Origin of the sequence: Serratia sp. SCBI, from assembly GCF_000747565.1 — a bacterium.
GTDB lineage: Bacteria > Pseudomonadota > Gammaproteobacteria > Enterobacterales > Enterobacteriaceae > Serratia > Serratia ureilytica.
Window position 1 is genome coordinate 1 of the sequence record NZ_CP003424.1, and the last position, 112952, is coordinate 112952.

The 112952-nt window shown below is 57.9% G+C and carries 107 protein-coding genes, 1 tRNA gene and 3 pseudogenes (1 of these 111 running past the window's edge); 71 read left to right on the forward strand and 40 right to left on the reverse strand.

The genetic code is table 11. The features are described from left to right. Positions 1-563: 563 nt before the first annotated feature. From atpI to SERRSCBI_RS00095, 19 genes and pseudogenes are all read left to right on the forward strand, one after another. On the forward strand, positions 564-947 hold the full coding sequence (gene atpI, locus SERRSCBI_RS00005) for a F0F1 ATP synthase subunit I (RefSeq protein WP_004933796.1): 384 nt from the start codon (positions 564-566) through the stop codon (positions 945-947). 22 nt (positions 948-969) lie between these two features. Further along, positions 970-1749, forward strand: a complete 780-nt coding sequence (gene atpB / locus SERRSCBI_RS00010; protein ID WP_015376132.1) for a F0F1 ATP synthase subunit A — start codon at positions 970-972, stop codon at positions 1747-1749. 49 nt (positions 1750-1798) lie between these two features. Continuing rightward, complete coding sequence (atpE, locus tag SERRSCBI_RS00015) at positions 1799-2038, forward strand: F0F1 ATP synthase subunit C (RefSeq protein ID WP_004093904.1); 240 nt, start codon at positions 1799-1801, stop codon at positions 2036-2038. 57 nt (positions 2039-2095) lie between these two features. Next, positions 2096-2566 carry a F0F1 ATP synthase subunit B gene (gene atpF / locus SERRSCBI_RS00020; RefSeq protein ID WP_004933804.1) on the forward strand — a complete coding sequence of 157 codons (471 nt, stop codon included), beginning with the start codon at positions 2096-2098 and terminating at the stop codon, positions 2564-2566. Between the two features lie 14 nt (positions 2567-2580). Further along, positions 2581-3116 (forward strand): annotated as a pseudogene (gene atpH / locus SERRSCBI_RS00025) (F0F1 ATP synthase subunit delta). 12 nt (positions 3117-3128) lie between these two features. Then, positions 3129-4670, forward strand: coding sequence for a F0F1 ATP synthase subunit alpha (gene atpA, locus SERRSCBI_RS00030; RefSeq protein WP_033652328.1), 1542 nt, complete (start codon positions 3129-3131; stop codon positions 4668-4670). Between the two features lie 59 nt (positions 4671-4729). Next, entirely contained in the window at positions 4730-5593 is an 864-nt protein-coding gene (atpG, locus tag SERRSCBI_RS00035) for a F0F1 ATP synthase subunit gamma (RefSeq protein WP_004933811.1), read from the forward strand. A gap of 32 nt (positions 5594-5625) precedes the next feature. Next, a complete protein-coding gene (atpD, locus tag SERRSCBI_RS00040) occupies positions 5626-7008 on the forward strand; it encodes a F0F1 ATP synthase subunit beta (RefSeq protein ID WP_004933813.1) in 1383 nt (460 codons plus the stop codon). 20 nt (positions 7009-7028) lie between these two features. Continuing rightward, positions 7029-7448, forward strand: coding sequence for a F0F1 ATP synthase subunit epsilon (locus tag SERRSCBI_RS00045; protein WP_004933814.1), 420 nt, complete (start codon positions 7029-7031; stop codon positions 7446-7448). A 290-nt stretch (positions 7449-7738) separates the two neighbouring features. Beyond that, a complete protein-coding gene (gene glmU / locus SERRSCBI_RS00050; protein ID WP_042783375.1) occupies positions 7739-9112 on the forward strand; it encodes a bifunctional UDP-N-acetylglucosamine diphosphorylase/glucosamine-1-phosphate N-acetyltransferase GlmU in 1374 nt (457 codons plus the stop codon). Between the two features lie 149 nt (positions 9113-9261). After that, positions 9262-11091 carry a glutamine--fructose-6-phosphate transaminase (isomerizing) gene (glmS, locus tag SERRSCBI_RS00055; protein ID WP_042783376.1) on the forward strand — a complete coding sequence of 610 codons (1830 nt, stop codon included), beginning with the start codon at positions 9262-9264 and terminating at the stop codon, positions 11089-11091. 336 nt (positions 11092-11427) lie between these two features. Continuing rightward, positions 11428-12468 carry a phosphate ABC transporter substrate-binding protein PstS gene (gene pstS, locus SERRSCBI_RS00060; protein WP_042783377.1) on the forward strand — a complete coding sequence of 347 codons (1041 nt, stop codon included), beginning with the start codon at positions 11428-11430 and terminating at the stop codon, positions 12466-12468. Between the two features lie 91 nt (positions 12469-12559). Further along, positions 12560-13516 carry a phosphate ABC transporter permease PstC gene (gene pstC, locus SERRSCBI_RS00065; RefSeq protein WP_016929615.1) on the forward strand — a complete coding sequence of 319 codons (957 nt, stop codon included), beginning with the start codon at positions 12560-12562 and terminating at the stop codon, positions 13514-13516. A gap of 1 nt (position 13517) precedes the next feature. Beyond that, positions 13518-14408, forward strand: a complete 891-nt coding sequence (gene pstA / locus SERRSCBI_RS00070; protein ID WP_019455481.1) for a phosphate ABC transporter permease PstA — start codon at positions 13518-13520, stop codon at positions 14406-14408. 54 nt (positions 14409-14462) lie between these two features. Next, complete coding sequence (gene pstB / locus SERRSCBI_RS00075; protein ID WP_016929614.1) at positions 14463-15233, forward strand: phosphate ABC transporter ATP-binding protein PstB; 771 nt, start codon at positions 14463-14465, stop codon at positions 15231-15233. A gap of 11 nt (positions 15234-15244) precedes the next feature. Then, positions 15245-15979 (forward strand): phosphate signaling complex protein PhoU, encoded by a 735-nt coding sequence (phoU, locus tag SERRSCBI_RS00080; protein ID WP_004933833.1) that lies wholly within the window; start codon positions 15245-15247, stop codon positions 15977-15979. 168 nt (positions 15980-16147) lie between these two features. Beyond that, on the forward strand, positions 16148-16987 hold the full coding sequence (locus SERRSCBI_RS00085; protein WP_025304747.1) for an ABC transporter substrate-binding protein: 840 nt from the start codon (positions 16148-16150) through the stop codon (positions 16985-16987). 81 nt (positions 16988-17068) lie between these two features. Next, positions 17069-17782, forward strand: a complete 714-nt coding sequence (locus SERRSCBI_RS00090) for an amino acid ABC transporter permease (RefSeq protein ID WP_033645154.1) — start codon at positions 17069-17071, stop codon at positions 17780-17782. Between the two features lies 1 nt (position 17783). Continuing rightward, entirely contained in the window at positions 17784-18524 is a 741-nt protein-coding gene (locus SERRSCBI_RS00095; RefSeq protein WP_033645153.1) for an amino acid ABC transporter permease, read from the forward strand. Here the strand turns inward: SERRSCBI_RS00095 and yieH are convergent. Together yieH and SERRSCBI_RS00105 are read right to left on the reverse strand one after the other, a co-directional pair. Beyond that, positions 18521-19189 carry a 6-phosphogluconate phosphatase gene (yieH, locus tag SERRSCBI_RS00100; RefSeq protein WP_004933845.1) on the reverse strand — a complete coding sequence of 223 codons (669 nt, stop codon included), beginning with the start codon at positions 19187-19189 and terminating at the stop codon, positions 18521-18523. The genes SERRSCBI_RS00095 and yieH overlap by 4 nt on opposite strands. Positions 19190-19235: 46 nt before the next feature. Continuing rightward, entirely contained in the window at positions 19236-19640 is a 405-nt protein-coding gene (locus SERRSCBI_RS00105) for an NUDIX domain-containing protein (RefSeq protein ID WP_033645151.1), read from the reverse strand. A gap of 235 nt (positions 19641-19875) precedes the next feature. Between SERRSCBI_RS00105 and SERRSCBI_RS00110 the strand changes: the two genes are divergently transcribed. Then, entirely contained in the window at positions 19876-21213 is a 1338-nt protein-coding gene (locus SERRSCBI_RS00110) for an NCS2 family permease (RefSeq protein ID WP_033652325.1), read from the forward strand. A 35-nt stretch (positions 21214-21248) separates the two neighbouring features. Here SERRSCBI_RS00110 and SERRSCBI_RS00115 read toward each other — a convergent pair whose 3' ends face one another. From SERRSCBI_RS00115 to rpmH, 9 genes are all read right to left on the reverse strand, one after another. Further along, positions 21249-22301: a hypothetical protein gene (locus tag SERRSCBI_RS00115; RefSeq protein ID WP_033645149.1), complete on the reverse strand. Its 1053-nt coding sequence runs from the start codon at positions 22299-22301 to the stop codon at positions 21249-21251. A gap of 76 nt (positions 22302-22377) precedes the next feature. Further along, positions 22378-22944: an NADPH-dependent FMN reductase gene (locus SERRSCBI_RS00120; RefSeq protein ID WP_033645148.1), complete on the reverse strand. Its 567-nt coding sequence runs from the start codon at positions 22942-22944 to the stop codon at positions 22378-22380. A gap of 161 nt (positions 22945-23105) precedes the next feature. Next, complete coding sequence (locus tag SERRSCBI_RS00125) at positions 23106-23831, reverse strand: 4'-phosphopantetheinyl transferase superfamily protein (RefSeq protein ID WP_033645147.1); 726 nt, start codon at positions 23829-23831, stop codon at positions 23106-23108. Between the two features lie 95 nt (positions 23832-23926). Next, positions 23927-25240 carry a lysine N(6)-hydroxylase/L-ornithine N(5)-oxygenase family protein gene (locus SERRSCBI_RS00130; RefSeq protein WP_042783378.1) on the reverse strand — a complete coding sequence of 438 codons (1314 nt, stop codon included), beginning with the start codon at positions 25238-25240 and terminating at the stop codon, positions 23927-23929. A 111-nt stretch (positions 25241-25351) separates the two neighbouring features. Then, positions 25352-26716 (reverse strand): tRNA uridine-5-carboxymethylaminomethyl(34) synthesis GTPase MnmE, encoded by a 1365-nt coding sequence (mnmE, locus tag SERRSCBI_RS00135; RefSeq protein WP_042783380.1) that lies wholly within the window; start codon positions 26714-26716, stop codon positions 25352-25354. A 96-nt stretch (positions 26717-26812) separates the two neighbouring features. Further along, positions 26813-28450 carry a membrane protein insertase YidC gene (yidC, locus tag SERRSCBI_RS00140; RefSeq protein ID WP_033645144.1) on the reverse strand — a complete coding sequence of 546 codons (1638 nt, stop codon included), beginning with the start codon at positions 28448-28450 and terminating at the stop codon, positions 26813-26815. Positions 28451-28452: 2 nt separating this feature from the next. Continuing rightward, positions 28453-28710: a membrane protein insertion efficiency factor YidD gene (yidD, locus tag SERRSCBI_RS23825; protein WP_004933881.1), complete on the reverse strand. Its 258-nt coding sequence runs from the start codon at positions 28708-28710 to the stop codon at positions 28453-28455. Continuing rightward, the gene (gene rnpA, locus SERRSCBI_RS00145; RefSeq protein ID WP_004933883.1) at positions 28674-29033 is read right to left on the reverse strand and encodes a ribonuclease P protein component; all 360 of its coding nucleotides are present in this window, start codon (positions 29031-29033) and stop codon (positions 28674-28676) included. Before rnpA ends, yidD begins: the two co-directional genes overlap by 37 nt. A gap of 17 nt (positions 29034-29050) precedes the next feature. Continuing rightward, on the reverse strand, positions 29051-29191 hold the full coding sequence (gene rpmH / locus SERRSCBI_RS23830) for a 50S ribosomal protein L34 (RefSeq protein WP_000831330.1): 141 nt from the start codon (positions 29189-29191) through the stop codon (positions 29051-29053). Positions 29192-29873: 682 nt separating this feature from the next. On the opposite strand from rpmH, the gene dnaA reads away from it, so the two are divergent. From dnaA to yidA, 5 genes are all read left to right on the forward strand, one after another. Then, the gene (gene dnaA, locus SERRSCBI_RS00150; RefSeq protein ID WP_004933889.1) at positions 29874-31268 is read left to right on the forward strand and encodes a chromosomal replication initiator protein DnaA; all 1395 of its coding nucleotides are present in this window, start codon (positions 29874-29876) and stop codon (positions 31266-31268) included. A 4-nt stretch (positions 31269-31272) separates the two neighbouring features. Continuing rightward, positions 31273-32373: a DNA polymerase III subunit beta gene (dnaN, locus tag SERRSCBI_RS00155; protein WP_004933892.1), complete on the forward strand. Its 1101-nt coding sequence runs from the start codon at positions 31273-31275 to the stop codon at positions 32371-32373. 45 nt (positions 32374-32418) lie between these two features. Next, positions 32419-33504 (forward strand): DNA replication/repair protein RecF, encoded by a 1086-nt coding sequence (gene recF, locus SERRSCBI_RS00160; RefSeq protein ID WP_042783382.1) that lies wholly within the window; start codon positions 32419-32421, stop codon positions 33502-33504. A gap of 18 nt (positions 33505-33522) precedes the next feature. Further along, complete coding sequence (gene gyrB / locus SERRSCBI_RS00165; protein ID WP_004933898.1) at positions 33523-35937, forward strand: DNA topoisomerase (ATP-hydrolyzing) subunit B; 2415 nt, start codon at positions 33523-33525, stop codon at positions 35935-35937. Between the two features lie 125 nt (positions 35938-36062). After that, a complete protein-coding gene (gene yidA, locus SERRSCBI_RS00170; RefSeq protein ID WP_042783383.1) occupies positions 36063-36878 on the forward strand; it encodes a sugar-phosphatase in 816 nt (271 codons plus the stop codon). Between the two features lie 25 nt (positions 36879-36903). Here the strand turns inward: yidA and SERRSCBI_RS00175 are convergent, their stop codons facing one another. Both SERRSCBI_RS00175 and SERRSCBI_RS00180 read right to left on the reverse strand, forming a co-directional pair. Next, positions 36904-37845 (reverse strand): ornithine cyclodeaminase family protein, encoded by a 942-nt coding sequence (locus tag SERRSCBI_RS00175; RefSeq protein WP_042783384.1) that lies wholly within the window; start codon positions 37843-37845, stop codon positions 36904-36906. After that, positions 37832-38800: a threonine/serine dehydratase gene (locus SERRSCBI_RS00180; RefSeq protein WP_042783385.1), complete on the reverse strand. Its 969-nt coding sequence runs from the start codon at positions 38798-38800 to the stop codon at positions 37832-37834. Before SERRSCBI_RS00180 ends, SERRSCBI_RS00175 begins: the two co-directional genes overlap by 14 nt. A 462-nt stretch (positions 38801-39262) precedes the next feature. On the opposite strand from SERRSCBI_RS00180, the gene SERRSCBI_RS00185 reads away from it, so the two are divergent. Beyond that, entirely contained in the window at positions 39263-40543 is a 1281-nt protein-coding gene (locus tag SERRSCBI_RS00185) for a DUF3748 domain-containing protein (protein ID WP_033652318.1), read from the forward strand. A 30-nt stretch (positions 40544-40573) separates the two neighbouring features. Here SERRSCBI_RS00185 and SERRSCBI_RS00190 read toward each other — a convergent pair whose 3' ends face one another. Next, entirely contained in the window at positions 40574-40921 is a 348-nt protein-coding gene (locus SERRSCBI_RS00190; RefSeq protein ID WP_016929593.1) for a YceK/YidQ family lipoprotein, read from the reverse strand. Between the two features lie 309 nt (positions 40922-41230). Between SERRSCBI_RS00190 and ibpA the strand changes: the two genes are divergently transcribed. From ibpA to SERRSCBI_RS00205, 3 genes are all read left to right on the forward strand, one after another. Then, a complete protein-coding gene (ibpA, locus tag SERRSCBI_RS00195; RefSeq protein WP_004933919.1) occupies positions 41231-41644 on the forward strand; it encodes a small heat shock chaperone IbpA in 414 nt (137 codons plus the stop codon). A gap of 106 nt (positions 41645-41750) precedes the next feature. Then, positions 41751-42179 (forward strand): small heat shock chaperone IbpB, encoded by a 429-nt coding sequence (gene ibpB, locus SERRSCBI_RS00200; RefSeq protein WP_004933922.1) that lies wholly within the window; start codon positions 41751-41753, stop codon positions 42177-42179. Between the two features lie 167 nt (positions 42180-42346). Continuing rightward, positions 42347-44005 (forward strand): putative transporter, encoded by a 1659-nt coding sequence (locus SERRSCBI_RS00205; RefSeq protein WP_042783386.1) that lies wholly within the window; start codon positions 42347-42349, stop codon positions 44003-44005. Positions 44006-44015: 10 nt separating this feature from the next. On the opposite strand, the gene SERRSCBI_RS00210 is transcribed toward SERRSCBI_RS00205, so the two are convergent. The 3 genes from SERRSCBI_RS00210 to SERRSCBI_RS00220 all read right to left on the reverse strand — a co-directional run bounded on the left by SERRSCBI_RS00210 (position 44016) and on the right by SERRSCBI_RS00220 (position 45942). Further along, positions 44016-44396: a type II toxin-antitoxin system VapC family toxin gene (locus SERRSCBI_RS00210; RefSeq protein WP_025304766.1), complete on the reverse strand. Its 381-nt coding sequence runs from the start codon at positions 44394-44396 to the stop codon at positions 44016-44018. After that, on the reverse strand, positions 44396-44617 hold the full coding sequence (locus tag SERRSCBI_RS00215) for a ribbon-helix-helix domain-containing protein (protein ID WP_025304767.1): 222 nt from the start codon (positions 44615-44617) through the stop codon (positions 44396-44398). The genes SERRSCBI_RS00210 and SERRSCBI_RS00215 overlap by 1 nt, the downstream gene beginning before the upstream one ends. Positions 44618-44691: 74 nt before the next feature. Next, positions 44692-45942, reverse strand: coding sequence for a valine--pyruvate transaminase (locus tag SERRSCBI_RS00220; RefSeq protein WP_004933935.1), 1251 nt, complete (start codon positions 45940-45942; stop codon positions 44692-44694). Positions 45943-46957: 1015 nt separating this feature from the next. Between SERRSCBI_RS00220 and SERRSCBI_RS00225 the strand changes: the two genes are divergently transcribed. From SERRSCBI_RS00225 to SERRSCBI_RS00250, 6 genes and pseudogenes are all read left to right on the forward strand, one after another. Then, positions 46958-47737, forward strand: a complete 780-nt coding sequence (locus SERRSCBI_RS00225; RefSeq protein ID WP_033645137.1) for a 2OG-Fe dioxygenase family protein — start codon at positions 46958-46960, stop codon at positions 47735-47737. 130 nt (positions 47738-47867) lie between these two features. Next, positions 47868-48955: pseudogene (locus SERRSCBI_RS24965) on the forward strand (PLP-dependent aspartate aminotransferase family protein). Positions 48956-48960: 5 nt separating this feature from the next. After that, positions 48961-49899: a phosphotransferase gene (locus SERRSCBI_RS00235; protein ID WP_084587940.1), complete on the forward strand. Its 939-nt coding sequence runs from the start codon at positions 48961-48963 to the stop codon at positions 49897-49899. 103 nt (positions 49900-50002) lie between these two features. Then, positions 50003-50581, forward strand: coding sequence for a hypothetical protein (locus SERRSCBI_RS00240; RefSeq protein ID WP_042783389.1), 579 nt, complete (start codon positions 50003-50005; stop codon positions 50579-50581). A 93-nt stretch (positions 50582-50674) separates the two neighbouring features. Next, positions 50675-51265 carry a hypothetical protein gene (locus tag SERRSCBI_RS00245; RefSeq protein WP_042783390.1) on the forward strand — a complete coding sequence of 197 codons (591 nt, stop codon included), beginning with the start codon at positions 50675-50677 and terminating at the stop codon, positions 51263-51265. Beyond that, complete coding sequence (locus SERRSCBI_RS00250) at positions 51255-52205, forward strand: hypothetical protein (protein ID WP_042783391.1); 951 nt, start codon at positions 51255-51257, stop codon at positions 52203-52205. Before SERRSCBI_RS00245 ends, SERRSCBI_RS00250 begins: the two co-directional genes overlap by 11 nt. 67 nt (positions 52206-52272) lie before the next feature. Here the strand turns inward: SERRSCBI_RS00250 and ghrB are convergent, their stop codons facing one another. The 8 genes from ghrB to SERRSCBI_RS00290 form a co-directional block, all read right to left on the reverse strand. Beyond that, positions 52273-53250, reverse strand: a complete 978-nt coding sequence (ghrB, locus tag SERRSCBI_RS00255; RefSeq protein WP_042783392.1) for a glyoxylate/hydroxypyruvate reductase GhrB — start codon at positions 53248-53250, stop codon at positions 52273-52275. Positions 53251-53323: 73 nt separating this feature from the next. Then, positions 53324-54592: an MFS transporter gene (locus tag SERRSCBI_RS00260; RefSeq protein ID WP_042783393.1), complete on the reverse strand. Its 1269-nt coding sequence runs from the start codon at positions 54590-54592 to the stop codon at positions 53324-53326. A gap of 139 nt (positions 54593-54731) precedes the next feature. Continuing rightward, complete coding sequence (locus SERRSCBI_RS00265; protein WP_042785615.1) at positions 54732-55697, reverse strand: sugar kinase; 966 nt, start codon at positions 55695-55697, stop codon at positions 54732-54734. Positions 55698-55704: 7 nt separating this feature from the next. Then, positions 55705-56457: a sugar phosphate isomerase/epimerase gene (locus tag SERRSCBI_RS00270; RefSeq protein ID WP_033652313.1), complete on the reverse strand. Its 753-nt coding sequence runs from the start codon at positions 56455-56457 to the stop codon at positions 55705-55707. 165 nt (positions 56458-56622) lie between these two features. After that, entirely contained in the window at positions 56623-57657 is a 1035-nt protein-coding gene (locus tag SERRSCBI_RS00275) for a LacI family DNA-binding transcriptional regulator (RefSeq protein WP_004933951.1), read from the reverse strand. Positions 57658-57781: 124 nt separating this feature from the next. Continuing rightward, on the reverse strand, positions 57782-58444 hold the full coding sequence (locus SERRSCBI_RS00280; RefSeq protein ID WP_042783394.1) for an OmpA family lipoprotein: 663 nt from the start codon (positions 58442-58444) through the stop codon (positions 57782-57784). A 248-nt stretch (positions 58445-58692) separates the two neighbouring features. Next, positions 58693-59145, reverse strand: a complete 453-nt coding sequence (locus SERRSCBI_RS00285) for an N-acetyltransferase (protein ID WP_033645128.1) — start codon at positions 59143-59145, stop codon at positions 58693-58695. Next, positions 59142-59708, reverse strand: coding sequence for a DNA-3-methyladenine glycosylase I (locus SERRSCBI_RS00290; RefSeq protein ID WP_042783395.1), 567 nt, complete (start codon positions 59706-59708; stop codon positions 59142-59144). The genes SERRSCBI_RS00285 and SERRSCBI_RS00290 overlap by 4 nt, the downstream gene beginning before the upstream one ends. A gap of 197 nt (positions 59709-59905) precedes the next feature. Here SERRSCBI_RS00290 and SERRSCBI_RS00295 point away from each other — a divergent pair, with 197 nt between their 5' ends. Both SERRSCBI_RS00295 and SERRSCBI_RS00300 read left to right on the forward strand, forming a co-directional pair. After that, positions 59906-61894, forward strand: a complete 1989-nt coding sequence (locus SERRSCBI_RS00295) for an autotransporter domain-containing esterase (RefSeq protein ID WP_033645126.1) — start codon at positions 59906-59908, stop codon at positions 61892-61894. Positions 61895-62486: 592 nt separating this feature from the next. Then, entirely contained in the window at positions 62487-63233 is a 747-nt protein-coding gene (locus SERRSCBI_RS00300; protein WP_033645125.1) for a LuxR family transcriptional regulator, read from the forward strand. Here SERRSCBI_RS00300 and SERRSCBI_RS00305 read toward each other — a convergent pair. Beyond that, complete coding sequence (locus SERRSCBI_RS00305; protein ID WP_042783396.1) at positions 63180-63854, reverse strand: acyl-homoserine-lactone synthase; 675 nt, start codon at positions 63852-63854, stop codon at positions 63180-63182. The genes SERRSCBI_RS00300 and SERRSCBI_RS00305 overlap by 54 nt on opposite strands. Before the next feature lie 475 nt (positions 63855-64329). On the opposite strand from SERRSCBI_RS00305, the gene glyQ reads away from it, so the two are divergent. Together glyQ and glyS are read left to right on the forward strand one after the other, a co-directional pair. Further along, positions 64330-65247: a glycine--tRNA ligase subunit alpha gene (gene glyQ / locus SERRSCBI_RS00310; RefSeq protein ID WP_004933966.1), complete on the forward strand. Its 918-nt coding sequence runs from the start codon at positions 64330-64332 to the stop codon at positions 65245-65247. 9 nt (positions 65248-65256) lie between these two features. Next, a complete protein-coding gene (gene glyS / locus SERRSCBI_RS00315) occupies positions 65257-67326 on the forward strand; it encodes a glycine--tRNA ligase subunit beta (RefSeq protein WP_042783397.1) in 2070 nt (689 codons plus the stop codon). Positions 67327-67366: 40 nt separating this feature from the next. Here the strand turns inward: glyS and SERRSCBI_RS00320 are convergent, their stop codons facing one another. Continuing rightward, positions 67367-68056 carry a Fic family protein gene (locus tag SERRSCBI_RS00320; protein WP_232230731.1) on the reverse strand — a complete coding sequence of 230 codons (690 nt, stop codon included), beginning with the start codon at positions 68054-68056 and terminating at the stop codon, positions 67367-67369. A 125-nt stretch (positions 68057-68181) separates the two neighbouring features. On the opposite strand from SERRSCBI_RS00320, the gene SERRSCBI_RS00325 reads away from it, so the two are divergent. The 4 genes from SERRSCBI_RS00325 (at position 68182) to SERRSCBI_RS00340 (ending at position 73213) form a co-directional block, all read left to right on the forward strand. Further along, entirely contained in the window at positions 68182-68901 is a 720-nt protein-coding gene (locus tag SERRSCBI_RS00325) for a DUF3053 domain-containing protein (RefSeq protein ID WP_025304780.1), read from the forward strand. A gap of 542 nt (positions 68902-69443) precedes the next feature. Beyond that, positions 69444-71363 carry a PTS mannitol transporter subunit IICBA gene (locus SERRSCBI_RS00330; RefSeq protein ID WP_042783401.1) on the forward strand — a complete coding sequence of 640 codons (1920 nt, stop codon included), beginning with the start codon at positions 69444-69446 and terminating at the stop codon, positions 71361-71363. Positions 71364-71421: 58 nt separating this feature from the next. Next, positions 71422-72567 carry a mannitol-1-phosphate 5-dehydrogenase gene (locus SERRSCBI_RS00335; protein ID WP_042783402.1) on the forward strand — a complete coding sequence of 382 codons (1146 nt, stop codon included), beginning with the start codon at positions 71422-71424 and terminating at the stop codon, positions 72565-72567. A 94-nt stretch (positions 72568-72661) separates the two neighbouring features. Further along, positions 72662-73213, forward strand: a complete 552-nt coding sequence (locus SERRSCBI_RS00340; RefSeq protein ID WP_016929575.1) for an MltR family transcriptional regulator — start codon at positions 72662-72664, stop codon at positions 73211-73213. On the opposite strand, the gene SERRSCBI_RS00345 is transcribed toward SERRSCBI_RS00340, so the two are convergent. Next, positions 73210-73818, reverse strand: coding sequence for a LysE family translocator (locus SERRSCBI_RS00345; protein ID WP_033652305.1), 609 nt, complete (start codon positions 73816-73818; stop codon positions 73210-73212). The two genes, SERRSCBI_RS00340 and SERRSCBI_RS00345, sit on opposite strands and share 4 nt — an antisense overlap. A gap of 148 nt (positions 73819-73966) precedes the next feature. On the opposite strand from SERRSCBI_RS00345, the gene SERRSCBI_RS00350 reads away from it, so the two are divergent. Both SERRSCBI_RS00350 and SERRSCBI_RS00355 read left to right on the forward strand, forming a co-directional pair. Continuing rightward, entirely contained in the window at positions 73967-75433 is a 1467-nt protein-coding gene (locus tag SERRSCBI_RS00350; RefSeq protein ID WP_042783403.1) for a PLP-dependent aminotransferase family protein, read from the forward strand. Positions 75434-75506: 73 nt separating this feature from the next. Beyond that, complete coding sequence (locus SERRSCBI_RS00355; protein ID WP_021504152.1) at positions 75507-75869, forward strand: YibL family ribosome-associated protein; 363 nt, start codon at positions 75507-75509, stop codon at positions 75867-75869. Between the two features lie 11 nt (positions 75870-75880). Here SERRSCBI_RS00355 and SERRSCBI_RS00360 read toward each other — a convergent pair whose 3' ends face one another. Next, on the reverse strand, positions 75881-76660 hold the full coding sequence (locus tag SERRSCBI_RS00360) for a class I SAM-dependent methyltransferase (RefSeq protein ID WP_033652303.1): 780 nt from the start codon (positions 76658-76660) through the stop codon (positions 75881-75883). Between the two features lie 102 nt (positions 76661-76762). Further along, positions 76763-77434, reverse strand: a complete 672-nt coding sequence (gene yiiM, locus SERRSCBI_RS00365; protein ID WP_042783404.1) for a 6-hydroxyaminopurine reductase — start codon at positions 77432-77434, stop codon at positions 76763-76765. 131 nt (positions 77435-77565) lie between these two features. Between yiiM and SERRSCBI_RS00370 the strand changes: the two genes are divergently transcribed. Continuing rightward, complete coding sequence (locus SERRSCBI_RS00370) at positions 77566-78180, forward strand: histidine phosphatase family protein (RefSeq protein WP_031299772.1); 615 nt, start codon at positions 77566-77568, stop codon at positions 78178-78180. A 32-nt stretch (positions 78181-78212) separates the two neighbouring features. On the opposite strand, the gene SERRSCBI_RS00375 is transcribed toward SERRSCBI_RS00370, so the two are convergent. Together SERRSCBI_RS00375 and sodA are read right to left on the reverse strand one after the other, a co-directional pair. Then, positions 78213-80141: a methyl-accepting chemotaxis protein gene (locus tag SERRSCBI_RS00375; RefSeq protein ID WP_033652301.1), complete on the reverse strand. Its 1929-nt coding sequence runs from the start codon at positions 80139-80141 to the stop codon at positions 78213-78215. A gap of 125 nt (positions 80142-80266) precedes the next feature. Next, positions 80267-80887 carry a superoxide dismutase [Mn] gene (gene sodA / locus SERRSCBI_RS00380; RefSeq protein ID WP_004934003.1) on the reverse strand — a complete coding sequence of 207 codons (621 nt, stop codon included), beginning with the start codon at positions 80885-80887 and terminating at the stop codon, positions 80267-80269. A 427-nt stretch (positions 80888-81314) separates the two neighbouring features. On the opposite strand from sodA, the gene fdnG reads away from it, so the two are divergent. The 10 genes from fdnG to SERRSCBI_RS00435 all read left to right on the forward strand — a co-directional run bounded on the left by fdnG (position 81315) and on the right by SERRSCBI_RS00435 (position 92169). Beyond that, positions 81315-84362, forward strand: coding sequence for a formate dehydrogenase-N subunit alpha (fdnG, locus tag SERRSCBI_RS00390; RefSeq protein ID WP_103101707.1), 3048 nt, complete (start codon positions 81315-81317; stop codon positions 84360-84362). Positions 84363-84374: 12 nt separating this feature from the next. Continuing rightward, on the forward strand, positions 84375-85277 hold the full coding sequence (gene fdxH / locus SERRSCBI_RS00395; RefSeq protein ID WP_004934014.1) for a formate dehydrogenase subunit beta: 903 nt from the start codon (positions 84375-84377) through the stop codon (positions 85275-85277). Further along, complete coding sequence (fdoI, locus tag SERRSCBI_RS00400; RefSeq protein WP_004934017.1) at positions 85274-85909, forward strand: formate dehydrogenase cytochrome b556 subunit; 636 nt, start codon at positions 85274-85276, stop codon at positions 85907-85909. The genes fdxH and fdoI overlap by 4 nt, the downstream gene beginning before the upstream one ends. Then, positions 85909-86838, forward strand: coding sequence for a formate dehydrogenase accessory protein FdhE (gene fdhE / locus SERRSCBI_RS00405; RefSeq protein WP_033645113.1), 930 nt, complete (start codon positions 85909-85911; stop codon positions 86836-86838). The genes fdoI and fdhE overlap by 1 nt, the downstream gene beginning before the upstream one ends. A 114-nt stretch (positions 86839-86952) precedes the next feature. Further along, positions 86953-87603: a DcrB-related protein gene (locus SERRSCBI_RS00410; protein ID WP_042783406.1), complete on the forward strand. Its 651-nt coding sequence runs from the start codon at positions 86953-86955 to the stop codon at positions 87601-87603. Between the two features lie 40 nt (positions 87604-87643). After that, positions 87644-88249 (forward strand): glutathione S-transferase, encoded by a 606-nt coding sequence (locus tag SERRSCBI_RS00415; protein WP_042783407.1) that lies wholly within the window; start codon positions 87644-87646, stop codon positions 88247-88249. A gap of 69 nt (positions 88250-88318) precedes the next feature. Continuing rightward, complete coding sequence (gene selA, locus SERRSCBI_RS00420; RefSeq protein WP_042783408.1) at positions 88319-89713, forward strand: L-seryl-tRNA(Sec) selenium transferase; 1395 nt, start codon at positions 88319-88321, stop codon at positions 89711-89713. Then, entirely contained in the window at positions 89710-91551 is a 1842-nt protein-coding gene (gene selB / locus SERRSCBI_RS00425) for a selenocysteine-specific translation elongation factor (RefSeq protein ID WP_042783409.1), read from the forward strand. The genes selA and selB overlap by 4 nt, the downstream gene beginning before the upstream one ends. Positions 91552-91633: 82 nt before the next feature. Further along, entirely contained in the window at positions 91634-91894 is a 261-nt protein-coding gene (locus SERRSCBI_RS00430; RefSeq protein ID WP_033639076.1) for a CopG family ribbon-helix-helix protein, read from the forward strand. Next, positions 91894-92169 (forward strand): type II toxin-antitoxin system RelE/ParE family toxin, encoded by a 276-nt coding sequence (locus SERRSCBI_RS00435; protein WP_042783410.1) that lies wholly within the window; start codon positions 91894-91896, stop codon positions 92167-92169. The genes SERRSCBI_RS00430 and SERRSCBI_RS00435 overlap by 1 nt, the downstream gene beginning before the upstream one ends. Positions 92170-92349: 180 nt before the next feature. Here SERRSCBI_RS00435 and SERRSCBI_RS00440 read toward each other — a convergent pair whose 3' ends face one another. Continuing rightward, positions 92350-93597: an MFS transporter gene (locus tag SERRSCBI_RS00440; protein WP_033633516.1), complete on the reverse strand. Its 1248-nt coding sequence runs from the start codon at positions 93595-93597 to the stop codon at positions 92350-92352. Between the two features lie 217 nt (positions 93598-93814). Here SERRSCBI_RS00440 and SERRSCBI_RS00445 point away from each other — a divergent pair, with 217 nt between their 5' ends. After that, a complete protein-coding gene (locus SERRSCBI_RS00445) occupies positions 93815-94807 on the forward strand; it encodes an acyltransferase (RefSeq protein ID WP_042783411.1) in 993 nt (330 codons plus the stop codon). Here the strand turns inward: SERRSCBI_RS00445 and SERRSCBI_RS00450 are convergent. The 3 genes from SERRSCBI_RS00450 to SERRSCBI_RS00460 all read right to left on the reverse strand — a co-directional run bounded on the left by SERRSCBI_RS00450 (position 94802) and on the right by SERRSCBI_RS00460 (position 97768). Continuing rightward, entirely contained in the window at positions 94802-95725 is a 924-nt protein-coding gene (locus SERRSCBI_RS00450; protein ID WP_042783412.1) for a GlxA family transcriptional regulator, read from the reverse strand. The two genes, SERRSCBI_RS00445 and SERRSCBI_RS00450, sit on opposite strands and share 6 nt — an antisense overlap. 2 nt (positions 95726-95727) lie before the next feature. Continuing rightward, complete coding sequence (locus SERRSCBI_RS00455; protein ID WP_033652293.1) at positions 95728-96279, reverse strand: isochorismatase family protein; 552 nt, start codon at positions 96277-96279, stop codon at positions 95728-95730. 100 nt (positions 96280-96379) lie between these two features. Next, positions 96380-97768 (reverse strand): amidohydrolase family protein, encoded by a 1389-nt coding sequence (locus SERRSCBI_RS00460; protein ID WP_042783413.1) that lies wholly within the window; start codon positions 97766-97768, stop codon positions 96380-96382. Between the two features lie 208 nt (positions 97769-97976). On the opposite strand from SERRSCBI_RS00460, the gene SERRSCBI_RS00465 reads away from it, so the two are divergent. Both SERRSCBI_RS00465 and SERRSCBI_RS00470 read left to right on the forward strand, forming a co-directional pair. Next, positions 97977-98597: a nucleotidyltransferase domain-containing protein gene (locus tag SERRSCBI_RS00465; protein ID WP_033645102.1), complete on the forward strand. Its 621-nt coding sequence runs from the start codon at positions 97977-97979 to the stop codon at positions 98595-98597. Next, positions 98548-98988: a hypothetical protein gene (locus SERRSCBI_RS00470; protein ID WP_042783414.1), complete on the forward strand. Its 441-nt coding sequence runs from the start codon at positions 98548-98550 to the stop codon at positions 98986-98988. The genes SERRSCBI_RS00465 and SERRSCBI_RS00470 overlap by 50 nt, the downstream gene beginning before the upstream one ends. 6 nt (positions 98989-98994) lie before the next feature. Here SERRSCBI_RS00470 and SERRSCBI_RS00475 read toward each other — a convergent pair whose 3' ends face one another. Continuing rightward, entirely contained in the window at positions 98995-99849 is an 855-nt protein-coding gene (locus tag SERRSCBI_RS00475; RefSeq protein ID WP_042783415.1) for a LysR family transcriptional regulator, read from the reverse strand. A 126-nt stretch (positions 99850-99975) separates the two neighbouring features. Here SERRSCBI_RS00475 and SERRSCBI_RS00480 point away from each other — a divergent pair, with 126 nt between their 5' ends. From SERRSCBI_RS00480 to SERRSCBI_RS23845, 8 genes are all read left to right on the forward strand, one after another. Next, positions 99976-101175 carry a cyanate transporter gene (locus tag SERRSCBI_RS00480; protein ID WP_042783416.1) on the forward strand — a complete coding sequence of 400 codons (1200 nt, stop codon included), beginning with the start codon at positions 99976-99978 and terminating at the stop codon, positions 101173-101175. 75 nt (positions 101176-101250) lie between these two features. Beyond that, positions 101251-102594 carry an esterase-like activity of phytase family protein gene (locus SERRSCBI_RS00485; protein ID WP_042783417.1) on the forward strand — a complete coding sequence of 448 codons (1344 nt, stop codon included), beginning with the start codon at positions 101251-101253 and terminating at the stop codon, positions 102592-102594. A gap of 98 nt (positions 102595-102692) precedes the next feature. Next, a tRNA-Sec gene (locus SERRSCBI_RS24590) sits at positions 102693-102787 on the forward strand. 168 nt (positions 102788-102955) lie between these two features. Beyond that, on the forward strand, positions 102956-103999 hold the full coding sequence (locus SERRSCBI_RS00490) for a virulence RhuM family protein (protein WP_042783418.1): 1044 nt from the start codon (positions 102956-102958) through the stop codon (positions 103997-103999). Positions 104000-104297: 298 nt separating this feature from the next. Continuing rightward, positions 104298-104396 carry an Arm DNA-binding domain-containing protein gene (locus SERRSCBI_RS25300; protein WP_369795888.1) on the forward strand — a complete coding sequence of 33 codons (99 nt, stop codon included), beginning with the start codon at positions 104298-104300 and terminating at the stop codon, positions 104394-104396. Positions 104397-104491: 95 nt separating this feature from the next. Then, positions 104492-104656, forward strand: coding sequence for a hypothetical protein (locus tag SERRSCBI_RS25305; RefSeq protein ID WP_369795889.1), 165 nt, complete (start codon positions 104492-104494; stop codon positions 104654-104656). A 243-nt stretch (positions 104657-104899) separates the two neighbouring features. After that, complete coding sequence (locus SERRSCBI_RS23840; protein WP_071883517.1) at positions 104900-105427, forward strand: hypothetical protein; 528 nt, start codon at positions 104900-104902, stop codon at positions 105425-105427. Between the two features lie 25 nt (positions 105428-105452). After that, on the forward strand, positions 105453-106433 hold the full coding sequence (locus tag SERRSCBI_RS23845; RefSeq protein WP_071883518.1) for a hypothetical protein: 981 nt from the start codon (positions 105453-105455) through the stop codon (positions 106431-106433). A gap of 407 nt (positions 106434-106840) precedes the next feature. On the opposite strand, the gene SERRSCBI_RS00500 is transcribed toward SERRSCBI_RS23845, so the two are convergent. After that, a complete protein-coding gene (locus tag SERRSCBI_RS00500; RefSeq protein WP_042785618.1) occupies positions 106841-107167 on the reverse strand; it encodes a hypothetical protein in 327 nt (108 codons plus the stop codon). Positions 107168-107607: 440 nt separating this feature from the next. On the opposite strand from SERRSCBI_RS00500, the pseudogene SERRSCBI_RS24975 reads away from it, so the two are divergent. From SERRSCBI_RS24975 to SERRSCBI_RS00505, 4 genes and pseudogenes are all read left to right on the forward strand, one after another. Then, positions 107608-107688 (forward strand): annotated as a pseudogene (locus SERRSCBI_RS24975) (transcriptional regulator); the annotation flags it as partial. Between the two features lie 493 nt (positions 107689-108181). Continuing rightward, a complete protein-coding gene (locus tag SERRSCBI_RS24595; RefSeq protein ID WP_156965078.1) occupies positions 108182-109639 on the forward strand; it encodes a hypothetical protein in 1458 nt (485 codons plus the stop codon). 2 nt (positions 109640-109641) lie between these two features. Continuing rightward, the gene (locus SERRSCBI_RS24495; RefSeq protein ID WP_084587941.1) at positions 109642-110187 is read left to right on the forward strand and encodes a DNA adenine methylase; all 546 of its coding nucleotides are present in this window, start codon (positions 109642-109644) and stop codon (positions 110185-110187) included. 653 nt (positions 110188-110840) lie between these two features. Beyond that, the gene (locus SERRSCBI_RS00505; RefSeq protein ID WP_042785619.1) at positions 110841-111353 is read left to right on the forward strand and encodes a DUF962 domain-containing protein; all 513 of its coding nucleotides are present in this window, start codon (positions 110841-110843) and stop codon (positions 111351-111353) included. A gap of 65 nt (positions 111354-111418) precedes the next feature. Here the strand turns inward: SERRSCBI_RS00505 and SERRSCBI_RS24870 are convergent, their stop codons facing one another. Together SERRSCBI_RS24870 and SERRSCBI_RS00510 are read right to left on the reverse strand one after the other, a co-directional pair. Continuing rightward, positions 111419-111589, reverse strand: a complete 171-nt coding sequence (locus SERRSCBI_RS24870; RefSeq protein ID WP_162837995.1) for a hypothetical protein — start codon at positions 111587-111589, stop codon at positions 111419-111421. Between the two features lie 384 nt (positions 111590-111973). After that, on the reverse strand, positions 111974-112952 hold the 3' portion of the coding sequence (locus SERRSCBI_RS00510; protein ID WP_042783419.1) for an alkene reductase. 122 nt of this gene lie beyond the right edge of the window; the window shows 979 of its 1101 coding nt (coding positions 123-1101); the start codon falls outside the window, past its right edge — the gene reads right to left on this strand; its stop codon occupies positions 111974-111976.

The window sequence follows — 112952 nt, forward strand, 5'->3', positions numbered from 1 at the left end:
TTTTTTTAGTTAATTTACTTTCTATTAACACAAAAAACGCGGCTAATTAGCGACAATAGAGTAATTGCAATTAGAAATAGTCACGTTAGCAATCATGTGCGAAAGATTGGCCTTTGCTGCTAATGTTAATTGGCTGTTGGAATATTGCCCCGTTGCTTGTCAATAAAAGGTTTTCATCGGGTATACGGATTGTTTTTGAACAGTTAACTGATAATGTTTTGATTTATATAATCTTTTGATCGCTCAAATTGCTAAAGACGGTTTGATTGTCCATCGGCTATAAATCAGTGAAGGGCATTATTGTGATCGGCTTCGCGTTTCTAAACGCAACGCTGGAATAATCAGACAATTAAATGCGCCCTATTATTCCGACCGTTTTCTTGTGAAAATAGGCTGGAATAGGGAAATTTAAATAATTGTTCACCTTTTCGCTACTTATCGATTGAATTCGTTGGTATGCCCCGTATAATTTGCTCGTTTTTTGCTGCTTGACTCAGGACAGCAAAAACAGTTGTATACGTCACTCAGCATACCCCCTCTGGGGTACGGAGAGAACAAACGTCATGTCTGTGTCCCTATACAGCGGGAAAGTCGCACGCAAACTGCTGTTTTTGCAGTTAATGACTTTTGTTCTGATCAGCGTTGCTTTCTGGCTGAAAAGCCCGGAATGGAGCGCTTCGGCGTTGGCAGGCGGTCTCGCCGCCTGGTTGCCGAGTGCAATGTTTATGCTGTTTGCCTTGCGCCATCAGGCGCAAACGCCGGCGCCCGGTAGGGTTGCCTGGTCGTTCGCCATCGGCGAGGGGCTAAAGGTCGTGATCACCATCGTTTTGCTGATCGTGGCGCTGGGGGTGTTCAAGGCGGAGTTTATACCGCTTGGCCTGACCTATTTAGCGGTGTTAGTGGTGCAGATAGTGGCACCGGCCGTGATTAACAGTTACCGAACTTAACTAAATAAGGGTAAGAGGCATCATGTCTGCAGGAGAAGTCTTGACTCCACAGGAGTATATCGGTCACCACCTGACGCAGCTTCAGGTCGGGACTGGGTTCTGGTCGATCAACATCGACTCGATGTTTTTCTCCGTCGTCCTCGGGGCGCTTTTCCTGGTGATCTTCCGCAAAGTGGCCAAAAACGCCACCAGCGGCGTGCCGGGTAAACTGCAAACCGCCGTGGAGCTGGTAGTCGGTTTCGTCGACAGCAGCGTGCGCGACATGTACCACGGCAAGAGCAAGGTGATTGCGCCGCTGGCGCTGACCGTGTTCGTCTGGGTGTTCCTGATGAACCTGATGGACTTGCTGCCCATCGACTTCCTGCCTTACGTTGGCGAACACATCCTCGGTCTGCCTGCGCTGCGCGTAGTGCCTACCGCCGATGTGAACGTCACGCTGTCGATGGCGCTGGGCGTGTTTATCCTGATTCTGTTCTATAGCATCAAAATGAAAGGCGTTGGCGGGTTCGTCAAAGAGTTGACCATGCAGCCGTTCAACCACCCTGTATTCATTCCTATCAACCTGATTCTTGAAGGTGTCAGCCTGCTGTCCAAACCTGTTTCACTGGGTCTGCGACTGTTCGGCAACATGTATGCGGGTGAGTTGATCTTCATCCTGATTGCCGGCCTGTTGCCGTGGTGGTCACAGTGGGTCCTGAGCTTGCCTTGGGCTATCTTCCACATCCTGATCATTACGCTTCAAGCCTTTATTTTCATGGTTCTGACGATCGTCTATCTGTCGATGGCATCTGAAGAGCACTGATTTTCTTAAAACACTTGCACTTTTAAACTGAAACAAACTGGAGACTGTCATGGAAAACCTGAGTATGGATCTGCTGTACATGGCTGCCGCTGTGATGATGGGTTTAGCGGCAATCGGTGCTGCGATCGGTATCGGCATCCTGGGTGGTAAATTCTTGGAAGGCGCTGCTCGTCAGCCTGACCTGATTCCTCTGCTGCGTACACAGTTCTTTATCGTTATGGGTCTGGTCGACGCCATCCCGATGATCGCTGTAGGTCTGGGTCTGTACGTGATGTTCGCCGTCGCGTAAGTAGAGCAACCCTCTACGACGTAACCAAACTATTAACTTTTAAAGAGGCATTGTGCTGTGAATCTTAACGCAACAATCCTCGGCCAGGCCATCGCGTTCGTTCTGTTTGTCTGGTTCTGCATGAAGTACGTATGGCCGCCGATCATGGCTGCCATCGAGAAACGTCAGAAAGAAATCGCTGACGGCCTCGCTTCTGCAGAGCGTGCCAAAAAAGATCTGGACTTAGCGCAAGCCAATGCGACCGACCAGCTGAAAACTGCCAAAGCAGAAGCTCAGGTGATCATCGAGCAAGCGAACAAACGCAAAGCTCAGATCATGGATGAAGCGAAAGCCGAAGCCGAGCAGGAACGTAACAAAATCGTGGCGCAGGCTCAGGCTGAGATCGAAGCCGAACGTAAGCGCGCTCGTGAAGAGTTGCGTAAGCAAGTCGCGATGCTGGCAATTGCCGGCGCCGAGAAGATCATCGAACGTTCCGTGGATGAAGCTGCTAACAGCGACATCGTTGATAAACTGGTCGCTGAACTGTAAGGAGGGAGGGGCTGATGTCTGAATTTGTAACTGTAGCTCGCCCCTACGCCAAAGCAGCTTTTTGACTTTGCCGTTGAGCACCAAAGCGTAGAGCGCTGGCAGGACATGCTGGCGTTTGCGGCTGAAGTCACTCGCAATGAACAGATTTCTGAACTGCTGTCTGGCGCGGTTGCGCCAGAAACACTGTCCAAGACGTTCATCGCGGTTTGTGGCGATCGGCTCGACGAACATGGCCAGAACTTTATCCGTGTAATGGCCGAAAATGGACGTTTACTGGTTCTTCCTGCCGTGCTGCAGCAGTTCATCGAACTGCGCGCCTCGCTGGAATCCACCGTCGAAGTCGAAGTGCTCTCTGCGAGTGCGCTGAGCGACGAACAGCAGGCGAAAATCGCCGCTGCGATGGAAAAACGTCTGTCACGCAAAGTTAAGCTGAATTGCAAAAATTGACAAGTCTGTACTGGCCGGCATCGTTGTTCGCGCCGGCGATATGGTGATTGATGGCAGCGTTCGCGGTCGTCTTGAACGCCTGACAGACGTCTTGCAGTCTTAAGGGGACTGGAGCATGCAACTGAATTCCACCGAAATCAGCGAACTGATCAAGCAGCGCATTGCTCAGTTCAATGTAGTGAGCGAAGCTCACAATGAAGGTACTATCGTTTCCGTCAGCGACGGGATCATCCGCGTACACGGCCTGGCCGAAGTTATGCAGGGCGAAATGATCGCGCTGCCTGGCAACCGTTACGCAATCGCATTGAACCTGGAGCGCGACTCCGTTGGTGCCGTGGTCATGGGTCCGTACGCGGATCTGGCCGAAGGCATGAAGGTTAAATGCACCGGCCGTATCCTGGAAGTTCCAGTCGGTCGTGGTCTGCTGGGCCGCGTCGTTAACACCCTGGGCGCGCCAATCGACGGCAAAGGCCCGATTGAAAACGACGGTTTCTCTCCGGTAGAAGCTATCGCCCCAGGCGTTATCGAGCGTCAGTCCGTTGATCAGCCGGTTCAGACTGGCTACAAATCCGTTGACGCCATGATTCCAATCGGCCGCGGCCAGCGTGAGCTGGTGATCGGTGACCGTCAGACCGGTAAAACCGCGCTGGCGATCGATGCGATCATCAACCAACGCGACTCCGGCATCAAATGCGTTTACGTGGCTATCGGCCAGAAAGCGTCCACCATCGCTAACGTGGTGCGCAAACTGGAAGAGCACGGCGCACTGGCCAACACCATCGTGGTGGTGGCGACCGCTTCCGAATCCGCTGCACTGCAATACCTGGCGCCATACGCCGGTTGCGCAATGGGCGAATACTTCCGTGACCGCGGTGAAGATGCGCTGATCGTGTACGATGACCTGTCCAAACAGGCCGTTGCTTACCGCCAGATTTCCCTGCTGCTTCGTCGTCCGCCAGGTCGTGAAGCTTACCCAGGCGACGTATTCTATCTGCACTCCCGCTTGCTGGAGCGTGCAGCGCGCGTTAACGCCGAGTACGTTGAAGCCTTCACCAAAGGTGAAGTTAAAGGTAAAACCGGTTCACTGACCGCTCTGCCGATCATTGAAACCCAGGCGGGTGACGTTTCCGCGTTCGTTCCGACCAACGTAATCTCGATTACCGATGGTCAGATCTTCCTGGAATCCAACCTGTTCAACTCCGGTATTCGTCCGGCAGTTAACCCGGGTATCTCCGTATCCCGTGTTGGTGGCGCCGCGCAGACCAAGATCATGAAGAAACTGTCCGGTGGTATCCGTACCGCGCTGGCGCAGTATCGTGAACTGGCTGCGTTCTCCCAGTTCGCCTCCGATCTGGACGACGCGACCCGCAAACAGCTGAGCCACGGTCAGAAAGTGACCGAGCTGCTGAAACAGAAACAGTATGCGCCGATGTCGGTTGCACAACAGTCTCTGGTGCTGTTTGCCGCAGAACGCGGTTACCTGAACGACGTCGAAGTCGCCAAAGTGGTGAGCTTCGAAGCCGCGCTGGTGGCCTATGCGGACCGCGAGCACGCCGAACTGCTGAACCACATCAACCAAACTGGCAACTTCAATGATGAGATCGAGGGCAAGTTGAAAGACGTCCTCGAGACCTTCAAGAAAACCCAGTCCTGGTAACGCCGAACGGTCCTGCTGTTGAAAGACAGCAGGCCGTCTGGCACTGAGGAGAAGCAGAGATGGCCGGCGCAAAAGAGATACGTAGTAAGATCGCTAGCGTGCAAAACACGCAAAAGATCACTAAAGCGATGGAAATGGTCGCCGCCTCCAAAATGCGTAAATCGCAGGATCGCATGGCGGCCAGCCGTCCTTATGCAGAGACCATGCGCAAAGTGATTGGTCACCTTGCGTTAGGGAATCTGGAGTACAAGCACCCGTACCTGGATGAGCGTGACGTTAAGCGCGTTGGGTATCTGGTGGTGTCTACTGACCGTGGTCTCTGCGGCGGCTTGAACATCAACCTGTTCAAAAAGCTGCTGGCGGAGATGAAAGCCTGGTCCGAAAAAGGCGTCGAAACCGATTTGGCGCTGATTGGCTCTAAAGCGGCCTCTTTCTTTGGTTCCGTGGGCGGCAACGTGGTTGCCCAGGTGACCGGCATGGGGGATAAACCTTCCCTGTCGGATCTGATCGGGCCGGTGAAAGTGATGCTGCAGGCCTACGACGAAGGTCGTTTGGACAAGCTGTACATTGTCAGCAACAAATTTGTTAATACGATGTCCCAAGAGCCGCAAGTGCTTCAGCTGCTGCCGTTACCGCCAGCCGATGACGAAGAGCTGAAGAAAACGCCTTGGGATTACCTGTATGAACCGGATCCAAAAGTGCTGCTTGATACCTTGCTGCGCCGCTATGTGGAGTCGCAGGTTTATCAGGGCGTCGTGGAAAACCTGGCCAGCGAGCAGGCCGCACGAATGGTCGCGATGAAAGCCGCAACCGATAACGGCGGTAGCCTGATCAAAGAGCTGCAGTTGGTATACAACAAGGCGCGTCAGGCCAGCATCACTCAGGAACTCACCGAGATCGTTTCGGGAGCCTCCGCGGTTTAAGCTAGGTTTACGAATTACGTAGAGGATTCAAGATGGCTACTGGAAAGATTATCCAGGTAATCGGCGCCGTGGTGGACGTCGAGTTCCCTCAGGATGCCGTACCAAAAGTGTACGACGCCCTTGAGGTAGAAAACGGCACCGAAAAACTGGTGTTGGAAGTTCAGCAACAGCTGGGCGGTGGCGTGGTTCGCTGTATCGCAATGGGGACCTCCGACGGTCTGCGTCGCGGTCTGAAAGTGAACAACCTGGACCACCCGATTGAAGTGCCGGTGGGTAAAGCTACCCTGGGCCGTATCATGAACGTATTGGGTCAACCCATCGACATGAAAGGCGACATCGGCGAAGAAGAGCGTTGGGCGATTCACCGCGCGGCGCCAAGCTACGAAGAGCTGTCCAGCTCCCAGGAACTGCTGGAAACCGGTATCAAGGTAATGGACCTGATTTGTCCATTCGCCAAGGGCGGTAAAGTCGGTCTGTTCGGCGGTGCGGGCGTAGGTAAAACCGTAAACATGATGGAGCTGATCCGTAACATCGCGATCGAGCACTCCGGTTATTCCGTGTTTGCGGGCGTGGGCGAGCGTACTCGTGAGGGTAACGACTTCTACCACGAAATGACCGACTCTAACGTTCTGGACAAAGTATCCCTGGTTTACGGCCAGATGAATGAGCCACCAGGTAACCGTCTGCGCGTTGCGCTGACCGGTCTGACCATGGCGGAGAAATTCCGTGACGAAGGCCGTGACGTTCTGCTGTTCGTTGACAACATCTACCGTTACACCCTGGCCGGTACCGAAGTGTCCGCACTTCTGGGCCGTATGCCATCCGCGGTAGGTTATCAGCCAACGCTGGCGGAAGAGATGGGCGTTCTGCAAGAACGTATCACCTCGACCAAGACCGGTTCCATCACTTCCGTACAGGCCGTTTACGTTCCTGCGGATGACTTGACTGACCCGTCTCCAGCCACCACCTTTGCGCACTTGGACGCAACCGTGGTACTGAGCCGTAACATCGCTTCTCTGGGTATCTACCCGGCCGTTGACCCGCTGGATTCCACCAGCCGTCAGCTGGATCCGCTGGTTGTTGGCCAGGAGCACTACGACGTAGCGCGTGGCGTGCAGTCCATTCTGCAACGCTACCAGGAACTGAAAGATATCATCGCGATCCTGGGTATGGACGAGCTGTCTGAAGAAGACAAACTGGTCGTATCCCGTGCGCGTAAGATCCAACGCTTCCTGTCTCAGCCGTTCTTCGTGGCAGAAGTCTTCACCGGTTCTCCGGGCAAGTTCGTATCGCTGAAAGACACCATCCGTGGTTTCAAAGGCATTATGGACGGCGACTATGACCACCTGCCGGAGCAGGCGTTCTACATGGTTGGCACCATTGAAGAAGCAGTGGAAAAAGCCAAGAAACTGTAACGCCTTGAGAGGAGGGTGATATGGCTATGACTTACCATCTGGATGTAGTCAGCGCGGAAAAACAGATGTTTTCCGGCCTGGTGCAGAAGATCCAGGTGACAGGCAGCGAAGGTGAACTGGGGATCTTCCCTGGCCATGCGCCGCTGCTGACTGCCATCAAGCCTGGCATGGTGCGTATTGTTAAGCAGCACGGTGAAGAAGAGTTCATCTACCTGTCCGGCGGCATCCTCGAGGTGCAGCCGAGCGTGGTTACCGTGCTGGCGGACACTGCTATCCGTGGTACTGACCTCGACGAAGCGAGAGCGTTGGAAGCTAAGCGTAAAGCTGAAGAACACATTCGCAGCTCTCATGGCGATGTCGACTATGCTCAGGCATCCGCTGAACTGGCGAAAGCGATCGCAAAACTGCGCGTTATCGAGCTCACCAGAAAAGCGATGTAATGTTTGGGTGCAGAGCACCCAACTTTAAGAAAGCGGCCTATAGGGTCGCTTTTTTTTTACTTTAAAATAAGCATTTCAGCCCGGCGTACAGAGTGGTGTATAACCCCTGATATCGGGAAAGAAACGTCGCCGATCGCCGACAGTTTTTTCGTCCCAGCGTCGAATTGGCCGCGATAGCGGCAGGCCAAGGCCCACGCGGCCTGCGCCGGGTTCGTGCAGAGAAATATGTAGTAATATCGCCGCTAAACGGTTTTACTTTCGTCTATCAAAATGGAGTTATCAGGTTGCTTATGTCGAACAGCGCAATGAGCGTGGTTATCCTCGCCGCGGGCAAGGGAACACGCATGTATTCCGATCTTCCCAAGGTCTTACATCCGTTGGCCGGCAAGCCGATGGTGCAACACGTCATTGATGCCGCGATGAAAATGGGCGCGCAACATGTACACCTGGTATACGGCCACGGCGGCGATCTGCTGAAAAGCACGCTGACCGAGGGCGCGCTGAACTGGGTGCTGCAGGCCGAGCAATTGGGTACCGGCCATGCGATGCAGCAGGCGGCGCCGCATTTTGCCGACGATGAAGACGTATTGATGCTGTATGGCGACGTGCCGTTGATCTCCGTGGATACGCTGCAGCGCCTGTTGGCGGCCAAGCCGCAGGGCGGCATCGGCCTGCTGACGGTCAAGCTGGACGACCCGAGCGGCTATGGCCGCATCGTGCGCGAGCAGGGTGATGTGGTGGGCATCGTCGAACACAAGGACGCCAGCGAGGCGCAGCGTCAGATCAATGAGATCAATACCGGCATCCTGGTGGCGAATGGGCGCGATCTGAAGCGCTGGCTGGGGATGTTGAACAACGACAACGCTCAGGGTGAGTTTTACATCACCGATATCATTGCGTTGGCGCATGCCGACGGCAAGAAAATCGAAGCCGTGCACCCATCGCGTTTGAGCGAAGTGGAAGGCGTGAACAACCGTCTGCAGCTGGCGACCCTGGAGCGCGTGTTCCAGTCGGAACAGTCTGAAAAACTGCTGCTGGCCGGCGTAATGCTGTTGGATCCGGCGCGTTTCGACCTGCGCGGTGAACTTGTTCACGGCCGCGACATCACTATTGATGCGAATGTGATTATCGAAGGTCACGTCAAGCTGGGCGACCGGGTGAAAATCGGCGCCGGCTGCGTGCTGAAAAACTGCGTGATCGGTGATGACTGCGAGATCAGTCCTTACAGCGTACTGGAAGACAGCGTGCTGGAAGCCGACTGCACCGTGGGGCCGTTCGCCCGCCTGCGCCCTGGCGCGGAGCTGGCAACAGGGGCCCACGTCGGTAACTTCGTGGAAATGAAAAAGGCGCGTTTGGGCAAAGGCTCCAAGGCCGGTCACCTCAGCTACCTGGGCGATGCCGACATTGGCGATGACGTGAATATCGGCGCCGGCACCATCACCTGCAATTACGATGGCGCCAACAAGCACAAGACGCTGATCGGCGATGGCGTGTTCGTCGGTTCCGATACTCAGCTGGTGGCGCCGGTGTCGGTCGGCAAAGGCTCCACCATTGCCGCCGGCACCACGGTGACGCGAGATATCGCCGAAAACGAACTGGTCCTGAGCCGCGTCAAGCAGGTGCACATTCAGGGCTGGCAGCGCCCGGTGAAGAAGAAGCCATAGTGTGTTTTGCGTTGGGCTCTATTCACGAGCCCAATACAAAACATAATAACCCCACCATCTACAGGCTCGGGGACGCACGGTAAAACCGGCAAAAATCAGGTCAAGGCATCGAAAGCGTCCACGAAGGACGTTCATTAGGAATACAACTGATGTGTGGAATTGTAGGCGCAGTAGCGCAACGTGATATCGCAGAAATTCTGTTGGAAGGTTTACGCCGTCTCGAGTACCGCGGTTATGACTCCGCCGGTCTGGCGGTGGTCGACTCGCAGGGTAACGTCAGTCGCCTGCGCCGCGTAGGCAAGGTGCAAAAACTGGCCGAAGCGGCGGAGCAGACCGATCTGCACGGCGGCACCGGCATCGCTCACACCCGTTGGGCAACGCACGGTGAACCGACCGAGGCGAACGCGCACCCGCATGTTTCCGACTACATTACCGTGGTGCATAACGGCATCATCGAAAACCACGAGCCGCTGCGCGAACTGCTGATCGAACGCGGTTACCGCTTCAACTCTGAAACCGACACCGAAGTGATCGCGCACCTGGTGCACTGGGAACAGCTGCAGGGCGGTACGCTGCTCGAAGTGGTTCAGCGCGTGATCCCACAGCTGCGCGGCGCTTACGGCACCGTGGTGATGGACAGCCGCGATCCGAGCGTATTGGTCGCGGCGCGCTCCGGCAGCCCGCTGGTTATCGGCCGCGGCGTCGGGGAAAACTTCATCGCTTCCGATCAGCTGGCGTTGCTGCCGGTCACCCGCCGCTTCATCTTCCTGGAAGAAGGCGATGTGGTGGAGGTGACTCGCCGCACCGTCAACATCTTCGACAAACAGGGTAACGCCATCGAGCGCCCTGAGATCGAGTCCCAGGTGCAGTATGACGCCGGCGACAAGGGCGCTTACCGCCACTACATGCAAAAAGAGATTTACGAACAGCCGCTGGCGCTGAAAAACACCCTGGAAGGGCGTTTCAGTCATGGCCAAATCAACCTGAGCGAGCTGGGCCCGCACGCCGACGAGCTGCTGGCCAAGGTGCAGCACGTGCAGATCATCGCCTGTGGGACTTCTTACCACTCCGGGATGGTGGCGCGTTACTGGTTCGAAGCGCTGGCCGGCGTGCCGTGCGATGTCGAGATCGCGTCCGAATTCCGTTACCGCAAATCGGCGGTGCGTCCGGGCAGCCTGATCATCACCCTGTCGCAGTCCGGCGAAACCGCCGACACGTTAGCGGCGCTGCGTCTGTCCAAAGAGCTGGGTTATCTCGGTTCGCTGGCCGTTTGTAACGTTGCGGGGTCTTCGCTGGTGCGCGAATCCGATTTGGCGTTGATGACCAAAGCGGGCACGGAAATCGGCGTTGCTTCGACCAAAGCCTTTACCACGCAGCTCACCGTGTTGTTGATGCTGGTGGCGCACCTGGGCCGTCTGAAAGGCATGGCGGAAAGCGTGGAGCAGGAGATTGTGCACGGCCTGCAGGCGCTGCCGGCGCGTATTGAGCAGATGCTGTCGATGGATAAAGAAATCGAAGCGCTGGCGGAAGGTTTCTCGGACAAACATCATGCGCTGTTCCTCGGCCGCGGCGATCAGTACCCGATCGCCATGGAAGGGGCACTGAAGCTGAAAGAGATCTCCTATATTCACGCTGAAGCCTATGCGGCGGGTGAGTTGAAACACGGCCCGCTGGCGCTGATCGACGCCGATATGCCAGTGATCGTGGTGGCGCCGAACAACGAACTGCTGGAAAAGCTGAAGTCCAACATTGAAGAAGTGCGCGCGCGCGGCGGTCAGCTGTACGTGTTCGCCGATCAGGACGCCGGCTTCGTCAGCAGCGAAGGCATGACCATCATTCCTCTGCCGCACGTTGAGGAAATCGTGGCGCCGATCTTCTACACCGTGCCGTTGCAGCTGCTGTCTTACCATGTGGCGCTGATCAAAGGCACCGACGTTGACCAGCCGCGCAACCTGGCGAAGTCTGTCACCGTAGAGTAACCTGCCGCAGGTAAACTGCAAAAGCCGGCCTTCGCGCCGGCTTTTTTCATGAGCGACCTTAAAGATGACAGCGCGACCGATTCGGCGATAAACATTGTCATATTCAAGCGGATAGGCCGTGCCCAAACGGTTTTTTTGTTGTTTGGCAATTGCACTATTTTTGAGTTAATTGATTGATTTTTAAATAAACAAACCCCATTCAAATGCACTGTAATATAACTGTCATATTGCGTACATTTTTCTGTCACCAAACTGTCCTATTTTCCCTCCTGCAGCAATACTTACTCTGATTAAAACGACTCGACGTCGATTTTAAGTATCCCATTAGGAGGGATTATGAAACTGATGCGTACCACCGTCGCCAGTATTGTGGCAGCGACCTTCTCCCTGACCGCCGTGTCCGCGTTCGCTGCTGCCAGCCTGACCGGTGCAGGTGCGACATTCCCCGCTCCGGTTTACGCCAAGTGGGCAGATTCTTATCAGAAAGAAACCGGCAACAAAGTTAACTATCAGGGCATCGGCTCCTCTGGCGGCGTGAAGCAAATCGTGGCCAACACCGTTGACTTTGGCGCTTCCGACGCCCCGCTGTCTGACGACAAACTGGCGGCCGATGGCCTGTTCCAGTTCCCGACCGTGATCGGCGGCGTGGTGCTGGCTGTGAATATCCCGGGCATCAAATCCGGCGAACTGACGCTGGACGGTAAAACCCTGGGTGATATCTACCTGGGCAACGTCAAAAAGTGGAACGATCCGGCTATCACCAAGCTGAACCCAGGCGTGAAACTGCCTGACCAGAACATTGCCGTGGTGCGCCGCGCCGACGGTTCCGGCACCTCGTTCGTGTTTACCAGCTACCTGTCCAAGGTGAACGCGCATTGGAAAGAGAAGATCGGCGCCGGTTCTACCGTTAACTGGCCGACCGGTCTGGGCGGCAAAGGCAACGACGGCATCGCCGCCTTCGTTCAGCGTCTGCCTGGCTCTATCGGCTACGTAGAATACGCTTACGCCAAGCAGAACAACCTGGCTTACACCAAGCTGGTGTCCGCCGACGGCAAACCGGTCAGCCCGACCGAAGAGAGCTTCAGCAACGCCGCCAAGGGTGCGGATTGGAGCAAAACCTTCGCTCAGGATCTGACTGACCAGAAAGGCGACAACGTGTGGCCAATCACCTCCACCACCTTCATCCTGGTGCATAAAGAGCAGAAAAATCCTGCTCAGGGCGCCGAAGTGCTGAAGTTCTTCGACTGGGCCTACAAAACCGGCGGCAAGCAGGCTAACGAACTGGATTACGCCACCCTGCCGAAAGAAGTGGTTGAGCAGGTGCGTGCGGCCTGGAAAACCAACGTAAAAGACAGTTCAGGTAAAGCGCTGTACTAACAACGCAGGGGCGCGGGTTCGCCGCGCCCCACACAGTTCTTCAGGCTCCGATCCCGGTTGGGGCTGCCAGGGTTCAAACAGAGAGTAATCTATGGCTGAGTACAAGCCTACCATCAAAGCACCGGGCAAAAACGGTGACATCATTTTCAGCGCGCTGGTGAGACTGGCTGCGCTGATTACCCTATTGTTGCTGGGCGGCATCATCGTTTCGCTGATCTTCGCCTCCTGGCCAAGCATGCAGAAATTCGGCTTCGCCTTCCTGTGGACCAAAGAGTGGGATGCGCCGGCGGAGCAGTTCGGCGCGCTGGTGCCTATCTACGGCACCGTGGTCACCTCGCTCATCGCGCTGATTATCGCCGTGCCGGTGAGTTTCGGCATCGCGCTGTTCCTGACCGAACTGGCGCCGAACTGGTTGAAGCGGCCGCTGGGCATCGCCATTGAGCTGCTGGCGGCCATCCCGAGCATCGTCTACGGCATGTGGGGCCTGTTCGTGTTCGCCCCGCTGTTCGCCGAATATTTCCAGACGCCGGTGGGCGACGTGCTGTCGGGCATTCCTATCGTCGGCGAGCTGTTCTCCGGCCCGGCCTTCGGCATCGGCATTCTGGCCGCCGGGGTTATCCTGGCTATCATGATCATTCCTTACATCGCCGCGGTGATGCGCGACGTGTTCGAACAGACGCCGGTAATGATGAAAGAGTCGGCCTACGGCATCGGCTGCACCACCTGGGAAGTCATCTGGCGCATCGTGCTGCCGTTCACCAAAAACGGCGTCATCGGCGGCGTGATGCTGGGTCTGGGCCGAGCGCTTGGGGAGACCATGGCGGTAACCTTTATCATCGGCAACACCTACCAGCTCGACAGCGCTTCGCTGTACATGCCGGGCAACAGCATCACCTCGGCGCTGGCCAACGAATTCGCCGAAGCCGAGTCCGGCGTGCACACCGCCGCACTGATGGAGCTGGGCCTGATTCTGTTTGTTATCACCTTTATCGTGCTGGCGCTGTCGAAACTGATGATCATGCGTCTGGCCAAGAATGAGGGGCGTTAACATGGCGACGATGGATATGCAAAACGCAGTCGTTCTGGCGGAAAGCCGCCGCAAAATGCAGGCCTGGCGCCGGCAGAAAAACCGCCTCGCGCTGTTCTTGTCGATGGCGACCATGGCGTTCGGGCTGTTCTGGCTGATCTGGATCCTTATCGCCACCGTGACCAAAGGCTTCGACGGCATGTCGCTGGCGCTGTTCACCGAGATGACCCCGCCGCCGAACACCGCGGGCGGCGGCTTGGCCAACGCCATCGCCGGCAGCGGGCTGTTGATCCTGTGGGCGACCATCTTCGGCACGCCGCTGGGCATCATGGCCGGTATTTATCTGGCGGAATACGGACGTAAATCCTGGTTGGCGGAAGTGATCCGCTTTATCAACGATATTCTGTTGTCCGCACCGTCGATCGTGGTGGGCCTGTTCGTTTACACCATTGTGGTGGCGAAGATGGAACACTTCTCCGGTTGGGCCGGCATCGTGGCGCTGGCGCTGCTGCAGGTGCCGATCGTCATTCGCACCACCGAGAACATGCTGAAACTGGTGCCGGATACGCTGCGCGAGGCCGCTTATGCGCTGGGCACGCCGAAATGGCGCATGATTTCCGCCATCACGCTGAAGGCGTCGGTGTCCGGCATCATCACCGGCGTGCTGCTGGCGATTGCGCGCATTGCGGGGGAAACGGCGCCGCTGCTGTTCACCTCGCTGTCGAACCAGTTCTGGAGCACCGACCTGATGCAGCCGATCGCCAACCTGCCGGTGACCATCTTCAAATTCGCCATGAGCCCGTTCGCCGAATGGCAACAGCTGGCCTGGGCCGGGGTGCTGTTGATCACCCTGTGCGTACTGTTACTGAATATCCTGGCGCGCGTGATTTTCGCCAAGAAAAAGCATTCATAAAATTTTGAGCGCCGCTTTGGCGGCGCTGATGAAAAGAGAGAAGTCTTGATGAGTATGGTTACTGACGCTTCCAGCAGCAAAATTCAGGTACGCGATCTGAACTTCTACTACGGCAAATTCCATGCGCTGAAGAACATCACGCTGGATATCGCCAAGAATAAGGTCACCGCGTTTATCGGCCCATCCGGCTGTGGCAAGTCCACCCTGCTGCGCACCTTCAACAAGATGTACCAGCTGTACCCGGAACAGCGAGCGGAAGGCGGCATTCTGCTGGACGGCCAGAACATCCTGACCGACAACTCGGATATCGCGCTGCTGCGCGCCAAGGTCGGCATGGTGTTCCAAAAGCCGACGCCGTTCCCGATGTCGATTTACGACAACATCGCCTTCGGCGTTCGCCTGTTTGAAAAGCTGTCGCGCGCCGATATGGACGAGCGCGTGCAGTGGGCGCTGACCAAAGCGGCGCTGTGGAACGAAACCAAGGACAAGCTGCACCAGAGCGGCTACAGCCTCTCCGGCGGCCAGCAGCAGCGTCTGTGCATCGCCCGCGGCATCGCCATTCGTCCGGAAGTGCTGTTGCTGGATGAGCCTTGCTCGGCGCTGGATCCGATCTCCACCGGCAAGATTGAAGAGCTGATCAGCGAGCTGAAGGCTGATTACACCGTGGTGATCGTGACGCACAACATGCAGCAGGCGGCGCGCTGCTCCGACTCTACTGCATTTATGTATCTGGGCGAGCTGATCGAGTTCAGTGATACTGATAACCTGTTCACTGCGCCGCAGAAAAAGCAGACTGAAGACTACATCACTGGCCGTTATGGTTGATAGGAAGCATCATGGATAACCTGAATTTAAACAAACACATTTCCGGCCAGTTCAACGCAGAGCTCGAGCATATCCGCACCCAGGTGCTGACCATGGGCGGGCTGGTGGAGCAGCAGCTGACCGACGCCATCACCGCGATGCACAATCAGGATGGCGAGCTGGCCAAGCGCGTGATCGAAGGCGACGCCAAGGTCAACATGATGGAAGTGGCGATCGACGAAGCCTGCGTGCGCATTATCGCCAAGCGCCAGCCGACCGCCAGCGATCTGCGTCTGGTGATGGCGATCATCAAAACCATTTCCGAGCTGGAACGCATCGGCGACGTGGCGGACAAGATCTGCCGCACCGCGCTGGAGAAGTTCTCGCACCAGCACCAGCCGCTGCTGGTCAGCCTGGAGTCGCTGGGGCGCCACACCGTGCAGATGCTGCACGACGTGCTGGACGCGTTCGCGCGCATGGATCTGGACGAGGCGATCCGTATTTACCGTGAAGATAAAAAGGTCGACCAGGAATACGAAGGCATCGTGCGTCAGCTGATGACCTACATGATGGAAGATTCGCGCACCATTCCGAGCGTGCTGACCGCGTTGTTCTGCGCCCGTTCTATCGAGCGTATCGGCGATCGCTGCCAGAACATCTGCGAATTTATCTTCTATTTCGTCAAAGGACAGGATTTCCGTCATTTGGGCGGCGACGCCCTGGAAAAGCTGCTGTCTCCGGGCGGTAAAGACGAAAAAGACGACTAACCCTTTCCGGGTAATATCCTTCCAAGGCGCGGTTTCCCGCGCCTTTATTCCATCTTAAGCGCGTAAATATAAAAAGGTTATAAATATAGCTTTTTATATTATTTCCTGACCTATGTGGCGCTTGCTAGCTTATCCGCCAGCAGGACATCAACCACTTAGGAGCTTTCTATGAAACATCGCGCTTTGGCCTTAACGTTGTTAGCCAGTCTGACCGGTTTCGCCGCCGGCGCCGCGCACGCGGACAAACTTGACGATATCAAGCAAGCCGGCGTGGTGCGCATCGCGGTGTTCGACAGCAACCCGCCGTTCGGCTACATCGATCCGCAGAGCAAGAAGCTGGTGGGCTACGATGTGGATGTCGCCGACGCGATCGGCAAAGCGCTGGGGGTGAAAGTGGAGCTGCGCGCCACCAACCCGGCCAACCGCATTCCGCTGCTGGTGTCGAAGAAGGTTGACCTGATTGCCGCCAACTTCACCATTACCGACGAGCGCGCCAAGGAAGTGAACTTCAGCGTGCCGTACTTCGCCACTGGCCAGAAATTCATCGCCCGCAAAGGCGTGTTGAAAACGCCGGAAGACATCAAGAAGCTGCGCATCGGCGCGGATAAGGGCACGGTGCAGGAAATCACCCTGCGCGAGCGTTTCCCAACGGCGAAAGTGATCTCCTACGATGATACCCCGCTGGCGTTCGTGGCGCTGCGTAACGGCAACGTGCAGGCGATCACTCAGGACGACGCCAAGCTGGTCGGCCTGCTCGGCAACCTGCCGGCGGCGCAAAAGGCGGAGTTTGAAATTTCGCCGTTCAGCCTGACCAAAGAGTATCAGGGCGTGGGCATTCCCAAGGGTGAAGATCGCCTGACCGCCGCGGTGAACGAGACGCTGATCAAGCTGGAAAAAGACGGCGAAGCGGTTAAGATTTACGATCGCTGGTTCGGGCCGGAAACCAAATCCGCTCAACCGCGCGGCGATTTCAAAATCGCGCCTTTGGATCAGCAACCAAAAGCCTGACTTAACCGCTTGCGGTGAGATAGGCACGGAGGGGCGCAGCTTGCTGCGCCCCTGATGCATTCTGCAAGACAAGGATTGAACATGAACCTGGACTGGCTGCTGGCGCCGCAATACCTGAGCTGGCTGTGGCACGGTTTTCTGCTGACGCTGTGGCTTTCCGCCTGCGCGGGGCTGGCGGCTACGCTGCTGGGCTTTGTGCTGGCGGCGATGCGCGACAGCAGCCTGCGGCCGTTGCGCTGGCTGGCGATGGGGTACAGTTCGCTGTTTCGCAATACGCCGCTGCTGGTGCAGCTGTTCTTCTGGTACTTCGCCGCCGGGCAGATCCTGCCGTCCGCCGCCATGCAGTGGCTGAACAGCGCCCATCAGGTTGGCCCGCTTGAGTGGCCGTCATTCGAGTTTCTCGCCGGTTTCTTCGGCCTGACGCTGTACTCCACCGCCTTTATCGCCGAAGAGATCCGCTCCGGCATTCGCGGCGTCGCCGGCGGGCAGAAATATGCCGCTCAGGCGCTGGGGCTGACCGGCTGGCAGGCGATGCGCTATGTGGTGCTGCCGCAGGCGCTGAAAATCGCGCTGCCGCCGCTGCTGGGCCAATACATGAACGTGATCAAGAACTCGTCGTTGACCATGGCGATCGGCGTGGCCGAACTCTCTTACGCCTCGCGTCAGGTCGAAACCGAAACCCTGCGCACTTTCCAGGCGTTCGGCGTGGCGACGGTACTGTATATCGCCATCATCGCGCTGCTGGAAGGCTGGGGCATGTGGCGACAACAGCGTAAACCGCTGGGAGGGCATTGAGATGGATTTCAGCGTGATTCACGACAACCTGGGCTACCTGCTGTGGGGCACCTGGCCGGATGGGCCGCTGGGCGGCGCGGCGCTGACGTTGGCGATCAGTCTGATGGCCGGAGTCGCCTCGGCGGTGCTCGGCACCCTGCTCGGCGTGGCGCTGGCGATGTCGCGTGGCATCGCCGCCGGGCTGCTGGCGGCGGTGTTGGGCTTTTTCCGCGCCATTCCGGTCATCATGCTGATCTTCTGGACCTATTTCCTGTTGCCGATGGTGTTTGGCGTCGAGATCCCGGAAATCACCACCGTCGTGTGCGCGCTGGCGCTGATCGCCTCGGCCTATCTGGCCCATGCGGTGAAAGCCGGCATCGCCGCGATCGGCCCCGGCCAGTGGCAGGCCGGGCTTTCTCTGGGGCTGACCCGCTGGCAGACGCTGCGCATGATCGTGCTGCCGCAGGCGCTGCGCATGATGGTGCCGTCGTTCATCAACCAGTGGATTTCTCTGATCAAAGACACCTCGTTGGCTTATATCGTCGGCGTTGGCGAACTGACCTTCCTGGCGACCCAGGTCAACAACCGCAGCATGGTCTACCCGATGGAAGTCTTCCTGTTCGTGGCGCTGGTCTATTTCGTGTTCTGCCTGGCGCTCGATCTGCTGGCCAACGCGGTCAACCGCCGTTTCGGCGCGCAAACCCGCGGCCTGAAGCGCTCCTGGCGCTGGTGGCGCAACAAGCCGCCGTTGCCGGCCAGTTAATCGGCCGTCAGCCGCCAGCCGCGTTCGCGCCATAGCGCGGGCAATTGAGCCAGGTCGTCAAACGTTGTCACCAGCGGGTGGTCGATCGGCGGGTTATGCGGATCGGCGCAGAAGTAAAAGACCGGGATGCCGGCATTGATGCCGGCCTGCGCGCCGGCGGGCGAATCGTCCACCAGGATGCAGCGCGTCACCGGCACCTGCATCTGTTCGGCGGCGTGAAACACGATCGCCGGGTCCGGCTTCCAGCGCTGAATGTCATAGCCGCTGAACAACCGGTCATCAAAATAAGGCAGCATGCCGGTCAGGCCGAGCGAGTGCTGCATCTTGCTGACCGGCCCGTTGGAGACGGTGCAGACTGGCACCGTCACCTGCGCCAGCAGCTCGCGGGCGCCGGCAATCTGTTGCAGTTCGCTGTCGAACAGCCGCGCCACTTCTTGCCGATACAGCGGCTCCAGCGTCTCTTTTGCCAGGTCAGTGCCCTGCTCGGCGTTGACCCGATCGATGATCTCGTACAGCTTCACCCCTTTGTATTTCTTGAATACCTCTTCCAGCGACAGATGAATGCCGTAGCGGGCGAACATATGGACATAGGCTTTGCTGCACAGCACTTCGCTGTCCACCAGCGTGCCGTCGCAGTCGAACAAAATGCAGTCAATCTGATTCATGCGGGACAGGTTCCTTCGGGTTAACGCCGCTGAGGCCGCTCAGCGATCACTTGATCAGGCTACGCGCCTTGAGATCGTGCAAAATCAGCGCGGCGACGTGTGAACACTGCGGCAGATCGCGGCTGTCGCACCACTTCAGCTCGGCGATTTCGGCGGCCGGCTGCAACTGCCCGGTAAAGTCGGCCTGGTAGCAACGAATGCGCACCTGAGTGCCGTCCTGCTTGCCGTCCGCCGGGCCGGTGAACTCGCCGTAAAACGCGATGGATTGCGGCTGCAGCGCAACGGTCAGCTCTTCGTCGATTTCGCGGCACAGCGCCTGCTCATCGGTTTCACCCGCTTCACGCTTTCCGCCCGGTACATAAAACAGCGTCTTGTTGTGCGAGCGCACCAGCGCCACTTTGTCATCTTTCAGCGCGATCAACGCGAGCTTATCGATAAAGGTCGAAGACATGCGGGTTCCTGTTTTTTTAGCGGGTAGGGTAAGAGATGCGATAGGCCATTTTATCGGCCGTGTCGGCAAACGGCAACGCGGCGGGCTGTGATGGAGAATGAATGCCTGTAAATACAAGCCGTTGACGCGTTTAGCCGTAAAGACGGCGAAAAAAACCTGTGACCGGCGTCAAAAGCCCCATTTTTTGTTATAGGATAGCCGGCGACTGTCCATTCCCATTTTCGGAATTCTGATAATGACCAAACCAGTATCTGGCCTTGACGCTGAGCAAGGCTTGCTTGGGCGCGTGTTTAAACTCAAGCAACATGGCACGACGGCGCGTACGGAAACGATTGCCGGTATCACCACTTTCCTCACCATGGTGTATATCGTGTTCGTTAACCCGCAAATTTTGGGCGCGGCGGGCATGGATACCCAGGCGGTATTTGTCACCACCTGTTTGATCGCCGCCTTCGGCAGCATCCTTATGGGCCTGCTGGCGAACCTGCCGGTGGCGTTGGCGCCGGCGATGGGCCTGAACGCCTTCTTCGCCTTCGTGGTGGTCGGCGCGATGGGCATCTCCTGGCAGGTGGGCATGGGCGCCATCTTCTGGGGCGCGGTCGGCCTGCTGCTGCTGACCATTTTCCGCATTCGCTACTGGATGATCGCCAACATTCCGGTCAGCCTGCGGGTCGGCATCACCAGCGGCATCGGTCTGTTCATCGGCATGATGGGGCTGAAAAACGCCGGCATCGTGGTGGCCAACCCGGACACGCTGGTGACCATTGGCAGCCTGACCTCGCACAATGTGCTGCTGGGGGCGCTTGGCTTCTTCATCATCGCCGTGCTCTCTTCGCGCAACTTCCACGCGGCGGTGCTGGTATCGATCGTGGTCACTACCCTGATCGGCTGGATGCTGGGCGACGTGAAATACGGCGGCCTGTTCTCCTTGCCGCCGAGCATCACCTCGGTAGTGGGCCAGGTCGACGTGGCCGGCGCGCTGAACATCGGGCTGGCCGGGGTCATCTTCTCGTTTATGCTGGTGAACCTGTTCGACTCCTCCGGCACCCTGATCGGCGTTACCGATAAAGCCGGTTTGACCGACAATCAGGGCAAGTTCCCGCGCATGAAGCAGGCGCTGTACGTTGACAGCATCAGCTCGGTGGCCGGCTCGCTGGCGGGCACTTCTTCCGTAACCGCTTACATCGAAAGCTCATCCGGCGTCGCCGTGGGCGGCCGCACCGGTTTGACGGCGGTGGTCACCGGCCTGCTGTTCCTGCTGGTGATCTTCCTGTCGCCGCTGGCGGGTATGGTGCCGGCGTATGCCGCTGCCGGCGCGCTGATCTACGTCGGCGTGCTGATGACCTCCAGCCTGGCGCGGGTGAAATGGGACGATCTGACCGAAGCGGTACCGGCGTTTGTCACCGCGGTGATGATGCCGTTCAGCTTCTCGATCACCGAAGGCATTGCGCTCGGCTTTATCTCCTACTGCGTGATGAAGCTCGGCACCGGCCGCTGGCGTGAAATCAGCCCGTGCGTGGTGGTCGTGGCGCTGCTGTTCGTGCTGAAGATCGTTTTCGTCGACGGCCATTGACAGCCAAAGGGCCGACGTCCGTCGGCCCTGAAACCCTAGACTCCCGGCGTTGCATCCGGCGCCCGATCCAGCACCCATTGCAATGGCCGCCTGAAGCGCGCCTGCCAACTGCCGGCGGCATCCTCCCCTTGGGCGAAGTGCAGCGTCTGAACCTGATTATCCTCTCCGAACAGATTGGCGAAGTGCAATGCCAGCGCCTGCTCGCTGAAGTTCTGCCGATCGTAATACGCCATCACGATTTTCTTTTTCGCCGCCAGCGACTGCTGGGCCGGCTTGATCTCGCCGTTGGGGGCGATCAATAGCGCGCCGGCGTAAAACTGCGGGTACTTCGCGATCAGATTGGCGGCGTGCAGCGCACCCTGGCCGCGAGCGCTGAGATAAATCCGTTGGGGGTTCAGCTTTAACTGTGGAGCCAGCTGTTGCACCGTACGCTGAAGGGCGGCCTGGGTGCTCTCGTCGCTGTAATTCGACCAGCGGAAGCTGTTTTCCGACAACATCTGCGTGCCGTTGATCTCGATATAGGCCACGCCCATTTCGCCGAACAGCAGCCGTTCCTCGGGGCTGATGGCGGCGGCCTTGCCGTAGGTATGCAGGAAGATCACCGTTGGCCAACCTTCGGGCGGCGCTTCGCCGTCCGGTATCGCGTAGCTGGCTTTGCCTTCATAGCGGCGGGCGTGCTGCAGATAGCGCGCTTTGGTGGCGGCCAGAATGGATTGGTAGGTGGCGGAGTGCTGGATGCTGTTGAAGGCGTCGTCCTCCAGCAGATTGTAGTAGTACCACAGGCCGCGATCGGCGCTCAGCTGCAGATAGCGCTCCGCCAGCTCGGTTTGCCCTTTCTCCGCCGACGATACCGCCAGCTGGTAGGGGGCCCAGACGTTGCGGCCGTCTTCGCGCATCAGCGTCAGGTACAGCGACATGGCGCCCAGCTTTTTATCTTCCTGGTTTTGCGCGGATCGCGACAGTTGGGCGTTAAGCGCACTGTGCGCAGGCAGCTCCAGCGGCTCTTCACCGGCGGGATAACGCATGTCTGCGGCGAAAGCGGGACTGGTGATGGAAACGAAAAATAACGCTAAAATGAAAAAATACATGATGCTATGGCTTTAATTTCAATAAATTGGCGGACTTCATGTCCTGTTGCGGCGCCCTGCGGGCGCCGCGAGACCGTCATTCCACGCGGCGAATGAAATCGCTGAACGCGGACAGCTGGCCGGTCAGGAAATCCAACGTTCCCTGATCGCTCAGTTCGCCGGCCTGTTCATCGACCTTGTTCTGGATCACGCCGCCCATAAACTCGGGCTTGTTCATCACCATCGCATCCAGGAACACCAGGATCTGGCGCAGGTGGTACTGGCAGCGCGCGCCGCCGATGGGCCCCATCGAGCTGGTTTGAATGGCCACCGGCTTGCCGGCCAGCGGTTGATTCGGCAAGCGAGACAACCAATCGATGGCGTTTTTCAACCCGCCGGGCACGGAATAGTTGTATTCGGGGGTGACGATGATCACGCCGTCGGCCTGGCGGATCTGCTCTGCTATCGCTTCGACCGCGGCAGGGAAACCCTCACCCTGTTGCATGTCGGCGTCGTACAGCGGGATATCGCGGATGGAAGGCAGCGCTTCAATGGTGACGCCCTGCGGAGCCAGGCCTGGCAGAGCGCGGGCCACCATGGCGTTGTAGGAGCCTTTGCGCAGGCTGCCGAGCAGAGTGACGATTTTTAAGGCTTGGTCTGACATGATGATTCTCCCTTTCGAATGAGCAGATTCAGCGGACAACATGGGCGAATAGTAGGCTAAAGCTCGGGTCGAGAATAGGCGATTGCTCAACATTTAGCTGTTTTTACAAATTACGGCAGAAATTCGTGCGGTAAAAACGGCTTTATCCGCCTTGCGCCACGTTAACCGGGCGTCTTCAGACCCGTCAGTTTGACGAAGCGCGAGGACGCCGCCGGGCTGCGGGGCGAGATTTCCCCGTCTTTGTGCAGGCCGCGGCGCTCTTCGTAGCGCCAGCACAGCAGGCGATCCAGCCCGGGGCTGCCGGCGCAGGCCCAGCTCAGGTATTCATCGGCGTCGCTCATCACCTGAACGTCCGGCGTGGCGCTGGAGCGCAGGTGCCCGGAGAACGGATGCAGACGCAGCGTAGACTGGCCGCTGTTGCCCAGGCCGGAAATTTTCAGCACGCTTTGCCGGATGCTCCACAGCTGAGTTTCCGCCTCCAGCCGATCGTCCTGCGCGCCGATCCAGGCACTTTCCGCCGGCGTCTGATGCGCGTGTTGCAGCGCGCTTTGCCGGGTGCCGCGCGCCCGCATCACTTCGATATCCAGTCCGACTTTGCCTTCGTCGCTGAGCAGCACGCCCACGGTGTTGCTGGCGTAGGCGAGGCTAAAATCGGGCAGCTGATGATCGGCGAAGCAGGGGCGGCCGGTCGGGGTGGTGGCTATAGGGGGAAGCGTCGGCAGGCCGTACAGGTAAAACATCATTTCGGCGAGCAGAATGCGCCCTTGCAGGTAACGCGTGCGGCGCTTAACGGAAAAGGTGCGGGTGGCGGCTATCACTTCGTCGGAGAGTCTCTGGGTATCCAGGACAGCGGAGGCCGGGGTCCATCGGGCAAAATGACACGCCATTGTTCACTCCATGACAGAGGGTCGCTAAGAACGCAGGGGTGTTAGATTAAGACTAAGTTGAGGATTTATCATCAAAAAACACTATGCGGATTATCCTATTTATTAACGATGGAAGAGATATCGTCCGACGCGGCATCGCTCCACCATTGGATCATTGATGTGTTCGGTGCCAAATCAAAGTATGGCTTGCCCAGCAAGTGATTGAGGATGCGCGCTGAACGCCAGGCCATCAGGCTCAGTCCGCCTTCTGCGCTGCCATGGCTGTGTATCCCGGCATTTACCGCATAAATTCGATTTTGTTCCGGGCCGAGCCATTCAAGATTAAAATTTGGCAGCAGCGGTAGATGCTGCTTCGAATCGAGCGGGATGCGTGGCACCAGGGGTTTCAGATAAGCGGGCAGAGTGGCGCGATAGCCGGTGGCCAGAATGACGATATCGGCTCTGAAACTTTCCTGGCGATTTTCCAGACCGTGAAGCGTGCACAGATGAAAAGCCCCATCCTTTGATTCTACGGTCAGTAGAGTGCGATGGGGCAGTAAACGCACATTGCGTGTCTGGCGCATCACGTCAAAACGCATATAAAGCTCACGGTACAAGGTTCGCAGCGTATGATTGCTGATGCCGTCTGCCGGCAATTTCTGTGTTTTGATTTCACGTGCGCGGATCTCGGCCGGCAGCGTATAGAAATAGTCGACGTACTCAGGAGTGAAATATTCGTTGGTGAAGGGGGACTCATCCAGCGGCTGAAAATTGGGACGGCGCGAGAGCCAATCCAGCTGTGCCGGCTCGCCCCAGTGTCCCTGCAACGCGTTCAAAAAAACATCGGCGCCGCTTTGGCCGCCGCCCACTACCATAACCCGCTTGCCGCTGAAGTCTGGATTGCGCAGGGCTATTTCAGCGGCATGCATGCAGTTTTCACCCAGCGCCGGGTAAAATGCTTCCGGCAACCAAGGGTCATGTCCGGTACCCAGACAGATATTTTTCGCCCACAGAGTCTGGTTGTGGGTACTTACCTTGAACAAACCCTTTTCATCGTCAAAATCAATACGCTCTACGGACTGTGAAAACTGTAGTCCGTCTAATATTTCGCAGGCCCAACACAGGTAGTCGGAAAATTCTTCCCGGCTGATAATTTGCTGCTCGGTGATTAAAAAACGATAAATTTTTTTCTTTTCGACCAAGTAATTAATAAATGAAAATTGGCTGCGTGGGCTGACGGCGGTAACCAGATCCTGCAGTACATAGGTTTGCATATAAGCTGAGGGCAACAGCATACCGGGATGCCAGCGGAAGCTGGCGTTACGATCGAGAAAGGTATAATTGACGGCGTTGCTTTCGGCGGCCAGAGCGGCCAGACTGAGATTGAAAGGCCCCAATCCCACGCCGATCAGGTCTAAAGGTTCGTTCATGTAAGCTTATCTCTCAAGCATCAAAATTGATGAGATAAGCTTAGGTGAGTTTTGATGCCGCCGGGAGAAGTAACATGCGGGCGCCGAGTAGGATACGGCGCTCGCAGTCGATTATTTCCCGATACAGAAGCTGGAGAAAATGCGGCCCAGCAGATCGTCGGAGGTAAATTCGCCGGTGATTTCGCTCAGGGCCAGCTGCGCCTGGCGCAGTTCCTCGGCCAGCAGCTCCCCCGCGTAAGCGCTCACTAACTGTTCTTTGCCCTGTACCAGATGCTGCGCCGCCAGTTCCAGCGCCTGCAGGTGGCGACGGCGCGCCAGGAAGCCGCCTTCCATGTTGCTGGTGAAGCCCATGCTCTGTTTAAGATGATCGCGCAGCACATCGACGCCTTCGCCGGTGCGGGCCGACAGGCGAATAAGTGAGTGGTTATTCACTTCCGTCATACCCAGCGTTTCACCGGTGATGTCGGCTTTGTTGCGCACCACGGTGATCGGCAGCGTGTCCGGCAGGCGCGCCATAAACTCCGGCCAGATCTCCGCCGGCTCGGTGGCGGCGGTGGTGGTGCCGTCAACCATAAACAGCACTCTGTCGGCCTGTTCGATCTCGTTCCATGCACGTTCGATGCCGATGCGCTCCACTTCGTCGCTGGCGTCGCGCAGGCCGGCGGTGTCGATGATGTGCAGCGGCATGCCGTCGATATGGATGTGTTCGCGCAAGACGTCGCGGGTGGTGCCGGCGATATCGGTGACGATCGCCGCCTCGCGTCCGGCCAGCGCATTGAGCAGGCTCGATTTGCCGGCATTGGGGCGCCCGGCGATCACCACCTTCATCCCTTCGCGCAGCAGGCTGCCCTGGCGCGCTTCACCGCGCACGTTGTCCAGATCCGCCATCACGTCGTTGAGCTGCGCCTCGATTTTACCGTCGGACAGGAAGTCGATTTCCTCGTCCGGGAAGTCGATCGCCGCTTCCACATAGATTCGCAGGTGAGTGAGCGCTTCCACGAGCTGGTGGATGCGGGTGGAGAACGCGCCTTGCAGCGAGTTCATCGCCGAACGCGCCGCCTGCTCGGAGCTGGCGTCGATCAGATCGGCAATCGCTTCGGCCTGCGCCAGATCGAGTTTGTCGTTGAGAAACGCGCGCTCGGAGAACTCGCCCGGCCGCGCGATGCGCACGTCGGGCAGCGCCAGCACGCGCTTGAGCAGCAGATCGAGGATCACCGGCCCGCCGTGGCCCTGCAGTTCCAGCACGTCTTCGCCGGTAAAGGAGTTCGGCCCCGGGAACCACAGCGCGATGCCCTGATCGAGGGTGGCGCCCGTGGCGTCGCGGAACGGCAGATAGTCAGCGTAGCGCGGCTTCGGCAGCTTGCCGAGCAACGCCAGGGCGACGTCTTTGGCCTTGCTTCCGGAAATGCGCAGAATGCCGACGCCGCCGCGTCCCGGCGGGGTGGCTTGGGCTACGATGGTATCGGTGGTGCTCATAACGGTTCTCTCTGACGATTAAGATGCAAAAAGGCGGTCTAATGACCGCCTTTGGGGTGACTGCAAGGGTCGGCGCGCCGAACCCCTACAATACGCTTAGCTTTTTTTCTTGTCGCGGCTGTGCAGACCGCGTTTTTCCAGACCACGGTAAATCAGCTGCTGCTGCAGGATGGTCACCAGGTTGCTGACGATGTAGTACAGCACCAGACCGGACGGGAACCACAGGAAGAACACTGTGAAGATCACCGGCATGAAGGTCATGATTTTCTGCTGCATCGGGTCAGTCACGGTGGTCGGCGACATCTTCTGAATGAAGAACATCGTCACGCCCATCAGGATTGGCAGGATGTAGTACGGGTCTTGCGCCGACAGGTCATGGATCCACAGGGCGAACGGCGCGTGGCGCAGCTCGACCGAACCCATCAGCATGTAGTACAGCGCCAGGAAGATCGGCATCTGAATGATCAGCGGCAGGCAGCCGCCGAGCGGGTTCACTTTCTCCGCCTTGTACAGCGCCATCATCTCTTGGCTCATGCGCTGCTTGTCATCGCCGATGCGTTCGCGCATCGCCTGCAGCTTCGGCTGCAGCATGCGCATTTTCGCCATCGAGGTGTACTGCGCCTTGGTCAGCGGGTACATGATGCCGCGCACGATGAAGGTGATGATGATGATGGAGAAGCCCCAGTTGCCGATAAAGCCGTGGATGAACTTCAGCAGTTTGAACAGCGGCTGGGAGATGAACCACAGCCAGCCGTAATCCACGGTCAGATCGAGGTGCGGTGCCAGTTGGGCCATCTGGTCCTGCAGCTCCGGGCCGACCCACAGGGTCGCGTTCAGCTGCTGCTGAGCGCCAGGCTGCACCACGACCGGCGTAGATTTGAAGCCGATGGTGGACAGGTTGTCACCCGGTTTGGCGGTGTAGAAGGTGTTGTCACCCTTGGTCGCCGGTACCCACGCGGTGGCGAAGTACTGCTGCAGCATGGCGACCCAACCGTCTTTGGTGGTGACGCTCAGGTTTTCGTCTTTGTCGAACGCGTATTTCTGGTACTTGTCCTCGCTGGACGAGTACGCCGCGCCGCGGAAGGTGTGCAGCGCGAAGTTGCTGCTGCCGGTATCGCGGTGCTTAGGCAATTCGGTGGTCTGCTTCAGCTGGCCGAACAGGGTCAGCTCCAGCGGCGCCGCGCCTTTGTTGTCGATGCTGTAATCTACGCCGACCGCATAGTGGTTGCGTTTGAGCACGAAGGTCTTGGTGTAGACCGCGCCGTCTTTATCGGTGTAGGTCAGCGGGATGCGCAGCTCGTCCTGGCCTTCCGGCAGGGTGTAGCTGTCCTGCGCCGCTTGGTACAGCGGGCGTTCGCCGTTGGCCGGGTTGTCCGGGCCGTTTTTACCGGTCAGGCCGCTTTGCGCCTGATAGACGAACGACGGAGTGGTTTCCAGCAGTTGGAACGGAGTCGATGAACCCAGAGTTTCCGGGTAGGCCAACAGTTTAGCCTGCTCGATATCGCCACCACGGGTGTTGATGGTCAGTGACAGCACGTCGGTGTTCACGGTAATCAGCTTACCCTGACCACTGGCTGGCACGGCCTGGCTGGCGGCATCACCGGCTACTGCGTTCGAAGTCTGTTGCGTGGTCTGTGCGGCCGGCTGCGGAGCGTTGTCCGTTTGCCATGCCTGCCAGATCATGAAAGACACGAACAGCAGAGCGATGAGGAGAAGATTGCGTTGCGAATCCATCGTTAGTGTTCTCTGTTATCGTCGGTTTTTGGCGGCACCGGATCATCGCCACCTGGGTTCAAAGGGTGGCATTTTAATACGCGTTTCAATGCTAACCAACTGCCTTTTATCATGCCAAACCTGCTTAATGCCTCAATTGCGTAATGAGAGCATGTCGGCTGGAAGCGACAACGAGGCCCTAGCAGCGGACTGATGACGAGCTGATAGGCCCGCACCAGCCCGATCAGGATGCGGGAGCCTGGCGACAGTGGCGACGCCATAATTTATCCAAAGCTTCCGTCAGCGCGCGGTTATCCAAATCCGCTATCCCCTTTTTGGCCACCACGACAAAATCCATCGCCGGTAATTCGTGCTGGCGCAGGCGGAAGCTTTCGCGGGTTAGGCGTTTGATCCGATTACGCTCGTGCGCGCGTTTGACGTGTTTTTTGGCGACGGTAAGACCGATGCGGGGATGCCCCAGCTGGTTCAGGCGGCCGAGGATGGTGATTTGCGGCGTGCCAGCCCGTTGTGGCTGCTGGAAGACGAAAGTGAAATGAGTGGGAGTTAACAAACGTAACTCCCTGGGAAAAGCGAGCTTAACCACTCAGCGGGTTAGCTTTATTACTTAGAAACAGTCAGACGAGCACGGCCTTTCGCACGACGGCGGGCCAGAACTTGACGACCATTTTTGGTGGCCATACGAGCACGGAAACCGTGGCTACGGTTGCGCTTCAATACGGACGGTTGGAAAGTGCGTTTCATAGCGATTTCTACCTAAACTTAAAATAATTACTGATCAGTAAACGCGTTTGGCTACTCGGCGTGAAGATGACCGACGCCTCAATCGCAATACATAAAGAAGCGGGATTGTAATAATTGTACAGTCCTGAGTCAATTCGCATCGCGCCAGCCTACCTGGTTGTCTGCCAATAACGGAACAAAATCCGGTCTTGGCCCGTGGTCACCGCAGAATCCTGTCTGGCTAATGACGCACCATAAGGAACCAGGTATCACACGTAGGGCGAAGATTATACGGACTCGGGGTGAAATCGCAAGGATCCCCGTGAGATCCTTTGCGCGCGATCCCAGGATCCGACGTGGATAACAGGGTATAACCGGTTGACAATGTAAAAAACGCGGCGCAGCGGCCGGGATCTGCGCGGTCATTCGGCACCGGCGGCGAAAAGATCGCCGCCGGCCGCGGCCTGTGGATAAAATGGATCTAATCTGTGAGGAAGGGGAGGATCTCTTGCGCGGATTGCGCTATGATCCGTCATTCCGATCGCGATCCCTCATGCCGGGATCGTGAGGGACACAAACCGTGAAAGGCGGTTCGCATCCCCCACAGGCAAACAGCCGATGCCGGGTATGTGTCAAAAATCATGAGTTATAAAAAAGTTGCCCGTTTCTTTTCTTTATTGATCTTGTTCGAGTGGAGTCCGCCGTGTCACTTTCGCTTTGGCAGCAGTGTCTTGCCCGATTGCAGGATGAGTTACCTGCCACAGAATTTAGTATGTGGATTCGCCCATTGCAGGCGGAACTGAGTGACAACACCCTGGCGCTGTACGCGCCTAACCGTTTTGTGCTGGATTGGGTTCGCGATAAGTACTTAAACAATATCAATGGTCTGCTGAATGATTTCTGCGGCACGGATGCGCCTTTGCTGCGTTTTGAAGTCGGCAGCAAGCCGATCACGCAGGTGATCAGCCAGACCGTGACCGCCAGCGTCAGCAGCGCTCCTGCGGCCCCGGCGGCGCGCACGGCCGCGCCTTCGCGCCCGAGCTGGGACAACGCGGCGGCGCAGCCCGAGCTCTCTTACCGCTCCAACGTCAACCCCAAACACACCTTCGACAACTTCGTCGAGGGTAAGTCAAACCAGCTGGCGCGCGCGGCGGCTCGCCAGGTGGCGGACAATCCGGGCGGCGCCTACAACCCTTTGTTCCTGTATGGCGGCACCGGCCTGGGTAAAACTCACCTGCTGCACGCGGTCGGCAACGGCATCATGGCGCGCAAGGCCAACGCCAAAGTGGTCTACATGCACTCGGAACGCTTCGTACAAGACATGGTCAAAGCGTTGCAGAACAATGCCATCGAAGAGTTTAAGCGCTACTACCGTTCGGTCGACGCGTTGCTGATCGATGACATCCAATTCTTCGCCAACAAGGAGCGTTCGCAGGAAGAGTTCTTCCATACCTTTAACGCCCTGTTGGAAGGCAATCAGCAGATCATCCTGACTTCGGATCGCTACCCTAAAGAGATCAACGGGGTGGAAGATCGTTTGAAGTCCCGCTTCGGCTGGGGGCTGACGGTGGCGATCGAGCCGCCGGAGCTGGAAACCCGCGTGGCGATCCTGATGAAAAAGGCCGACGAAAACGACATTCGCCTGCCGGGCGAAGTGGCGTTCTTCATCGCCAAGCGCCTGCGTTCCAACGTGCGTGAGCTCGAAGGGGCGCTGAACCGCGTGATCGCCAACGCCAACTTTACCGGCCGGGCCATCACCATCGATTTCGTGCGCGAAGCGCTGCGCGATCTGCTGGCGCTGCAGGAAAAGCTGGTCACCATCGACAATATCCAAAAGACGGTGGCGGAGTATTACAAGATTAAAGTCGCGGATTTGCTGTCCAAGCGGCGTTCGCGATCCGTTGCCCGCCCGCGCCAGATGGCGATGGCGCTGGCGAAGGAACTCACCAACCACAGCCTGCCGGAAATCGGCGATGCGTTTGGTGGCCGCGACCATACCACGGTGTTGCACGCCTGCCGGAAGATCGAGCAGCTGCGTGAGGAAAGTCACGACATCAAAGAAGATTTCTCCAATTTAATCAGAACATTATCTTCATAGCGCTATGAAATTTATCGTTGAACGTGAGCATCTGCTAAAACCGCTGCAACAGGTGAGCAGCCCGCTGGGCGGCCGCCCGACCTTGCCGATCCTGGGCAACCTGCTGTTGCAGGTGACGGAAGGCTCCCTGCTGCTGACCGGCACCGATCTGGAGATGGAGATGGTGGCGCGCGTCGCCCTGTCCCAGCCGCACGAGCCGGGCGCGACCACCGTGCCCGCGCGCAAATTCTTTGATATCTGCCGTGGCCTGCCGGAAGGGGCGGAGATCGCCGTCACGCTGGAGAGCGAGCGCATGCTGGTGCGATCCGGCCGCAGCCGTTTCTCGCTGTCCACGCTGCCCGCGGCGGACTTCCCGAACCTGGACGACTGGCAGAGCGAGGTGGAATTCACCTTGCCGCAGGCGACGCTGAAGCGCCTGATCGAAGCCACCCAGTTCTCGATGGCCCATCAGGACGTGCGTTACTACCTGAACGGCATGCTGTTTGAAACCGAAGGCGAAGAGCTGCGCACCGTCGCGACCGACGGCCACCGCCTGGCGGTGTGCTCGATGCCGATCGGCCAGCAGCTGCCGTCGCATTCGGTGATCGTGCCGCGTAAAGGGGTGATGGAGCTGGTGCGCTTGCTGGACGGCGGCGATTCGCTGCTGCAGCTGCAGATCGGCAGCAACAACATTCGCGCCCACGTCGGCGATTTCATCTTCACGTCCAAGCTGGTTGACGGCCGTTTCCCGGACTATCGCCGCGTCTTGCCGAAGAACCCGGACAAAACGCTGGAAGCCGGCTGCGATCTGCTCAAGCAGGCGTTCGCCCGCGCGGCCATTCTCTCGAACGAGAAATTCCGCGGCGTGCGGCTGTACGTCAGCCAGAATCAGCTGAAGATCACCGCCAACAACCCGGAACAGGAAGAGGCGGAAGAGATCCTCGACGTCAGCTACGACGGCGCGGAGATGGAGATCGGCTTCAACGTCAGCTACGTGCTGGACGTGTTGAACGCGCTCAAGTGTGAAGACGTGCGCCTGCTGTTGACCGACTCGGTCTCCAGCGTGCAGATCGAAGACGGCGCCAGCCAGGCGGCGGCCTACGTTGTCATGCCAATGCGGTTGTAGTCTCGTTACCTTGAATTACAGCACCGTCATCGGTAAAGAGATTGCATGGCTCTGACGCGTTTATTGATTAAAGATTTCCGCAATATCGAGGCGGCGGATTTGGCGCTGGCGCCGGGATTCAACTTCCTGGTCGGCGCTAACGGCAGCGGCAAGACCAGCGTGCTGGAGGCGGTGTATACGCTCGGCCATGGCCGCGCCTTTCGCAGTCTGCAGGCCGGTCGGGTGATCCGCCACGACCAACCGGAGTTCGTGCTGCATGGCCGCATCGACGGCGCGGAGCGCGAGCTGTCGGTAGGATTGAGCAAGAGCCGTCAGGGTGACAGCAAAGTACGCATCGATGGCAGCGACGGCCACAAGGTGGCCGAGCTGGCGCAGCTGCTGCCCATGCAGCTGATCACCCCCGAAGGTTTTACCCTGCTGAACGGCGGGCCGAAATTCCGGCGCGCTTTCCTGGACTGGGGCTGTTTTCATAACGAACCCGGTTTTTTCACCGCCTGGAGCAACCTGAAACGGTTACTGAAGCAGCGCAATGCCGCGCTGCGCCAGGTGAGTCGCTATGCGCAGATCCGCGCCTGGGATCAGGAACTGATCCCGCTCGCGGAGCGCATCAGCGAATGGCGGGCGGAATACAGCGACGCGATCGCCGCGGATATCACCGCGACCTGCGCGCAGTTTCTGCCTGAATTCGCCCTGAGCTTCTCCTTCCAGCGCGGCTGGGACAAAGAGAGCGACTACGGCGAGCTGCTGGAGCGCCAGTTTGAGCGCGACAGGGCGTTGACCTATACCGCGGTGGGGCCGCATAAAGCGGACTTTCGCATTCGTGCCGACGGCACGCCGGTAGAGGATTTGTTATCGCGCGGTCAGCTTAAGCTGCTGATGTGCGCGTTGCGCTTGGCGCAGGGTGAGTTTCTCACCCGGCAGAGCGGGCGGCGTTGCCTGTATCTGATTGATGATTTTGCCTCCGAGCTGGACACCGGCCGTCGCCGGTTGCTGGCCGATCGCCTGAAAGCCACCCAGGCCCAGGTTTTTGTCAGCGCGGTCAGCGCTGAACAAGTGACCGACATGGCCGGTGAAAAGGGCAAGATGTTCCGCGTGGAACAGGGTAAAATAGAGGTTCAACCACAGGACTAAAATGAGCGAGAAACGTTGATGTCGAATTCTTATGACTCCTCAAGTATCAAGGTATTAAAAGGGCTGGATGCGGTGCGCAAGCGCCCGGGCATGTATATCGGCGATACCGATGACGGCACCGGTCTGCACCACATGGTATTCGAGGTTGTGGACAACGCTATCGACGAAGCGCTCGCGGGCCACTGTAGTGACATTCAGGTCACCATCCATGCCGACAACTCGGTATCGGTGCAGGATGACGGCCGCGGCATTCCGACCGGCATTCACCCGGAAGAAGGGGTTTCAGCCGCAGAGGTCATCATGACCGTGCTGCACGCCGGCGGTAAATTCGACGACAACTCCTATAAAGTTTCCGGCGGCCTGCACGGCGTGGGCGTCTCGGTGGTTAACGCCCTGTCGGAGAAACTGGAGCTGGTGATCCGCCGCGAAGGCAAAGTGCACGAACAAACTTACAGCCACGGCGAGCCGCAGGCGCCGCTGAACGTGGTGGGCGAAACCGAGCAGACCGGCACCATGGTGCGCTTCTGGCCGAGTCACCAGACCTTCACCAATGTGACCGAATTCGAGTACGACATTCTGGCCAAGCGTCTGCGCGAGCTGTCCTTCCTCAACTCCGGCGTGTCTATTCGCCTGAAGGACAAGCGCACCGACCGTGAAGACCACTTCCATTACGAAGGCGGCATCAAGGCGTTTGTCGAGTACCTGAACAAGAACAAAACCCCGATCCACCCGAACGTGTTCTACTTCTCCACCGTGAAAGACGACATCGGCGTGGAAGTGGCGCTGCAGTGGAACGACGGTTTCCAGGAAAACATCTACTGCTTCACCAACAACATTCCGCAGCGCGACGGCGGCACGCACCTGGTCGGTTTCCGTACCGCGATGACCCGTACGCTGAACAGCTACATGGAGAAGGAAGGCTACAGCAAGAAGGCCAAAGTCAGCGCCACCGGCGATGACGCGCGTGAAGGCCTGATCGCCGTGGTGTCGGTGAAGGTGCCGGATCCGAAGTTCTCTTCTCAGACTAAGGACAAGCTGGTCTCTTCCGAGGTGAAAACCGCGGTTGAAACGCTGATGAACGAGAAGCTGGTGGATTACCTGATGGAGAATCCGGGCGACGCGAAAATCGTGGTCGGCAAAATCATCGACGCGGCGCGCGCGCGCGAAGCGGCGCGTAAAGCGCGTGAGATGACCCGCCGCAAAGGCGCGCTGGATCTGGCCGGCCTGCCGGGCAAACTGGCGGACTGCCAGGAACGCGATCCGGCGCTGTCAGAACTGTACCTGGTGGAAGGGGACTCCGCGGGCGGCTCTGCCAAGCAGGGGCGCAACCGCAAGAATCAGGCTATCTTGCCGCTGAAGGGGAAAATCCTCAACGTCGAGAAAGCGCGTTTCGACAAAATGCTTTCTTCGCAGGAAGTGGCGACGCTGATCACCGCGCTGGGTTGCGGCATCGGCCGCGACGAGTACAGCCCGGACAAGTTGCGTTACCACAGCATCATCATCATGACCGATGCCGACGTCGACGGTTCGCACATCCGTACGCTGCTGTTGACCTTCTTCTACCGCCAGATGCCGGAAATCATCGAGCGTGGCCACGTGTTCATCGCACAGCCGCCGCTGTACAAGGTGAAGAAAGGCAAGCAGGAGCAGTACATCAAAGATGACGAGGCGATGGATCAGTACCAGATCGCCATCGCGATGGACGGCGCTACGCTGCACACCAATGCCAGCGCACCGGCGCTCGGCGGCGAGCAGTTGGAGAAACTGGTGGCCGAGCACTACGGCGTGCAGAAGCTGATTGGCCGCATGGAGCGCCGCTACCCGCGCGCGCTGCTGAACAGCCTGATCTATCAGCCGACGCTGAACGAAGGCGATCTCAGCGATGAAGCCAAGGTGAAAACCTGGATCGCGTCGCTGGTGCAGGCGCTGAACGACAAAGAGCAACACGGCAGCAGCTATGACTTCGTGATCTTCGAGAATCGCGAGCGCCAGATGTTCGAGCCGGCGTTGCGCATCCGTACCCACGGCGTGGATACCGACTATAAGCTGGACTTCGACTTCATCCACGGCGGTGAATACCGCAAGATCTGCCAGCTGGGCGAGCAGCTGCGCGGGCTGATCGAAGAGGGCGCGTTCATCGAGCGCGGCGAACGCCGTCAGCCGGTAGACAGCTTCGAACAGGCGCTGGAGTGGCTGGTGAAAGAGTCGCGCCGCGGCCTGTCGGTACAGCGTTATAAAGGTCTGGGCGAGATGAACCCGGAGCAGCTGTGGGAAACCACCATGGATCCGGAAAGCCGCCGCATGCTGCGCGTGACCGTCAAGGACGCCATCGCTGCCGATCAGCTGTTCACCACGCTGATGGGCGATGCGGTTGAACCGCGTCGCGCCTTTATCGAAGAAAACGCCCTGAAAGCGGCGAACATCGATATCTGATGCGTTAATGGCTGTGAAAATCCGCGCCGGGCGACCCGCGCGGATTTTTTTTGGTCCTTTTTTGGCGCTGACAGCCGAGGCTGAAACGCGTTAGCATGAATAAAAACCACTGGGAGAAGCGTTGAATGGCTATTGAACTGATTGCGATCGACATGGACGGCACGTTGCTGGATCCGCAGCATCAAATCACGCCGGCGGTAAAGCAGGCTATCGCGGCGGCGCGGCGCAAAGGGGTGCACGTGGTGCTGGCCACCGGGCGGCCTTATGTCGGCGTGCAGGATTATCTGCGCCAGTTGGACATTCAAGGCCCCGGCGATTTCTGTATCACCTATAACGGCGCGCTGGTGCTGCGTGCGGTCGACGGCGCCTGCATTCTGCAAGAAACGCTGGGCTTTGAGGATTATCTGCATTTCGAGCAGATGGCGCGCGAGTTCGGCGTTCACTTCCAGGCGTTTGATTTCGATACCCTGTATACCCCGAACAAGGACATCGGCAAGTACACCATACACGAGGCGGAAATGACCGGTATTCCGCTGAAATACCGCAGCGTGGAAGAGATGGATCGCCAGATGCGTTTCCCTAAAGTGATGATGGTCGACGAGCCGGAGCTGCTGGACCGCGCTATCGCGCGCATCCCGGAAGAAACGCGCGCGCGTTACACCATCCTGAAAAGCGCGCCTTACTACCTTGAGATCTTGCACAAAAACGTCGATAAAGGCGCCGGGGTGAGGATGCTGGCCGAGCATCTCGGCGTGGCGCGGGAGAACATCATGACGCTGGGGGATCAGGCCAACGATACGGCGATGATCGAATATGCCGGCGTCGGCGTGGCGATGGGCAATGCCATTCCCGAGCTGAAAGCGGTGGCGCAGTTTGTCACCAGCGCCAATACCGAAGACGGCGTGGCGCGCGCTATCGAGAAGTTCGTGCTCAACGCCTGATCAAGCGGGGCGCTGCGGCGCCCCTTTATACTTTCGCCAACACCCCTTTGGCGATCTGCAGATCCTGAATCGCCAAGCCGGTGAGATCGGCGATGGTGATGTGCTGCGGCTCGCGTCGTACCCGCTCTCCCTGCGCCAAGACGGCGCCAATTTCGACGATTGGCGTTGAAATCAGCCTATTTTGCCGATAAGCCGTCGCGATCTCGCCATAGTCCGCACACTGCGCCAGGGCATCGACCAGCAGCGCGTCCGCGCGGGCCACCAGCTCGGTCGCCAGTTCCTGCTTGCCGGGCGTGTCGGCGCCCACGGCGGTGATGTGCGTACCGGGCCGAATATCCGCCGCCTGCAATATCGGTTCGCGGCTGGGCGTGGTAGTCACGATCAGCTGACAGTGCGCCGCCAGTTCCGCCGCATTCTGCGTAACCCGCACCCGAAAACCCTCGGCTTCGGCATCGCGCCGATACGCCGCCAGCGCCTGTTCGTCTCGCCCCCACACCCATACCTCGCGGCAATCGGTCACCGGTTTCAGGCATTGCAGCTGCAGCCGCGCCTGCAGGCCTGTGCCGACAATGCCGATCGCCTGAATATGCGGCGGCGCGCACAGCTCGGCGACGATGCGGCCGGCCAGGGCGGTGCGCAGCGCGGTCAGCCAACCTTCATCTTGCAGCAGCGCCTGCGGCTCACCGGTCTGGGCGGAGAACGCCATCATCAGCCCCTGATTGCTCGGCAGGCCGTGTTCGGCATTGCGATAGAAACCGGTAGAGATCTTGACCACGAACAGTTCGTCGCCTTCCAACCAGGCGGACTTGATGCAGCAGTCGCCGTCGGCCCGCTCGAACAGGAAATGCTGCACCGGCGGCTGTTGCACCCGCTGTTGCGAGTAGGCGATAAAACCCTGCTTCAGCAGCGGCGTTATGGTCTCGGCGTCGAACGCGGCGAGGATTTGCTGCCGATTAAGGATGTGCATCGGCGATGGCCTTGAGGTATTTCTCCAGCACGATGTTCTTGCCGCACAGCACCACCGCCACCTTTTTACCCTGGTATTCCGGCGCCAGTTTGATCGCCGCCGCCAGCGCCACGCCGGCCGCGCCTTCGATAATCCAACGATCGCTGGCGGCTATCCGGCGCATCGCGTGTTTAATCTCCGCCTCGCTGACCAGCACTTTGCGGTCGATCAGCTGTTGGCACAGCGGAAAGGTCACGGCGCCCGGCTCGACGCCGCCGGCGGTGCCGTCGGACAGGGTTTCTTGCTCTTCCACCGGGAAGATATGGCCCGCTTCCAGCGCGCTGTACAGGCTGGTGGCGTTTTCCGGCCAGCAGGCGATAAGCTGCGTGTTCGGCGACAGTTGCCGCAGAACGGTGCCGATGCCGGCGATATAACCCCCGCCGCCGACCGCCACGAACACGGCGTCCAGATCGGTGAGTTGTTCAACCAGCTCCATGCCGCAGGTTCCCTGGCCGGCGATCACCTGCTCGTCGTTATACGGCGAGATATAGGTTTTTCCCTGTTCGCGTGCGGCCTGTTCCCCCGCCAGTTCGGCGTTCAGCGCATCGCCCGGCACCAATTCCACGGTGCCGCCCAACGCGCGAATGGTGTCGAGCTTGATGCTCGCCGCCGTCTCCGGCGCATAAACCGTGACGCCAACGCCCATCAGTTGCCCCGCCAAAGCGACGGCCTGACCGTGGTTGCCGGTAGAGGCTGCGATCACGCCGCGCCGGCGTTGCTCGTTATCCAGCAGCCGCAGCTTGTTGCTGGCGCCGCGAAATTTAAAGGAACCGGTGTGCTGCAGGTGATCGCATTTCAAATACAGCTCGCAACCCAATTGCTGAGAAAGCAGCACGCTGCGCTCCAATGGCGTGACTCGCACCTGAGGGCGCAGTTGCTGATGGGCAGAAACAATGGCATCGAAAAGGGGGTTCATACCGGCTCCGGATTTTTTAGACTTAAAATCCAGTTTGTACTTTTTTGTATGGATTGTAAACCCCGTCGGGCAACCCGGCCAGAAAGCGGAAATGGCGGGGGTACGGCATCGCGTATGCGGTGAAAATAAACATTACTGGGCGTTTAGCGGCACAATTTTTTATTTATTTGCGTTAAGTAAGGTGCCGCTGTGGGCGTATTTAATGAGGAGAAGGATAATCAATAAAATAATGCTCGCTTCCTTTACTTATACCGTTTGGGCGTCGTTGAGTTTCCCCATCAGGAATGGGGCCGGCTAGCCGGGCGTTTATTTCCTGCCGGCGTCGTCGATAGGCTTAACGGATAAGTCTCATGGAAATTTCGACGCGGGAAAGCCCCCGGCTCGTCCTTGCCGGCCATATGAAACGCGGCTGCCGATCCGGTAAGATGGCCGTTCAGTGCCAGCATGCGCAGGAGAGCCGCCATGAGCCATCGGGAAAAACAACTGACTTTCGACCCACGCGGGCATCAGTTAACCAATATCAACGTCTGGACGCCGGACAGCCAATGGCTGGCTTATGACGTGCGCCCGCGCGGCGCCTCTTTCACCGGCCTGAGCATCGAGCGGGTTAACGTCGCCAGCGGCGCGGTGGAAGTGGTTTATCGCGCCCAGCACGGCGCACACGTCGGCGTGGTCACGGTCAGCCCCGATGCGCCGGCGCGTTACGTCTTCATCCACGGCCCGGAACACCCGGACAGCGCCTGGCAGTATGATTTTCATCACCGCCGCGGGGTGATCGTCAGCGAACCGGATCGCGAGTTGGCCATTACCCTCGACGCGCTGGATATCACGGCGCCCTACACGCCCGGCGCGCTGCGCGGCGGCAGCCATGTGCACGTTTTCAGCCCGGACGGCAGCCGCCTCAGCTTTACCTACAACGATCACGTGATGCATGAATGCGATCCGGCGCGCGATCTGCGCAACGTCGGCGTGGCCGTGCCGCTGCACGGGGTCAATCCGCCGAAACAGCATCCCCGTGAATATGACGGCAGCCACTATTGCGTGCTGGTTAGCGAGACCGTGCCGCAGCCGCAGCCGGGCAGCGATCAGATCAATCGCGCCTACGAAGAAGGCTGGATTGGCCGCGAAGGCTACCGTAAGGCCGACGGCAGTCGGCAACGTTGGGCGCTGGCGTTCATCGGCGATACGCTGTCCGCCGCCGGCGAGAAACTGCCGGAGGTGTTTATCGTCGATCTGCCGGAGAACGACGCCGACTACGCCAGGGCCGGCGCGGTGCCGCTGCAGGGGACGGAAAGCGAGCTGCCGGCGCCGCCGCTTGGCGTCAGGCAGCGGCGGGTGACCTTTACCGGTGAACGCCGTTTTCCGGGCGTGGTCGGTGCGCCGCGCCATTGGCTGCGCAGCTCGCCGGACGGCAGCCAGATAGCTTTTCTGATGAAGGATGACGGCGGCGTGGTGCAACTGTGGACGGTGTCGCCGAACGGCGGTGAGCCGCGCCAGGTCAGCCGCGGCGAGCATGACATCCAGTCGGCGTTCAGCTGGCACCCGCAGGGCGGGACGATAGCCCTGGTGTGTGACAACAGCGTGATGCTGTGTGAGGTCGCCAGCGGCCGCCTGCAGCGTTTAACGCAGCGCAGCGTGCAGCCGCCGTCGGGGGATGCCGTGGTGTTTTCGCCGGATGGCAAGAAAGTGGCATTTATGCGCGAGATTGCCGGATTCAACCAGATCTTTGTGGTTGAGGCGTAAGGCGGGCCTGATGGCCCGCTGCGTGCGAGATTAGTGTGTGGCGGTGCTGTCGTTGCCCTCGCCGGGGTTGCCGGTTGCCGCCAGATTCTGCTGCTCGCTGCGCAGGATGCGCGCTTTTGGCGAGTCTGCGGTGGCGTCATTGCCTGAACGCAGATAGTCGTAAGGCAGCAGCACGGTATCCATCACTGCGGAGAACGGCAGATCCAGCGCCACCAGCGGCATCATCGCCCAGCTGGTGTTGTCGTCCTTCAGCATGTCCACGCTGGCGCGGGTGCCGGGATAGTAACCCTGATTCGGGCCGGTATGGCTCATCACGCTGGAGCAACCGCTGGTCGCCAACAACATGCAGCCTGTCGCTATCGCTTTCATCGTCGTCATTAATCCATCCTGCAGGGTTGCTGTGCCCCTAAATTAAGCTGATTTATAACATCCTGTTGCTGCTTTAAAAGAAGCAAAATCCCGCTCTGTGGCGGCTCTCTCACTTTAGTGTAAGTGGTAAAAAAACTTTCACCTAACCGAAAAGCGCTTTTTTTGATCCTCGCCCGTTGAATTGATGAAATCAACCCCCATTTTATCATCAGAGCCGGATTGAGAATTTGCCGTAAGGGAATTCTGGCTTAATTAGCCTGTCCAGAATGGAAGGCGTATTTATTTCAACCTCGCTGAAGTGCCTTAGGAGGCTGTTTTATGCGTAATTTCGATCTTTCTCCGCTATACCGTTCCGCCATTGGTTTCGATCGCCTGTTCAACGCGCTGGAGGCCGGCCAGAGCCAGGGCAACGGCGGTTATCCCCCTTATAATGTCGAGCTGGTGGACGAAAATCATTATCGCATCGCCATTGCGGTAGCCGGGTTTGCCGAGCAGGAGCTGGAGATCACCACGCAAGATAATCTGCTGATCGTGCGCGGTGCGCACAATAACGAACCGGCAGAAAAAACCTATTTATATCAGGGCATCGCTGAGCGTAATTTCGAGCGTAAATTCCAGCTGGCCGAACATATTCAAATTAAAGGCGCCAAACTGGAAAACGGTCTGCTGTATATCGATATGCAGCGCATCGTGCCGGAAACATTAAAACCGCGCCGTATCGAAATTAAATAATTCCGTTTTCGCCGGCAGGAACGCTGTCGGCAAATATGCAGTAATAATCCGCCTGCCGTCAGGGGGCTGAATAAACACATCTCGCTTAATGAAAGGAGTTGTTCCTATGCGTAATTACGATCTATCCCCGCTTCTGCGTCAATGGATTGGTTTTGATAAACTGGCCAGTTCCATGGGGGGCCAGGAACCCCAGGGGTTCCCGCCGTATAACATCGAGAAAAGCGATGACAATCACTACCGCATTTCTCTGGCGCTGGCCGGTTTCCGGCAGAGCGAACTGAATATCGAAGTGGAAGGGCCGCGGCTGACCGTCAGCGGTAAACCCACGCCGCCGGAAAAACAGGTCGAGTACCTGCATCAGGGGCTGGTGTGCAAAGAGTTCCAGCTGACCTTCACTCTGGCGGAACACCTGCAGGTGTCCGAGGCCAAATTTGAAAATGGCCTGTTGCACATCGATCTGGTGCGTCAGGTTCCGGAAGCCTTGCAGCCTCAGCGCATCGCCATCGGCGCGACGCCGGAGCTGGAAGCCAAATAACCGACTGAAAAACGGTCATCATCATGCGGGGGAGATCCAGACGGATCTCCCCCGTTGCGTTATGTGGCGCACGCCACAGTCCCCCCGTCTGCCCGATGCCATAATCCTTGTTAATTGTGTGTCTATGTCCGCAAATCCCCTATTCAACTTTGGCAAGGATGTGACCTATGAGCGATATCGCCCTGACCGTCAGCATGTTGGCGTTGGCGGCCGTCATTGGGCTGTGGATGGGGAACTGGAAGTTGTACGGTGTCGGGCTGGGGATTGGCGGCGTGCTGTTCGGCGGCATCCTGGTCGGCCACTTCGCCCAGAGCGGGCAAATCAGCCTGAACGGGGACATGCTGCACTTCATCCAGGAGTTTGGCCTGATCCTGTTCGTTTACACCATCGGCATTCAGGTTGGCCCCGGCTTCTTCTCTTCGCTGCGCGTCTCCGGTCTGCGGCTCAACGCCTTCGCGGTGCTGCTGGTGCTGACCGGCGGCGCAGTGGCGGCGGCGGTGCACAAGCTGTTCGACGTGCCGCTGCCGATCATCCTCGGCGTGTTCTCCGGCGCGGTCACCAACACGCCGGCGCTGGGCGCCGGTCAGCAAATCCTGACCGATCTCGGTTCCGATCCGGCATTGGTGGACGGCATGGGCATGGGTTACGCCATGGCCTATCCGTTCGGCATTTGCGGCATCCTGCTGGTGATGTGGCTGATCCGATTGGTTTTTCGCATCAACATCGAGCGCGAGGCGCAGGCGTTTGAAAGCAGCCTGGGCAATCAGCGCGAGCTGTTGCACGCCATGAACGTGGCGGTGCGTAACCCCAATCTGCAGGGCATGGCGATCAAAAGCGTGCCGCTGCTCAACGGTGAAGCGATCGTCTGTTCGCGCCTCAAACGCGGCGAGATGTTGATGGTGCCGGCGCCGCATGAGCGGCTGGAGCTCGGCGACTATCTGCACCTGGTGGGCAAACGCGAAGATCTGGAGAACGCCCGGCTGGTGATCGGCGAAGAGGTCGACGCTTCGCTGTCCACGCGCGGCACTGCGCTGCAGGTAGTGAGGGCGGCGGTGACCAACGAGCAGGTGCTGGGGAAAAAAATCCGCGATCTGAACCTGAAGCAGAAATATGACGTGGTGATTTCACGCCTCAACCGCGCCGGCGTGGAGCTGGTGGCCGGCAGCAACGTGACGCTGCAGTTTGGCGATATTCTCAACCTGGTCGGCCGGCCGGAGGCCATCGACGCGGTGACGGCAATCGTCGGCAACGCCCAACAAAAGCTGCAGCAGGTGCAGATGCTGCCGGTCTTTATCGGCATCGGCCTCGGGGTGCTGCTGGGCTCCATTCCGCTGTTTGTGCCCGGCTTCCCGGCGGCATTGCGGCTGGGGCTGGCCGGCGGGCCGTTGGTGGCGGCGCTGATCCTGGGGCGCATCGGCAGTATCGGCAAGCTGTACTGGTTTATGCCGCCGAGCGCCAACCTGGCGCTGCGCGAACTGGGCATCGTGCTGTTTCTGGCGGTGGTCGGTTTGAAATCGGGCGGCAATTTTATCGATACGTTGCTGCATGGCGAGGGGCTGACATGGATTGGTTATGGCGCGTTGATCACCGCCATTCCGCTGCTGAGCGTCGGCATTCTGGCGCGCACGGTGGGCAAGATGAACTATCTGACGCTGTCCGGCATGTTGGCGGGGTCGATGACCGATCCGCCGGCGCTGGCCTTCGCCAACGGCCTGCATCCCACCAGCGGTGCCGCCGCGCTGTCTTACGCCACCGTATATCCGCTGGCGATGTTCCTGCGCATCATGTCGCCGCAGCTGCTGGCGGTGCTGTTCTGGACGTTGTAGTGCGGATCGTCTACAGCCGATAAGGCATCAACACGCCATTGTCAGTGCCGAAATCTTTGGGGTTGCGGGAGATGAGCATCCGGAATCCCACCTGCGCGGTGGCCCAGATAATGGCGTCTGGCAGTTTCACATGCTGTGAGTGGCGCAGTTCTACGGCGCGTTCGGCGACTTCATCGGTAATAGGCAGCAGCAGAAATTGCCCTAAAAACTGACGTGTTTTCAGCTCCAGTGCCGGACCCTGTTTTTTAGCACCTACCATCACTTCCATCCAGGTGATGGCGCTGATGGCCGGATTGATGTGATACTCGACCAGAACGTCCCTGGCTTGAGGAATGCCGTTGAGATAATCGATCAGGATATTGGTGTCGAATAACGCCCGTTGAGCCACCATTATTCCCACTCCTCACGCTGACGATTTTCGTACTCCACGCCATCTCCCATCGCCCCGGACCAGAGCCCGAAAGCGTTGCTGGGATCTTCCACGTGGTTCTCCGTCAGATAGCGAGAGACTGCTTGACGAATGATCTCGGCCCGGGGAACGTGGCGGATATTTTTCAGATTATCGAGCTGCCGCAGGTCTTCTTCAGGTAAATCGATCACGATGCGAGTCATCGTTGGCCCTCCAAAAAAAGATATACGATATATGTATCGTATATCTTTATCGGTCGATTTTCAATCAGTCGGCGTTAGCCTTCCTGATGTGCGCGCTCGATCTCTTCCGCCAGAATAGCCACGCCGCGCTCGATTTTCTCCGGATCGGGCACGTAGTTCATGCGCATGCACTGGTGAGTGTGTGGCCAGTCGTGCTCCAGCCCCGGGAAGAAGTAGTGGCCCGGCACCATCAGCACGCCGCGCTTTTTCAGGCGCTGATACAGCACTTCGGTGGTGATCGGCAGATCCTTGAACCACAGCCAGAGGAAGATAGCCCCTTCCGGTTTGTGGATCAGGCAGCGTTCCGGCGACAGGTAGCGGCGAATGATCTCGATGGTGTGCTCGACGCGCTGTTTGTAAAACGGGCGAATCACCTCGTTCGACAGGCGCAGCAGATCGCCGCGCGCGATCATTTCCGTCGCCATCGCCGGCCCCATGCTGCCTGGAGACAGGCTGATGATGCCGTTCATGTTGGTCAGCGCGGTGATCACCTTCTCGTCGGCGATCACGATGCCGCAGCGCGAGCCGGGCAGGCCGAGCTTGGACAGGCTCATGCACAGAATGGTGTTCGGGTTCCACAGCGGCGTGGCGTCGCTGAAGATGATGCCGGGGAACGGCACGCCGTAGGCGTTGTCGATAACCAGCGGAATATCGCGCTGTTGCGCCAGCAGATCGAGCTTCATCAGCTCTTCGTCGGTGATCACGTTGCCGGTCGGGTTGGTCGGCCGTGAAACGCAGATCATGCCGATGTCATCGCCGATGGTGAGATGTTCGAAATCGACGTGATACTTGAACTGGCCGTCCGGCAGCAGCTCGATGTTCGGTTTGGCGGAGACGAACAGCCCTTCATCCAGCCCGGCGTCGGCATAGCCGATATATTCCGGCGCCAGTGGGAACAACACGCGGCGGCGCGAGCCGTCGGCGTAGCGGCCGGCGAACAGGTTGAACAAGTAGAAAAACGCGCTCTGACTGCCGTTAGTCAGTGCAATATTCTGTGGCGAGATCTCCCAGCCGAGCTCGTCGCGCAACAGATTGGCCAGCGCTTTCAGCAGCGCGTCCTTGCCTTGCGGGCCGTCGTAGTTGCACAGCGCTTCGGTCAGTTTGCCCTGGTCGAGCATCTCCTGGCACAGCTGTTTGAAATAGGCTTCCATCTCTGGGATCTGTGCGGGGTTGCCGCCGCCGAGCATGATGGCGCCGGGGGTGCGCAGGCCTTCGTTCAGGTCGTCCATCAAACGGGTAATGCCCGCATAACGGGTAAATTTTTCGCCGAAAAGTGAGAAAGTCATAGGTGCAGCAGTACTGTTTTTTAGCAGGTAATCACCCACCATACCGCCAGATAAACCCCGCTGCAATGCGGCTGACAAATCGACCGGTGGGCACAAGTTTTGCCCTGCGTTCGATTAGCAGCATATTACGCTGGATTATTGTGACCGTTCGCCGGCCCACGCCATTATCGCCTCAACCTTTCAGCCACGCGATCTTAGGGTTGGCACAGGTTTTGCGGCCCCGACCCAGATCACACTTTTTCGCTGCATTTCATTAACACTATGGCAATTTATAACCATATCGAGTAACTTCCGCATCCGTTAAATTTATCTTAACAATAAAGATTGTCTAAACTAATGCTCGGAAAGGGATGAGTAGTGCGGTAGCGTGGATGAAGCCATGCCAAAAGCACGGCTTTCAAGGTGATTTTACTTGCCTGTCCATAGTTTTGTTGCCATTTTCGTCTCTGTCTCTCTACAGAGTAATCGGTTTGATGAGCGGTGTCTCCTGCTGGCCGGCATGGGGCATGTACGTTGCCGTTGCTGAAAATTGGCTATTTTGTATAAAAAATACTAATAATACTGCCCGCGAGGGAGCCGCAAATAGCATTCAGCGGCGTAACGCCAGGGTAGGGCGCTCTGTGTCCGGCAGATGCGCATCGCCAGGCATCGCAGCCCATTAGGTGGGTAGGGGTGGAGGATAAAGGTTTCGCGCCGATTCACCTGGCGTCATTTGAAAACCCGTATGCAGCGTAGACTTTCGCTCACCGCGTACAAGTGAGATGAGGTCAGGTAGCAATGAAAAACAGCGCAAGTCTGGTTTCGATAAATAAGTGGAAAAGGAAATCTATAAAAGTCTCTTTCGCACTTTTTAGCGTGCAGGAAGTTTAAAGAATAAATAATCAAGCTCTTTTATTTTTGAGATGAATTACTTCACTTGAAAAACAGGGAAGCATTTGCTGTTCAATGTTCATGAGCATTGCGGTGAACATCAATATGTCGTTATTCCAATCAGAGTAAAAAGGAAGATTGCACGATGATTCGTGGTAACATTAAAGAGTTTGAGAACACACTTGAGTGCCGTGTGAGCGCATACCCCATGATGACAGATGTAGGGTATTGCAAATTGGCTTCGGATGACTTTAACCTTACCGATGCGCAAAAATCAGACTTAAGTATTATTCAGCGGCATTTCGATACGCTTGCTCTGGATCCCTACGGCGAAAATGCGGGGCGCTATCGGCAGCACAGTAAATATGTGCTTTTACCTTGCTTTAATCTCTTGATTCCTCAATCTTCCGAACACGCCTACAGTTACAAACAAGATGTCGGATTTAATGATGAAGTCGTTGAGGAGGCAAGGAAGTTTCAGCCTGTTCCAAACGAAATTTTGTCAAATAATCTGATCACATCGCTTGTCCTGCATGATTTTAAAAACTCCCCGTTACATGAGTATGCTTCCACGATTCCCATGGAGGTCGGCATTCACTTCATCAGAATGAAAGCGACGGTTGATGCGCCGGGGATTTCCGTACCGAATCGACTTCATAAGGATGGCGAGCCTTGCACCTGGATACATTTGATCAATCGTGATGGTGTTTCTGGCGGTGAGAACATCATTACAGATAACACCAAGACGAACATCCTGTGTAATGAGGCGATGCTCAAACCGCTGGACTCCATCGGCATCGTTGATGATCTAGTCTGGCACCAGGTGAAACCGGTTCATGTGGATGGGCACGGTAAGGTGGGCTTCCGCGATGTCATTTTAATCGATTTCACCCCGATGTTCGCGGTGCCAAATAACCCATCGTAATAAAGACTCACATGAACGGGGGGATCCTTTATTCAAGGCATGCCCCCCACTTCCTGATACTCGAAAATAGGCAGTAACCGTGTTAGCAAAAGAAACTCTTGCCGTTCACAGCGGGACCATTATCGACGAAATGCATGGTGGCATTCTTTCTCCGCTATTCTCCGCGAGTTCTCACAAGCATCTTGATATGACAGAAGATGTCTATCCAAGACATGGTAACTTACCCAATCAGCGCGCCGTTGCCGAGAAGATGTGTGCATTGGAAAGCGGTGGTGAGGCCGCTCTGGTATTCAGTTCCGGTATGGCGGCTTTCGCGACGGCGATGCTTTCGCATTTAAAAGCCGGTGACCATATTGTTTTACAAAACGGCGTGTATTCAGGTGCGCTCAAGTTTGTACAGAATCATTTTGCAAAATTAGGCATCACATACAGCGTTTCGGAGAGTTGTGAAGTAGAGAGCATCATCGCATTAGTCAATTCGAATACGCGAATGATATATATCGAAACACCGACTAATCCATTGCTTAAAATCCTGAACATTGAGCTATTGACCCGATTCGCCAAGAGTCGGGGGTGTTCACCATTATTGATAACACCGTGGCGACGCCGATCAACCAAAACCCTCTGGAATATGGCGTCGATTTGGTATTGCACAGCGCCACCAAGTTTTTGGGTGGCCACGGCGATGTGTCAGGCGGCGTGGCTGTCGGCAGTGAAGAGTCCATTGCTGCAATGGCCGAATATATGAATGACTTTGGCGGGTGTCTGAACGCGCAGTCATGTCATCTGCTTGAGCGAAGCTTGCGCACGTTGGCCATTCGAATGAATGCCATTAACCGCAACGCGATGGAACTGGCCAGCCGTTTAAATGAGCACCCTAATGTGACGAACGTGTTCTATCCGGGGTTGCCGAGTCATCATAATCATAGCGTTGCCCGCGAACAGATGCGGGGGTTCGGCGGCATGGTCAGCTTTGAAATCGCCCCGCGGTTTGACGCGACAAGTTTTCAGAAGAAGTTAAATCTCATCGTCCCTTCCAACAGTTTGGGGGATTTGGAGACCACGCTGAACTCGCCTTATCAGGCCTCATCGTCGTTCAGAAGTCTTAGCGAGCAGGAGCAGAAAAAATCAGGGATTACGAGGCAATTAATACGAATGTCAGTCGGCATCGAAGACGTTAATGACTTGTATGAAGATTTGCATCAAGCGCTCAAGTGAATGATATGGAATTAGAAATGCAAACAGGCTCAACGTTGAATAGTGATGAAGTTCACCGCATAGAATCTCTTTATGGGCTGACGGTAAAAAGCAGCGCCTTCTTGGGGATGGGATCCGGCAATACCAATTACTGCCTCGAAACGGATATCGGCCGCTGTGTTTTCAGCATTATTGAAGAGCAAAGCCGTGATGATGTTGAGATCATGGCAAAGACGCTGGTATGGCTGGAAGCACATGATTATGAGACCTCCTTGCTGGTCAAACCCAAAGGGCAAGAAAGCTATTCAATTATATTAAGGGGCAAGCACTCTCTATTAAGAACCTATATGGATGGCGCCGTCCGCCGGGATTTCAACGAACATATGCTCAGGCAGCTTGGCGTTGCCATGGCGAAACTGCATACGATCCCCGTCCCTAATTTCTTAACAGACTCAGTCTTCTATGAGCAGAAAAAGTTCATGGATGCCCTCGATGCCAATATCGATCAGGATTATGAGCGCTGGGCCAAAGACAGACTCAGGCATCTTGCCGTAGAACGCATCAGCGGCTTGCCTACCTCTGTCATCCATTCCGATCTTTTCTACGACAATATGCTGTTTGAAGGCGAGCAGTTCGTCGGCATGATAGATTTTGAGTTGACCTGTATTTATCACTCCGTTTTCGATATCGCCATGGCGATTGTCGGCACCTGCGGCATCAATGGGACGCTGTCGCCGGAAAAAGCGAAGCATATCATCGCGGGTTATAATTCTGTAAGAATGCTTGAAGCGCGCGAAATTAAGGTGTTGAAAACCTATACGGAATACGCCGCCATCCTGACATCTCTTTGGCGTTATTGGCGGTATAGAATCTATCAGCCGGGTGGTGATAAATCTGATAAATATCGCGAAATGACACACCTGGCTAAAAGTATTGAACGCACCGACTTCTCACAAATTTGCTGACACGTTCCCTTCATAAAGTAAAAGGGCGTCGAGCGTAAATTCGACGCCAAGACAATCGAACGTTAATATTCGGCCCTGATTATAGTACGGAGTAACCCGCTGCATGGACATCAAAGACACGAAAAAAATCGTCATCCTCGTTGACGCCTACTCATCCGGAAATGATGTGGCACCGGAATTCAATAAAAAAGGATACGGGTGCGCGCACATTCAAAGTCGAGAAGATATACCGGCGAAGCTGCTGAATAGCTACAGAGGGGATGATTTCTTTATCAGTTTGCAATACACGGGGGATGAGATCCTCAATCAATTGCAAGAGTATGATGTTATCGCGGTGATTGCAGGCTGTGAAACAGGCATTGAACTCGCAGATCACCTGGCTGAGCTTCTGGACCTGCCCGGTAACGATACCGGCACGAGCCGTTCTCGCAGGAATAAATACCTGATGCAGGAGTGCCTGAAAAATAGCGCGATCAATCATATCCCCACGCACCGGTTAACTACCCTTAAAGACGCTACGCAATATGCGACCGAGCTGTTTAAAAAATACCGGAAGCTGGTCCTAAAACCCGTTGACAGCGCAGGCACGGACTCCGTTTTTGTTTGCAAAACGGTTGAAGAAGTTGAAGCTCATTCGGGTGATTTGTTCAAAAAAAAGCAATCAGCTCAATTTAAAAAATGAAGTCATTATTCTGCAGCCTTTTATTGAGGGGAAGAGTACGTCGTCGATACTGTCAGTTATCAAGGCCGTCACAAGATCTGTGCGATATGGAAGATGGGTAAGGGCAGTTACAACGGGGCCGATTCCATCTGTGAGTTCACCGAACTGACCTCCTTCGATGCGCAGAATCACGCTCAGCTCAAAGATTACATCTTTAGCTGTCTGGATGCTTTAGGGATCACGTTTGGCGCAGCGCACTCGGAACTGTTTTTAACCAAAGACGGTTGGACGCTAATTGAAACCGGGGCCAGACCGCACGGCGCGGGTTTTCCGGCGTTGTCATCCCTGGCGTTGAAGCGCACGCAGATTGACGAACTGGTACTGAGCGTGTGTTCAACCGAGGCATTCCTGGAAGCGGTCGCAGAGGAATATAAACCGTTAAACTATTTAAAAATTAAAGAGCTGATATCTTTTAGCGCTGGCACTATCAAGGCCGTTAAGCATGTCGATACCATTGCCGGTTTGCCTTCCTACAAGAAATCAAATCTGCCGGATGTTGATCAGGAAATAAAACTCACGACGGACGTTTACAGCTCTCCGGGCTGGATTGCGTTAAGCCACCGTTGCGCCGATCAGCTCAATGCCGACTATCAATATATCGTTGGCCTTGAAAGTAAGGGCATGTTTGAAGTCTATGAACACTAAAATCAAGGCGTCCGGCCCAACGTACATTCTTGGATATTGCATCCTGGGTGCGGCCATAGATGTTTTTCTCTCAGGTTTGTTGCAGAGCATCGATCTGTTCGTATTATTGTTTTGGACTTTCACCTTGACCTGGCTCGGTTTCTTTGTGATCTCCGTGCTGTTTTTCCCCGTCAAGCTGCGAGCTTGCCTCAACGCCTGGAAATTAATTCTATTATTGAATATCTCTACGCTGGGAGCTTGGGTTGGGCTTTTCGTTGGGTTGAAATGGACGGAGCCCTCCATTCTGGTGGCCATGCTTTTTGGACTGAGTCCGATCATTTCTGTTTTCATTGAGATTTATAACCGAAACTCGGTGGGTGCAAAAAACATCGTTATAGCCGTGATGCTGGCTTTTATTGTCGCCGTTCTGATGATATTGGCCGTGAAAGGGCAGCGTTTTAACCCCTTCGATTCAAACACCCTATTTGTTCTGGCGCTTGGCTTAGTGTGTCTCGTCACCTCAACCTGTATGGCTGTCGGCACCTATATTGCAAAATCATTGTCCAAACAAGCGTTTAACGCCGTCAATATTCAGTCGTTCAGATTTCCCTTGCTCATTGGCGTTTGCGCGCTGATGTTGCCGAGCGAAGGCGTATTGGCAACGACGCAACCCAGCTTCTGGATGTACCTGCCGATCATCGTCATATTAGGGAATATATTGCCGCTATGGATGCTGCAAAAGGGTATTGAACTCACCAGCGCCTTGACCACCAACATTATTGTGAATGTTTCACCCTGCATTACGCTGTTGCTGGAGGCTTTTGACCCGTCGATAGCCTACAGCCATATGAAACTGGCGGTGTTGGTGATGCTGCTGCTGGTCATGCTGATCGCCAATGACGACGTGGGTAAATTTGTCGTCAGCAAGATAAGGGGGAAGCCCGTGAGGTTGACGGAGTGAAGATACTCCGTCGATAGCTGCAAAAAGCGGTGAGGCCGGCGATCCTCAGATCGCCGGCCTCGATAAGTTATTTCTGCAACAGCTGAGGGTTGACGCAGTTTTCTTTCACTGTGCCGGTCAATGCCGCGATCAAGTTATCCACCGCGCAGGCTGCCATGCCGTAGCGCGTTTCATGGGTGGCGGAGCCGATGTGCGGCAACGCCACCACGTTCGGCATGCTGAGCAGCGGCGAGTCGGCCGGCAGCGGTTCCTTCTCGAACACATCCAACCCCGCGGCGTGGATCACGCCGTTTTGCAGCGCTTCGATCAGCGCCTGCTCATCCACCACCGGCCCGCGGCCGGCGTTGATCAGAATGCCGCTTTTCTTCATCTTCGCCAGCTGATCGCGGCCGATCAGCTGGAAAGTTTGTTCGGTCAGCGGCAGCGTGATGCAAACGAAATCCGACTCGGCCAGCAGGGTATCCAGGTCGCAGCGACGGGCGTTGAAGCGTTGCTCCGCCTCTTCGTGCGTGCGGCGGGCGTTGTACAGCACCGGCATGCCGAAGCCGAAGTGCGCGCGCTGCGCCAGCGCCAGGCCGATGCGGCCCATGCCGAGGATGCCGATGGTTTTGTGGTGCACGTCGACGCCGAACCAGTCCGGCCCGATGCTGCCGCGCCATTCGCCGGCTTTGACCCGTTCCGCCACTTCCACCACCCGGCGCGCCGTCGCCAGCACCAGACTCATGATGGTGTCGGCGACGGTTTCGGTCAGCACCGTCGGGGTGTGCATCAACAGCACGTTATGGGCGTTGAGCGCCTCGACGTCGAAGTTGTCGTAGCCGACGGAAACGGTCGAGGCCGCGCGCAGTTTGGGCGCCTGCTGCAGGAAGGCTTCGTCAATTTTGCCGCCGGAACCGATGATTCCTTCGGCCTGCTGCAACGCCTGGCGCAGTTCCTCGCGGTTCTCCGGCTGCAGGCCGTTGAACGCGTGTACGGTGAAGTGCTGTTCCAGACGTTCACGCAGGTCGGCGGGCAGGCTTTTGTACAATACGATAGAAGGTTTCATCACGAACTCCAGCTGGGCCAAAGGGGGCCTGGCGCCCCCTCGGGTTGATTGACAGAGAAAAAGTATAACCGGATCAAGCCATCTGCGGCTGGATCTCGTTGCGGGCGGGCTTGACGATCAGCGTCAACACCACCGCCACCACCAGTGCGATAGCCATAAACATGTAGGAAGCCGCCGGGCTGCCGGTGGCGCCGTTCAGGTAACCGACGAACCAGGAACCGAAGAACGAACCCAGCGCGCCCATGCTGTTGATCAGCGCCATGGCGCCGCCGGCGACGTTTTTCGGCAGCATTTCCGGAATGATGGCGAAGAACGGCCCATAAGGGGCGTACATCGCGGCGCCGGCGACCACCAGCAGGCCGTAAGAGATCCAGAAATGGTTGGTGCCGACGGCGTAAGAGCCGAAGAACGCCAGCGCGCCGATCAGCAGCAGCGGCCAGACAAACAGCTTGCGGTTTTGCATTTTGTCCGACGCCCAGGAGACCACGATCATGGCGATGGTCGCCGCCAGGTAAGGCACCGCCGACAGCCAGCCGGCTTCCACCATGCCCATCTGCATGCCGCTGCGCAGGATGGAAGGCAGCCACAGCACGAAGCCGTATACGCCGATGCTCCAGGCGAAGTACTGCACGCACAGCAGGATCACGTTGCGCGAACGGAAGGCTTCGCCGTAGTTGCGCACGGCCTTGATGCCTTTCTGTTCTTCGTCCAGCTGCTGTTGCAGCGCCTGTTTCTCATCGGTGCTCAACCAGCCGGCCTGCGCCGGTTTGTCTTTCGCCAGCACCCACCAGCAGAACGCCCAGATGACCGCCGGAATGCCCTCGATGATGAACATTTCGCGCCAGCCGAAGGCGTGGATCAGGTAACCGGACACCACCGACATCCACAGCACCGTCACCGGGTTGCCGAGGATCAGGAAGGTATTGGCGCGTGAACGCTCCGATTTGGTGAACCAGTTGCTGATGTAGATCAGCATTGCCGGCATCACCGCCGCTTCCACCACGCCGAGGATAAAGCGGATGGCGGCCAGCATCGGGATATTGCTGACCACGCCGGTCAGCGAGGCGCAGCCGCCCCACAGGATCAGGCACCAGAAGATCAGTTTTTTGACGCTGCGGCGCTCGGCGTAGATGGCGCCGGGAATTTGGAAGAAGAAATAACCGAGGAAAAACAGCGCGCCCAGCAGCGAGGCCATGCCCTTGGTGATGCCGAGATCCTCATTGATGCCGGCGGCGGAGGCGAAGCTGAAGTTGGCGCGATCGAGATAGGCCAGGCTGTAGGTGATAAACACGATGGGCATGATGTACCACCAGCGTTTGGCCGCGACAGTCGCTTTGTTCATGTTCAGTATCCTTCAGTGGTGTTGCATCCCCTTCGCCCAGCCCGTTGGGCATGAAAGACGAAGGGGCAGATGCTCTCCCGACGCGTCCCGGTTGTAGGGCCAGAGGCTGACGTCATGCGGAGAAGTCGTTTTTTTATTGTTATTCGGCCAGCGCCGCGCGGGTCGGCAGGCCTTCGCTGTCGCCGATGGCCTGGATCGCCAGCGAGCCGATTTTGTTGCCGCGTTGCACCGCCTGTACCAGCGTTTTGCCTTCCAGCAGGGCGCTGAGGGTGCCGACGGCAAAGCCGTCACCCGCCCCTACGGTATCCACCACGTTGTCGACCTTGACCGCGGCCACCGCCGCTTTATCGCCGGCGGCGGTTTTAAACCAGGCGCCGTCCGGGCCGGTTTTGATGATCACCGCCTGCACGCCGCGCTCCAGATAGAAATCGGCGATGCCTTCCGGCGTCGACTGGCCGGTGAGGATCTGTCCCTCTTTCAACCCCGGCAGCACCCAGTCGGCGGCGAACGCCAGCTGGTTCAGCTGCTCGATCATCACCTCGCGACTGGGCCACAGCACCGGGCGCAGATTGGGATCGAACGAAATGGTTTTGCCCATGGCGCGCATCTCGCGCGCCGCATGGTGGCACAGCACCAGCGATTCGCCGGACAGCGCCGCCGCCACGCCGCTCAGGTGCAGGTGGCGCGCGGAACCGAAATACTCGCGGTTGAAATCGGCGACTGACAGGCGGCTGGCCGCCGAGCCTTTACGGAAATATTCCACGCTGGGATCGGTACCATCGGTAGTCTTGGATTTCACCTGAAAACCGGTCGGATAGTGGCCGTCGACCGTCACCTGCCGGTAGTTGATGCCTTCTTTTTTCAGCTGCTGCAGGGTGAAGCGGCCAAACGAGTCGTTGCCGACGCGGCTGACCCAGCCGACGTTCATGCCCAGACGGGCCAGGCCGATCGCCACGTTCAGTTCGGCGCCGGCGATGCGTTTGGTGAAGGTTTCCACCTCCGCCAAATCGCCGGTCTGCGCCGCCACGAACATCGCCATGGCTTCACCCAGCGTGACCACATCCAGGGGCGCCTGCTGCGCCGTCGTTGCCGTTAACGTTGTCATCATGGGGTTACTCCGCACGCAAAATATTGACGTAATGGCGGGTGACGGCTTCCAGGTCATCACCCTGCAACGGGAATTCGATGCCGCGCGGCGCATCGTGCGGCAGGCGGGCCAGCAGATCGCGCCAGCTGCCGTCGGTATCGTCCAGCGCAATGGCGCGCCAGCCGCGCGGGCCTTGCGTCGCGGCCTTGACGTGCACGTAACCGACGTGGCGGGCCAGGCGCTCGGCGGCGGCGAAGGCGTCTTGCCCCACCCACAGCCAGTTGGCCATATCGAAGGTCATGCTGACCGGCAGGTGGCTATCTTCCGCTGCATGGAAAAAGGCGTTCAGCATCGACAAAATGCCGCAGTCCGGCGTTTGGTCGTTCTCGACCACCAGTTTGACCGGATGTTGCTCCAGCGCCACTTTCAGCTCGGTAAAATCGAAGCCGGGGCGGAAATGGCCGAGGGAGAGCTTCAGCTGGCGCGCGTTCAGCGCCTGCGCTTCCGCCAGCAGCGCCGGCAGATTGGGGTTCAGCGTATGTTGCGGAGTGAACAGCGCCTCAGGGGCGGAATAGACGGCGAACAGCTGCTGGCGTTCTATCTCCTGGGCCAGCGCAGGCAGGCTGTCCAGTTCGCCGGCGGCGAACAGTTCGCGGCGGATCTCCACCCCGTCGGCGCCCGCGCCGGCGATGATGGGCAACAGCGCGCGCTGGCCGCCCTGTTGTTTGACGGTATCGGCGCCGTAGGCGCCGGTGACCACGATGATTTCTGTTTTCATTTTGACTCCTGAGGCGGCATTGTCGCCGCCGCTGCTGTTACCGGTACGTTAAATGGAACCGGTTCCAGTAGAAAGCGACAGAGTGTAAAAATATGATCGCAATCACGAAGCTGAGCAAAAAACAGCCGATGAAGGCGGGGCGGTTAAGGCCCCGGAGAAGGCGGGTTAGCGGGTGGTGGAGCCGCGGACGATCAGCTCGCCGGAGAACATCTGCTCGCCGCTGGGGGCGGCCAGACCCTGAATACGCTGCACCAGCCGCTCCAGCGCCGCGTGCCCCATTTGGTAGGTGGGTTGTTTCAGCGTGGTGATGCCGACGCCCGCCAGTTCCGCCCACTCCAGCTCGTCGAAGCCCAGCAGGCCGATGTCGTTGCCCCACTGGATGCCGAGCCGGCGCATGGCGCGCGCCACCTGCAGCGTCAGGGCGCCGTTGGCGGAGATCACCGCCTTGCGCATGCCGCGATGACGGCCGCTGAAATCGCTCAGCACCTGTTCCAGCTTCTGCCGATCGTTGAGCGGCGTTTCGGCCTGCTCCGCCAGCAGCGCAGGGTGCTGCGCCATGGTATGCCTGAAGGCGTGCAGGCGTTCCAGGCGGGTATTGACCGTACCGAGCGGTTCGCTGAGGAACAGGATCGCTTCGAAGCCTTGTTGCAGCAGGTGCTCGGTGGCGACGGTGGCGGCTTCACGGTTGTTCAGGCCCACTACGTCGCAGGCGAAGTCGGGGATTTTGCGGTCGATCAGCACCATCGGCAGCATCGACTGTTGCAGCGTGGATAACGCTTCCTCGCGCATGCCGACCGCGTTGACCACGATGCCTTCCACCCGGTAACTGCTGAGCAGCTGCAGGTAGTGCTGTTCCTGATTGACTTCGTTGTTGGTGTTGCACACCAGCAGGGTAAAGCCGTGTTGGCGGCAGGCGGCCTCGATGCCGCGCATCACGTCCACCGAATAGGGGTTGGTGATATCGGCGAGGATCAGGCCGATCAGGCGCGTTTGGCCGCCCTTCAGGCTGCGCGCCATCTGGCTTGGGCGGTAGTCGAGCTGCTGGATCGCCTGTTCGATGCGCTGTTTGAGATCGTCGGAAAGCAGGTGCTGTTCACCATTCAGATAGCGTGACACGCTGGTCTTGCCGGTTTTGGCGATGCTCGCTACATCGCTGATGGTGGCGCGTCCTGAGGCGCGCGTTGCCTTGACAGTGCTCACAGCCGATCCCTCCTGCGGTTAATTGCCAAGGAGACTACCATACCCGGCGTGCGGGCGGGAATGTTGAAGGATAAGGAGAAAATCGCAGGGAAGCGGCGGGGCGCCGGTGGCGCCCCGCGCGGGATTACTGCAGCGGGCTGAGGGTGATCTCGACGCGGCGGTTTTGCGCCTTGCCTTCCGCGGTGCTGTTGGACGCGATCGGGTTGTCCGGGCCGGCACCGGCGGTGCGGATACGGTTCGCCGCCACGCCCTGGGTGATCAGCGCGCTGGCTACGCCATCGGCGCGCTGCTGCGACAGGTTCATGTTGAGCGAACGGGAACCGGTGCTGTCGGTGTAGCCGATGACGTTGACTGCGGTTTTCGGATACTCTTTCAGCACCATGGCGACGCCGGTCAGGGTATTGGCGCCCGCCGGTTTCAGCGTGGCGCTGCTGCTGTCGAAGGTCACGTTGTTCGGCATGTTCAGCACGATGTTGTCGCCCTGACGGGTGACGCTGACGCCGGTGCCTTTCATCTTCTCGCGCAGTTTGGCTTCCTGCACGTCCATGTAATAGCCAGCGCCGCCACCGAGCGCCGCACCGGCCGCCGCGCCGATCAGCGCGCCCTTGCCGCGATCTTTCTTGGAAGAGGACAGTACGCCGACGCCGGCGCCCAGTGCGGCCCCGAGGCCCGCGCCGATGCCGGACTTGCCGACTTCGGATTCGCCGGTGTAAGGGTTGGTGGTACAGGCCGACAGCGTGAGCGCGACGCTCACTGCGCCGGCAATAATTGCAATGCGTTTTTTCATGTTCTTGTCCTTAATGGCATCAATATCTGTACGCGCCGGCCCAACACGGGGGCGCAAAAAAGTAGGCGACGCAGGTGGGGCCCGCATCACCGCGCTACTATGACGCGTTGGCTCGCCGGCAGTTCCGGAGAAAAACGTGACAAATGATGAGCGCGGGTAAGTGCTGGGGGAGTTATGCGACAAAACGCCGGGCGGCGCCATGCAGCGGATTCCTAATTGCGCGCCGCCAGGGCGCGAATGCGCCTTTTTTAACCGTAACCGGTTGAATTCTCGATTGCCGGCCAGTTCATGATCAGCGTATAGGCCTGGGTTTCGTCGTTAAACAGGCGCTGCGTCACCTGAAAACCGTGCTTGTGGTAAAACGCGCAGGCGCGCAGGTTTTGCTGATAAACCTCCAGGCTGAGCCGGCGGTAGCGCTGCTGCACGTGCGTCATCAGCGCCCGGGCTACGCCGCGGCCGTGATACGCCCGATCGACAAACAGCGCGCCGATGAACTGTTCGTCCAGCACGCTGATAAAGCCGACGATCTCGTTTTCATGCCAGCAGGCCCAGCTCTGCGCGCGCGGCAGGTAATTTTCCCGCACCAGTGCGGCGCTTTCACGCCAGTATTTTTCCGCCACGAACGGATGGGCGGCGATGGTGCTGGGCAGCCAGAGCGCCATCAGCCGGTCAATATCCGCCGGGCCACAGGGGCGGATCACCGTGGCTTTGGGTAGCACATGCACCCCGTGAGATGATCGTTCACCAGCCCGCTGGCCTGCATGAAGGCGTAACAGATGGTGGAGCCGATAAACTTGAAGCCGCGCTTTTTCAACGCCTTGGACATGGCGTCTGACTGCTCGGTTTTGGCCGGAACCTGGTTCAGCGCCTGCCAGCGGTTGAGCTGGGGCCGGCCGCCGACGAAGTCCCATATGAAGGTGACGAAATTCTCGCCGGCCGCCTCCATCGCCAGATAGGCTTTGGCGTTGGTGATGATGGCTTCTATCTTGCCGCGGTGACGGATGATGCCGCTGTCTTGCAGCAGCCTTTCCACGTCTTGTTCGGTCATGGCGGCGACCCGCTGCGGATCGAAATCATGGAAGGCGCGGCGGTAGTTCTCGCGCTTTTTCAGCACGGTGATCCAGGAAAGACCGGCCTGTTGTCCCTCCAGACACAGCATTTCAAACAGCTCGCGCGCGTCGGTGGTGGGCGTGCCCCATTCCTTGTCGTGATACTCGAGATACAACGGATCGGCCGTCACCCAACCGCAACGTTCGTCTGCCATCCTGAATGTCCTTATGCTGTATTTATGAACAGTAATCATCGCTCGAAGCGGTGAACTTGGCAAGCCTCTGATTGTTTTGTCCGCAGCCCCGCTTGACGTGACGAAAAAGCCGACAATAGTTACTACATGGCCGGTGGAAAACCGGCCAACGATAAAAACGACATTGCCTTCATTTGCAGGCTCTCAGGAGTCGATTCATGCCTCTAAAAATAACATGCATGCCCCGCCCGGCGGCGCTTGCAGTGGCGTTACTTTGCAGTGTGACCCTTCCGGTTCAGGCGTATGACCAACTCTACGTCTTTGGCGACAGCCTGAGTGATACCGGCAACAACGGCCGGTTCACCTATGACGGCAGTCAGCACCTGCTGTACGACGAAGCGTTGGCGCAACGCATCGGCGCGGCGCTGGTGGCCTCGGACAACGGCGGTGAAAACTACGCCGCCGGCGGCGCCGTGGCGGTGCCGGGCCTGAACCCGGTCGACAACACTCAGGATCAGGTGCAGCGCTACCTGAATCGGGTTAACGGCCAGGCCGATGGCGACGGTTTGTATATTCACTGGATCGGCGGTAACGATTTGGCGGCGGCGGCGCTGAACGCCGCTACCGCGCCCGGCGTGGCCTATAACAGCGCCGCGGCCGCCGCCGCGCAGGTGCATTCGCTGCTGAACGCCGGCGCCGGCACGGTGATCGTGCCGACGGTGCCGAACATCGGCTCCACGCCGCAGCTGATGGAGCTGATTATTCAGCAGGCGCTGCCGCCGGTACAGGGGGCGGCGATTCAGGCGGCCTATGCCACGCTCAATTCGGTGGCAACCCCGGACAACGCTTCGCGCACGCAGGCGATCCACGCGGCGTTGGCCGCCGCGGCGAAGCAGGGCAGCGCGATCCCTCAGGTGCAGCAGGCGATCGCCGCCCAGCTTGTGGCGGCGTATGACAGCCTGAGCGCGCAGGCCGCTCAGCTGACCGATTTCTATAATCAAAGCGAAGACCGTTTGCTGGCGCAGGGGGGCGGCAATATCGTGCGGGTGGACGTGAACAAGCTGTTCGCCGAAGCGATCGCCAATCCGGCGCAGTTCGGCTTCGCCAACACGGCCGGCATGGCTTGTCCGGCGGGCGTTTCCTCGGCGGTTTGCCGTTCCGACATGCCCGGCTTCGACGCCGGCCAGTCCTATCTGTTCTCCGACCATTTCCACCCCAGCCCGCAGGCGCACCTGCTGATTGCGGATTATATCCAGGCGGTGTTGGATGGCCCGGCGCAGGTGGTGGCGCTGAATCAGGCGACGGCGGCGATGGCGCGTGACAGCCGCGCCACGCTCGACAGCCGTTTCCAGCAGCTGCGCAACGGCGACAATCCGCAGGGCTCGCTGGGCGTGTTCGGCGGCTACGCAGGCCAGCACTATGACTATGCCGATAACCGGGCGGCGGGAGATGGCAACGCCACCACCCACAACCTGACCGTCGGCGTGGACTATCAGCTGACCGACAGCTGGTTGATCGGTGCGTTGATCGCCGGTTCCAACGACGATCAGCATCCTTCCAGCCGCTATGACTACAAGGCGCGTGGGGTGCTGCTGTCGGCCTTCAGTTCGCTGGCCATATTCGAGCAGGGGTGGGTCAATGCCGATCTGCACTATGCGACGATGGATTATGACGACATCCGTCGCAGCATGCGGTTGGGGCCGCTGACGCGCACCGAAACCGGTTCGACCTCCGGCAAGCAGTGGGGCGCGCGCGTGACCGCCGGCTATGACTTCCCTATCGCTGCTTACCTCACCACCGGGCCGGTGGCGCAGTTCGCCTGGGATTACAGTCATGTGTCCGGCTACAGCGAAGACGGTGATGACAGCACCGCCATGCGCTTCAACGATCAAACCTATCATTCGCAGATCGGCGCGTTGGGCTGGCGGTTGGATACGCAATTCGGCGTGTTTAACCCCTATGCGGAAGTGAGTTATCAGCATCAGTTCGGCGATGACGTCTACCGCGCCGGCGGCGGCCTGAAATCGACGCAAACCTCATTTACTCGCGACAGTGCGGGTCAGGACAAAAACTGGGTGGATGTCACGCTGGGGGCCAACATGCCGTTGACGGACAGAGTGTCGGCCTTCGCCACCGTCTCGCAAACCGGCGGCCTGAGCAGCGGCGAGCAGTTTATGTATAACGTCGGCGTCAGCGCGCGCTTCTGAGAACTCTCGGGAGAGGATAGAGCCTGTGACGGCGAGATGGCGAGGCGATGTGGGCGGATGAGACTGTACTTTAGTACAACTATCATTTATCGCTGAAAGTTCTTATCGTTATTGCATAACGATAAAATACAGCGCTACAAAAAAAAACTGATCCTATAAAGGATCAGGTAGCCACTTGGCCAACACCAGGGAAAATTTTGGTTATTATTGTATATCCAAATCTTCACTGTCAATGGCTTTTTCCCTTCATCATCGGATGCGGGGCGTTTTCGCCTGCCTGTCTGGCCCCCTCTCATCTTCAACGCGACAGAACGCTTTTGTCAGATGCATGTCATGATGCCGAGTTGTTATGATTTTGTTTTCTTTGTGTTTCTTTGCCGGATAATGCCCTCTGCCGCCCCTTCTTCAGCGACGCGCTTATTTCTCGATTAAATTAATTTCCCCTCCGAAATTATTTTAATTGACTCTTTAAAACGCCTGTTGATTATTAACGCTTCCTATTATGCCTGTCGGTTTAATTTACTTGGCGGCGCAACCGGGTTATACTCTTCTCAGTTTTATAGTGATGTTATTTCTTGAAGAGGATTGGTGAGTGTCTAACTTTTTTTTCAATAATGAAACCATTAATGCCTCTATAAAAGAAGAGTTGGAACGCGGGCTGAGCAAATACAATAATATAAAATATGCCTATGCTATAATGAATAAAAGAAATCCGACTAGCTTTTCAATCATTTCCAATAGGACGGAGTGGTTCGAGTTTTATATCAAAAATAACTATCAGTTTATTGATCCCGTTTTGATTACCGCATCGCATAGAATCACCCCGTTTACCTGGGATAAAGATTTGGAAATTGGCGCAGGATTAAAATTGCCAAAGATTTTTGATATGGCCAAGAACTACAATATTATTAATGGGTATACTTTCGTCTTGCACGATCATCATCATAATCTGGTGGTGTTATCCATTATGTTGGATAAGCATTGTGATGCGGATGTTGAACAGCAGATTGACAATAATAAGGCCGAAATTCAAATGCTGCTGATTACCATGCACGGAAAAATGACGGCGCTCTACCAGGAAATGAGCACGCCGGCTGACTTTGAAAAAATGAACCAGCGGGAGTTTTTCTCCAAGCGTGAAAATGAGATCATCTACTGGGCGAGCTTAGGTAAATCCTATCAAGAAATTGCCCTTATCCTGGGAATAAAACTCACCACCGTAAAATATCACATCGGCAACGCCGTCAAAAAGCTTGGCGTCACCAATGCCAAACATGCCATCAGGTTAGGTGTGGAGCTGCAGCTCATCCGGCCGCTTCTCGCTGACTCGGAAGGATAATGGCCAGGAATCCAACGGGTTATCCCACTTTGTGGCGTGTTGGTTGATGCGCGCCAGCAATCTGTTCCGGTTGGCATCGTCTATCGGCAGATAGATCAGATAAATATTTTTATTCTTTTCGGAGCATCCGGTTTTTACCACCGAGATATGCCAGCCGGAGCGTTGGAAAATAATGCGCATCGGGTGACTGATAATGGCGTATATGCCTTCGTAGCCGCAGCTTCTTGCATAGTTTATCATCGACAGGAAAAGCATGGTGCTAATTGGCGCTTGATGGAGTTGAAGTGCTTGAATGCGCGCCTTGTCTATAAATAATCTGCTGGCTTCAACGTAATTCCCTTCGGGGAGTTTTATATCGTTAAAGTAATTGTCGAATACGCCATCGCTGATCATGTTTGGGTATTTCGTTTCGATAAATCGCAAGCTGCAAATGACGTGATCTTGGTAGGTACCGAAAATATAGGTGGCGTGACGGTTGTCGTATTCGTCAAACTCCATGTTATTTTCGCAATTAACGAGCCAGTCTAAACGGTCTTTAAACGTTTTTTTTCTTAAAGAGAATAGTTCTTTCGATCTGTTATCTGGCAGCAAATTATAGTCTACGTCAAAGAGCTCTATCATTTTCAATCTTTTTCCTAAGCGACTTAAATGGCTTTTTAGCTGCGGCTGTTATTTGTTCTTGTTATACTACCAGAGTCACTATGGCAAGTAAATTTCAGTCGATGCCGCGTTGGTGAGAATAAAGTAAATATATAACACTGAGTTATGTTTTTTTTCATTCCATTCACTTATTTGAATATTGTTCAACACGCCTGTTGTTTGTCGAAGAAGCCTCAAGCTGCCGGTAGTGGAAGCATGCGGGGGATGAATCGGCGTTTCTCTAAAGCCAGCCGATACCCGAGCCTGCGAAAGCGGTGCGGTTACCTCGCCCTCTGCGGCGCCGATGTCGCCGACGTTTTTCTTGGCCGACGGGTGAAAATCCAGCGCTTCTCGCCCCGATTCGCACTTGTTGCCGGATTCTGGCTGTATATCTTACGGTCAAAGGGTATACTGGCGCATTCCATATAAATCCACTTGTATCGCGTGCGAATTCAACATGCAAAAGTTTGATACCAAGACCTTCCAGGGCCTGATCCTGACACTGCAGGATTATTGGGCGCGCCAGGGCTGCACCATCGTTCAACCATTGGACATGGAAGTCGGCGCGGGAACCTCACACCCGATGACGTGCCTGCGCGCACTGGGGCCGGAGCCGATGGCCGCCGCTTATGTGCAGCCATCCCGTCGCCCGACCGACGGCCGCTACGGCGAAAACCCGAACCGTCTGCAGCACTACTATCAGTTCCAGGTGGTGATTAAGCCATCGCCGGACAACATTCAGGAACTCTACCTGGGCTCGCTGAAAGAGCTGGGTCTGGATCCGACCATCCACGACATCCGCTTCGTGGAAGACAACTGGGAAAACCCGACGCTCGGCGCCTGGGGCCTGGGTTGGGAAGTGTGGCTGAACGGCATGGAAGTGACGCAGTTCACCTACTTCCAGCAGGTCGGCGGCCTGGAGTGCAAGCCGGTGACCGGCGAGATCACCTATGGCCTGGAGCGTCTGGCGATGTACATCCAGGGCGTGGACAGCGTGTACGATCTGGTGTGGAGCAACGGCCCGCTGGGCGTCACCACCTACGGCGACGTGTTCCATCAGAACGAAGTGGAGCAGTCCACCTACAACTTCGAATACGCCGACGTCGATTTCCTGTTCTCCTGCTTCGAGCAGTACGAGAAAGAAGCCCAATCGCTGCTGGCGCTGGAAAAACCGCTGCCGCTGCCGGCCTACGAACGCATCCTGAAGGCGGGCCATACCTTCAACCTGCTGGACGCGCGCAAGGCGATTTCGGTGACCGAGCGTCAACGCTACATTCTGCGCATCCGCACGCTGACCAAAGCCGTTGCCGAAGCCTACTACGCTTCCCGCGAAGCGCTGGGCTTCCCGATGTGCAACAAGAAGAACGAGAACTAAGAGGCAGCCATGACTCAACAGACTTTCCTGGTGGAAATCGGCACGGAAGAGCTGCCGCCGAAGGCTCTTCGTTCCCTGGCGGAATCTTTCGCCGCCAACTTCACCGCCGAGCTGGACAACGCCGGCCTGGAACACGGTGACGTGAGCTGGTTCGCCGCACCGCGCCGCCTGGCGCTGAAAGTGGCCAACCTGAGCGCGGCGCAGGCCGATCGCGAAATTGAAAAACGCGGCCCGGCGATCGCTCAGGCGTTCGACGCCGAAGGCAAACCGAGCAAAGCGGCCGAAGGCTGGGCGCGCGGCTGCGGCATCACCGTCGATCAGGCGGAGCGCCTGGTGACCGACAAGGGCGAGTGGTTGATGTACCGCGCCCATGTCAAAGGCCAGTCGGCGCAACAACTGCTGGCCGGCATGGTCAGCACCGCGCTCGGCAAGCTGCCGATCCCGAAACTGATGCGCTGGGGCGATTCCGACGTGCAGTTCGTGCGTCCGGTGCACACCGTCACGATGCTGCTGGGCGCCGATCTGATCCCGGGCACCGTGCTGGGCATCGAATCCGCGCGCACCGTGCGCGGCCACCGCTTCATGGGCGAAGCCGAGTTCACCCTCGACAATGCCGACCAATACCCGCAGATCCTGCTGGAGCGCGGCAAAGTGGTCGCTGACTACGAAGCGCGCAAAGCCCTTATCAAACGCGACGCCGAACTGGCGGCGCAGAAGATCGGCGGCAAGGCCGATCTGAGCGACAGCCTGCTGGAAGAAGTGGCCTCGCTGGTGGAATGGCCGGTGGTGCTGACCGCCAAATTCGAAGAGAAATTCCTGGCGGTGCCGGCGGAAGCGCTGGTGTACACCATGAAGGGCGACCAGAAGTATTTCCCGGTGTACGACGCCGCGGGCAAACTGCTGCCTAACTTTATCTTCGTGGCCAACATCGAGTCGAAAGACCCGCAGCAGATCATCTCCGGCAACGAGAAGGTGGTGCGTCCGCGTTTGGCCGACGCCGAGTTCTTCTTCAACACCGACCGCAAAAAACGTCTGGAAGACAACCTGCCGCGCCTGGAAACCGTGCTGTTCCAACAGCAGCTGGGCACCCTGCGCGACAAAACCGATCGCATCCAGGCGCTGGCGGGCTGGGTTGCCGGCCAGATTGGCGCCGACGTCAACCACGCCACCCGTGCTGGCCTGTTGTCGAAGTGTGACCTGATGACCAACATGGTGTTCGAATTCACCGACACCCAGGGCGTGATGGGCATGCACTATGCGCGCCACGACGGTGAGGCGGAAGACGTCGCCGTTGCGCTGAACGAGCAGTATCAGCCGCGCTACGCCGGTGATGCGCTGCCGCAGTCGCTGGTGGCCTGCTCGCTGGCGATCGCCGACAAGATGGACACCCTGGCCGGCATCTTCGGCATCGGGCAGCATCCGAAGGGCGATAAAGACCCGTTCGCGCTGCGCCGCGCCGCGCTGGGCGTGTTGCGCATCATCGTCGAGAAAAACCTGCCATTGGATCTGCAGACTCTGACCGAAGAGGCCGTGCGCCTGTACGGCAGCAAGTTGACCAATGCCAAGGTGGTCGACGACGTGGTGGAATTCATGCTGGGTCGTTTCCGTGCCTGGTATCAGGAAGAAGGCCACGCGGTCGATACCATTCAGGCGGTGCTGGCGCGCCGTCCGACCAAACCGGCCGACTTCGACGCGCGCGTCAAGGCGGTATCCCATTTCCGTACGCTGGACGAGGCGGCGGCATTGGCTGCGGCCAACAAACGCGTCTCCAACATTCTGGCCAAGTCTAGCGAAACGCTGAACGACAGCGTGCGCGCCTCGGTGCTGAAGGATGCGGCGGAGATCCAGCTGGCGACTCACCTGGTGGTGCTGCGCGACAAGCTGCAGCCGTACTTCGCGGCGGGCAACTATCAGGAAGCGCTGGTGGAACTGGCCGCGCTGCGTGAGCCGGTGGATGCGTTCTTCGACAACGTGATGGTGATGGCGGACGATGCGGAAGTGCGCGTTAACCGTCTGACGCTGCTGAGCAAACTGCGTGAGCTGTTCCTGCAGGTGGCGGATATCTCCGTGCTGCAGTAAGCGATTCTCTGCTGTGAAAAGGCGCCTGCGGGCGCCTTTTTTATGGTTGGCGTAACAGTCTGATACCGGCAGCGGTCAAGCGATAGCGTTGTAAACGGCTCTTGGGTTTATCCGGTAGCGTCATTTCAATCCAACCCGCATTCAAGGCCGGCTGTAGATAGCGCTCGCGGAAAGATTTTCGATCTTGCAACTGTAGAACATTCTGGAGCGCTTCTCGCGACATCTCCCCTTGCAGCGCCGCTAGCAAGTCAGCGACTTGGGGGGTGACTTGGGGGGTGACTTGGGGGGTAATGCTCAGCTCAAGCGCTTTTAGAATCATTTCCAGCATGAATTCAACGAAGGGTGAGCAATCGGTCTTTTGGTTGCTGGCATTCAGCGCCTGGTAATATCCGGGTTGGTTATCATGTACCAGACTCTCAACCGGCACGTTGGCGAACAACGGATCCCAGCGTGACAAAATCAGCGTTTGCCACAACCGTCCCATACGGCCGTTTCCATCGGCAAAGGGATGGATAAATTCGAATTCATAGTGAAATACACAGCTGCCGATCAGCGGTGGCAGGTCGGTTTGTTGCAGCCAGATGAGCAATTGACGGATTAGCAACGGTACGCGTTCCGCCGGTGGAGCCATATGGATCACAACATTGCCGTTCATCACGCCGACGCCGCTTTGACGATAGCGGCCAGCATCAGGCAGTACGCCGTTTTCAACCGCCTCCGGCCGAGCCAATGTTCACCGCAAGCGGAATCGCGTATCGGAACGCCGCCAGTTGATCTATTCTTATAGGCGCACGGAGTGCGGAAAAAGGGGCGGAGTCCAATGAAAAAGCAGGTTTATAACAGGAGTTATGTCACATGGCGGTAGGGATCCAGAGCAGAGGTTTCGCGCGTTGGTTGGCACCGGTATTGGCATTGTTGGTGGTCATGCAATTGACCGCCTGCGGCGATAAAGAGCCGGAACAGCGCAAAGCATTTATCGATTACTTACAGAATACCGTGATGCGCAGCGGGGCAAACATCCCCACGCTGAGCGAAGACCAGAAACAGAAGTTTGGCAACTATGCCGGTGATTACGCGATATTGGTCGGCTTTTCGCAGCAGTTGTCCAAGTCGGTCGGCGCCAGCCTGACCCCGGCGCTGGATCAGATTAACCAGATCCGCACCGCGCAGGACTACCTGAACAAACGCGACGCGCTGCAGCAATCGGTCGGGGCGTTGAACCTGTTGGGCCAGCAGATCCAGTCGGCCAAATCGCAGGCGGATACTGCCCACGCGGCGCTGAAGCAGCCTGACGATCTGAAGGCGGTGTACAACCAGGCCTATGACAAGATCGTCACCGCCCCGGCCAACGCCTTGATGCCGGCGATCCCGACTACCGCCAGCTTTGTGCAGGATCTGGTGCAGGTCGGCGACTTCCTGCAGAGCCAGGGCAATCAGGTCAGCTTCAACAACAACGGCGTGCAGTTCCGCACTGCGCAGCAGGTGGCGCAATACAACACCATGATGTCGAATCTGGTGGCTAAGCAGCAGAACCTGATGAATGCGCAGAAAACCATTCAAAGCGTGACGCAATAATAACGCGTCCAGGCGCGAAACAGGCCGGCATTGCCGGCCTGTTTTATTTCCCCTCAGCGTTTCCAATCGCTTGCTGGCTTATTGCGCAGGCTTCTGTACTACACTTCAATTAATCCATTCATTAGGCAATGTAGTTTTCTTTCATTCATCACTTCGCTAGTTCCCGGCGGGATGAGTGCTCACAGGGAAGAGCAAACAGAGCGTTGCGATCGGCGCAGCAGCTAAAAATAAATTGTGACTAATGTCACAATTCAAAAACAAACAGCCAAGTCAAAAATGTGACCAATATCACTTTATTGTGGGTTTTGAGGCGGTTTTTTTCTCACTGTGCTTTTTTTACACGTCATAAGTGTGATCTAAATCACTATAAATGAGGGTTTGTTGGGGTGTTGTTTGTGATTTGTATCACAAAAAATCCGTGAAGTTCGCGTGACAAAAACAGCGTGATAGAGTCCGTTTCGCATACAGCGGCAACACGGCTGGATCGTCACAACAATAATCACGCGCTCTATTGTCAGCGCGTAACAATAGGGGTGTGTTTTATGTTTTCACCAGACATCAAGGTTAAAGTGCAAAACTTTGGCCGCTTCCTCAGCAACATGGTGATGCCCAACATCGGCGCCTTTATCGCCTGGGGGATTATCACCGCGCTATTCATTCCAACCGGCTGGCTGCCGAATGAAACCTTAGCCAAGCTGGTCGGCCCGATGATCACCTACCTGCTGCCGCTGCTGATCGGCTACACCGGCGGGCGGCTGGTGGGCGGCGATCGCGGCGGCGTGGTCGGCGCCATCACCACCATGGGCGTCATCGTCGGCGCCGACATGCCGATGTTCCTCGGCGCGATGATCGCCGGCCCGCTGGGCGGTTGGGCCATCAAGCATTTCGATCGCTGGGTGGACGGCAAGATCAAAAGCGGCTTTGAAATGCTGGTGAACAACTTCTCCGCCGGCATCATCGGCATGTTGCTGGCGATCCTGGCCTTCCTGGGCATCGGGCCGCTGGTGGAGGTGCTCTCCAAACTGTTGGCCGCGGGCGTGCACGTGATGGTGACGAACAACCTGCTGCCACTGGCCTCCATCTTCGTTGAACCGGCGAAAATCCTGTTTCTGAACAACGCCATCAACCACGGCATCTTCTCGCCGCTGGGTATTCAGCAGGCCACGGAAGCCGGCAAATCGGTGTTCTTCCTGATAGAAGCCAACCCAGGTCCGGGCATGGGCGTGCTGATGGCCTACATGTTCTTTGGCCGCGGCAGCGCCAAGCAATCCGCCGGCGGTGCGGCGATCATTCACTTCCTGGGCGGCATCCACGAAATCTACTTCCCCTACGTGCTGATGAACCCACGCTTGCTGCTGGCGGTGATCCTGGGCGGCATGACCGGCGTCTTTACCCTGACGATGCTGAACGGCGGCCTGGTTTCTCCGGCTTCCCCGGGTTCGATTTTGGCGGTGCTGGCGATGACGCCGAAAGGCGCTTACTTCGCCAACATTGCGGCGGTATGCGCAGCCTTCGCCGTCTCCTTCGTGGTATCCGCTTTCCTGCTGAAAACCTCCAAGGTGAAAGAGGATGACGATCTGGAAGCCGCGACCCGTCGCATGCAAGAGATGAAATCGCAGTCCAAAGGCGGCGCGGCGGCGCCGGCATCGGTCGACGGCGATCTGAGCACCGTGCGCAAAATCATCGTCGCCTGCGATGCGGGCATGGGGTCCAGCGCCATGGGCGCCGGGGTGCTGCGTAAGAAAGTGGCCGACGCCGGGCTGAAGAACATCTCGGTGACCAACAGCGCCATCAACAGCCTGCCGGACGACGTGGATCTGGTGATCACCCACCGCGATCTGACCGAGCGCGCGATGCGCCACGCGCCGCAGGCCCAGCACATCTCGCTGACCAACTTCCTCGACAGCAAGCTGTACAGCGATCTGGTCGAGCGTTTGGTGGCGGTCAACAAAACCACCGACAACCAGCAGAAGGTGCTGGGCGCGCTGGACGACAGCTTTGAAGCCGGGGAACCGAACCTGTTCAAGCTGAGCGAGAGCAACGTGTTCCTCAACCTGCAGGCCAGCGACAAAGAGCAGGCGATCCGCTTCGCCGGCGAGCAGCTGGTGAAGGGCGGCTACGTCGAGGCGGAATACGTGCCGGCGATGCTGGAGCGCGAAAAGCTCACCTCCACCTACCTGGGCGAATCGATCGCCGTGCCGCACGGCACCATCGAGGCCAAGGACCGGGTGCTGCGCACCGGCGTGGTGTTCTGTCAGTACCCACAGGGCGTGCGCTTCGGCGATGAAGAGGATGAAGTGGCCCGTCTGGTGATCGGCATCGCCGCGCGCAACAACGAGCATATTCAGGTGATCACCAGCCTGACCAACGCGCTGGATGACGAGAGCGTGATCGAGCGGCTGGCGAATACCACCAGCGTTCAGGAAGTGCTGGACCTGCTCGGCGGCAAAAAAGCCGGATAACGGAATCATTTTAAAGGGTGCAGCTTGCTGCACCCTTCGACATTAAGAAGGTAGAGTTATGAAAGCATTACATTTTGGCGCAGGGAATATCGGCCGTGGTTTTATCGGCAAGCTGCTGGCGGACGCGGGGGTTGAGGTGACCTTCGCCGACGTCAATCAAACGGTGCTGGATCTGCTGAACAGCCGAAAAAGCTACTCGGTGCACGTGGTGGGCGAGCAAGAGCGCGTGGAGCGCGTCAACAACGTCAGCGCCGTCAACAGCGGCAGCGAGGCGGCGGTGGCGCTGATCGCCAAGGCGGATCTGGTGACCACCGCCGTTGGCCCGCAAATTCTCGCCAAAATCGCCGGCACGATCGCCAAAGGGCTGGTGCTGCGCCATCAGCAGGGCAATGTGCAGCCGCTGAACATCATTGCCTGCGAGAACATGGTGCGCGGCACCAGCCAGCTGAAGCAGCACGTGTTCGCCGCGCTGCCGCAGGACGAGCAGGCATGGGTTGAACAGCACGTCGGCTTTGTCGATTCGGCGGTCGACCGCATCGTGCCGCCGGCGGACAGCAGCGATCCGCTGGAAGTGACGGTGGAAACCTTCAGCGAATGGATCGTCGATCAGACGCAGTTTAAAGGCCAGCCACCGGCGATCGCCGGCATGGAACTGACCGACAACCTGATGGCGTTCGTCGAGCGCAAGCTGTTCACCCTCAACACCGGCCACGCCATCACCGCCTACCTCGGCCAACGGGCCGGGCTGCAAACCATTCGCGACGCCATTCTCGACCCGGCGATCCGCCGCGTGGTGAAAGGGGCGATGGAAGAGAGCGGCGCGGTGCTGATCAAGCGTTACGGCTTCGACGCCGACAAGCATGCCGCCTACATCAACAAAATCCTCGGCCGCTTTGAAAATCCGTATCTGCACGACGACGTCGAGCGCGTAGGGCGCCAGCCGCTGCGCAAACTGAGCGCCGGCGATCGCCTGATCAAACCGCTGCTGGGCACGCTGGAATACGGCCTGCCGCATGCCAACCTGATCCAGGGCATCGCCGCCGCCATGAGCTACCGCAGCGAACAGGATCCGCAGGCGCAGGAACTGGCGGAACTGCTGAACACGCTCGGGCCGAAAGCCGCGCTGGCGCAAATTTCCGGCCTGCCGGCGGAAAGCGAGGTTGTAGAAGAGGCCGTTGCTGTGTATAACGCCATGCACAAGTAGAATCGTGATGATGAACACCCGAGCGCAGCTTGCTGCGCTCCTGGAACCCGAGTTCGGCATCGACGGCCCTCCCCACGCCTTTCGAAAAGCGACGATGGAAGAAGCACAGGCATTTGAAAACCAGGTTCTGGAAAAGCTGAACGCGGGCAAAACGGTGCGCAGCTTCCTGATCGCGGCGGTAGAGCTGCTGGCGGAAGCGCTCAACGTGCTGGTGGTGCAGGTATTCCGCAAGGACGACTATGCGGTGAAATATGCCGTCGAACCGCTATTGTCCGGCAGCGGCCCGCTGGGGGAGCTGTCGGTACGCCTGAAGCTGATGTACGGGCTGGGGGTGATCTCCCGCCACGAATATGAAGACGCCGAACTGCTGATGGCGATGCGCGAAGAGCTGAACCACGACGGTTCGGAATACCGCTTCGTCGACGACGAAATCCTCGGGCCGTTCGGCGAGCTGCACTGCGTGGCCGCGCTGCCGCCGGTGCCGACCTTCCTGCAGCCGGGCGAGGCGGATGAAGCGCTGATCGCCATGCAGCGCCAGCGCTATCAGCAGATGGTGCGCTCCACCATGGTGCTGTCCATTACCGACCTGATCGCCGGCATCGGCGCCAAACAACCTTCCCGACTCTCTCCTCTCGGCCGCGGCTAAGCGAAGGCCGCGCGCCATTCGTCGAACAGCAACCACAGCGCGGTGGCGGCCATCAGCCCGGACATCACGCCGTTGAAGGCGCGCAGTTTCCAGGTGACCCGCAGCGCGTTGCGCAACCGGTCGCCCAACACCGCCCACAGCAGCACGCACGGCAAGTTCAGCAGCGCGAAACCGGCGATGATAGACAGCGTATGGACGAAAGTGGCGCCTTCGCGCGGGGTGAACAGGATCGCCACGTTGATCACCATCAGCCAGGCCTTGGGGTTGACCGCCTGAAACAGCGCGCCGCTGAGCAGGCTCATCGGCTGCGCCTGTTCTTTGGCGTCCGGCGAGGCCGCCTGAAACAGCTTCCATGACAGCCACAGCAGATAGGCGCAGCCGATCACCGCCAGCGGCAGGCGGATGACGCCGGCCCAGCTCAGCGCCAGCGCCAGCAGCGGGATAATGATCGCCAGCTGTACCGCACAACCGACGCAGATGCCGAACAGCATCGGCAGGGTGCGGCGCAGGCCGAAGTTAACGCCCGACGAGGCCAGCAGCAGGTTGTTGGGGCCGGGAGTGATCGACATGACGGTGACGTAGCTGACAAAGGCGGAGTCCAGCATGGCAGGTTCCTTGAACGTGAAAATGACGGTAATAACGAGAGGATCAGCATAATCGCTGCGATGGGATGGTGACAGAATCACAAATCGGATATTGTCATGGTTACAGTTGTATGAAATGTAAACTGTACCCATTGCCTGGAGAGAAACTGTGACCTTGCTCGATGAAACCCCGGATACCCGTTACCTGCAGCTGGCGGATACGCTGGCCGAAGCCATTCGCCGCGGCACGCTACAGCCCGGCGACCGCTTGCCTTCGGTGCGGCGCTGTGCGCAAACCCATCGCGTCAGCATCAATACCGTCGTGTCTGCTTACCGCACGCTGGAGGATCGCGGGCTGATCGAAGCGCGGCCGCAGTCGGGGTTTTATGTCCGCAGCACGCTGCCGGCGCTGAAGATGGCCTCGGCGCCCAGCGGCCGCATCGAGCCGCCGGCGGACGACGTGCTGGCGTTGATCGATACGGTGTTCGCCGCCCAGCAGAACCCAGCCTTCACCAACATTGCGCTGGCCTGCCCGCAGACCAGCGATTTCTATCCCGGCGGCAAACTGGGGCGCATGCTGTCTTCCCAACTGCGCCGCCAGCCGGATCTGATCGGACAATATCCGTTGCCGCCCGGCAGCCTGCGGCTGCGTCAGCAGATCGCCCGCCGCTCAATGACGCTCGGCATGCTGTTGGAGCCGGGCGACGTGGTGTTGACCCACGGCTGCATGGAGGCGCTGCAGCTGGCGCTGCGCGTCACCACCAAACCGGGCGACTGCGTCGGGCTGGAGTCGCCGACCTACTTTTATCTGCTGCCGCTGCTGGCCAGCCTGGGGCTGAAAGCGTTGGAAATCCCTACCGATCCCCAGCTGGGGCTGTCGCTGGACGCGCTGGAGCTGCTGCTGAACGAGAAGCGGCTGAATGCGGTGATCGCCATGCCGACGGTGCAAAACCCGCTGGGTTGCACCATGCCGCTGGCGGCGAAAAAGCGGCTGGCGCGGTTGATGAACGATCATCAGGTGCCGTTGATTGAAGATGGGCTGTATGCCGAGATCCAGTTTGGCGGCGCGCTGTCGCCGGCGGTGAAGGCGTTCGATCGCGACGGCTGGGTGCTGTTTTGCTCCAGCTTCACCAAAACGCTGGCGCCGGATTTTCGCGTCGGCTGGATCTGCGGCGGCCGTTTTCACGAGGCGTTGCGCAAGCTGAAGGCGGTGTCGTCGATGTCCGAGTCGCAGCTGCTGTCGGAAACGCTGGCGACCTTCCTGGAGAGCGGCGGCTACGATCACCATTTGCGCAACCTGCGCAAGCGCTATGCGGCGCAGGTCGACGAGGCGAGGGCGCTGATCGCCCGGCATTTCCCGCGCGGCACGCTGGCCACGCAGCCGGCGGGCGGCTTCGTGTTCTGGGTCGAATTCCCTCCCGGCGTGGACAGCGTGGCGCTGTTCCATCAGCTGCTGGAGGAGCAGATCTGTTTGACGCCGGGCACCCTCTATTCCCCGAGCGGGCGCTACCGCAACGCGCTGCGGCTCTCCTGCTGCTACCCGTTCAACGCGCGCTACACCCAGGCGCTGGCTCGGCTCGGCGCCAGGGCCTGCGAGATGAGCGGCCTGCCGCCCGGCATTGCGCAGGACGGGTAACGGCGCGCGCCTTTTGCTACAATGCCGGTATCATTGATTAGCGTGCCATTTTGGGCACAACGGGCCAGAGACCATGAAAGAGAAAGAAAAGGCAGAGATCAAGCGCCTGAGCGACCTGCTGGACGCCTTGAACCACAAAGACGCCACCGTGATCCAACAGGGCAACCCTGAGTTGATCGCGCAGCACACCAAAGAGAAAGAGAAACTGGCGACGGAGATCGAGCGCCTGAAAAACGTGCGCGGCGAGAAGCTGAGCGCCGAAGCGCAGAAGCTGAGCCAGCTGCCGTTCAGCCGCGAGATCACCAAGAAAGAGCAGGCCGATATGGGCGCGCTGAAGAAAAGCGCGCGCGGGCTGATCGTCGTGCACCCGATGACCGCGCTGGGCCGCGAGATGGGCCTGAAAGCGGTCACCGGCTACGCCAAGAAAGCGTTCTGAATCCCCGGGCGTCAGACCTTGGTGGTGAAATACGCCTTGGTCTGATAGGGCACGGTGACCGTGTCCTTGCCCCGCAGTTCCTCTTCTTCCGCCACCAGTTGGCGCAACCGATCGATAACCTGCTCCTGTTGCGGCTGCGGCAGCGCGGCGATAAAGCTGGTTGAACGCACGCGGTTGTAGATCACGTCCTCCACCGCGCCGCGGTGGCCGAGCATAAACACCTGCTCCTGCAGCGGTTCAAAGCCTTTGAACGGGAAGAGTTTGCGCCATTCGCCGGTATAGAAACGCGGCGCATCGCCTTCGTGGCTATCGACGATCTGATTCAGTTTACGCACCCAACCGACGCGCGCATCGCGCATGTTCCACACCAGGCCGAGTTTGCCGCCGGGCTTGAGAATGCGCTGGATTTCCGCCAGCGCCTGCGGCGTGGCGAACCAGTGGAAGGACTGGGCGCACACCACGGCATCCACCGACTCGTCCGGTAGCGGGATCGCGTCGGCGGTGCCCGCCAGCGTTTTCACCTGCGGCAGCGCCGCCGACAGTTTTTCCAGCATTTGCGGCACCGGTTCGACGGCGATCACCTGCGCGCCGGTTTCCAGCAGGCGCGGGGTGAACTTGCCGGTACCGGCGCCGAGATCGATGACCGTCATGCCGGCGTGCAGGCCGATGACGTCACGCAGCCAGGCGGCGATTTCCGGCGGGTAATCCGGCCGGCCTTTCACATAGCGATCGGCATTGGCCTGATAGCCCTCGGCGGCGGCGTGATGAATCGAATGGGTCGGGGTGGTCATATACCTGGCTCCTGGCTGAAAAAACGTGCGGCTACAGTATAGGCGGAAGAAAAGGGTTAACGCGGCATTCGGCGCACGTTTTTCATTTTTCCGCCCGCGCTTTCAATGGCCGAGCAGGCGGCGGTTGAAATCCTCAAGGCGCCCTTCGGCGAGCCGCGTGAGCATGGTCTTGCTCCAGCTGGCGGAGAGGCCGGCCACCGCCAACAGGCGGCGATACTGTTCCGCATCGAACGGCATGTGCCAGGCGATGGCGATGGCTTCGGCCACCGACACATCGCTGTTGCGCGCCGCCAGCGCCAGAGGACGATCGCCGCTGACCGCGCCCGGCGACACCACCCGATACAGCCAGCCGCAGCGGCCGCTTTGCTGCATCAGCACCGAAATGTCCTCGATGGCGAAGTGATAATTGAGCTTGAAGCACGGCGAGCGCGGCTGGGTGACCTGGATCAGCGCCTCGCCCCAGCGGAAGATGTCGCCCATAAACACATTTTGTTCGGTCAGCCCTTCGGTGGAGATATTCTCGCCGAAGGCCGGGGCGCAAAATTGCTCGGCCTGCGCCGGAAACTGCTCGCGCCAGTGGGCATAATGCTCGCGCGGGTAGTGGCACAGCGCGCGGTCCGGCCCGCCGTGGTAGCTTTTTTCGGCCTGTTCGTCGCCTTCCAGGCCGAGCGGCGTGAGCCGGATGGCGCCATCCACCTGGCGTTTGGCGATGGCGCTGGGGCGCCCGCCTTCATAGGGTTGGATGCTGCCGATGTAAACGTCTGGGTGATGCATGTGCGCCTCCGTGTCTCGCGTCGAGGGCTCAGCATAGCCTGAGTTGTTCTCGTACACTACCCGGCATTTACCTGTACGGAAGGATGTGTTTTTCCTGTCTATATTTAGGCTTTTATCGTCGAGAAAAAACCATGCGTTTCATTGTATTGAGGCATGCGGAGTCAGAATGGAACCGCTCGGGGATTATTCAGGGGCGAAGTGACAGTCCGCTGACAGAAGAGGGGCGACGTCAAATCGCTGGGCTTGGCGCTCGCTTGCAAATGTTATCGGTCACTTTGTTGATCAGTTCACCGGCTGGTCGGGCTTTTACGACAGCGGAGACGTTGGCTGAGAGATGTGGCTGCACTGTGCAAATGGATGAGCGTTTGCAGGAGCAAGATTTTGGCCGACTGGAAGGATTATCTTATGCGCAGGCCATGCGCGATTATCCAGAAGCGACGCAGTGCCTCTTTGCCGGTAAGGCAGAGGCGTCGGCTCCGGGAGGGGAGAATGCTTATGAGGTTGCCTGGCGCCTGATGGCTTGTCTGTCCGATCTGGCTGTCGATGGACAAAATCAAACGCTTGGTGTTGTTACGCACGGCCATGCTCTGCAGGCACTGATTTGGTGGCTTAAAGGGGCCGACCCGCAGGAGGACCTCCGCAGATACGGTCATCGCAATTGCGGCTACGCAATGCTTGATGCGACCGCCTCTGGTTTTAACTTGTTGAATTGGGGAGTCGCGACCCACCTGTTGCCACAAAGATAGGGCGAGGAACGGATATTCCTCGCCTGAGGGCGTCAGAAGGTGGTCCAGTTCTCTTCCGCTGCGGCGTTGGCGGCCGCGGGTTTTACGGCCGGCGCTTTCGGCGCAGCGGCTTTCACGGCGGCGGGTTCGGTCTGCTCCGCCAAACGGAACACCGAAACGCTCTGCAACAGCATGTCGGCCTGCTCTTCCAGCGAATCGGCGGCGGCGGCGGACTCTTCCACCAGCGCGGCGTTCTGCTGAGTGGTATGGTCCATTTCGACGATCGCCTGGCCAATCTGGGCGATGCCGCGCGTCTGTTCATCGGAGGCGGCGGCGATCTCGGCCATGATGTCGCGCACGTGGGTAACCGAGCGGACGATCTGCTCCATGGTATTGCCGGTGCTTTCCACCAGTTCGGTGCCGGTTTTCACCCGGCTGACCGATTCGGCGATCAGCCCTTCGATCTCCTTCGCCGCCTGGGCGCTGCGGCTCGCCAGGCTGCGCACTTCGCTGGCGACCACCGAGAAGCCGCGTCCCTGTTCGCCGGCGCGTGCCGCTTCCACCGCGGCGTTGAGCGCCAGGATGTTGGTCTGGAAGGCAATGCCGTTGATCAGGGTGGTAATTTCGGCGATACGCTGCGAACTGCTGGAGATATCGCGCATGGTGCTGACCACGTTTTCCACCAGCTTGCCGCCCTGTTGCGCGGTCTGCGAGGCGTCGGTGGCCAGCTGATTGGCGTGATGAGCATTGTCGGCGTTCTGTTTCACCGTGGCGGTCAGCTGTTCCATGCTGGCGGCGGTTTCCTCGACCGCCGCCGCCTGCTGTTCGGTGCGGGAGGAGAGATCGGTGTTGCCGGCGGCGATTTCCGCCGAGGCGGTGGAGACCTGGCTGACCCCCATCTGGATCTTCTCAATCATGGTGCGCAGATTTTGGCTCATCGCCGCCACCGCGTTCAGCAACTGCCCCAACTCATCGCGGCGGGTGCTGGTCTGCGCCTGGCGCAGATCGCCGCTGGCGATGCGTTCCGCCATCGCCAGCGTACTTTGCAGCGGACGGGTGATCTGCAGCGTGATGCGCCAGGCGATAAGCACTCCGGCGATAATCGCGATCAGGGTGGTGATGCCCATCTGCAGCTGCGCCAGGTTGATGTTGCTGCGCGTCTGAGCCAGCTCGTCCTGCATAAAGGCGTTCACCAGCGTGCCGATCTCATGCGCGCGTTCACCGAGCTGCCGACTGATCTGCTGCTCGTGCTCATAGGCCGGCAGGTAGGCCGCGATACGGTTTTTGTAATCGTCCAGGGCGGCCAGCAGCGGTTGCAGCTGCGGGCGCTGCGCGTCGCTGACCCGGCGGCTCAAGGCGTTGGCCGCGTCGCGCGCGTCGTCAATGGCCGCCATCAGCGGCGCTTCGGTTTCCTTGTTCAGGCTCAGCAGCAGACCGCGTGCGCCGTAGCGCACCTGGGTCAGCTTCTGGTTCAGCTGGATGAAGGCCAGCTGCAGATCGCCGTTGGTGAGCTGGCGCTCCACCTGGCTCAGGCTGGCCTGCACTTCCGACATGTTCCAGCTCTGGCGCACCGCGTCTTTCGCCGAGACCGCCTGCTCAAAGATTTTTTGCTGTTGCTGATATTCCCCAATCAGCGTCACCAGACGCTGCAGATCCTTGCGGCTTTGGGCGTCCCAGTCCAACGCCTGGCCCTGGTCTATCAGTTTGACGGCGTTATCGATATTGGCGCGGTTGTTCTGCAGATACTCCGGCTGGTAGGTCTGGCCGTACATGGCGCGGTTGTATTTGGCCTGGTTGATCTCCTCGTTCAGCCGGTTGCTGAAGTCGATGCGATCGGCGCGGGATTCGATGATGTGCAGGTATTGCGCCCCGGTGCCGGCGATGACGACCGCCAACAGCAGCAACAGCGCGAAGCCGAGGCCGAGCTTTTTACCTACGGTGAGATGGGTGAACTTTCCTGCCAATGCTTGCAATGCCGCCATAGCGTTTTTCCTTCTCCGGGCGAACGTCAATTGAACAAACCATCGGCAAGAAGTGGTCAAACTTTAGCGAATTTCAGGCAAAAAAATACCCGCCTGCGGCGGGCATCTTCATCAATGGGGGCGAATTACTTCTTCGCGGCGAAGCGTGCGGCCGCTTCGTCCCAGTTGACCACGTTCCAGAACGCCTTGATGTAGTCAGGGCGTTTGTTCTGATATTTCAGGTAGTAAGCGTGTTCCCACACGTCCAGACCGATGATTGGGAAACCGGAAGCGCCGGCGACGGCTTCGCCCATCAGCGGGCTGTCCTGGTTAGCGGTAGACACCACGGCCAGTTTGCCGTCTTTCAGCACCAGCCAGGCCCAACCGGAACCGAAGCGGGTGGCTGCGGCTTTCTCGAACTCTTCCTGGAATTTCTCAACGCTGCCGAAATCGCGCTCGATGGCCGCTTTCAGATCGCCGCCCAGCGTGGTGCCGGTTTTCAGGTTTTTCCAGAAGAAGCTGTGGTTGGCGTGGCCGCCGGCGTTGTTGCGCATGAAAGTGCGTTTGTCGGCAGGCACTTTATCCAGATCCTGGATCAGCTCTTCAACGCTGTATTTGGCCAGCTCAGGGTAGGCTTCCAGCACGGTGTTGGCGTTGTTGACGTAGGTCTGATGGTGTTTGGTGTGATGGATTTCCATCGTCTGCTTGTCGAAATGCGGTTCCAGTGCGTCGTAAGCGTACGGCAGGGATGGCAGTGAATAACTCATAATCATCATCTCCAGTGGTGTATGGGCGGCGCAAAGGGCGAGCACCGCGTAAGCAGTCGGATCATTATAGTTAATTAAATGATATTGAAAATGATTATCAATGCCCTGCTGACTGTGTGGTTAATGAACAAATCGCTGCGTTAACATACTGATAGAAAAGAGGCCTTGAGCGCCTCTTCATGCCTTGGCGCCGATGCGTTGGTTACTCTCTATACTGTAGAGAGCGCCGAGCCTGCTGCGACGCCGAAATGTATCGAAATGTGCCAATGCGTTCACTGAATGAGCACGAGTGTGTAACAACCACAAGCACGCTGTGGTAATATCGCCGCGTCGCGTATCAGCATAACAACAGTGACATTAGCGCTCCGCCGTTTTGGCGAGGAGCGCCATTTGAACAATGTGACAATCGAGAGTAAAGGAGACCCCCATGCAGGTCAGCAGAAGGCAGTTCTTTAAGATCTGCGCTGGCGGTATGGCAGGAACGACGGTAGCCGCGCTGGGCTTTGCCCCCGAAGTGGCGTTGGCGGAAACCCGGCAGTACAAACTGCTGCGCGCCCGCGAGACCCGTAATACCTGTACGTATTGTTCCGTCGGCTGTGGGCTGTTGATGTACAGCCTTGGTGATGGCGCCAAAAACGCCAAAGAAAGCATTTTCCATATCGAAGGGGATCCGGATCACCCGGTAAACCGTGGCGCGCTTTGCCCGAAAGGCGCCGGCCTGGTTGACTTTATCCACAGCGAAAGCCGCCTCAAGTACCCGGAATACCGGGCGCCGGGGTCGGACAAATGGCAGCGCATCAGCTGGGACGACGCCTTTACCCGCATCGCCAAGCTGGTGAAAGAAGACCGTGACGCCAACTTCATCAAAACCAACGACCAGGGCGTTACCGTCAACCGTTGGCTGACCACCGGCATGCTGTGCGCCTCGGCCGCCAGCAACGAAACCGGTTTTCTGTCGCAAAAATTTAGTCGCGCTCTCGGCATGCTTGCCGTAGACAACCAGGCGCGTGTCTGACACGGACCAACGGTAGCAAGTCTTGCTCCAACATTTGGTCGCGGTGCGATGACCAACCACTGGGTTGATATCAAGAACGCGAATTTGATTATCGTCATGGGCGGTAATGCGGCGGAAGCGCATCCGGTGGGGTTCCGCTGGGCGATGGAAGCCAAAATACACAACAATGCCAAGCTGATCGTGATCGATCCGCGCTTTACCCGAACCGCATCGGTGGCGGACTTCTACACGCCGATCCGCTCCGGGACCGACATTGCTTTCCTGTCGGGCGTGTTGCTGTATCTGATGACCAACAACAAGTTTAACCGCGAGTACGTCGAGGCCTACACCAACGCCAGCCTGCTGGTGCGGGAAGACTTTGCCTTCGAAGACGGCTTGTTCAGCGGCTACGACGCGGAAAACCGCAAGTACGACAAAACCACCTGGAACTACCAGTTCGACGAGAACGGCTTCGCCAAGCGCGACGTCACGTTGCAGGATCCACGCTGCGTGTGGAACCTGCTGAAGCAGCACGTGAGCCGCTACACGCCTGACGTGGTGACCAACATCTGCGGCACGCCGAAGGACGATTTCCTCAAGGTGTGCGAATACATCGCCGAAACCTGCGTCGCGGATAAGACCGCTTCGTTCCTGTACGCCCTGGGCTGGACTCAGCACTCGGTCGGCGCGCAGAACATCCGCACCATGGCGATGATCCAGCTGCTGCTCGGCAACATGGGCATGGCGGGCGGCGGCGTCAACGCGCTGCGCGGCCACTCCAACATCCAGGGGCTGACCGATCTCGGCCTGCTGTCGCAGAGCCTGCCGGGCTACCTGACGCTGCCGTCGGAGAAACAGACCGATCTCGAGACCTACCTGAAGGCCAACACGCCGAAGGCGCTGCTGCCGGGCCAGGTGAACTACTGGGGCAACTACCCGAAATTCTTCGTCAGCATGATGAAGACCTTCTACGGCGACAAGGCGCAGAAGGACAACAGCTGGGGCTTTGACTGGCTGCCGAAGTGGGACAAAGGCTACGACGTGCTGCAGTACTTCGAGATGATGTCGCAGGGCAAGGTCAACGGCTACTTCTGCCAAGGCTTTAACCCGGTGGCGTCGTTCCCGAACAAAAACAAGGTGGTGGCTTCGCTGTCCAAGCTGAAGTTCCTGGTGACCATCGATCCGTTGAACACCGAGACCTCCAACTTCTGGCAGAACCACGGCGAGTTCAACGAGGTGGATTCCTCGCAGATCCAGACCGAAGTGTTCCGCCTGCCGTCCACCTGCTTCGCCGAAGAGAACGGCTCGATCGTCAACTCCGGCCGCTGGCTGCAGTGGCACTGGAAAGGCGCGGACGCCCCGGGTGAAGCGCTGAACGACGGCGAGATCCTGGCGGGCATCTTCAGCCGCCTGCGCGAGATGTATGCGCGCGACGGCGGCGCGGTGCCGGAACAGGTGCTGAACATGCGCTGGGACTACCTGACGCCGGACAACCCGGCCCCGGAAGAGGTGGCGCAGGAGAACAACGGCAAGGCGCTGGCGGATCTGCTGGATGCCGACGGCAAAGTGGTGGTGAAAAAAGGCGAGCTGCTCAGCTCGTTCGCGCAACTGCGCGACGACGGCACCACCGCCAGCGGTTGCTGGATCTTCGCCGGCAGCTGGACGCCGGCCGGCAACCAGATGGCGCGGCGCGACAACGCCGATCCGTCCGGCCTCGGCAACACGCTGGGCTGGGCCTGGGCATGGCCGCTCAACCGCCGCATTCTGTACAACCGCGCCTCGGCGGATCCGCAGGGTAAACCGTGGGATCCGAAACGCCAGCTGCTGGAGTGGGACGGCGCCAAGTGGGTCGGGGCCGATATCCCGGACTACAGCACCGCCGCGCCGGGCAGCGACGTCGGGCCGTTCATCATGCAGCCGGAAGGCATGGGCCGCCTGTTCGCCACCGACAAGATGGCGGAAGGGCCGTTCCCTGAACACTACGAGCCGTTCGAAACGCCGCTCGGCACCAACCCGCTGCACCCGAACGTGGTGTCCAACCCGGCGGCGCGCGTGTTCAAGGACGATCTGGCGGCGATGGGCAAATCCGACAAGTTCCCGTACGTCGGCACCACCTATCGTCTGACCGAGCACTTCCACTACTGGACCAAGCACGCGCGGCTGAACGCCATCGCGCAGCCGGAGCAGTTTGTGGAGATCGGCGAAAAGCTGGCGGAGAAGAAGGGCATCAAGCAGGGCGATACCGTGAAGGTCAGTTCCAACCGTGGCTACATCAAGGCCAAGGCGGTGGTGACCAAGCGTATTCGCACGCTGCAGGTGCACGGCCAGGAAGTCGACACCATCGGCATCCCGATTCACTGGGGTTACGAAGGGGTGGCGAAGAAAGGCTTTATCGCCAACACGCTGACGCCGTTCGTCGGCGACGCCAATACGCAAACGCCGGAGTTCAAGGCGTTCCTGGTCAACGTGGAAAAGGTGTAACGGAGACGAATTATGGCCATGCAATCTCAAGACATCATTCGTAAATCCGCCACCAATGGCTTCACGCCGGCGCCGCGCGCCCGTGACCACCAGGAAGAAGTGGCCAAACTGATCGATGTCACCACCTGTATCGGCTGCAAGGCCTGTCAGGTGGCCTGTTCCGAATGGAACGACATCCGCGACGAAGTGGGGCACAACGTCGGGGTGTACGATAACCCCGCCGATCTGACCGCCAAGTCGTGGACGGTGATGCGCTTCTCCGAGGTGGAGGAAAACGGCAAGCTGGAATGGCTGATCCGCAAGGATGGCTGTATGCACTGCGCCGATCCGGGCTGCCTGAAGGCCTGCCCGTCGGAAGGCGCGATCATTCAGTACGCCAACGGCATCGTCGACTTCCAGTCCGAGCACTGCATCGGCTGCGGCTACTGCATCGCCGGCTGCCCGTTCGACGTGCCGCGCATGAACAAGGACGACAACCGGGTGTACAAGTGCACCCTGTGCGTCGACCGCGTGGACGTCGGCCAGGAACCGGCCTGCGTGAAAACCTGCCCGACCGGCGCCATTCACTTCGGCACCAAGGAAGCGATGAAGCAGGTGGCGGCGGATCGCGTCAGCGAGCTGAACACCCGCGGCTACCAGAACGCCGGTCTGTACGATCCGGCAGGGGTGGGCGGCACGCACGTGATGTACGTGTTGCACCACGCCGACAAACCGCAGCTGTACCACGGTTTGCCGGACAACCCGAGCATCAGCCCGGCGGTGACCTTCTGGAAGGGCGTGTGGAAACCCCTGGCGGCCATCGGCTTTGCCGCCACCTTCGCGGCCAGCGTGTTCCACTATGTCGGCGTCGGGCCTAACCGCGTCGAGGATGAGGACGAGCACGACGAGTCGCATGACGAGGAGACGCGCAAATGAGAAAGGAAAAGCCCATTCAGCGTTACAGCGCGCCGGAGCGCATCAACCACTGGATAGTGGCGTTCTGCTTCGTGTTCGCCGCCATCAGCGGGCTGGGGTTCTTCTTCCCCTCCTTCAACTGGCTGATGAACATCTTCGGGACGCCGCAGCTGGCGCGCATTCTGCACCCGTTTGTCGGGGTCATCATGTTCGCCGCGTTCCTGCTGATGTTCCTGCGCTACTGGAAGCATAACCTGATCAACCGGGAAGATATCGTCTGGGCCAAGAACATCCACAAAATCGCCATGAACGAGGAAGTGGGTGACACCGGGCGCTATAATTTCGGCCAGAAGTGCGTGTTCTGGGCGGCGATTATCAGCCTGGTGCTGCTGCTGGCCAGCGGCGTGGTGATCTGGCGGCCGTATTTTGCGCCGTCGTTCTCCATCCCGCTGATCCGCATCGCGCTGCTGGTGCATTCGCTGGCCGCGGTCGGCCTTATCATCGTGATTATGGTGCACATTTACGCCGCATTGTGGGTAAAAGGCACCATTACCGCGATGGTGGAAGGCTGGGTGCCGGCGGCCTGGGCCAAGAAACATCATCCGCGCTGGTACCGTGAGGTCCGCGAGAAACGACAGGAAGATAAACCCTGATGAGTATCCGCATCGTTCCTAAAGAGCAGTTAGGGGCACAGCGTGAGAAGTCCACAACGGCGGAGAACATCCCGCCGTTACTTTTCGCCAACCTGAAAAGCCTGTACAGCCGCCGCGCCGATCGTCTGCGTCAGCTGGCGGTCGACAACCCGCTGGGTGACTACCTGAACTTTGCCGCCGAGCTGGCGCAGGCGCAGCAGCATGCGTTGCACGATAACCCGCTGCAGCTCGATCTGAGTGAAGCGTTGGTGCAGGGTGCCGCCAGCGGCAAACCGCCGCTCGATCTGAGCGTGTTCCCGCGCAGCGAGCACTGGCGCAAGCTGTTGACATCGCTGATCGCCGAGCTGCGTCCGCAGGCGCCGGAACACATTCTGGTGGTGCTGGACAACCTGGAGAAGGCCTCGGCGCACGAGCTGGAGCTGATGGCCGACGCCTTGCTCAACCGCGAGTTCGGCAAGGTGGGCAGCGAGAAGGCGCCGTTCCTCTGGGCCGCACTGTCGCTCTATTGGGCGCAGATGGCCAGCCTGATCCCCGGCAAGGCGCGCGCCGAATACGGCGAGCAGCGCCAGTTCTGCCCGGTGTGCGGCAGCATCCCGGTTTCCAGCATGGTGCATATCGGCACCGTTAACGGCCTGCGCTACCTGCACTGCAACCTGTGCGAAAGCGAATGGCACGTGGTGCGGGTGAAGTGCAGCAACTGCGAGCAGACCCGCGATCTCAACTACTGGTCGCTGGACAGCGAGCAGGCGGCGGTGAAGGCGGAAAGCTGCGGCGACTGCGGCACTTACCTGAAGATCCTCTATCAGGAAAAAGACCCGCAGGTCGAAGCGGTGGCCGACGATCTGGCTTCGCTGGTGCTGGACGCCCGCATGGAAGAGGAAGGCTTCGGCCGCAGCAGCATCAATCCGTTCCTGTTCCCGGCGGAGTAACCGCCCGGCCCCGTTCGCGCGGGGCCGGACAAGCAATTTCAGAACGGGCTTCTGGCATTCGCCCGGGCGAGTTGCTACGTTTAGGCCATGACGCGCCAAGCGAAAGGAACCACGATGTTAAACACCCTGGCAAAACTGACCGCGGTCGCCGTGTTGGCGATCGGACTGGCGGCCTGCGACAACAAGGACGACACCAAACCGGCGGTGCCGCCACCGGACACCAAGCCGACCGTGACGCAGCCCGCGCCGCCGCCGCCGCCTGCGCCGGTAGAGGCCCCACCCGCGCCGCCGGGGCTGAGCGTGTCGCTGCAGAAGGGCAAGATCACCTTCGAGTTGCCGCCGGGCTTTAGCGATCAAACGCTGAACAGCGGCATCGTCAATGACAGCACCTCCACCATCCAGCGCTTTCTTGACGGCAAGTCGCGCCAGAGCGCGGTTTCGTCCGAAGTGATCCCGCCGGACGGCATGAAGATCAATACCAGCGACAAAATGCTGAAAGAGCTGACGCAGAGCGCCATCACGGTGCTGGCCGAGCGCTATCAGAATATCCAGACCACCAAAGAAGAGAACTTCACCGTCGGCAAACAGAAGTTTCGCCGGGTGGATACCGAGCAGACCGTCAACGGCCAAAAGGTGGTGTCCACCCTGGTGTTGACGGTGTTCAACAAACGGGTGGTAACGCTGCAAATGCTGTCGCCGGCCAAAACGCCGGAAGTGCATCAGGCGCTGGTGCAGCGGATTATCGATACTCTGGCGGTGAAGTAAGGGCATTGCGCCGCGGCCAGGACGAAGCGGAGGAGACCGGATGAAGCTTATCGGCAGTTACACCAGCCCCTTTGTGCGCAAGATTTCCGTGATGCTGCTGGAGAAGGGGATCGCGTTTGAATTCGTCAACGATCCGCCGTATGAGCCCGGCAGCCGGGTGAAGGAGCAGAACCCGCTCGGCAAAGTGCCGGTGCTGATCGCCGATGACGGCGAGGTGTTTTACGACTCGCCGATCGTGGCCGAATACCTCGAACTGCTGACGGTGGAGCCGGCGTTTTTGCCTGCCGATCGCGCCGTGGCGCTGCGCGTCCGCCAGGTGGCGGCGCTGGCGGACGGCGTGACCGAAGCGGCGGCGACGCTGTACCGCGAAAGCCGGCGTGCGCCGGAAAAGCAGGACGAAAACTGGATGCTGCGCCAGCGTGACAAGCTGACGCACGGTCTGGATGCGCTGGATGCGCTGGCGCAGGAAAAAACGTGGCTCAATGCCGAGCGGCTGACGCTGGCGGATATCGCCACCGGCTGCGCGCTGGGCTACCTGAATTTCCGCCGCATCCTGCCCAACTGGTGCGTCCAACGTCCGGCGCTGGTCAAGCTGGCCGAACGCCTGTTCGCCCGCGAAAGTTTCGCCCGCACGGCGCCGCCCTGAACGTTCTTTTCTCCCCGCCGCGGCGGGGTTTTGCTATGCCGATACGTCTAAACTGAAAACCGAGCGACCATGAGCACTGAATCCCACCTTCTTTACAGCCAACTGCCCGCCATCGACCGCCTGCTGCGAGAACCCGCGATTGAACCGCTGGTGGCGCAGCATGGCCAGACGCTGATCGGCGAACTGCTGCGCCAGCTGCAGGCCGAGGCGCGCGACGCGATAAAACAGCAGCAACGTTTACCGGCCTGGTGCGGTGACTGGCCGCAGGCGCTGCGGGCCGAGCTGGCCCGGCAGCAACGCCCGGCGTTATTGCCGGTGTTCAACCTCAGCGGCACCGTGCTGCACACCAACCTCGGGCGCGCCCTGCTGGCGCAGCCGGTGCAGGATGCGGTAAGCGCGGTGATGGGGGAGGCGGTGACGCTGGAGTACGATCTGGACGGCGCCGGGCGCGGCCATCGCGATCGGGCGGTGGCGAGTCTGCTGTGCCGGCTGACCGGCGCGGAAGACGCTTGCATCGTCAATAACAACGCGGCGGCGGTGCTGCTGATGCTGGCGGCGATCGCCCCCGGCAAAGAGGTGGTGGTGTCGCGCGGCGAGCTGGTGGAGATCGGCGGCGCGTTCCGCATTCCCGACGTGATGCGCCAGGCCGGCTGTCAATTGGTTGAGGTCGGCACCACCAACCGCACCCATCTGAAGGATTACCGCCAGGCCATCAACGAGCAGACCGGCCTGTTGATGAAAGTGCACACCAGCAACTACAGCATTCAGGGCTTTACCGCTGCGGTCGATGAGGCCGAACTGGCGCAGCTCGGGGCCGAACAGGGCGTGCCGACCGCCACCGATCTGGGCAGCGGCTCGCTGATCGATATGGCGCAGTACGGCCTGCCCGCCGAACCGATGCCGCAGCGGTTGCTGGCCGCCGGCGTCGATCTGGTGACGTTCTCCGGCGATAAGCTGCTGGGCGGCCCGCAAGCCGGCATCATCGTCGGCAAAAAGGCGCTGATCGCGCGCCTGCAACAGCACCCGCTCAAGCGCGCGCTGCGCGTCGGCAAGCTGACGCTGGCGGCCCTGGAGGCCACGCTGCGGCTTTATTTGCAGCCGGAAAAACTGGCTGAGCAACTGCCGACGCTGCGGCTGCTGACCCGCCCGCAGCAGGAGATGCAACAGGCGGCCGAGCGGCTGCTGACGGCGCTGACGCCACGGTTCACCGCCGATTTCGAGCTGCGCGCCGAACCGTGTTGGTCGCAGATTGGCAGCGGTTCGCTGCCGGTGGATCGCCTGCCCAGCTATGCGCTGACCTTCACGCCGCGCGACGGCCGCGGCGCCACGCTGGAAGCGCTGGCTGAACGCTGGCGCCGCCTGCCGCAGCCGGTGATCGGCCGCCTCGGCGACGGCCGGCTGTGGCTGGATCTGCGCTGTCTGGAACAGGAAGGGGCGCTGATCGACGCGTTGAGCGCATCATGATCATCGCCACCGCCGGCCATGTCGATCATGGCAAAACCACTCTGCTGCAGGCGATCTCCGGGATCAACGCGGATCGCCTGCCGGAAGAAAAGCGCCGCGGCATGACCATCGATCTGGGCTACGCCTATTGGCCGCAGCCGGACGGCCGGGTGCTGGGCTTTATCGACGTGCCCGGCCACGAAAAATTCCTCGCCAATATGCTGGCGGGCGTCGGCGGCATTGACCATGCGCTGCTGGTGGTGGCCTGCGACGATGGTGTGATGGCGCAGACCCGCGAGCATCTGGCGATCCTGCGCCTGAGCGGGCGCCCGGCGCTGACGGTGGCGCTGACCAAGGCCGACCGGGTGGAGGTGGCGCGTGTCGATGAGGTGCTCAGTCAGGTGCGCGACGAGCTGGCGCGCCAGGGCTGGCCCGATGCGCCGCTGTTTGTCACCGCAGCGGCGGCGGGCGAGGGCATTGAGGCGCTGCGCGCGCATTTGCTGGCGCTGTCGCCCGGCGAGCATGCGCTGACGCGCCGTTTTCGTCTGGCGGTAGACCGTGCGTTCAGCGTCAAAGGGGCGGGGCTGGTGGTGACCGGCACCGCGCTCGGCGGCCGGGTGAAGGTGGGGGATACGCTGTGGCTGACCGGCGCCGACGCGCCGGTGCGGGTGCGCGGCCTGCATGCCCAGAATCAGACCGTGGAACAGGCGCAGGCCGGGCAACGCATCGCGCTTAACATCAGCGGCGATGTCGATAAAGACCGGATCGCGCGCGGCGATTGGCTGCTGGCGCAGCGCCCGCCGGAGGCGGCGGAACGCATTCTGGTGGCGCTTGAGACGGATCGGCCGATCCGCCATTGGCAGCCGCTGCATCTGCACCATGCCGCCAGCCACATCACCGGACGCATTTCGCTGCTGAACGACGGGCTGGCGGAACTGATCCTCGATCGTCCGCTGTGGCTGGCGGAGAACGATCGGCTGGTGCTGCGCGATATCGGCGCGCGGCAAACGCTGGGCGCGGCCCGGGTACTCAGGCTGAATGCGCCCAAGCGCGGCAAGCGCCAGCCGGACTATTTGGCATGGCTGCAGGCCCTGGCGCAGGCGCAGGACGATGCGCAGGCGCTGGCGCTTGAGCTGCCGCACGGCGCGCTGTCGCTGGCGGCGTTTGCCTGGGCGCGTCAGTTGACCGACGACGGCCTGGCGGCACTGCTGGCGAACCGCGATCTGCTGATCGTCGGTGACCGGGCGCTGGCGCAGGATCAGGTGCAACAGGCGGAAAGCCGCCTGCTGCAGGTGCTGGCGGAGTATCACCAACAGCACGCCGATCAGCTGGGCTTAGGGCGCGCCCGCCTGCGGCGCATGGCCCTGCCTCAGCAGCCGGAAACGCTGGTGTTTATGATGATCGATCGGCTGCTGAAGGCCGGCGCGCTGCACAATACGCGCGGCTGGCTGCACCTGCCGGAACACGGCCTGGCGTTCAGCGCCGACGAGGCGCCGCTGTGGGCGCGCATCGAGCCGCTGTTCGGCGACGAGCCGTGGTGGGTGCGCGATCTGGCGAGCGAGCTGGGCGAAGAGGAAAGCCGGGTGCGCGCGCTGCTGTGCAAGGCGGCTCAGCTGGGCCATGTGACGGCGGTGGTGGTGGATCGCTACTACCTCAGCCGACGCATCGATCAGTTCGCGGCGCTGATCCGCGAGCTGGATGCGGAGCGCGGGGGCGCCAACGCCGCCGATTTCCGCGATCGGCTCGGCGTCGGGCGCAAGCTGGCGATCCAGGTGCTGGAGTTCTTCGATCGCAGCGGCTTTACCCGCCGCAAGGGCAACGAGCATCTGCTGCGCGACGGCGGGCTGTTCGGCAACTGATTGCGTTTTTTTTGTTCTCTGATGGCGGTGTAATCAGCTTTAATCACTTTGATTGATATTGATTGTACTGAGGAGCAAGACGATGAATACGAAAGTCATCACCGCTCATGTCCCGCTGCCGTTGGCTGAAAAGGTGGATGAAATGGCCGCCAAACTTGAACGCTCACGGGGATGGATAGTGAAGCAAGCCCTCGCCGCCTGGCTTGAGCAAGAGGAAGAGCGCCGTCGGTTAACGCTGGCGGCGCTGGCCGATGTCGAACAGCAAAACGTTATCGATCATGAGTCGGTAGAAGCCTGGGCGGCCAGCCTGGACAGTGACGAGCCGCTGCCGGTACCGCGCTGATGGAGTTAAAATGGACGAGTAAGGCGCTACCGGATTTGGCGCGTTTGTTTGAGTTTCTTGCCTTGGCTAACCGCACTGCGGCAGCGAATTCGGTGAAGGCCTTGGTCGCCGCGCCTAAAGCGTTGCTCGATAATCCTCGCCTGAGTGAAAGACTGGACGAGTTTTTACCGCAGGAAGTGAGGCGTATTCTGGTCGGCCGTTATGAGATACGTTACCAGGTGCAGCCGGCAACGATTTATGTTCTGCGTATTTGGCATACCCGCGAAGAGCGATAGGCCGAATTCCCCTACCCGATAAACCTGACGCCGTGCCCGGCGGGCGATCTCCGTCCTGTCGGCGTTGCTGTTGTTGGCGGTAGCGGTGGTGGGAGCGGGGTATGCGCTGGGGGAGCTGCTCGGCTGAAGCCGCATAAAAAACGCCGGTCGGGAAACCAGACCGGCGTTTTATCGTCGCGCTTATGCCGCGCCGTTCGGCTGCGGCGTGGGGTCGCCGTTGCGGCGTTTGGCGAGGAACAGCGCCACCAACGTCAGCCAGCACAGGCCGCTGATAAGGTTGAACAGGTTGAACAGCCCGCTGCCGCCCCAGACGTAGGCGACCTTGGCCAGCTCGATGCCGACGGTGAACACCATCATGCTCAGCATGCCCATGGTGGCGGACACGGTGCCTTTGCTGACATTGCTGGAGAACAGCGTCAGGCGGTACAGCCCGGCGTTGGCGAGGCCGATGCCGAAGGCGTACAGGCTCAGGCCGGCGGTCATCCACAGGTAGGCGTGGCTGGAGAACTGAGTCGCCAGCGCGGCGATCAGCAGCCCCAGCAGCATCGGGCCTGCGCCCAGCTTGATCAGGCGCTCCACGCTGTTTTTGCCGGTCAGGCGCGCCAGCGTCAGGTTGCCGAGGATCAGCGCGCCGAACACCGGGATTTGCAGCAGGCCGTAATCCAGCGTCGACAACGACTCCCCGCTGATCAGGATCACCGGCGACTGGGCGATCCAGGCCAGCAGCGGCAGGCTGGCGAAACCGATCGCCAGGGCGCCGCACAGGAAGCGGCGGTTGCCCAGCACCTGGCGGTAGTCGCGCCACAGGTTGGCGGCGGAGAACGCCTCGCCCTGTAGCGTGGCGGTCTCCGGCATGGCTTTCCACAGGCCGTAGAAGGCGATGGCCGCCAGCGCCGCAAACAGCACGAACATGCTTTGCCACGGTGCGACGTGGATCAGCGCCGCACCGGCCAGCGGCCCCAGCAGCGGGGCGATCAGCGCCACGTTAGCCATCAGGGCGGTGATTTTGATGCACACCGCCTCTTCGAACGACTCCTGGATCGTGGCGTAGCCGACCGCGCCGATAAAGCACAGGCCGATGCCCTGCAGGAAACGCATGGCGATGAACTGCTCGATGGTGGTGACCAGCAGGATCGCCAGGCAGGAGACGATAAAGAACGCCACCCCGGCCAGCATCACCGGGCGACGGCCGCGGCGATCCGACAGCGGCCCGAGCAGCCACTGCAGGAAGATGCCGCCGGCCAGATAGGCGGTCATCGAGGTGGGCACCCACTCTTCGCCGGCGTTGAAATCCGCCACGACGGCCAGCATGCCGGGCTGAATCATATCGTTGCCGATATAGGTGGCGAACTCGAACAGCACCAGACAAAGAGGGAATAAAAGCGCCTGCCGGCCCAAACGTGCCGCAGGTGGTAATGTCGTTTTCATATTATTGTACTGATAGTAAAAGAGAAAAAGGAACTGCCAGGGCGGGAAGCGCAAACTGAGCGAGTTATGGCGGCTATTTTGCCGCCAATTGTTCACCTTCGCAATCATAAGGTGTTGTTTAAGTGCATTCTGATATTTCGCTTTTGGGTTGTCGCCGAACGCCGTGCCCGATAACCTCTTATTAACATATCAATATGACACAAGATCGGGCGAGCGTTTGAGCGAGAAAATCGGCTGGATAGACAACCTGCGGGCGATGGCGTGCATGATGGTAGTGATGATCCACGCCACCACCTATTACGTCACCAACGGCGCGGCGATAGGGTTGCACAACTGGGACATCGCCAACGTGCTGAACTCACTGTCGCGCGTGTCGGTGCCGCTGTTCTTTATGATTTCCGGCTACCTGTTCTTCGGCGAAAAGAGCGCCGGCCGGCGGCATTTCACCCGCATCGCCTGCTGCATTCTGTTCTACAGCGCCATCGCGCTGATCTACATCGCGGCCTTCACCAAGATCGGTTTCTGGCCGTCGCTGCGCGGCATCCTGCAAAAGCCGGTGTTCTATCATCTGTGGTTTTTCTACGCCATCGCGGTGATTTACCTGCTGTCGCCGCTGATTAGCGTCAAACCGGTATCGCGCCGCTACCTGGCCGCCGCGCTGGTGGTGTTGGCGGCGATCGCCAACCCGAATACCGATAAGCTGACCTTCGGCAACGCGCATCTGCTGCCGGTTAACCTGTATATCTACGGCGATACCTTCTACTACCTGCTGTATGCGTTGGCTGGACGGGCGATTGGCATGATGGAGGCGCGCGGGCGCGCCGTGGGCTGGTTGGCGGCGTTGGGATTTGCGCTGTGCGTGGCGCTGATCGCGCGCGGCACCAAACATCAGCTGTTCATCAACGGCAACTTCGCCGATACCTACTATATCTACAGCGGCCCGCTGGTGTTTATGGCGGCGGTGGCGCTGCTGGTGTGGGTGAAACACTGTCTGCCGCAGCCGATCGGCTGGCTGAGCGTATTTTCCCGTCATTCGCTGGCGATTTACGGTTTTCACGCCCTTATCGTCAACGTGATGCGCAATCGGCACCTGGATTTCACCGGCCACCCGCTGCTGGATATCTTCTGGGTGTTCGGCGTGGCGTTGGGGGGCAGCCTGCTGCTGTCTGTCGGCCTGCAGCGGCTGGATACCCGCCGGCTGGTGTCATAGCGGCGAGCGCTGGCGCTGCTGGGCGCGGCGCAGTTGCCGCCCGGAAGAAAACCCAGCCGCCAGCGCGGCCTTCTCCAAGCCATACCCTTGCTGCAGGCGTTGTTGCGCCACCGCCAGCCGCAGCTGCTCATGATATTCCCGCACGCTGATGCCGACGTGGCTGCGAAACAGCCGCGCCAGGTGGCGGCTGCTGACGTGCGCCTTCTCCGCTATCTGCGGCACTGACCAGTCGGCCTCCGGCTCTGCGGCCATCACGTCCTGCGCGCGGTGCACCGCCGGGTGCAGGTGGTTGCGGTAGCGCAGCCAGGGCGACAGCTGCGGATCGTCGCCGGCGCGGCGGAAATAAACCACCATGTCGCGTGCGACGTCGCGCGCCCGGCCGGAGCCACAGTGGCGGTGGACCAGGTGCAGCGCCAAATCGATGCCGGTGGTGATGCCCGCGCTGGTGTAGACGCCGCGGTCTTCGACGAAGATGCGGTTCTCTTTCACCTGCGCCGCCGGCGCCTGCAGGCGGATACGTTCGATGACGTCGTGGTGGGTGGTGCACTGATAGCCGTCGAGCAGCCCGGCCTGCGCCGCCAGCAGCGCGCCGGAACAGATGCACACCAGGGTGATGCGCTGCCGTTGCAGATTGGGCCGCAGCGTCGCCAGCCAGCGGCGCGCCTGCTCGGCCTCCTCTCCGGCGAAATAGTGCTGCGAATCGCCGACGCCCGGCAGCACCAGGATGGCGCCGTCTTCCAGGCGCTCGGGCAACGGCTGCAGGCCGCTCAGCGTCATGCCGATGGAGCAGACGATCTGCGGCGCCGGGCTGAGGTAACGCAGGCTGAACTGCCCGGCGAGGCGCAGGGTTTCCGCCGGGCCGCTGACGTCCAGCGACAGCACGTTGGGCAACAGCAGAAAATAGACGGCCTGCGACATGATTACTCCTGTGCGAGTTGCGCCAGCGCCTCATCCACGCTGGCGATGCGGGCGAAACGATCGACCAGTACGGTTTCAGTATGCCGCTTCAACTGCGCGGGGGTAAAGACTTCGCCGTCGGGATGGCGCATCGGGAAGGTTAACGTCGCCTCGGTGACGAAAGTCACCCGATAACCGAGATCGGACGCCACCCGGGTGGTGGTCTCGCAGCACTGCTCGGTGCGGATGCCGGAGACGATCAGATGGTTGATATCCCGCGCGCGCAGCCAGGCGTCGAGGCCGGATTCGGTCAGCGCATTGTGCACATGCTTGTGCACGGTGATATCCGCCTGGTGGGTGAGGAACGGCAGGCGCTGCACATGGCCCGAAGCCAGTGAGAACGGCCCTTGCGGCGAAACGTGCAGCACGTCGACCAGGGCCGCGCCGCGCTGTCGGCAGCCCGCAATCAGGCGGGTCAGCGCCTGTTGAAACGCCGGCAGATCGTCCTCCTGCCAGAATGGACGGTGCTGGAATGATTGCTGGACATCGATGATCAATAACGCGCTCTGTGACATTTTCGGCCCTCCGCCAGTGTGTGTAGCGACCATCTTGCGCCGCGTCTTACTCTGGCAGAAGGCCAAAAACGGCCATCATGATGACAACAACGGACCGACCCTAGGCTTTGCTCACCTGGCCGGCGACCAGGCGCCCCTGATGGAAGGTGGCGCTACGCGCCGGCAGACGGGCGACCGCCTCGGCGGAACAGCTGGCGTTGACCAGCACGAACTCGGCGGCATCGCCGGCTTTCGGCCAGGCGCGCTGCCCCTTATCGTCCAGTGGCAGCACGCCGCCGGTGGAGATGGCCATGGCGCGCGACAGGTGATACTCGTCGGAACCGCGGTACAGCTGGGCGTACAGATTGGCCTTCTCCAGGATGTCGCCGGTGCCGAACGGCGACCAGTGGTCGATCACGCTGTCGGTGCCGGTCATCACGAACACCCCTTTCTCACTGAGCTGCGGCAGCGGCATCATCAGGCCGCCGATCGGCACCGTGGAGGCGATGGTGATCTGCTGCGCCGCCAGCCGGGTGGCGGTTTCCGCCAGTTCGCCCGGCGTCAACGTGGTCAGGGCGAAAGCGTGGCTGATGGTGACCTTGCCGCGCAGCGCCGGGTTTTTCTCCACGGTGGCGATCATGTAGTTGATGGCGGCGACCCCGGCCGGGCTGGTTTCATGCAGGTGGATATCCACGCCTTTGCCGGTATCGAGGGCGATCTGGAACATGGCGTCGAGCGACTTCTCCATCGCGCCGTCGACGTTGGTCGGATCGAGCCCGCCGACGTACTGCACGCCCATCTGCATCGCTTCGCGCATCAGCGCGTCGACCCTGGAGTGCAGCAGCCCGTGCTGCGGGAAAGCGACGATTTCACAGCTGAAGTCCGCCCGGTGCTTTTCCAGCGCGCGCTGCAGGTGCTCCAGGCTTTTCAGGCCGCTGACCGGATCGATATTGCAGTGGCTGCGCGCCACGGTGCTGCCTTTGGACTGCAGCAGGGCGATCAGGTTTTCCGCCCGTTGCTGCGAGGTGGGCAGCAGTGTCGGGATCAGCGTCTGCTCCAGCGCGATCATGTCCATGATGGTCTTGCCCTGGCGCGGGCGCGGCGCCTGCCACGGGCCGCTGTAGAAGGTTTTGTCCAGGTGGATGTGCATATCGCGAAATGCCGGCAGCAGCAGCCGGCCCTGCGCCTTATAGCGGGGCACGCCGGCGGGCAACGCGGCGTTGGCGGCGTGAATGGCGGCGATCTTGCCGTCTTTGATCTCCAGGGTGTACAGCGCGGTGCGGGTGCCGATCACCGTTTCGCCGTCGTATTCAAAGCCGTCTTCCAGCCGCACCTCGCTCAGGCAGTAGTGACGATCGGTCAGGGTCATCGGCGTTGGCGCACACGGCTCGCCGCCAGGCGAAGCGGCCTGCGCCATGCCGCCGGTCAGGCCGATCACCGCGCAAGCGGTGGTGAGTTTGCCGGTTTGGCTGAGGAAGGCTCTGCGGCCCGGTTGTTGAGGGTTTTCCACGTTCGGTTCCTTAATCCAGAGGTGAGGTGGGTGAAAACATCCCCCAATTTAGGAGAGGAACCGGCCGGTTGGCAGCGACATTTGCCACTGGTGACTATTCGATTTGGTAATGACCGGCGTGCGCCGGGGCAAGGATTTTCCTGGCTTGCTCTTTCGTAGCTTTAATGGCTACATTTGTAGTCATTAAAGCTACATTGAGGTCAGCGTTATGCACGATCCGATGCTCGAGTTGCTGTTCAGCGAATACCGTAGAAAAGTGCTAAGCCTGCTGTTTATTGAAGCCGGGCGTGCGTTTCATGTGCGAGAAATTGCGCGGCGCACCGCAACTCAGGCCGGCACTTTACATAAAGAGTTGAGCAGGTTGGCGGAGAGCGGCATCTTGCTCAGGCAGCGGCAGGGCAACCAAATTTGCTATCAGGCCAACGCCGATTGCCTGATTTTCCCTGAGCTGGCGGCGATTTTCCGCAAGGTTTGCGGGCCGGCGGAGTGCTTAAGGCAGACATTGGCAGCGTTTGGCGAAGCTATTGAACGCGCTTTTATTTTTGGTTCTGTCGCCAGTGGCAAAGCGACGGCGGCCAGTGATATCGATGTTCTGATCGTCGGCAAACTGTCTTTTGCGGAGGTGATTCAGGCGGTTTACCCGCTGCAGGCAACGCTGGGTCGGGAAATTAACCCCAAACTGTATTCGCCTGAAGAGTGGCGAGCGGCTTTGGCCGAGAACTCCGCGTTTATTCAGGACATTATGGATAAACCCCAACTCTGGATTGTGGGAGACAAGGATGACGCTGGACAATCTGGTCGGGCTGGGACTGGAGGTGATAACGCCTGACGCGGGGGCGATTAAAAAATTGCTGGCCGCCGCCGCTCGCAACCGACGCGATGCGGGTATCACTCAGCTTAGCAATGAGAGCCGTTTCGACACGGCATATAAGGCGGTCATGCAAATGGCGAATGCCGCTTTACAAGCCAAAGGATACCGCACGCTGACCAGCAAACCCGGCCATCACCAGATCATGATCCCATCGTTGCCGCTCACCGTAGGGCTGCCGCGAGAGGAAATGATCTGCCTGGATGCATTGCGAAAACAGCGCAACGTGGCGGATTATTCCGGCGACTTGGTGACGGACGCGGCGGTACAGGCTTGCCTTGAGCAGACAGAAGCGCTGTGGGTACGGATTATCGACTGGCTGCAGCGCGAACATCCGCAGATAGTGGCGTAAGCTGCCTTACTTCAGCCCGCAAAACGCCGCCAGCCGCTGGGCCAGCGCCAGCGTGGCGGCGGGGGCGCCGTCGCGGTAGTAGAGCGCCAGTTCGAAGCTGTCTATCGGCGGCAATCCTTCGGCCGCGCCCAGCACCCGGTGCGTCGGCAAACGGCAGCCGGCCGGCAGCAGGGTGACGCCCAGCCCGGCGGCCGAAGCGGCGGTCAGCGCCGCCAGGCTGGCGCTGCTGTAGCCGATGCGCCAGCGTTTGCCGAGGGTGTCCAGAGCCTGGCACAGCTCGTCGCGGTACAGGCCGTTCAGTGGAAATACCGCCAGCGGCACCGGCGATTGCTCGATGGCCGGGAAGGCCAGGCTGTCCAGCCACAGCAGCGGTTCCGGCCGCGCGGCGCGCGGCGGTTGCCGGCGGCGCTGCTTCACCAGGATCAGATCCAGCTCTTCACGCGCGTAGGCGTTGTGCAGATCGGCGCTCAGGCCGCTGGCGACGTCCAGCCGCAGGTGCGGGTGCTCGCGACTGAATTCGGCCAACAGCCCGGTGGTGGGCACGGCGAAATCCTCCGGCATGCCGATCCGCAGCACGCCGTCGCGCCAGATGCCGGTCAGCGCATCGTGGGCTTCTTCATTCAGCGCGATAATGCGGCGCGCGTAGCTCAACAGCTTGACGCCTTCTTCGGTCAGCAGCACCTGATGCGAGGAACGCTCAAACAGCGGCTTGCCCAGCATCTCTTCCAGCCGGCGCACCTGCTGGCTGACGGTGGACTGCGACAAAAACACCCGCTCTGCGGCGCGGGTGAAGCTGTTGCTGTCGCACACGGCGACGAAGCTGAGCAGCAGCTGCGGATTGAACATCGGGTAGCGATTCATTTTCCCACTGTTGGCTATTTTATTATTTAATTTCCCAATACTAGCGGCGTTGCCTACAGTAACGCAACGCTGCGGCGATCGCGCTGTGACGCCGCACTCTTCATTTCGCAGTACCAGGAATATGCCGTGTTAAATCATTCTGTTAATTCACCTTCTCCACGCCGTTGGCTCAACCCCCTGTTGCTGGCGCTGGTGTTGATCGGCCTGAACATGCGGCCGCTGTTGACCTCGATCGGCCCGTTGCTGCCGACGTTGCGCCAGGCCACCGGGCTGAGTTTTGGCGGCGCGGCGCTGTTGACCACGCTGCCGGTGCTGATGATGGGCCTGATGGCGCTGGCGGGCGGCGCCATCAACCGACTGTTCAGCGAACGCAGCGCCGTGGCGTTGAGCCTGTTGGCGATCGGGCTGGGCGCGCTTTGGCGCGAACTGGCCCCCGGCAGCGTGCAACTGCTGATGAGCGCGGTGCTGGGCGGGCTCGGCATCGGGGTGATCCAGGCGGTGATGCCCGGCATCATCAAGCATCACTTCCTCAAAAGCATGGCGCTGGTGGCCGGGCTGTGGTCGGCGGCGCTGATGGGCGGTGGCGGGTTGGGGGCGGCGATCACGCCGTGGCTGATGAGCGTAGGGCACGACTGGCACAGCGCACTGGCCTGGTGGGCGTTGCCGGCCCTGGTGGCGCTAGTGGCCTGGTGGCCGGTCAGCCGGGGGCTGTCTCGCCTTAGCGCGGCGGGAGAACACCGCGAGCCAGGCCTGCTGCGCAACCGGCGCGCCTGGCTGCTCGGCGCCTATTTCGGCCTGATCAACGGCGGCTATACCAGCCTGATCGCCTGGTTGCCGCCGTATTACATGCAGCTCGGCTGGCAGCCGCAGGCCAGCGGTTCGCTGCTGGCGCTGATGACCTTCGGCCAGGTCGTGGGCGCGCTGCTGTTGCCGGCGCTGGCGCGCAATCATGACCGGCGGCCGCTGTTGTTGCTGGCGCTGATGATGCAACTGATCGGCTTTATCGGCCTGATTTATCTACCGCAGACGCTGCCGTGGCTGTGGGTGTTGCTTTCCGGGCTGGGGCTGGGCGGCGCGTTCCCGCTGTGTCTGGTGCTGGCGCTCGATCACTTGCACCAGCCGGCGGCGGCCGGGCGACTGGTGGCCTTCATGCAGGGCGTTGGCTTCCTGCTGGCGGGCGTCACGCCTTACCTCTCCGGCCTGCTGCGCGACTATAGCGGTGGCTTCGTGCTGGACTGGCAGATCCACGCGCTGCTGGTGGTGGTGTTGATCGCCATCACCTGGCGCTTCCATCCGCACAGCTACCGGCGGGCGTTCGCCGAATAATATTTCTGTCATTGCCGCTCCCTATAGTGACGTTACTTTTACTTCTGGGCGATAACAACGAAAAGGGACAATGACATGCACAACACCAAAACCCGGCTGGCGCTGCTGGTCGGCTGCATGGCGCTGAGCGCCAACCTGTGGGCCGACGCGCAGCCGGTGCCGGCGACGTTGGCGGGGCATGCGCTGCTGCCGGTGAAATCCGCCGTTTCCACACCGAAGGACGCGCCGAGCGATCTGCAGCAGAGCGGCAAATACACCAGCGGGAAACGCGTCACCGAGTTGGGCAGCGTGGCGGGTAAATCCGCCGATCGCCTGACCGGCATCGGCTTGCCGATCAACGGCCAGCCGCTGCAGGGCCACTCCGGCATCAAACACATGCCCGACGGCACCTACTGGGTGCTGACCGACAATGGTTTCGGCAGCAAGGCCAACTCCCCGGACGCCATGCTGTACCTCAACCACTACAAGATCGATTTCAAAGACGGCACGGTCGCGCCGCTGAAGACGGTGTTCCTGCACGATCCGGATAAAAAGGTGCCGTTCCACATCATCAACGAGAGCACCGAGCAGCGCTATCTGACCGGCAGCGATTTCGATCCGGAAAGCTTCCAGTTTGCCGACGATGCCTTATGGATCGGTGAAGAGTTCGGGCCTTACCTGATCAAGGCCGACCTGAACGGCAAGGTGCTGGCGGTGTTCGACACCAAAGTGGACGGCAAGGTGGTGAAATCGCCGGACAACCCGACGCTAACCCTGCCGGGCGCGCCGGACGGCAAACAGAACTTCCAGGTGGCGCGTTCCAAAGGCTTTGAAGGCATGGCCGCCTCACCGGACGGCAGTAAGCTGTACCCGCTGCTGGAAGGGGCGCTGTGGGATGGCGAACAGTTCGAGAACGTCGGCGGCAAACGCTACCTGCGGGTGCTGGAGTTCGACGTCAAACAGCAGGCCTGGACCGGCCGCAGCTGGCAGTACGTACTGGAAGACAACCAGAATGCCATCGGCGACTTCAACATGATCGACGCCACCCACGGGCTGGTGATCGAGCGCGACAACGGCGAAGGCACGCCGGATAAAGCCTGCGCCGCCGGCGCGCCAACCGACAACTGCTTCAGCCAGGTGGCCAAGTTCAAGCGAGTGTATAAAATCGCCTTCTCGGACGCCAACGTCGGTAAACCGGTCGAAAAACTGGGCTATATCGACCTGATGAACATTCAGGATCCGAACAAGCTGGCGCGCAAGCCACTGAACGACGGCGTGCTGACCTTCCCGTTCTTCACCATTGAGAACGTGGACGTGGTGGACGCCAACCACATCATCGTCGGCAACGACAACAACTTCCCGTTCTCCTCCAGCCGCCAGCCCAATATGGCGGATGACAACGAGTTCATCCTGTTGGACGTGAAGGATTTCCTGAAGTAGCGCTCCCCGGCCGCCGAATCGCCGGCGGCCGCCATTTCCCGCTTAGCGCAGCGAACAAACTGCGCTATAATCAGCGCCTTGCTTCTTATCTTCTCCAAGGAAGATCCTCGTCCCCGGTGGGGCGGCCGGACTTCAAATCCGGTTGGGGCCGCCAGCGGTCCTGGGCAGGTTCGACTCCTGTGATCTTCCGCCAAATTACTGTTTCCCTCACTTTCTTAAATTCAACAAAATCCTATCCAAGCGAGTCAGCTTGCAGACATTTTTTGGAAAATAACTGTTGTTCGAGTAATGAGCTTTGATGTGGTTCTCTGGCATACTGAGCGAATTACAGCGTTGTCAGTTAGATTAAAGCGGAGGCGACATGGCAAACAAGCACTTAACCCAATCACCGGCAGGTGAGTTTGTTATGTTTGCCAGCGATGATGGCGAAGTGCGCGTTGAATGTCGATTTGAGCAAGAAACGCTGTGGTTGCCCCAGGCGACCATCGCGAATCTTTATCAAGTGACTCCCCAGGCGATTACGCAGCACATCAAAGCAATCTACGAAGAAGCGGAACTTGAACAAAACGCAACCTGTAAGTCTTACTTACAGGTTCAGCAGGAAGGGGCCCGTCAGGTAAGTCGCAATCTCATGCACTATAGTCTGCCTGTTATTCTTGCCGTTGGCTATCGTGTTCGTTCGCCTCGTGGCACCCAATTTCGCCAGTGGGCGACCCAAACGCTTCAGGAATACCTGATCAAAGGCTTCGTGATGGATGACGAGCGGCTTAAAAATCCGCCCGTGGGTTCATCCGCTGTGCCTGATTACTTTGATGAGATGCTGGAGCGCATCCGTGATATCCGTGCCAGTGAACGTCGGGTTTACTTGCGGATTAGGGAGATCTTCGCATTAGCTGCCGACTATCAGCCGTCACTTAAAGAGACAACGTTGTTTTTCCAAACTATCCAAAACAAGCTGCATTTTGCCTGCACCGGCCACACCGCTGCCGAACTCATCTATCAGCGGGCTGACGCCAACCAGCCCCATATGGGCTTGAGCAGCTATAAGGGCGAGGAAGTACGCAAAAGCGACGTAACGGTGGCGAAAAATTACCTCAATCAGGACGAAGTCAGCGAACTCAATCGCGTGGTCAACATGTGGTTAGATTTCGCTGAAGATCAGGCGCGGCGTCGTCAACAGGTGTTCCTGCGTGATTGGCAGGATAAGCTGGATCAGTTTCTACAATTTAACGACCGTGACGTTCTGCAAGGTGCTGGCACGGTCAGTAAGAAAGCGGCAGATGAAAAAGCGCAGGCTGAATACGTCCAGTATGCCGAGCAGCAGCGCCGCTTAAAAGAAGCTGCGGGGGAACAGGATATTGCCGGTTTACTGCAGTGGAAAACAGACACCAAAAAGCGTCCATAAAGCCTCTTAAACTCCACAAGCAAAATCATTTGGGGGCATAATAGGGGGCATGGTTCAAAATCGAACTGGGTAAAACTTAGTAAATTCAACTGAAATTGCTATCAAATGTGACTCCTGTGATCGCCAATTGACCATAACTGAACTCTCTCAACGTCCACTAAACCCCCATTAAACCCTTATGTATCGAGCCTTCCTTGTATTCCGGAGTCTACTGGTATCAATAACAATCAATAGTATCACTTGATGCCCGTAGCAAACCCTATAAATTTTCTACCGGTAGAGGCTCTATCTGCTGGTAGTGCCTACAGGCTCAAAATACTGGCGTCTGAAGTACCACATAGACGGAAAGGAGAAAAGCCTGGCATTCGGGACATATTCAGTTTTCACGATTGGGTGAAAATCTGACCATCGTTACTGATGTCATCTCATTCTGGAGCAGGATAAAGGTCTAACGGCCATCACTCGCCAGATCGCAAACTCTAGCAAGACCTGATGAATCGTTCTGGAATGCTATCGCTGATGAATGCGCAAGCCTGCGACCAGTGCTACAAGAGCCTGGAGAGTAAAGACCTGGCCGCCATCATTGAAAAAAGCATCTACAGCATGTTTGAGCTGTTGCACAATGATAAGGGGAGGTGTTTAATTATGGGGGGGTAACGTTTTAAGCCGCTTTTCTGAGATTACAAAACCAACAATCCTTGGTTTTTCGGCAAGAAAATCCTTGTCAGTAATTTGGTTAGTAACAATAATCAGAGCTGACCGTTAACTAATTGCTAAAGGCAGAGGTTGTCAAATACCCATATAACAATTAGCAACGTTGTGGGTAGTACTAGAGTTATAATGAGATATCATAAGCTATTATGTACATAGGACTCTCATCGAATCATAAGGATAGTAAATATGCATAGTGAGCAAGATGTTGAAAAATACCAAGATGTAATAAAAAAATTATCTCTTATCGATGATCTTGAGGACTGGCATCGTCACACTCGCATATTCGAAATACAAAAAGAAGATAAAAAATATATCTATGAATCAGCTAGGCAGCTATGGATAAAACGCAAAATATCTGATGGTAGCTTACTTTTGCACCCAGATATACGAGAAGAGTTGATTGAAAGAGAATATAACCCACTATCTATCCATAAAAAAATGATTTGGGCAAGTATATTAGCTTCTTATGATGGTTGTGATAGCAAGGAATATTTCAAAAGAGTAAAGAAAAAAATAATTAAAAAATATGGAAATAAATGGTGGGTTGATGTTTATAATAGAATAAAACCTACTTTTGCTGCAAGGCAACGTATAATTGAACAAATCAGTTCAACAGGGCCAAATTTGAAATATGCAGCTTCACAGAGTCTATTTTTTAGAGGGATGTTAAACGAGTCGCGTGATGATGCATTAAGAATGATTCCAAAAGAATAATCAGTGAGATACAGAGGAGGTACACATGTTTGGTCTATTAAGTATTCCAGTTGTTCGTAATTGGATAGAGGCTTCAAAGAAAAGACACTCTGCGAGTGTGTTTGGGGAAATTAAATTCTCAGTGGTTTGGACTGATAAAAAAGATGAATGTGGTCATCTATTAGTTCCGGTAGACCCCATAAATCTTGTCGCTCAAATCAATGCAAGTCCATTCATTCTCCTGAATAGTCACGATCCAGGAAAACCGTTGGGTCAGGTTATTGAGTGTGCTAATTTCGAGAGTAAAGACGGTGAAAATTTTATTGTGGCAGCATTAGGGTTCTATGCTGGTGGTGAAAATTTAGAATTTAGAAAATTAAATATTGATATAAGCGAAGTGGTATCTCCGCCAGGAGAACTACCAGCATTAACAAATGGTGTTTGGATTGATTTTGCTGTAGATCCAAGAGAAGTTGATTCAGAATGGTCAGAAGAAGTTACATGTAATGCTCCTATTAAAATCAGGAGTATTGAGCTTTCACATAATTCTGCTGAGGTTATACAAGAGTTAATCCGAGTTGGACTTCCCTATTTAGCGATTGTCTGGAATCCTTTTGTAACAGCTATCGCATCTGAGGCAGGGAAGAATACTTATGTTGCAATCAGCAAGTGGGTACGTCAACTACTAGAAAAACTTGAAAAAAGACAATCACCTATACTCTCTTTACAGTCACACCAACAAGATTGTCAAGTATCATTTCTTTTTCGAGGCAAAGACATAAAGTTAAATTATGCGGCTCATGATGCTCTATCTAACGCTGCAGCCCAAGCTGCTTTAATAATAAATAAACTTAAAATACGTGAGATGCCAGCACGAGAGTTAATTTATGAATTTGATAAGGATACATTAAGATGGTATCCATCATATGCTATTCTAAATGATAATAGGATTGTCACGGACAGTAGTAAGCTTATCGCTATTGAACAACTTCCACCAGAATTAAGTCTAGGTATTTCTATTGACTAGATTCTGTCCGTGACTTGAAGAATTAAATGTTCATTCACCAAAACAACTAATATCAGTAAGCCTTTTATAGGGCTAAGCAATTACAATGATGAAGAGGTGCGCTAAAGCGGTATAACGGTGACCCAAAATTACCACAATCAGGATGAGCTCTGCGTGCCTAACCGTGTGGCAAGCATGTGGTTGAGTTTTGTCGAAGATCAGGTTTGGCGTCGTCACGGTGCTCAGACTTTCCCTTAAGAGGCCCCCCGCATTACAGAACGGCTTCAGAGTTCATGCCGCCGCTGATATACCTCCCGGCCCATTGCATCAGGGCCAGCGATATCAGTTCTGGTTCGTTAAGTGGAATGCTCACAAACAGCCTGAACTGCGGGGGAGGCAATTAAGAACCGCGCTTACCCTGATACAGGCTAGGGCTGATAAATAGTGCCTTCATGCATCTGCAACAGATGGTTGTTCGCCTGTTCACTAAGTTCCGACAGAGCGGGGAGCAGATGCGCAGAGGCTATGAGCCAGGCGCTGATTTGCACCCTGCTGTTCGTTGAGATTGATGTCCCGTTCTCCAGAGATTCAGCCAGATACGCTAACCCATGGCATAACCCTTCTGCGGATTCCTGAGCTACGGCGCTGAGATCGCACAATTGGATATCGCTGAGTTTGTAGAATTGCAGGTCGGCAATGAGGTTTCGGAAGATAGAGATGGAGCTGTCGGTGAATGTTTGATTCATTTCAGTCATGATGATGTGCCCTTGAAGGATGGTTATCACCACTGCCAAAGAGTTCCAAGCTTTGGTGGTGGCCCAGACAGGTTTGGAACTCCGGCCCTTCAATCACCGGCCAACCTTGCGGTTGTCCTGCCTGAGCCACCGAACTGAGTGTGCACGTAGGCGCTGAAAAAACACAAGTCTTTTCAGAGTTGAAGGGGACGGGGTTCCAATCCCGGTTGCGGATTTTGCCGCAGCAAGAAGACTATATTCCGGGGATAACGTACAGAAAATAGTCTGAATGAATTTACAGATGTTTGTTGCGGGGATTGGAATCGAGCTCGCAAAAAGCGTAGCAGTGTTAGACTCTGACCAACCTGTCTGTTAAACGTCACCAGCACCTCTATCGCTTAGGTGCGCACACGCGCACTAGCCGCTATCTGACGGAGCAGACCAAAGAGGCCTAGTACCAGTGCCAGAATATCGACTGCTCCAGTACGTTTAAAACGCGAGAGAGTATCGAACACGTGATCCGCCAACCATTGCCGCCATAATCGATAATGGCTCCGGTATTACCACCACCGGAACGCCAAGTATTGAACTGTTACGGTAATAATAATTTTCTTCATTGATTAATAGAGTCCGCTCCTTTTTTAAGGGGCGTTTTTTATTGCCTTCTCTTTCCGCTTTTTTGTGGATTTTTCTCTGGCGGGCCTCTCATTTTGAGCATGCATGCATAGGGGGAATGATTTTGCATGACTATAATGCTATTACCATGCACTAACCGCATCAGTGCTGGTGCGGTTTGGGGCCGGTCATGCAACTGCATGAAAAGCTACACATAAAGCTACACATAAAGCGGGCAGGCGAGGTGGGGATAGCATTGCGCGCTGTTGCTTAAACTGCTTTTAAAGCTACTGAGCTTCCCAGCGATATTGGGTGATAGTGGCCTTGCTTGTTTTTTACAAGTATGATGGTTAATCTGCGTGCCATAGTGCCTATTGATTGAATTGGTCATACTAACAAACTTTAAAATATGGAAATTTTATGCCTATTACTCAACAGGTTAGAGTCGATGACTTAACGATAGATTTGCAAAATTATCGTACAGTGCCTCAAAAAGATGAGGTTGCTGCAATACAAGCAATGATAACTATTAGTCCAGAATATTTTTGGGCTTTAATGGGCAGCCTTATTGATGATGGTTATCTCCCTACAGAAAATATTATAGTTATAGATGAAGGTAACCATCAGAAAATTGTCAAAGAAGGCAACCGGCGAATTGCATCTCTCAAGATAATTCATGGCTATGTCGACGCGCAACTATTCGATATTCCTGATGCGATAAAAAATCGTATCTCAAATATTCCACAAAGTTGGCGTCAGGCGAATGAATCTATACCTTGTACAATTTATGAAAGTAAAGATTCAGCATTAGTCGACAAAATTGTGACTCTTACTCATGGTAAGGGGCAGAAAGCTGGTCGAGACGATTGGGAAACAGTAGCCAGGGCTCGACATAACCAAAAAAGCAATGCCTCACCTGAGCATGGATTGGTATTGCTTGAGAAATACCTCATTCACGGTATGAATCATTCAACTGAGCAAAAGCTTAGATGGTCTGGAAAATATAACCTCTCTGTTCTTGATGAGGCTTTGCCAAAGATCTTCTCTAGAGTTGGATGCTCTTCAACATCTGATCTTGCTGTTAAATATCCAAAGGTAAACCACAAAAAAGAATTGGATAATATATTTCTGGCTATTGGGTTAGGTGAGCTAAATTTCCCCGCGATTCGCGGTTCAGTTGATTTTCTTTTACGATATGGAATACCACCTATAAGCTCACCTAGTTCTGGAACTACTAACAATACGACAGGGGCCAATTTACCGATACCTAATCCTGCTAATACAGGTATGCAGCCAGTTAACACATCTTCAGTGCCAACTCCGACGAATACGAATGGTACCAATCCTCAAGCTGCAACATCTGGGGCTAATACAGTAAAACCTACTCAAAGAATTACTACAACGTCAACACATGACATAAAAACAGTGAGAAGGCTTTTGCGTGGGTTGAAATTGTATGGGAATAACAGAGCAAAATTATTAGACATCAAAAAAGAAATGCTCGAGTTAAAGCTAGATAGTAACCCTATCGCTTTTGTGTTCTTATTAAGATGTATGGTGGAACTATCGGCCAAGGCGTTTTGCGAAGATAAAACATCAGAACCTAATGCCCCTAGTTATAGGAAAAAAGATGGGAGTGAGAAACCATTAGGTGATTTACTTAGGGATATTGTAGATTTTTTAACGCAGAAAAAACAAGATAAACAAATGGTTAAGTTGCTGCATGGGCCGGTTACTGAGTTAAATCGGCCTGATGGTATCTTATCAATAACATCAATGAATCAGTTGGTACATAACCAGAGATTTATTATCAGAAGTACGGATATACCAGCTCTGTTTTCTAGTATATTCCCAATTATTGAGCAGATGAACAAGTAATTATGGCAAATTATAGAACTCCACTGAGGTATCCGGGTGGGAAGCAAAAGTTAGCTCCTTATATATTAGAATTGATTAAAGCTAATTCTTTAGATGGCTGTAATTATGTTGAACCATATGCTGGAGGGGCGGGAGTTGCTATGCAACTTCTTATTGATGGTAATATAGATAGGGTTTATCTTAACGATTCTTCTATCCATATTTACGCTTTTTGGCATTCTATTCTTAATAGGACTGACGATTTTTGTAGAGCTATATCAAAGTCGCTAATGACAATTGATGAGTGGAAGGAACATCGCGAAGTTGTTAGAAATCCTAATGATTACGATTTGTTTAGTTTAGGATTTTCAACGTTTTATCTGAATAGAACAAACCGTTCTGGTGTGTTGAATGGTGGTGTAATTGGTGGTTTATCACAGGCAGGAAATTGGAAGATAGATGCAAGATTTCCGCATAAGGCATTGATTGAACGCATCGAGTTGATTGCAACTAAGGGCCAATATATCCATATTTATAATGATGATGCCGAAGATTTTTTTTTCAAATGAGATACCAAACCTACCTAAAGATACTTTGATGTACTGTGATCCTCCTTACTTTGAAAAGGCCAGCGGTCTTTATTTGAACTTTTATAAACCGGAAGATCATGAGCGCATAGCAAATATCATACAAAATATCAATAATGTTAAGTGGGTTGTTTCATACGACGGTGTGAAAAATATTCTAGATTATTATTCTCAAAGAAGACACTTTTTATATGACCTCCAATATAATGTGTCTCGGGTATATAAGGGGAGTGAGGTTTTTATATTCTCTGATGATCTAAATATACCTCGTAATTCTTCTGTAAAGTTTATTGATCAAGCAATAAATAACAGTAGTTTACTGTTCAGATGAAATTAATGATTATGCTGGGGGGCAAAAATATTGCAATCCAGCACAATAATTTTAAAAAAAGTATGTTTTTTAATCATTGGTAAAGTGTTTTACCCCCTAGGCATATTTGTAAGAAAAGTAAAATGGTGGTTACTTTGGGGTGCAACCTGATTTTTGTTTTATTTTTTATTTAAATCATATGGTTATGTTTGTTCCCTGCTCCTGTGATCTTCCGCCAATCCCTGACCATTTTCCTATGCTGAACGATATGGCTATCTTTAATGCAATGAGCAAGCTCGGCCGTGCGCGTCATTCGGAGGTCAACATGCGAAGTCTGGAAGATCAACTGGCCGCTTATGCCGCCTATCACCGCGATGCGCGCAATATCGCCACGCATTTTATCGGCATCCCCCTGATCGTCGTCAGCCTGCTGGCGCTGCTCTCCCGGCCGGCATGGGGCGCGGGGTGGCTGCCGTTTTCGCCGGCCTGCGCGGCGGTTATCGTGTCGGCCCTTTATTACCTGCGGTTGAATCTGCGCCTTGGCATTCTGATGCTGGCGTTGCTGCTGCTGTACCTCGTGTTCGGCGCCTGGATAGCGTCGCTGTCGACGGCGGCGTGGCTGAGCGTCGGCATCGGCGGCTTCGTCATCGGCTGGCTGTTTCAGTTTGTCGGGCATTTCTGGGAGGGGCGAAAACCGGCGTTTATGGACGACGTGACGGGCCTGATCATCGGCCCGCTGTTCGTGCTGGCGGAAGCCTGCTTCCTGGCCGGCGGGCTACGCGAACTGCAGCGGAACATCGAGATGCGCGCGGGCAAGGTGCGCAGCGGGAAGAGATGAAATAAGGAATGAATACGCTTTCTCTGCGAGGCCCCTTCTTAAAAAAGAGGCCTGAAGATGACGGGTTATGCGTATTGGATCAATTTCCAGGTAACCCCTTTACCGCCATAAGGAGGCATGATATTGCCTTTAGCGATTGGCGCTGTGGTTGAGGGTTTGCCAACCACTTCCCAAACGCCGCTTTCCGGGCATTTTTGCCCTGTAGTTGCTGTAGTACCGATAGGTGATTTAGACATAAGATCTTTCCTTAATCAACGCAGCGCCACAATAGCGCTGTTCGGAAAGATATTTACACGTTCGCATATATATTCAACCCTGCTCGGTAAATACGGGTTATGTGTTTAAATTTTGATTTAATATTGTGTTTTAAGTTTTCATTTTTCCTGGTTTCATTGTTTTTGTTTCAACTTATATTGTTTTTGTATGTTTTGTTTTTTTGTATTCTAATAAAAAATTGCAATGAAAATGTTTAATTTATTATTTTATATCTAAGGTTTTAGATTTATTTTTTATTTATCGTGCGGACACTGAAAATCTGGGTTATGTGCTTATTCAGAAGAGCGTTGTTTACCAAGCCAGCGAAGCCCCCCGCACTTGCAGGCTCGGGGGGCTGAACATATTTACCCGATCGTCGGGTAATCGGTGTAGCCTTCCCGGCTGCCGCCGAAGAATTTCTCTTTGATTGGCGCATTCAGCGCCAGCCCGTGTTGCAGGCGGTGAGGCAGATCCGGGTTGGCGATGAACGGGCGGCCGAAGCCGATCAGATCCGCCCAGCCTTTGGCCAGCGCTTCTTCAGCGCGTTCACGCGTGTATTTGCCCGAGTAAATCAGCGTGCCGCGGAAAATCAGGCGCAGCGACTCTTTGAACGCCGCCGGCATCACCGGAGCGTCATCCCAGTCCGCTTCGGCGATGTGAATGTAAGCGGCGCCGATATCGTTCAGCACGCTGGCCGCCGCCAGATAGGTGGCTTCCGGGGTATCGTCCTGCGAGCCCATCAGGGTGGTCAGCGGCGCCAGACGCACGCCCAGTTTCTCTTTACCGATGGCGTCCGCCACCGCCTGCGCCACTTCCCGTAGGAAACGCAGGCGATTTTGCAGTGAACCGCCGTATTCGTCGTCGCGCTGATTTTCCCGCGAGTCGATAAACTGATTGATCAGATAGCCATTCGCGCCGTGCAGCTCTACGCCGTCGAAACCGGCGGCAATGGCGTTGCGGGCCGCCTGGGCGTAGTCGTTGACGATCGCCGGAATTTCTTCCCGCGTTAAGGCGCGCGGTGCGGAGTGCTGCACCATTTCACCCACGCCATGCTCTGGCCCGCGGCCTTCGACATCCACGAACACCTTGACCCCGTCGGCCTGGATGGCGGAGGAGGAGACCGGCGCGGCGTGGCCAGGCTGTAAAATGGTATGCGACACGCGGCCGACGTGCCAAAGCTGCGCGAAGATCTTGCCGCCGGCCTGATGTACGGCGTCGGTGACTTTTTTCCAACCGGCGATGTGTTCCGGGGTGTAAATGCCGGGCGTCCAGGCATAACCCTGGCCCTGCTGGCTGATCTGCGTGCCTTCGCTGACGATCAGCCCGGCGCTGGCGCGCTGGGCA

What these genes read in the sequence shown, in the direction of transcription:
- SERRSCBI_RS00120 (WP_033645148.1), bottom strand. Translation starts at nt 22,944, where the DNA reads ATGTCAGACCAAGCCTTAAAAATCGTCACTCTGCTCGGCAGCCTGCGC.
- SERRSCBI_RS00375 (WP_033652301.1), bottom strand. Translation starts at nt 80,141, where the DNA reads ATGGCGGCATTGCAAGCATTGGCAGGAAAGTTCACCCATCTCACCGTA.
- SERRSCBI_RS00335 (WP_042783402.1), top strand. Translation starts at nt 71,422, where the DNA reads ATGAAAGCATTACATTTTGGCGCAGGGAATATCGGCCGTGGTTTTATC.
- selB (WP_042783409.1), top strand. Translation starts at nt 89,710, where the DNA reads ATGATCATCGCCACCGCCGGCCATGTCGATCATGGCAAAACCACTCTG.
- ibpA (WP_004933919.1), top strand. Translation starts at nt 41,231, where the DNA reads ATGCGTAATTTCGATCTTTCTCCGCTATACCGTTCCGCCATTGGTTTC.
- phoU (WP_004933833.1), top strand. Translation starts at nt 15,245, where the DNA reads ATGGATAACCTGAATTTAAACAAACACATTTCCGGCCAGTTCAACGCA.
- SERRSCBI_RS00190 (WP_016929593.1), bottom strand. Translation starts at nt 40,921, where the DNA reads ATGACGACGATGAAAGCGATAGCGACAGGCTGCATGTTGTTGGCGACC.
- SERRSCBI_RS00215 (WP_025304767.1), bottom strand. Translation starts at nt 44,617, where the DNA reads ATGACTCGCATCGTGATCGATTTACCTGAAGAAGACCTGCGGCAGCTC.
- yieH (WP_004933845.1), bottom strand. Translation starts at nt 19,189, where the DNA reads ATGAATCAGATTGACTGCATTTTGTTCGACTGCGACGGCACGCTGGTG.
- SERRSCBI_RS00485 (WP_042783417.1), top strand. Translation starts at nt 101,251, where the DNA reads ATGCACAACACCAAAACCCGGCTGGCGCTGCTGGTCGGCTGCATGGCG.
- SERRSCBI_RS00125 (WP_033645147.1), bottom strand. Translation starts at nt 23,831, where the DNA reads ATGGCGTGTCATTTTGCCCGATGGACCCCGGCCTCCGCTGTCCTGGAT.
- yiiM (WP_042783404.1), bottom strand. Translation starts at nt 77,434, where the DNA reads ATGCATCACCCAGACGTTTACATCGGCAGCATCCAACCCTATGAAGGC.
- pstA (WP_019455481.1), top strand. Translation starts at nt 13,518, where the DNA reads ATGGCGACGATGGATATGCAAAACGCAGTCGTTCTGGCGGAAAGCCGC.
- SERRSCBI_RS00180 (WP_042783385.1), bottom strand. Translation starts at nt 38,800, where the DNA reads ATGAACCCCCTTTTCGATGCCATTGTTTCTGCCCATCAGCAACTGCGC.
- SERRSCBI_RS00330 (WP_042783401.1), top strand. Translation starts at nt 69,444, where the DNA reads ATGTTTTCACCAGACATCAAGGTTAAAGTGCAAAACTTTGGCCGCTTC.
- SERRSCBI_RS00290 (WP_042783395.1), bottom strand. Translation starts at nt 59,708, where the DNA reads ATGGCAGACGAACGTTGCGGTTGGGTGACGGCCGATCCGTTGTATCTC.
- atpA (WP_033652328.1), top strand. Translation starts at nt 3,129, where the DNA reads ATGCAACTGAATTCCACCGAAATCAGCGAACTGATCAAGCAGCGCATT.
- selA (WP_042783408.1), top strand. Translation starts at nt 88,319, where the DNA reads ATGAGCACTGAATCCCACCTTCTTTACAGCCAACTGCCCGCCATCGAC.
- atpE (WP_004093904.1), top strand. Translation starts at nt 1,799, where the DNA reads ATGGAAAACCTGAGTATGGATCTGCTGTACATGGCTGCCGCTGTGATG.
- gyrB (WP_004933898.1), top strand. Translation starts at nt 33,523, where the DNA reads ATGTCGAATTCTTATGACTCCTCAAGTATCAAGGTATTAAAAGGGCTG.
- SERRSCBI_RS00435 (WP_042783410.1), top strand. Translation starts at nt 91,894, where the DNA reads ATGGAGTTAAAATGGACGAGTAAGGCGCTACCGGATTTGGCGCGTTTG.
- SERRSCBI_RS00045 (WP_004933814.1), top strand. Translation starts at nt 7,029, where the DNA reads ATGGCTATGACTTACCATCTGGATGTAGTCAGCGCGGAAAAACAGATG.
- SERRSCBI_RS00470 (WP_042783414.1), top strand. Translation starts at nt 98,548, where the DNA reads ATGACGCTGGACAATCTGGTCGGGCTGGGACTGGAGGTGATAACGCCT.
- SERRSCBI_RS00095 (WP_033645153.1), top strand. Translation starts at nt 17,784, where the DNA reads ATGGATTTCAGCGTGATTCACGACAACCTGGGCTACCTGCTGTGGGGC.
- SERRSCBI_RS00220 (WP_004933935.1), bottom strand. Translation starts at nt 45,942, where the DNA reads ATGACTTTCTCACTTTTCGGCGAAAAATTTACCCGTTATGCGGGCATT.
- SERRSCBI_RS00450 (WP_042783412.1), bottom strand. Translation starts at nt 95,725, where the DNA reads ATGTCGCAGGCCGTCTATTTTCTGCTGTTGCCCAACGTGCTGTCGCTG.
- atpI (WP_004933796.1), top strand. Translation starts at nt 564, where the DNA reads ATGTCTGTGTCCCTATACAGCGGGAAAGTCGCACGCAAACTGCTGTTT.
- pstB (WP_016929614.1), top strand. Translation starts at nt 14,463, where the DNA reads ATGGTTACTGACGCTTCCAGCAGCAAAATTCAGGTACGCGATCTGAAC.
- atpB (WP_015376132.1), top strand. Translation starts at nt 970, where the DNA reads ATGTCTGCAGGAGAAGTCTTGACTCCACAGGAGTATATCGGTCACCAC.
- SERRSCBI_RS00475 (WP_042783415.1), bottom strand. Translation starts at nt 99,849, where the DNA reads ATGAATCGCTACCCGATGTTCAATCCGCAGCTGCTGCTCAGCTTCGTC.
- fdxH (WP_004934014.1), top strand. Translation starts at nt 84,375, where the DNA reads ATGGCCATGCAATCTCAAGACATCATTCGTAAATCCGCCACCAATGGC.
- SERRSCBI_RS00340 (WP_016929575.1), top strand. Translation starts at nt 72,662, where the DNA reads ATGGAAGAAGCACAGGCATTTGAAAACCAGGTTCTGGAAAAGCTGAAC.
- fdoI (WP_004934017.1), top strand. Translation starts at nt 85,274, where the DNA reads ATGAGAAAGGAAAAGCCCATTCAGCGTTACAGCGCGCCGGAGCGCATC.
- fdhE (WP_033645113.1), top strand. Translation starts at nt 85,909, where the DNA reads ATGAGTATCCGCATCGTTCCTAAAGAGCAGTTAGGGGCACAGCGTGAG.
- SERRSCBI_RS23840 (WP_071883517.1), top strand. Translation starts at nt 104,900, where the DNA reads ATGCATAGTGAGCAAGATGTTGAAAAATACCAAGATGTAATAAAAAAA.
- SERRSCBI_RS00440 (WP_033633516.1), bottom strand. Translation starts at nt 93,597, where the DNA reads ATGAAAACGACATTACCACCTGCGGCACGTTTGGGCCGGCAGGCGCTT.
- SERRSCBI_RS23845 (WP_071883518.1), top strand. Translation starts at nt 105,453, where the DNA reads ATGTTTGGTCTATTAAGTATTCCAGTTGTTCGTAATTGGATAGAGGCT.
- SERRSCBI_RS00250 (WP_042783391.1), top strand. Translation starts at nt 51,255, where the DNA reads ATGAACACTAAAATCAAGGCGTCCGGCCCAACGTACATTCTTGGATAT.
- SERRSCBI_RS00455 (WP_033652293.1), bottom strand. Translation starts at nt 96,279, where the DNA reads ATGTCACAGAGCGCGTTATTGATCATCGATGTCCAGCAATCATTCCAG.
- SERRSCBI_RS00345 (WP_033652305.1), bottom strand. Translation starts at nt 73,818, where the DNA reads ATGCTGGACTCCGCCTTTGTCAGCTACGTCACCGTCATGTCGATCACT.
- SERRSCBI_RS00500 (WP_042785618.1), bottom strand. Translation starts at nt 107,167, where the DNA reads ATGACTGAAATGAATCAAACATTCACCGACAGCTCCATCTCTATCTTC.
- SERRSCBI_RS00265 (WP_042785615.1), bottom strand. Translation starts at nt 55,697, where the DNA reads ATGACAACGTTAACGGCAACGACGGCGCAGCAGGCGCCCCTGGATGTG.
- atpG (WP_004933811.1), top strand. Translation starts at nt 4,730, where the DNA reads ATGGCCGGCGCAAAAGAGATACGTAGTAAGATCGCTAGCGTGCAAAAC.
- SERRSCBI_RS00105 (WP_033645151.1), bottom strand. Translation starts at nt 19,640, where the DNA reads ATGTCTTCGACCTTTATCGATAAGCTCGCGTTGATCGCGCTGAAAGAT.
- mnmE (WP_042783380.1), bottom strand. Translation starts at nt 26,716, where the DNA reads ATGAGCACCACCGATACCATCGTAGCCCAAGCCACCCCGCCGGGACGC.
- yidD (WP_004933881.1), bottom strand. Translation starts at nt 28,710, where the DNA reads ATGGCGTCGCCACTGTCGCCAGGCTCCCGCATCCTGATCGGGCTGGTG.
- SERRSCBI_RS00090 (WP_033645154.1), top strand. Translation starts at nt 17,069, where the DNA reads ATGAACCTGGACTGGCTGCTGGCGCCGCAATACCTGAGCTGGCTGTGG.
- ibpB (WP_004933922.1), top strand. Translation starts at nt 41,751, where the DNA reads ATGCGTAATTACGATCTATCCCCGCTTCTGCGTCAATGGATTGGTTTT.
- SERRSCBI_RS00280 (WP_042783394.1), bottom strand. Translation starts at nt 58,444, where the DNA reads ATGAAAAAACGCATTGCAATTATTGCCGGCGCAGTGAGCGTCGCGCTC.
- SERRSCBI_RS24595 (WP_156965078.1), top strand. Translation starts at nt 108,182, where the DNA reads ATGCCTATTACTCAACAGGTTAGAGTCGATGACTTAACGATAGATTTG.
- SERRSCBI_RS00355 (WP_021504152.1), top strand. Translation starts at nt 75,507, where the DNA reads ATGAAAGAGAAAGAAAAGGCAGAGATCAAGCGCCTGAGCGACCTGCTG.
- recF (WP_042783382.1), top strand. Translation starts at nt 32,419, where the DNA reads ATGGCTCTGACGCGTTTATTGATTAAAGATTTCCGCAATATCGAGGCG.
- SERRSCBI_RS00225 (WP_033645137.1), top strand. Translation starts at nt 46,958, where the DNA reads ATGATTCGTGGTAACATTAAAGAGTTTGAGAACACACTTGAGTGCCGT.
- SERRSCBI_RS00270 (WP_033652313.1), bottom strand. Translation starts at nt 56,457, where the DNA reads ATGAAAACAGAAATCATCGTGGTCACCGGCGCCTACGGCGCCGATACC.
- SERRSCBI_RS00085 (WP_025304747.1), top strand. Translation starts at nt 16,148, where the DNA reads ATGAAACATCGCGCTTTGGCCTTAACGTTGTTAGCCAGTCTGACCGGT.
- rpmH (WP_000831330.1), bottom strand. Translation starts at nt 29,191, where the DNA reads ATGAAACGCACTTTCCAACCGTCCGTATTGAAGCGCAACCGTAGCCAC.
- SERRSCBI_RS00505 (WP_042785619.1), top strand. Translation starts at nt 110,841, where the DNA reads ATGCGAAGTCTGGAAGATCAACTGGCCGCTTATGCCGCCTATCACCGC.
- SERRSCBI_RS00295 (WP_033645126.1), top strand. Translation starts at nt 59,906, where the DNA reads ATGCCTCTAAAAATAACATGCATGCCCCGCCCGGCGGCGCTTGCAGTG.
- SERRSCBI_RS24495 (WP_084587941.1), top strand. Translation starts at nt 109,642, where the DNA reads ATGGCAAATTATAGAACTCCACTGAGGTATCCGGGTGGGAAGCAAAAG.
- yidA (WP_042783383.1), top strand. Translation starts at nt 36,063, where the DNA reads ATGGCTATTGAACTGATTGCGATCGACATGGACGGCACGTTGCTGGAT.
- pstS (WP_042783377.1), top strand. Translation starts at nt 11,428, where the DNA reads ATGAAACTGATGCGTACCACCGTCGCCAGTATTGTGGCAGCGACCTTC.
- SERRSCBI_RS00235 (WP_084587940.1), top strand. Translation starts at nt 48,961, where the DNA reads ATGGAATTAGAAATGCAAACAGGCTCAACGTTGAATAGTGATGAAGTT.
- SERRSCBI_RS00490 (WP_042783418.1), top strand. Translation starts at nt 102,956, where the DNA reads ATGGCAAACAAGCACTTAACCCAATCACCGGCAGGTGAGTTTGTTATG.
- yidC (WP_033645144.1), bottom strand. Translation starts at nt 28,450, where the DNA reads ATGGATTCGCAACGCAATCTTCTCCTCATCGCTCTGCTGTTCGTGTCT.
- sodA (WP_004934003.1), bottom strand. Translation starts at nt 80,887, where the DNA reads ATGAGTTATTCACTGCCATCCCTGCCGTACGCTTACGACGCACTGGAA.
- dnaN (WP_004933892.1), top strand. Translation starts at nt 31,273, where the DNA reads ATGAAATTTATCGTTGAACGTGAGCATCTGCTAAAACCGCTGCAACAG.
- SERRSCBI_RS00205 (WP_042783386.1), top strand. Translation starts at nt 42,347, where the DNA reads ATGAGCGATATCGCCCTGACCGTCAGCATGTTGGCGTTGGCGGCCGTC.
- SERRSCBI_RS00185 (WP_033652318.1), top strand. Translation starts at nt 39,263, where the DNA reads ATGAGCCATCGGGAAAAACAACTGACTTTCGACCCACGCGGGCATCAG.
- SERRSCBI_RS00415 (WP_042783407.1), top strand. Translation starts at nt 87,644, where the DNA reads ATGAAGCTTATCGGCAGTTACACCAGCCCCTTTGTGCGCAAGATTTCC.
- SERRSCBI_RS00410 (WP_042783406.1), top strand. Translation starts at nt 86,953, where the DNA reads ATGTTAAACACCCTGGCAAAACTGACCGCGGTCGCCGTGTTGGCGATC.
- SERRSCBI_RS00260 (WP_042783393.1), bottom strand. Translation starts at nt 54,592, where the DNA reads ATGAACAAAGCGACTGTCGCGGCCAAACGCTGGTGGTACATCATGCCC.
- SERRSCBI_RS00430 (WP_033639076.1), top strand. Translation starts at nt 91,634, where the DNA reads ATGAATACGAAAGTCATCACCGCTCATGTCCCGCTGCCGTTGGCTGAA.
- SERRSCBI_RS25305 (WP_369795889.1), top strand. Translation starts at nt 104,492, where the DNA reads ATGAATCGTTCTGGAATGCTATCGCTGATGAATGCGCAAGCCTGCGAC.
- SERRSCBI_RS00360 (WP_033652303.1), bottom strand. Translation starts at nt 76,660, where the DNA reads ATGACCACCCCGACCCATTCGATTCATCACGCCGCCGCCGAGGGCTAT.
- glmS (WP_042783376.1), top strand. Translation starts at nt 9,262, where the DNA reads ATGTGTGGAATTGTAGGCGCAGTAGCGCAACGTGATATCGCAGAAATT.
- SERRSCBI_RS00115 (WP_033645149.1), bottom strand. Translation starts at nt 22,301, where the DNA reads ATGTATTTTTTCATTTTAGCGTTATTTTTCGTTTCCATCACCAGTCCC.
- ghrB (WP_042783392.1), bottom strand. Translation starts at nt 53,250, where the DNA reads ATGAAACCTTCTATCGTATTGTACAAAAGCCTGCCCGCCGACCTGCGT.
- glyS (WP_042783397.1), top strand. Translation starts at nt 65,257, where the DNA reads ATGACTCAACAGACTTTCCTGGTGGAAATCGGCACGGAAGAGCTGCCG.
- SERRSCBI_RS00130 (WP_042783378.1), bottom strand. Translation starts at nt 25,240, where the DNA reads ATGAACGAACCTTTAGACCTGATCGGCGTGGGATTGGGGCCTTTCAAT.
- SERRSCBI_RS24870 (WP_162837995.1), bottom strand. Translation starts at nt 111,589, where the DNA reads ATGTCTAAATCACCTATCGGTACTACAGCAACTACAGGGCAAAAATGC.
- SERRSCBI_RS00245 (WP_042783390.1), top strand. Translation starts at nt 50,675, where the DNA reads ATGGGTAAGGGCAGTTACAACGGGGCCGATTCCATCTGTGAGTTCACC.
- glmU (WP_042783375.1), top strand. Translation starts at nt 7,739, where the DNA reads ATGTCGAACAGCGCAATGAGCGTGGTTATCCTCGCCGCGGGCAAGGGA.
- SERRSCBI_RS00110 (WP_033652325.1), top strand. Translation starts at nt 19,876, where the DNA reads ATGACCAAACCAGTATCTGGCCTTGACGCTGAGCAAGGCTTGCTTGGG.
- SERRSCBI_RS00465 (WP_033645102.1), top strand. Translation starts at nt 97,977, where the DNA reads ATGCACGATCCGATGCTCGAGTTGCTGTTCAGCGAATACCGTAGAAAA.
- SERRSCBI_RS00370 (WP_031299772.1), top strand. Translation starts at nt 77,566, where the DNA reads ATGCGTTTCATTGTATTGAGGCATGCGGAGTCAGAATGGAACCGCTCG.
- SERRSCBI_RS00325 (WP_025304780.1), top strand. Translation starts at nt 68,182, where the DNA reads ATGGCGGTAGGGATCCAGAGCAGAGGTTTCGCGCGTTGGTTGGCACCG.
- SERRSCBI_RS00305 (WP_042783396.1), bottom strand. Translation starts at nt 63,854, where the DNA reads ATGATAGAGCTCTTTGACGTAGACTATAATTTGCTGCCAGATAACAGA.
- SERRSCBI_RS00240 (WP_042783389.1), top strand. Translation starts at nt 50,003, where the DNA reads ATGGACATCAAAGACACGAAAAAAATCGTCATCCTCGTTGACGCCTAC.
- glyQ (WP_004933966.1), top strand. Translation starts at nt 64,330, where the DNA reads ATGCAAAAGTTTGATACCAAGACCTTCCAGGGCCTGATCCTGACACTG.
- pstC (WP_016929615.1), top strand. Translation starts at nt 12,560, where the DNA reads ATGGCTGAGTACAAGCCTACCATCAAAGCACCGGGCAAAAACGGTGAC.
- atpD (WP_004933813.1), top strand. Translation starts at nt 5,626, where the DNA reads ATGGCTACTGGAAAGATTATCCAGGTAATCGGCGCCGTGGTGGACGTC.
- SERRSCBI_RS00210 (WP_025304766.1), bottom strand. Translation starts at nt 44,396, where the DNA reads ATGGTGGCTCAACGGGCGTTATTCGACACCAATATCCTGATCGATTAT.
- SERRSCBI_RS00175 (WP_042783384.1), bottom strand. Translation starts at nt 37,845, where the DNA reads ATGCACATCCTTAATCGGCAGCAAATCCTCGCCGCGTTCGACGCCGAG.